Annotated in this window: 93 protein-coding genes and 1 tRNA gene (1 of these 94 only partly in view); 62 read left to right on the forward strand and 32 right to left on the reverse strand. The window is 71.3% G+C overall.

Annotation, left to right across the window (positions count from 1 at the left end):
- Window positions 1-472 precede the first annotated feature (472 nt).
- From ACFRFC_RS26590 to ACFRFC_RS26660, 15 genes are all read left to right on the forward strand, one after another.
- Window positions 473-1,105, forward strand: a complete 633-nt coding sequence (locus ACFRFC_RS26590) for a septum formation initiator family protein (protein WP_382692110.1) — start codon at window positions 473-475, stop codon at window positions 1,103-1,105.
- A gap of 5 nt (window positions 1,106-1,110) precedes the next feature.
- The gene (locus tag ACFRFC_RS26595; protein ID WP_382692111.1) at window positions 1,111-3,072 is read left to right on the forward strand and encodes a peptidoglycan D,D-transpeptidase FtsI family protein; all 1,962 of its coding nucleotides are present in this window, start codon (window positions 1,111-1,113) and stop codon (window positions 3,070-3,072) included.
- Between the two features lie 136 nt (window positions 3,073-3,208).
- Window positions 3,209-4,984: a UDP-N-acetylmuramoyl-L-alanyl-D-glutamate--2,6-diaminopimelate ligase gene (locus ACFRFC_RS26600; protein WP_382692112.1), complete on the forward strand. Its 1,776-nt coding sequence runs from the start codon at window positions 3,209-3,211 to the stop codon at window positions 4,982-4,984.
- Window positions 4,985-5,011: 27 nt separating this feature from the next.
- Window positions 5,012-6,442 carry a UDP-N-acetylmuramoyl-tripeptide--D-alanyl-D-alanine ligase gene (murF, locus tag ACFRFC_RS26605; RefSeq protein ID WP_382692113.1) on the forward strand — a complete coding sequence of 477 codons (1,431 nt, stop codon included), beginning with the start codon at window positions 5,012-5,014 and terminating at the stop codon, window positions 6,440-6,442.
- Window positions 6,442-7,533 carry a phospho-N-acetylmuramoyl-pentapeptide-transferase gene (gene mraY, locus ACFRFC_RS26610; RefSeq protein WP_382692126.1) on the forward strand — a complete coding sequence of 364 codons (1,092 nt, stop codon included), beginning with the start codon at window positions 6,442-6,444 and terminating at the stop codon, window positions 7,531-7,533. The genes murF and mraY overlap by 1 nt, the downstream gene beginning before the upstream one ends.
- A complete protein-coding gene (murD, locus tag ACFRFC_RS26615) occupies window positions 7,515-8,948 on the forward strand; it encodes a UDP-N-acetylmuramoyl-L-alanine--D-glutamate ligase (RefSeq protein WP_382692114.1) in 1,434 nt (477 codons plus the stop codon). The genes mraY and murD overlap by 19 nt, the downstream gene beginning before the upstream one ends.
- 87 nt (window positions 8,949-9,035) lie before the next feature.
- The gene (ftsW, locus tag ACFRFC_RS26620; protein ID WP_382692115.1) at window positions 9,036-10,394 is read left to right on the forward strand and encodes a putative lipid II flippase FtsW; all 1,359 of its coding nucleotides are present in this window, start codon (window positions 9,036-9,038) and stop codon (window positions 10,392-10,394) included.
- A 6-nt stretch (window positions 10,395-10,400) separates the two neighbouring features.
- Window positions 10,401-11,498, forward strand: coding sequence for an undecaprenyldiphospho-muramoylpentapeptide beta-N-acetylglucosaminyltransferase (gene murG / locus ACFRFC_RS26625; RefSeq protein WP_382692116.1), 1,098 nt, complete (start codon window positions 10,401-10,403; stop codon window positions 11,496-11,498).
- Window positions 11,499-11,533: 35 nt separating this feature from the next.
- Window positions 11,534-12,325, forward strand: coding sequence for a cell division protein FtsQ/DivIB (locus ACFRFC_RS26630; RefSeq protein ID WP_382692117.1), 792 nt, complete (start codon window positions 11,534-11,536; stop codon window positions 12,323-12,325).
- A gap of 276 nt (window positions 12,326-12,601) precedes the next feature.
- On the forward strand, window positions 12,602-13,792 hold the full coding sequence (ftsZ, locus tag ACFRFC_RS26635; protein WP_382692118.1) for a cell division protein FtsZ: 1,191 nt from the start codon (window positions 12,602-12,604) through the stop codon (window positions 13,790-13,792).
- Window positions 13,789-14,520, forward strand: coding sequence for a peptidoglycan editing factor PgeF (gene pgeF / locus ACFRFC_RS26640; protein WP_382692119.1), 732 nt, complete (start codon window positions 13,789-13,791; stop codon window positions 14,518-14,520). Before ftsZ ends, pgeF begins: the two co-directional genes overlap by 4 nt.
- A 3-nt stretch (window positions 14,521-14,523) precedes the next feature.
- Window positions 14,524-15,243 carry a YggS family pyridoxal phosphate-dependent enzyme gene (locus ACFRFC_RS26645; RefSeq protein WP_382692120.1) on the forward strand — a complete coding sequence of 240 codons (720 nt, stop codon included), beginning with the start codon at window positions 14,524-14,526 and terminating at the stop codon, window positions 15,241-15,243.
- A gap of 129 nt (window positions 15,244-15,372) precedes the next feature.
- Window positions 15,373-16,014 (forward strand): cell division protein SepF, encoded by a 642-nt coding sequence (locus ACFRFC_RS26650; protein ID WP_382692121.1) that lies wholly within the window; start codon window positions 15,373-15,375, stop codon window positions 16,012-16,014.
- Window positions 16,015-16,074: 60 nt separating this feature from the next.
- Entirely contained in the window at window positions 16,075-16,359 is a 285-nt protein-coding gene (locus ACFRFC_RS26655; RefSeq protein ID WP_382692122.1) for a YggT family protein, read from the forward strand.
- Between the two features lie 53 nt (window positions 16,360-16,412).
- Window positions 16,413-17,747 carry a DivIVA domain-containing protein gene (locus ACFRFC_RS26660; protein WP_382692123.1) on the forward strand — a complete coding sequence of 445 codons (1,335 nt, stop codon included), beginning with the start codon at window positions 16,413-16,415 and terminating at the stop codon, window positions 17,745-17,747.
- Window positions 17,748-18,107: 360 nt separating this feature from the next.
- Here the strand turns inward: ACFRFC_RS26660 and ileS are convergent, their stop codons facing one another.
- Window positions 18,108-21,254, reverse strand: coding sequence for an isoleucine--tRNA ligase (gene ileS, locus ACFRFC_RS26665; RefSeq protein ID WP_382688785.1), 3,147 nt, complete (start codon window positions 21,252-21,254; stop codon window positions 18,108-18,110).
- A 2,329-nt stretch (window positions 21,255-23,583) separates the two neighbouring features.
- Here ileS and ACFRFC_RS26670 point away from each other — a divergent pair.
- The 6 genes from ACFRFC_RS26670 to ACFRFC_RS26695 all read left to right on the forward strand — a co-directional run bounded on the left by ACFRFC_RS26670 (window position 23,584) and on the right by ACFRFC_RS26695 (window position 29,621).
- Window positions 23,584-24,873, forward strand: coding sequence for a TraR/DksA C4-type zinc finger protein (locus ACFRFC_RS26670; protein WP_382688782.1), 1,290 nt, complete (start codon window positions 23,584-23,586; stop codon window positions 24,871-24,873).
- Between the two features lie 97 nt (window positions 24,874-24,970).
- Complete coding sequence (lspA, locus tag ACFRFC_RS26675; RefSeq protein ID WP_382688779.1) at window positions 24,971-25,597, forward strand: signal peptidase II; 627 nt, start codon at window positions 24,971-24,973, stop codon at window positions 25,595-25,597.
- A gap of 51 nt (window positions 25,598-25,648) precedes the next feature.
- Window positions 25,649-26,593 carry an RluA family pseudouridine synthase gene (locus ACFRFC_RS26680; protein ID WP_382688776.1) on the forward strand — a complete coding sequence of 315 codons (945 nt, stop codon included), beginning with the start codon at window positions 25,649-25,651 and terminating at the stop codon, window positions 26,591-26,593.
- Window positions 26,590-27,060 (forward strand): GNAT family N-acetyltransferase, encoded by a 471-nt coding sequence (locus ACFRFC_RS26685; RefSeq protein WP_382688773.1) that lies wholly within the window; start codon window positions 26,590-26,592, stop codon window positions 27,058-27,060. The genes ACFRFC_RS26680 and ACFRFC_RS26685 overlap by 4 nt, the downstream gene beginning before the upstream one ends.
- Window positions 27,061-27,245: 185 nt before the next feature.
- Window positions 27,246-28,832, forward strand: coding sequence for a Na+/H+ antiporter (locus tag ACFRFC_RS26690; protein ID WP_382688770.1), 1,587 nt, complete (start codon window positions 27,246-27,248; stop codon window positions 28,830-28,832).
- A 48-nt stretch (window positions 28,833-28,880) separates the two neighbouring features.
- A complete protein-coding gene (locus ACFRFC_RS26695) occupies window positions 28,881-29,621 on the forward strand; it encodes an SDR family NAD(P)-dependent oxidoreductase (RefSeq protein WP_382688767.1) in 741 nt (246 codons plus the stop codon).
- Window positions 29,622-29,653: 32 nt separating this feature from the next.
- On the opposite strand, the gene ACFRFC_RS26700 is transcribed toward ACFRFC_RS26695, so the two are convergent.
- Window positions 29,654-30,787, reverse strand: coding sequence for a mechanosensitive ion channel family protein (locus ACFRFC_RS26700; RefSeq protein ID WP_382688763.1), 1,134 nt, complete (start codon window positions 30,785-30,787; stop codon window positions 29,654-29,656).
- A 161-nt stretch (window positions 30,788-30,948) separates the two neighbouring features.
- Here ACFRFC_RS26700 and ACFRFC_RS26705 point away from each other — a divergent pair, with 161 nt between their 5' ends.
- Window positions 30,949-31,518 carry a dienelactone hydrolase family protein gene (locus tag ACFRFC_RS26705; RefSeq protein ID WP_382688760.1) on the forward strand — a complete coding sequence of 190 codons (570 nt, stop codon included), beginning with the start codon at window positions 30,949-30,951 and terminating at the stop codon, window positions 31,516-31,518.
- A 15-nt stretch (window positions 31,519-31,533) separates the two neighbouring features.
- On the opposite strand, the gene ACFRFC_RS26710 is transcribed toward ACFRFC_RS26705, so the two are convergent.
- The 4 genes from ACFRFC_RS26710 to ACFRFC_RS26725 form a co-directional block, all read right to left on the reverse strand.
- Entirely contained in the window at window positions 31,534-33,189 is a 1,656-nt protein-coding gene (locus ACFRFC_RS26710; RefSeq protein ID WP_382688758.1) for an alkaline phosphatase D family protein, read from the reverse strand.
- Window positions 33,190-33,324: 135 nt separating this feature from the next.
- Window positions 33,325-34,164, reverse strand: a complete 840-nt coding sequence (locus tag ACFRFC_RS26715) for a thioredoxin domain-containing protein (protein WP_382688756.1) — start codon at window positions 34,162-34,164, stop codon at window positions 33,325-33,327.
- Between the two features lie 425 nt (window positions 34,165-34,589).
- On the reverse strand, window positions 34,590-35,273 hold the full coding sequence (locus ACFRFC_RS26720) for a hypothetical protein (protein ID WP_382688754.1): 684 nt from the start codon (window positions 35,271-35,273) through the stop codon (window positions 34,590-34,592).
- Window positions 35,274-35,373: 100 nt separating this feature from the next.
- Complete coding sequence (locus tag ACFRFC_RS26725) at window positions 35,374-36,699, reverse strand: DUF2252 domain-containing protein (protein ID WP_382688751.1); 1,326 nt, start codon at window positions 36,697-36,699, stop codon at window positions 35,374-35,376.
- 268 nt (window positions 36,700-36,967) lie between these two features.
- Here ACFRFC_RS26725 and dnaE point away from each other — a divergent pair, with 268 nt between their 5' ends.
- Entirely contained in the window at window positions 36,968-40,507 is a 3,540-nt protein-coding gene (gene dnaE, locus ACFRFC_RS26730; RefSeq protein ID WP_382688749.1) for a DNA polymerase III subunit alpha, read from the forward strand.
- 173 nt (window positions 40,508-40,680) lie between these two features.
- On the opposite strand, the gene ACFRFC_RS26735 is transcribed toward dnaE, so the two are convergent.
- Window positions 40,681-40,845: a hypothetical protein gene (locus ACFRFC_RS26735; protein WP_382688746.1), complete on the reverse strand. Its 165-nt coding sequence runs from the start codon at window positions 40,843-40,845 to the stop codon at window positions 40,681-40,683.
- A 225-nt stretch (window positions 40,846-41,070) separates the two neighbouring features.
- Here ACFRFC_RS26735 and ACFRFC_RS26740 point away from each other — a divergent pair, with 225 nt between their 5' ends.
- The 4 genes from ACFRFC_RS26740 (at window position 41,071) to ACFRFC_RS26755 (ending at window position 45,273) form a co-directional block, all read left to right on the forward strand.
- Window positions 41,071-42,282 carry an NYN domain-containing protein gene (locus ACFRFC_RS26740; protein WP_382688744.1) on the forward strand — a complete coding sequence of 404 codons (1,212 nt, stop codon included), beginning with the start codon at window positions 41,071-41,073 and terminating at the stop codon, window positions 42,280-42,282.
- A 163-nt stretch (window positions 42,283-42,445) separates the two neighbouring features.
- Window positions 42,446-43,420: an ABC transporter ATP-binding protein gene (locus ACFRFC_RS26745; protein ID WP_382688818.1), complete on the forward strand. Its 975-nt coding sequence runs from the start codon at window positions 42,446-42,448 to the stop codon at window positions 43,418-43,420.
- A gap of 256 nt (window positions 43,421-43,676) precedes the next feature.
- Window positions 43,677-44,501 (forward strand): ABC transporter permease, encoded by an 825-nt coding sequence (locus ACFRFC_RS26750; protein WP_382688742.1) that lies wholly within the window; start codon window positions 43,677-43,679, stop codon window positions 44,499-44,501.
- A 34-nt stretch (window positions 44,502-44,535) separates the two neighbouring features.
- A complete protein-coding gene (locus tag ACFRFC_RS26755) occupies window positions 44,536-45,273 on the forward strand; it encodes an AAA family ATPase (protein ID WP_382688739.1) in 738 nt (245 codons plus the stop codon).
- A gap of 302 nt (window positions 45,274-45,575) precedes the next feature.
- Here the strand turns inward: ACFRFC_RS26755 and ybaK are convergent, their stop codons facing one another.
- The 4 genes from ybaK to ACFRFC_RS26775 form a co-directional block, all read right to left on the reverse strand.
- Window positions 45,576-46,079: a Cys-tRNA(Pro) deacylase gene (ybaK, locus tag ACFRFC_RS26760; protein ID WP_382688737.1), complete on the reverse strand. Its 504-nt coding sequence runs from the start codon at window positions 46,077-46,079 to the stop codon at window positions 45,576-45,578.
- A 77-nt stretch (window positions 46,080-46,156) separates the two neighbouring features.
- Complete coding sequence (locus ACFRFC_RS26765) at window positions 46,157-46,897, reverse strand: LON peptidase substrate-binding domain-containing protein (protein WP_382688734.1); 741 nt, start codon at window positions 46,895-46,897, stop codon at window positions 46,157-46,159.
- 11 nt (window positions 46,898-46,908) lie between these two features.
- A complete protein-coding gene (locus tag ACFRFC_RS26770) occupies window positions 46,909-47,973 on the reverse strand; it encodes a hypothetical protein (protein WP_382688733.1) in 1,065 nt (354 codons plus the stop codon).
- A gap of 511 nt (window positions 47,974-48,484) precedes the next feature.
- Complete coding sequence (locus ACFRFC_RS26775; protein WP_382688730.1) at window positions 48,485-50,065, reverse strand: oxidoreductase; 1,581 nt, start codon at window positions 50,063-50,065, stop codon at window positions 48,485-48,487.
- A 320-nt stretch (window positions 50,066-50,385) separates the two neighbouring features.
- Between ACFRFC_RS26775 and hisD the strand changes: the two genes are divergently transcribed.
- From hisD to hisF, 8 genes are read left to right on the forward strand one after another with little or no spacing between them, the layout of a single operon-like run.
- On the forward strand, window positions 50,386-51,711 hold the full coding sequence (gene hisD / locus ACFRFC_RS26780; RefSeq protein WP_382688727.1) for a histidinol dehydrogenase: 1,326 nt from the start codon (window positions 50,386-50,388) through the stop codon (window positions 51,709-51,711).
- Window positions 51,708-52,853, forward strand: a complete 1,146-nt coding sequence (locus tag ACFRFC_RS26785; protein ID WP_382688725.1) for a histidinol-phosphate transaminase — start codon at window positions 51,708-51,710, stop codon at window positions 52,851-52,853. The genes hisD and ACFRFC_RS26785 overlap by 4 nt, the downstream gene beginning before the upstream one ends.
- Entirely contained in the window at window positions 52,850-53,443 is a 594-nt protein-coding gene (gene hisB / locus ACFRFC_RS26790) for an imidazoleglycerol-phosphate dehydratase HisB (RefSeq protein ID WP_382688722.1), read from the forward strand. The genes ACFRFC_RS26785 and hisB overlap by 4 nt, the downstream gene beginning before the upstream one ends.
- Window positions 53,440-53,604 (forward strand): hypothetical protein, encoded by a 165-nt coding sequence (locus tag ACFRFC_RS26795; RefSeq protein WP_382688719.1) that lies wholly within the window; start codon window positions 53,440-53,442, stop codon window positions 53,602-53,604. Before hisB ends, ACFRFC_RS26795 begins: the two co-directional genes overlap by 4 nt.
- Entirely contained in the window at window positions 53,595-54,242 is a 648-nt protein-coding gene (gene hisH, locus ACFRFC_RS26800; protein WP_382688716.1) for an imidazole glycerol phosphate synthase subunit HisH, read from the forward strand. Before ACFRFC_RS26795 ends, hisH begins: the two co-directional genes overlap by 10 nt.
- Window positions 54,242-54,970 carry a bifunctional 1-(5-phosphoribosyl)-5-((5-phosphoribosylamino)methylideneamino)imidazole-4-carboxamide isomerase/phosphoribosylanthranilate isomerase PriA gene (priA, locus tag ACFRFC_RS26805; RefSeq protein WP_382688713.1) on the forward strand — a complete coding sequence of 243 codons (729 nt, stop codon included), beginning with the start codon at window positions 54,242-54,244 and terminating at the stop codon, window positions 54,968-54,970. Before hisH ends, priA begins: the two co-directional genes overlap by 1 nt.
- On the forward strand, window positions 54,967-55,386 hold the full coding sequence (locus tag ACFRFC_RS26810) for a Rid family hydrolase (RefSeq protein ID WP_382688711.1): 420 nt from the start codon (window positions 54,967-54,969) through the stop codon (window positions 55,384-55,386). The genes priA and ACFRFC_RS26810 overlap by 4 nt, the downstream gene beginning before the upstream one ends.
- A gap of 22 nt (window positions 55,387-55,408) precedes the next feature.
- Complete coding sequence (hisF, locus tag ACFRFC_RS26815) at window positions 55,409-56,164, forward strand: imidazole glycerol phosphate synthase subunit HisF (protein WP_382688709.1); 756 nt, start codon at window positions 55,409-55,411, stop codon at window positions 56,162-56,164.
- A gap of 230 nt (window positions 56,165-56,394) precedes the next feature.
- Here the strand turns inward: hisF and ACFRFC_RS26820 are convergent, their stop codons facing one another.
- Entirely contained in the window at window positions 56,395-57,030 is a 636-nt protein-coding gene (locus ACFRFC_RS26820; RefSeq protein ID WP_382688706.1) for a TIGR03085 family metal-binding protein, read from the reverse strand.
- A 173-nt stretch (window positions 57,031-57,203) separates the two neighbouring features.
- Here ACFRFC_RS26820 and hisI point away from each other — a divergent pair, with 173 nt between their 5' ends.
- The 11 genes from hisI to lgt all read left to right on the forward strand — a co-directional run bounded on the left by hisI (window position 57,204) and on the right by lgt (window position 66,507).
- Window positions 57,204-57,614 (forward strand): phosphoribosyl-AMP cyclohydrolase, encoded by a 411-nt coding sequence (gene hisI / locus ACFRFC_RS26825; RefSeq protein ID WP_382688704.1) that lies wholly within the window; start codon window positions 57,204-57,206, stop codon window positions 57,612-57,614.
- An 11-nt stretch (window positions 57,615-57,625) separates the two neighbouring features.
- Window positions 57,626-59,113 (forward strand): anthranilate synthase component I, encoded by a 1,488-nt coding sequence (locus ACFRFC_RS26830; RefSeq protein ID WP_382688702.1) that lies wholly within the window; start codon window positions 57,626-57,628, stop codon window positions 59,111-59,113.
- A 52-nt stretch (window positions 59,114-59,165) separates the two neighbouring features.
- The gene (locus tag ACFRFC_RS26835; protein ID WP_382688699.1) at window positions 59,166-59,819 is read left to right on the forward strand and encodes a TIGR02234 family membrane protein; all 654 of its coding nucleotides are present in this window, start codon (window positions 59,166-59,168) and stop codon (window positions 59,817-59,819) included.
- Between the two features lie 157 nt (window positions 59,820-59,976).
- Complete coding sequence (locus ACFRFC_RS26840) at window positions 59,977-60,252, forward strand: HGxxPAAW family protein (RefSeq protein ID WP_382688697.1); 276 nt, start codon at window positions 59,977-59,979, stop codon at window positions 60,250-60,252.
- Window positions 60,253-60,473: 221 nt separating this feature from the next.
- A complete protein-coding gene (locus ACFRFC_RS26845; protein ID WP_382688694.1) occupies window positions 60,474-60,953 on the forward strand; it encodes a DUF2752 domain-containing protein in 480 nt (159 codons plus the stop codon).
- A gap of 161 nt (window positions 60,954-61,114) precedes the next feature.
- A complete protein-coding gene (trpC, locus tag ACFRFC_RS26850) occupies window positions 61,115-61,924 on the forward strand; it encodes an indole-3-glycerol phosphate synthase TrpC (RefSeq protein ID WP_382688691.1) in 810 nt (269 codons plus the stop codon).
- Window positions 61,925-61,945: 21 nt separating this feature from the next.
- Entirely contained in the window at window positions 61,946-62,170 is a 225-nt protein-coding gene (gene trpM, locus ACFRFC_RS26855) for a tryptophan biosynthesis modulator TrpM (protein WP_382688688.1), read from the forward strand.
- Between the two features lie 138 nt (window positions 62,171-62,308).
- Window positions 62,309-63,598 carry a tryptophan synthase subunit beta gene (gene trpB, locus ACFRFC_RS26860; protein ID WP_382688686.1) on the forward strand — a complete coding sequence of 430 codons (1,290 nt, stop codon included), beginning with the start codon at window positions 62,309-62,311 and terminating at the stop codon, window positions 63,596-63,598.
- Window positions 63,595-64,428 carry a tryptophan synthase subunit alpha gene (gene trpA, locus ACFRFC_RS26865; protein ID WP_382688684.1) on the forward strand — a complete coding sequence of 278 codons (834 nt, stop codon included), beginning with the start codon at window positions 63,595-63,597 and terminating at the stop codon, window positions 64,426-64,428. Before trpB ends, trpA begins: the two co-directional genes overlap by 4 nt.
- Window positions 64,429-64,616: 188 nt before the next feature.
- Window positions 64,617-65,390: a DsbA family protein gene (locus ACFRFC_RS26870; protein WP_382688682.1), complete on the forward strand. Its 774-nt coding sequence runs from the start codon at window positions 64,617-64,619 to the stop codon at window positions 65,388-65,390.
- 100 nt (window positions 65,391-65,490) lie between these two features.
- Entirely contained in the window at window positions 65,491-66,507 is a 1,017-nt protein-coding gene (gene lgt, locus ACFRFC_RS26875) for a prolipoprotein diacylglyceryl transferase (protein WP_382688681.1), read from the forward strand.
- Between the two features lie 70 nt (window positions 66,508-66,577).
- On the opposite strand, the gene ACFRFC_RS26880 is transcribed toward lgt, so the two are convergent.
- The 6 genes from ACFRFC_RS26880 to ACFRFC_RS26905 form a co-directional block, all read right to left on the reverse strand.
- Entirely contained in the window at window positions 66,578-67,444 is an 867-nt protein-coding gene (locus ACFRFC_RS26880; protein ID WP_382688679.1) for an HpcH/HpaI aldolase/citrate lyase family protein, read from the reverse strand.
- A complete protein-coding gene (locus ACFRFC_RS26885) occupies window positions 67,441-68,649 on the reverse strand; it encodes a CaiB/BaiF CoA transferase family protein (protein ID WP_382688677.1) in 1,209 nt (402 codons plus the stop codon). The genes ACFRFC_RS26880 and ACFRFC_RS26885 overlap by 4 nt, the downstream gene beginning before the upstream one ends.
- Before the next feature lie 14 nt (window positions 68,650-68,663).
- Entirely contained in the window at window positions 68,664-70,100 is a 1,437-nt protein-coding gene (locus ACFRFC_RS26890) for an ADP-ribosylglycohydrolase family protein (protein ID WP_382688674.1), read from the reverse strand.
- Complete coding sequence (locus ACFRFC_RS26895) at window positions 70,088-71,263, reverse strand: ADP-ribosylglycohydrolase family protein (protein WP_382688672.1); 1,176 nt, start codon at window positions 71,261-71,263, stop codon at window positions 70,088-70,090. The genes ACFRFC_RS26890 and ACFRFC_RS26895 overlap by 13 nt, the downstream gene beginning before the upstream one ends.
- Window positions 71,264-71,271: 8 nt before the next feature.
- Window positions 71,272-72,576, reverse strand: a complete 1,305-nt coding sequence (locus tag ACFRFC_RS26900) for an ADP-ribosylglycohydrolase family protein (protein ID WP_382688815.1) — start codon at window positions 72,574-72,576, stop codon at window positions 71,272-71,274.
- Window positions 72,577-72,815: 239 nt separating this feature from the next.
- Window positions 72,816-73,859 (reverse strand): ADP-ribosylglycohydrolase family protein, encoded by a 1,044-nt coding sequence (locus ACFRFC_RS26905; RefSeq protein WP_382688669.1) that lies wholly within the window; start codon window positions 73,857-73,859, stop codon window positions 72,816-72,818.
- Between the two features lie 302 nt (window positions 73,860-74,161).
- Between ACFRFC_RS26905 and ACFRFC_RS26910 the strand changes: the two genes are divergently transcribed.
- The 4 genes from ACFRFC_RS26910 (at window position 74,162) to ACFRFC_RS26925 (ending at window position 83,508) form a co-directional block, all read left to right on the forward strand.
- Entirely contained in the window at window positions 74,162-74,893 is a 732-nt protein-coding gene (locus ACFRFC_RS26910; RefSeq protein ID WP_382688666.1) for a VIT1/CCC1 transporter family protein, read from the forward strand.
- Between the two features lie 409 nt (window positions 74,894-75,302).
- A complete protein-coding gene (gene gltB / locus ACFRFC_RS26915) occupies window positions 75,303-79,895 on the forward strand; it encodes a glutamate synthase large subunit (RefSeq protein WP_382688812.1) in 4,593 nt (1,530 codons plus the stop codon).
- Complete coding sequence (locus ACFRFC_RS26920) at window positions 79,888-81,351, forward strand: glutamate synthase subunit beta (RefSeq protein ID WP_382688663.1); 1,464 nt, start codon at window positions 79,888-79,890, stop codon at window positions 81,349-81,351. The genes gltB and ACFRFC_RS26920 overlap by 8 nt, the downstream gene beginning before the upstream one ends.
- Before the next feature lie 360 nt (window positions 81,352-81,711).
- Window positions 81,712-83,508 (forward strand): cytochrome bc complex cytochrome b subunit, encoded by a 1,797-nt coding sequence (locus tag ACFRFC_RS26925; RefSeq protein WP_382688661.1) that lies wholly within the window; start codon window positions 81,712-81,714, stop codon window positions 83,506-83,508.
- A gap of 37 nt (window positions 83,509-83,545) precedes the next feature.
- Here the strand turns inward: ACFRFC_RS26925 and ACFRFC_RS26930 are convergent, their stop codons facing one another.
- Entirely contained in the window at window positions 83,546-84,433 is an 888-nt protein-coding gene (locus tag ACFRFC_RS26930; protein ID WP_382688659.1) for a hypothetical protein, read from the reverse strand.
- 95 nt (window positions 84,434-84,528) lie between these two features.
- On the opposite strand from ACFRFC_RS26930, the gene ACFRFC_RS26935 reads away from it, so the two are divergent.
- The 6 genes from ACFRFC_RS26935 (at window position 84,529) to ACFRFC_RS26960 (ending at window position 92,104) form a co-directional block, all read left to right on the forward strand.
- Window positions 84,529-85,098 carry a GNAT family N-acetyltransferase gene (locus ACFRFC_RS26935; RefSeq protein ID WP_382688657.1) on the forward strand — a complete coding sequence of 190 codons (570 nt, stop codon included), beginning with the start codon at window positions 84,529-84,531 and terminating at the stop codon, window positions 85,096-85,098.
- Between the two features lie 79 nt (window positions 85,099-85,177).
- Complete coding sequence (locus tag ACFRFC_RS26940) at window positions 85,178-85,528, forward strand: chorismate mutase (RefSeq protein ID WP_382688654.1); 351 nt, start codon at window positions 85,178-85,180, stop codon at window positions 85,526-85,528.
- A 158-nt stretch (window positions 85,529-85,686) separates the two neighbouring features.
- On the forward strand, window positions 85,687-86,208 hold the full coding sequence (locus ACFRFC_RS26945) for a two-component system response regulator (RefSeq protein ID WP_382688651.1): 522 nt from the start codon (window positions 85,687-85,689) through the stop codon (window positions 86,206-86,208).
- Between the two features lie 221 nt (window positions 86,209-86,429).
- Window positions 86,430-88,928 (forward strand): aminopeptidase N, encoded by a 2,499-nt coding sequence (pepN, locus tag ACFRFC_RS26950; RefSeq protein ID WP_382688649.1) that lies wholly within the window; start codon window positions 86,430-86,432, stop codon window positions 88,926-88,928.
- A 387-nt stretch (window positions 88,929-89,315) separates the two neighbouring features.
- Window positions 89,316-90,674: a pyridoxal phosphate-dependent decarboxylase family protein gene (locus ACFRFC_RS26955; RefSeq protein ID WP_382688646.1), complete on the forward strand. Its 1,359-nt coding sequence runs from the start codon at window positions 89,316-89,318 to the stop codon at window positions 90,672-90,674.
- Window positions 90,671-92,104, forward strand: a complete 1,434-nt coding sequence (locus ACFRFC_RS26960; protein WP_382688644.1) for a lysine N(6)-hydroxylase/L-ornithine N(5)-oxygenase family protein — start codon at window positions 90,671-90,673, stop codon at window positions 92,102-92,104. The genes ACFRFC_RS26955 and ACFRFC_RS26960 overlap by 4 nt, the downstream gene beginning before the upstream one ends.
- 44 nt (window positions 92,105-92,148) lie before the next feature.
- Here the strand turns inward: ACFRFC_RS26960 and ACFRFC_RS26965 are convergent, their stop codons facing one another.
- A complete protein-coding gene (locus ACFRFC_RS26965; protein WP_382688641.1) occupies window positions 92,149-93,942 on the reverse strand; it encodes a bifunctional metallophosphatase/5'-nucleotidase in 1,794 nt (597 codons plus the stop codon).
- Window positions 93,943-94,115: 173 nt separating this feature from the next.
- Here ACFRFC_RS26965 and ACFRFC_RS26970 point away from each other — a divergent pair, with 173 nt between their 5' ends.
- Window positions 94,116-94,814: an SIMPL domain-containing protein gene (locus ACFRFC_RS26970; protein ID WP_382688639.1), complete on the forward strand. Its 699-nt coding sequence runs from the start codon at window positions 94,116-94,118 to the stop codon at window positions 94,812-94,814.
- A 138-nt stretch (window positions 94,815-94,952) separates the two neighbouring features.
- The gene (pyk, locus tag ACFRFC_RS26975) at window positions 94,953-96,383 is read left to right on the forward strand and encodes a pyruvate kinase (RefSeq protein ID WP_382688636.1); all 1,431 of its coding nucleotides are present in this window, start codon (window positions 94,953-94,955) and stop codon (window positions 96,381-96,383) included.
- A gap of 14 nt (window positions 96,384-96,397) precedes the next feature.
- Here the strand turns inward: pyk and ACFRFC_RS26980 are convergent, their stop codons facing one another.
- Both ACFRFC_RS26980 and ACFRFC_RS26985 read right to left on the reverse strand, forming a co-directional pair.
- Window positions 96,398-97,174, reverse strand: a complete 777-nt coding sequence (locus tag ACFRFC_RS26980; protein WP_382688633.1) for a transcriptional regulator — start codon at window positions 97,172-97,174, stop codon at window positions 96,398-96,400.
- A 105-nt stretch (window positions 97,175-97,279) separates the two neighbouring features.
- Window positions 97,280-97,354 (reverse strand) — tRNA-Leu (locus ACFRFC_RS26985).
- Window positions 97,355-97,455: 101 nt separating this feature from the next.
- Between ACFRFC_RS26985 and ACFRFC_RS26990 the strand changes: the two genes are divergently transcribed.
- Window positions 97,456-98,115, forward strand: coding sequence for an ANTAR domain-containing response regulator (locus ACFRFC_RS26990; RefSeq protein ID WP_382688630.1), 660 nt, complete (start codon window positions 97,456-97,458; stop codon window positions 98,113-98,115).
- A gap of 86 nt (window positions 98,116-98,201) precedes the next feature.
- Here the strand turns inward: ACFRFC_RS26990 and ACFRFC_RS26995 are convergent, their stop codons facing one another.
- From ACFRFC_RS26995 to ACFRFC_RS27035, 9 genes are all read right to left on the reverse strand, one after another.
- Window positions 98,202-98,918: an ABC transporter ATP-binding protein gene (locus ACFRFC_RS26995; protein WP_382688627.1), complete on the reverse strand. Its 717-nt coding sequence runs from the start codon at window positions 98,916-98,918 to the stop codon at window positions 98,202-98,204.
- Entirely contained in the window at window positions 98,915-99,784 is an 870-nt protein-coding gene (locus ACFRFC_RS27000; RefSeq protein ID WP_382688624.1) for an ABC transporter ATP-binding protein, read from the reverse strand. Before ACFRFC_RS27000 ends, ACFRFC_RS26995 begins: the two co-directional genes overlap by 4 nt.
- A gap of 3 nt (window positions 99,785-99,787) precedes the next feature.
- The gene (locus tag ACFRFC_RS27005; RefSeq protein ID WP_382688623.1) at window positions 99,788-101,614 is read right to left on the reverse strand and encodes a branched-chain amino acid ABC transporter permease; all 1,827 of its coding nucleotides are present in this window, start codon (window positions 101,612-101,614) and stop codon (window positions 99,788-99,790) included.
- 7 nt (window positions 101,615-101,621) lie between these two features.
- The gene (locus ACFRFC_RS27010) at window positions 101,622-102,554 is read right to left on the reverse strand and encodes a branched-chain amino acid ABC transporter permease (RefSeq protein WP_382688621.1); all 933 of its coding nucleotides are present in this window, start codon (window positions 102,552-102,554) and stop codon (window positions 101,622-101,624) included.
- A gap of 161 nt (window positions 102,555-102,715) precedes the next feature.
- Window positions 102,716-103,945, reverse strand: coding sequence for a branched-chain amino acid ABC transporter substrate-binding protein (locus ACFRFC_RS27015; protein ID WP_382688618.1), 1,230 nt, complete (start codon window positions 103,943-103,945; stop codon window positions 102,716-102,718).
- A 288-nt stretch (window positions 103,946-104,233) separates the two neighbouring features.
- Window positions 104,234-104,695 (reverse strand): Tat pathway signal sequence domain protein, encoded by a 462-nt coding sequence (locus ACFRFC_RS27020; RefSeq protein ID WP_382688615.1) that lies wholly within the window; start codon window positions 104,693-104,695, stop codon window positions 104,234-104,236.
- Between the two features lie 143 nt (window positions 104,696-104,838).
- On the reverse strand, window positions 104,839-105,315 hold the full coding sequence (locus tag ACFRFC_RS27025; RefSeq protein ID WP_382688612.1) for a hypothetical protein: 477 nt from the start codon (window positions 105,313-105,315) through the stop codon (window positions 104,839-104,841).
- 121 nt (window positions 105,316-105,436) lie between these two features.
- Window positions 105,437-105,925: a PaaI family thioesterase gene (locus ACFRFC_RS27030; protein WP_382688609.1), complete on the reverse strand. Its 489-nt coding sequence runs from the start codon at window positions 105,923-105,925 to the stop codon at window positions 105,437-105,439.
- Between the two features lie 67 nt (window positions 105,926-105,992).
- Window positions 105,993-108,272 (reverse strand): FdhF/YdeP family oxidoreductase, encoded by a 2,280-nt coding sequence (locus ACFRFC_RS27035; protein WP_382688607.1) that lies wholly within the window; start codon window positions 108,270-108,272, stop codon window positions 105,993-105,995.
- Window positions 108,273-108,644: 372 nt separating this feature from the next.
- Between ACFRFC_RS27035 and polA the strand changes: the two genes are divergently transcribed.
- Both polA and ACFRFC_RS27045 read left to right on the forward strand, forming a co-directional pair.
- Window positions 108,645-111,371: a DNA polymerase I gene (polA, locus tag ACFRFC_RS27040; protein ID WP_382688604.1), complete on the forward strand. Its 2,727-nt coding sequence runs from the start codon at window positions 108,645-108,647 to the stop codon at window positions 111,369-111,371.
- A gap of 578 nt (window positions 111,372-111,949) precedes the next feature.
- Window positions 111,950-112,336, forward strand: coding sequence for a hypothetical protein (locus tag ACFRFC_RS27045; RefSeq protein WP_382688602.1), 387 nt, complete (start codon window positions 111,950-111,952; stop codon window positions 112,334-112,336).
- Window positions 112,337-112,621: 285 nt separating this feature from the next.
- Here the strand turns inward: ACFRFC_RS27045 and ACFRFC_RS27050 are convergent, their stop codons facing one another.
- Window positions 112,622-113,599, reverse strand: a complete 978-nt coding sequence (locus ACFRFC_RS27050; protein ID WP_382688600.1) for a DUF4184 family protein — start codon at window positions 113,597-113,599, stop codon at window positions 112,622-112,624.
- A gap of 338 nt (window positions 113,600-113,937) precedes the next feature.
- Here ACFRFC_RS27050 and ACFRFC_RS27055 point away from each other — a divergent pair, with 338 nt between their 5' ends.
- Window positions 113,938-115,343, forward strand: the 5' portion of a protein-coding gene (locus ACFRFC_RS27055) for a lytic transglycosylase domain-containing protein (RefSeq protein ID WP_382688597.1). It continues 379 nt past the right edge of the window; 1,406 of the gene's 1,785 nt are visible here — the first part of the coding sequence; it begins with the start codon at window positions 113,938-113,940; its stop codon lies off the right edge, out of view.

Consider the following 115,343-nt stretch of genomic DNA (forward strand, 5'->3'; position numbering starts at 1 on the left):
CCTGCCTGGCGCGGCGCCCGTCCACAGGCCGGTACGCCGACGTCGACCGGCGCCTCCTCACGGACAGGCACGCCTATGCCGACCCGTATCCCTGCCTGGCGCGGCGCCCGTCCACAGGCCGGTACGCCGACGTCGACCGGCGCCTCCTCACGGACAGGCACGCCTACGCCGACCCGTACCCCCGCCCGGCGCGGCGCCCCTCCACCAGCAAGCCTGCCTACGCCGACCCACGCCCCCGCGCGGACCGGCCCCCGTCCACCCCCGAGCCCGCTTGCCCGGCCCCCCGCTCTCACGCAGCCCGGCATCCCCACACCGACCCCCATCACCTCACCCGCAACCACCCCCCGAACCACCACCCCCCGACCAGCAACCCCCACCCCCCAACCCCGCCCGGCCCCTCCGCCACCCCCCACCTCCCCCCACCCCCTCCGCCAACCCCCGCAGACCGCTGCGCCGACCCCCGGGAGTGCCGGTGAGTGGGAAACCCGAGTTGCGGGGGAGGGCCGCCCGGCTGGCGCGGCTGTTCCCGGCCGGGCGGGCGCAAGCCGCCCGTACCCCGTTCGTGCTGCTGGTCGTCGCGCTGCTCGGCGGTGGGCTGATCGTCCTGCTGGTGCTCAACTCGGCGCTCAGCGAAGGGTCGTTCCGGCTGGCGGACCTCCAGCGGGACACCAAGGCGCTCACCGACGAGCAGCAGGCGCTCCAGCGGGACATCGACGCCTACTCCGCGCCCGAGGCCCTCCAGCGCCGGGCCCGGGAACTGGGCATGGTCCCCGGCGGCGACCCCGCCTTCCTGGGCCCCGACGGCAAGGTCAGGGGCGTTCCCTCACCCGCCGCCGAGACCGCCTCCGCGCGCACCCCGCTCGTGCTCGCCCCCGAGGCCCTGCGCCGGGCGACGGGCAACACGACGGGCACCGCGACGGCCACCACGCCGGGCAGCCAGGCATCGGGCCCCGCAGCCGCCCCTACACCGGGCCCCACCTCCCCGGCGATCCCCGCAGCCCCCCTCACCCCCACCACGGCCCCGGGCGTCCCCACGACACCCCCCGCGAACCCGGCCAAGCCACCCACCCCACCCACCCCACCCACCCCGACCCCCGGCAGGTGACGGAAGTGTCCGACAGGGAAGCGCCGCGACGGCGTGTGCCAGGCCCCGCACGGCCCGACCGTCCCGTGGGGCGGCAGCGACCAGGACCCGGTGCCCGTCCGACGCGACGGCCGGCCGCGCCCCGGCAGGCCCCCCATCCGCGCACCATCCGGCTGGGTAGCCCCCGCCCCCGGCTGCGGCTGGTCGGCGTCGCGCTGACCCTCGTCCTGTCCGCCTTCGTCGTACGGCTGCTCCAGGTGCAGGCCGTCGACGCGAGCACGTACGCCGCCCAGGCGGAGGCAAACCGTTACGTCGGCTATGTGCTGGCCGCCGAGCGCGGCGGGATCACCGACCGCAACGGCGTGGAGCTGGCGACCAGCGTCGACGCGTACGACATCACCGCCGACCCCACGCTGTTCACCCGTGAGCAGCTGAAGATCGACGACGGGCCCGAGCAGGCCGCCGCGCTGCTCGCGCCCATTCTCGGCCAGGACCAGGCGGACATCGCCGAACTGCTGCGGCCGGAGAACAAGGAGCTGCGGTACGTCAAGCTCGCCAGCCGGCAGACTCCGCAGGTCTGGACGCAGATCAAGGACCTGAAGTCGGCGCTGGCCACCAAGGCGGAGACCGACAAGTCCACCGTCAACGTCCTCGCCGGTGTCCTCGCGGTCTCCAGCACCAAACGGGTCTACCCCAACGGCGATCTCGCCGCCGGGATACTGGGCTGGGTCAACGCCGACGGCAAGGGCGGCGGCGGGATCGAGCAGCAGCTCGACGAGACGCTGGCGGGCGAGGACGGCAAGATCCGCTACGCCCAGTCCGGCGGCCTCCAGGTGCCCACCGCGGGTTCCACCGAGACGCCCGCCGTGCCCGGCAGCGATGTCGAGCTGACCATCGACCGGGACATCCAGTGGGCCGCGCAGAACGCCATCTCCGAGCAGGTGGCCGAGTCCGAGGCCGACAGCGGCTACGTGATCGTCCAGGACACCCGCACCGGCGAGATCCTCGCCATGGCCAACTCACCCGGTTTCGACCCCAACGACCTGACCAAGGCCGAGGCCGCGAACCTCGGCAACGCGGCCGTCCAGGACGCCTACGAGCCCGGCTCCACCGCCAAGGTGATGTCCATGGCCGCCGTGCTGGAGGAGAACGTCGCCACCCCGTCCACGCACGTCACCGTGCCCAACCGGCTGCAACGCGGCGACCGGCTCTTCCAGGACGACATCGACCACCCCACCTGGTACCTGACCCTCAACGGCGTGCTCGCCAAGTCCAGCAACATCGGCACCATCCTGGCCACCGGCGAACTCGGCGAGACCCAGACCGAGTCCAACGAGATCCTCTACTCCTACCTCCGCAAGTTCGGCCTGGGCGGCTACACCGGCCTCGGCTTCCCCGGCGAGACCAAGGGCATCCTCGCGCCGCCCGACCAGTGGTCCACCTCGCAGCAGTACACGATTCCTTTCGGCCAGGGCGTGTCCGTCAGCGCGATGCAGGCGGCGTCCGTCTACTCGACCATCGCCAACGGCGGCGTCCGTATCGAACCCACGCTCGTACGCGGCACCGAGGGCCCCGACGGACGCTTCACGCCCGCCGAGGAGCCCGAGGAGACCCGGGTGATCAGCGAGAAGACCGCCGATACGCTCGCCCAGATGCTGGAGTCGGTGGTGGACGACGAGGAGGGCACCGGCACCAAGGCGCGCATCCCCGGCTACCGGGTCGCGGGCAAGACCGGCACCGCCAACCGAGTGGATCCGGCCACCGGCAAGTACAACGGCTACACCTCGTCCTTCGCCGGGTTCGCCCCCGCCGACCAGCCCCGCGTCACCGTCTACTGCGCCATCCAGAACGCCACCGAGGGCAGCTACTTCGGCGGCCAGATCTGCGGCCCCGTCTACAAGGAGGTCATGGAGTTCGCGCTCAAGACCCTCCAGGTCCCCCCGACGGGAACCGACCCGCCGAAACTGCCCGTCACCTTCCAGCCATGAGCACCACCCAGCCCCAGCCTCAGCTCCAGCCTCAGGCTCAGCTCCAGCCCCGGCCTGAGTCCGACCCCGAGTCCGAGCCCCGCCCCTGAGCCGTCCGTGCCACTCGGTACCACCCGGAACCACCAGGAACCACCTCGTGACAACCATCACCCCGGATCCCGGGAACCAGCGCCCGCCCCAAGGACCCCCCGGCCCCTCACTTCGCCCGCAGGCCGGTGGGCCCGGTACGCTCACCGCCGTGCCACACGCTGATCAGTCCCAAACCACCCAGAAGGGCCAACCCGCGACACCTCCGGGGCCGCCCCGACCGGTGCGGGTCTCCGCCACATCCCTCGCGGAACTCGTCGGCCAGCTGGGGATCACCGCGCCCCGGGGCACCGCCCAGGGCGCAGCCAACGACGGCGCGGCCGATGACAATGGCACCACCGGCACCACCGGCACCACCGGCACCACCGACGTCACCGGCACCATCGACGTCACAGGCAGCACAGGCATCACGGGCATCACCCACGACTCCCGTGCCGTCCGCCCCGGCGATCTCTACGTGGCCCGCCCCGGCGCCCGGGTGCACGGCGCCGACTTCGTCACCCAGGCCGCCGGTCTCGGCGCGGCGGCGGTGCTGACCGACCCGGCCGGCGCCGAGCGGGCCCGCGCGACCGGACTGCCGGTCCTGGTGGTCGCCGACCCGGCCGCCGTGATGGGCGAACTGGCCGCCACGATCTATGGCCACCCCGGCCGCGACCTGCTCCAGATCGGCATCACCGGCACCTCCGGCAAGACCACCACGGCCTATCTGATGGAGGGCGGACTGCGCACGGCCCGCGCCACCGGACTGATCGGCACCGTGGAGACCCGGATCGGCGACGAGCGGATCAAGTCCGAGCGGACCACACCCGAAGCCACCGACCTCCAGGCCCTGTTCGCGGTGATGCGCGAGCGCGGGGTGGAGGCGGTCGCCATGGAGGTCTCCAGTCACGCGCTGGTCCTCGGCCGGGTCGACGGCTGTGTCTTCGACATCGCCGTCTTCACCAACCTCAGCCCGGAGCACATGGAGTTCCACTCCGGCATGGAGGACTACTACGGGGCCAAGGCCCGGCTCTTCACTCCGGAGCGCGGCCGGCTCGGTGTCGTCAACCTGGACGACGAGTACGGCCGGCGGCTCGCGCGCGAGGCCGGTGTCCCGGTCCTCACCTACTCCGCCGAGGGCCACCCGGACGCCGACTGGCGGGCCGAGAGCGTCGCCGTGGGCCCGCTGGACTCGACGTTCACCGCGGTGGGCCCGGACGGGGCGCGGATCTCGGCCAGGTCGCCGCTGCCCGGCCCGTTCAACGTCGCCAACACCCTCGCCGCTCTCGTCACCCTGGCCGCCGCGGGCCTCGACCCGCAGACGGCCGCCGACGGCATCGCCGCCGTACCGGGCGTACCGGGCCGGCTGGAGCGGGTGGACGCCGGACAGGACTATCTCGCGGTCGTCGACTACGCGCACAAGACCGACGCCGTCGAGTCGGTGCTCAAGGCGCTGCGCAAGGTCACCAAGGGCCGGGTGCACATCGTGCTCGGCTGCGGCGGCGACCGCGACACCACCAAACGCGTCCCCATGGGCGCCGCCGCGGCCCGGCTCGCCGACACGGCCGTACTGACCTCCGACAACCCCCGTTCCGAGGACCCCCTGGCGATCCTCGCGACCATGCTCCAGGGCGCGGCGTCCGTCCCGGCGCACGAGCGCGGCGAGGTGCTCCTGTTCGAGGACCGCGCCGCCGCCATCGCCGCCGCCGTCGCCCGCGCCCGGCCCGGGGACACCGTGCTGGTCGCGGGCAAGGGCCACGAGCAGGGCCAGGACATCGCCGGGGTGGTACGCCCCTTCGACGACCGTCTGGTGCTGCGCGAGGCCATCCGGAAGACCCAGGGATGAGAATCCACACGACCCAGGGATGAACTTGTGATCGCCCTCTCCCTCGCCGAGATCGCAGCAGTCGTCGGCGGGCAGACGTACGACATACCGGATCCGTCGGTCCGGGTCACCGGGCCGGTGGTCCGGGACTCCCGCGAGGCGGTGCCCGGCAGCCTGTTCGTCGCCTTCGCCGGCGAACGCGTCGACGGACACGACTTCGCCCGGGAGGTGGTGGCGGCGGGTGCCGTCGCCGTCCTGGCCGCCCGGCCGGTCGGGGTGCCCGCGATCGTCGTCGACGATGTGCAGACCGCGCTGGGCGCCCTCGCCCGGCAGGTGGTCTCCCGGCTCGGCGCCACCCTCGTCGCCCTCACCGGCTCGGCCGGCAAGACCAGCACCAAGGACCTGATCGCCCAGGTCCTTGAACGCGCGGCGCCGACCGTGTGGACACCCGGCTCCCTCAACAACGAGATCGGGCTGCCGCTGACCGCGCTCACCGCCACCGAGGAGACCCGTTTCCTGGTCCTGGAGATGGGCGCCCGGGGCATCGGCCACATCCGCTACCTCACCGGTCTGACGCCCCCTCGGATCGGCCTGGTGCTCAACGTCGGCACCGCCCACATCGGCGAGTTCGGCGGCCGTGAGCAGATCGCGCGGGCCAAGGGCGAACTGGTCGAGGCGCTGCCCCCCGCCGAGGAGGGCGGCACGGCGGTCCTGAACGCCGACGACCCCCTCGTACGCGCCATGGCCTCCCGTACGAAGGCCAAGGTGGTCCTCTTCGGAGAGGCCGACGAAGCGGACGTACGGGCCGAGAACGTGCGACTCACGGACAGCGGACGGCCCGCCTTCACCCTTCACACACCCTCCGGGTGCAGCGATGTGACCATGCGCCTGTACGGTGAGCACCACGTGTCGAACGCGCTCGCCACGGCCGCCGTCGCCCATGAGCTGGGCATGTCCGCGCAAGAGATCGCCCTCGCGCTCTCCGAGGCGGGCTCCCTCTCCCGCTGGCGCATGGAGGTCACCGAGCGCCCGGACGGCGTGACGATCGTCAACGACGCCTACAACGCGAACCCCGAGTCCATGCGAGCCGCCCTGCGTGCGCTGGCGGCGATGGGCACTGCCCCACGGGCACGGGGGGGCCGTACGTGGGCGGTGCTCGGCAAGATGGCCGAGCTGGGGGACGAGGCGCTCGCCGAGCACGACGCGGTCGGACGGCTCGCCGTCCGGCTCAACGTCAGCAAGCTCGTCGCGGTCGGGGGCAGGGAAGCGGCCTGGCTGCAACTGGGCGCATATAACGAGGGTTCGTGGGGTGAGGAGTCGGTGCACGTGTCCGACGCACAGGCGGCGATCGACCTGCTGCGCAGTGAGGTGCGCCCGGGGGACATCGTCCTCGTGAAGGCGTCCCGGTCGGTCGGCCTGGAGGGTGTCGCCGAGGCGCTGCTCTCGACGGGTGCCGAGGGTGAGGTTTCCGCCCGATGATGAAGCAGATCCTGTTCGCGGGCGTCATTGGTCTCTTCCTGACGCTGATCGGCACTCCGCTGCTGATCAAACTGCTGGCGCGCAAGGGCTACGGCCAGTACATCCGCGACGACGGCCCGCGCGAGCACGCCAGCAAGCGCGGTACACCGACCATGGGCGGTATCGCCTTTATCTTCGCGACGGTCGCCGCCTATTTCCTGGCCAAGGTGATCACCGGGGCGCTGGACCCGGACGTGGACGCGGCACCGACCTACTCGGGTCTGCTGGTGCTGGGTCTGATGGTCGGCATGGGCATGGTCGGTTTCCTGGACGACTACATCAAGATCGTCAAACGGCGTTCGCTGGGCCTGCGGGCCAAGGCGAAGATGACCGGCCAGCTGCTGGTCGGTATCTCCTTCGCCGTGCTGGCCCTCCAGTTCGCCGACAACCGGGGCAACACCCCGGCGTCCACCAAGCTGTCCTTCATCACGGACTTCGGCTGGACCATCGGCCCGGTGCTGTTCGTGATCTGGGCGCTGTTCATGATTCTCGCGATGTCGAACGGCGTGAATCTGACGGACGGTCTGGACGGCCTGGCCACCGGCGCCTCGGTGCTGGTGTTCGGCGCCTACACGTTCATCGGCGTCTGGCAGTTCCAGGAGTCCTGCGCCAACGCGCAGACCCTGACCAATCCGGGCGCCTGCTACGAGGTGCGCGATCCGCTGGACCTCGCGGTGGTCGCCGCCGCGCTGATGGGTTCCTGCCTCGGCTTCCTGTGGTGGAACACGTCGCCGGCCAAGATCTTCATGGGTGACACCGGTTCGCTGGCGCTCGGCGGTGTGCTGGCCGGTCTCGCGATCTGCTCGCGCACCGAGCTGCTGATGGCCGTCCTGGGCGGTCTGTTCGTCCTCATCACCATGTCGGTGGTCATCCAGGTCGGCTCCTTCCGGCTCACCGGGAAACGGGTCTTCCGGATGGCGCCGCTCCAGCACCACTTCGAACTCAAAGGCTGGTCCGAGGTCCTGGTGGTGGTCCGCTTCTGGATCATCCAGGGCATCTGTGTGATCGTCGGACTGGGCCTCTTCTACGCGGGATGGGCAGCGGATCTGTGACCGACTGGCAGGGCAAGCACGTCACCGTCGCCGGGCTCGGCGTCTCCGGCGTCCCGGCGGCCAAGGTGCTGCACGGACTCGGCGCGAAGGTCACCGTCGTCAACGACGGCGACGACGATCGCGCGCGGGCCCAGGCGGCCGGGCTCACGGCGCTGGGGATCACCGTCCGGCTCGGCGACGGCGCGACCCTGCCGGAGGGCACCGAACTGATCGTCACCGCGCCCGGCTGGCAGCCCGGCAAGCCGCTGTTCACGGCGGCGGCCCAGGCGGGCGTCCCGGTCTGGGGCGATGTCGAACTGGCGTGGCGGCTGCGCGGCCGGGACGGTAGGAAGGCCGCCCCCTGGCTGGCCGTCACCGGCACCAACGGCAAGACCACCACCGTCCAGATGCTCGCCTCGATCCTGAGGGCGGCGGGCCTGCGCACCGCCGCCGTCGGCAACATCGGCGTCTCCCTGCTGGACGCGGTCCTCGCACCGGAGCCGTACGACGTCCTGGCCGTGGAGCTGTCCAGCTATCAGCTGCACTGGGCGCCCTCGCTGCGCGCCCACTCGGCGGCCGTGCTCAACCTCGCCCCCGACCACCTCGACTGGCACGGCTCCATGGCGGCGTACGCGCACGACAAGGGCCGGATCTACGAGGGCAATCGCGTCGCCTGTGTCTACAACCTGGCCGACAAGGCCACCGAGGACCTGGTGCGCGAGGCGGACGTCGAGGAGGGCTGCCGGGCCATCGGCTTCACCCTCGGCGCCCCCGGCCCCTCCCAACTCGGCGTCGTGGACGGCCTCCTGGTCGACCGCGCGTTCGTCGAGAACCGCCACGACAGCGCCCAGGAGCTGGCCGAGGTCTCCGACGTGCGTCCGCCCGCCCCGCACAACATCGCCAACGCCCTCGCCGCCGCGGCCCTGGCCCGCGCCTACGGGGTGCCCGCGACGGCCGTACGGGACGGGCTGCGGGCCTTCACGCCGGACGCGCACCGCATCGCCCATGTCGCCGACGTCGACGGCGTCGCCTACATCGACGACTCCAAGGCGACCAACACCCACGCCGCGGAAGCCTCCTTGGCGGCATATGAACCGATCGTATGGATTGCGGGCGGTCTGGCGAAGGGCGCGACCTTCGATGAACTGGTCGCCAGGTCGGCCCGGCGGCTGCGCGGCGTGGTGCTCATCGGCGCCGATCGCGCGCTCATCCGGGAGGCCCTCGCGCGACACGCCCCGGAAGTACCCGTGGTGGACCTCGACCGGACCGACACTGGGGCGATGCTCCAGGCGGTGACGGAGGCCAGGCGGCTCGCCCGGCCCGGCGACACGGTGCTGCTGGCCCCGGCCTGCGCCTCCATGGACATGTTCACCAACTACAACCAGCGCGGCGACGCGTTCGCGGCGGCCGTCCGCGAACTCGGCGCGGGCGCCTGACGCGGCGGGTCTCGGCCACACAGGGCTTTTCGGGGCCCTTGGAGGAACGGGTGACGCGCATGTGGCTGAGGTCGGGAGGAGCCGGTCATGTCCGGTAGCCGTACGGGTCGCCCTCCGGTGCAGCGGGCCGCCCGGCGCCCTGTCGCCCCCCACCCCCCGCGCGAGAACCCGGTGCGGCGGCTGCACACCCGCGCCCGCCGGGCCTGGGACCGGCCGCTGACCGCGTACTACCTGATCTTCGGCGGCTCGCTGCTGATCATCGTGCTGGGTCTGGTGATGGTCTACTCCGCCTCCCAGATCACCGCCCTCCAGATGTCCCTGCCGGGCTCCTACTTCTTCCGCAAACAGCTGTTGGCGGCGGCCATCGGCGGGGTCCTGCTGCTCGCGGCCGCCCGCATGCCGGTCAAGCTGCACCGGGCGCTCGCCTACCCGATCCTCGCCGGGGCCGTCTTCCTGATGGCGCTGGTGCAGGTGCCCGGGATAGGGGTCGCGGTCAACGGAAACCAGAACTGGATCGCCCTCGGCGGCTCCTTCCAGATCCAGCCCAGCGAGTTCGGCAAGCTCGCGCTGGTGCTGTGGGGCGCCGATCTGCTGGCCCGCAAGCAGGACAAGAAGCTGCTCGCCCAGTGGAAGCACATGCTGGTGCCACTGGTCCCGGTGGCCTTCATGCTGCTCGGGCTGATCATGCTCGGCGGCGACATGGGCACCGCGATCATCCTCTCGGCGATCCTGTTCGGCCTGCTGTGGCTGGCCGGCGCCCCCACCCGGCTGTTCGCCGGGGTGCTGTCGGTCGCCGCGCTGCTCGGGGTGATCCTGATCAAAACCAGCCCCAACCGGATGGCCCGGCTCCAGTGCATCGGCGCCACCGAACCCGGCCCCGGCGACAGCTGCTGGCAGGCCGTCCACGGCATCTACGCGCTGGCCTCCGGCGGACTCTTCGGTTCCGGCCTCGGGGCCAGTGTGGAAAAATGGGGGCAACTCCCCGAGGCCCACACCGACTTCATCTTCGCCGTCACCGGTGAGGAACTGGGTCTGGCGGGGACGCTGTCGGTGCTCGCCCTGTTCGCCGCTCTAGGCTATGCGGGCATTCGCGTGGCCGGCCGCACGGAGGACCACTTCGTCAGGTATGCCGCGGGAGGCGTGACCACCTGGATCACGGCCCAGGCCGTGATCAACATGGGTGCGGTGCTCGGCCTGCTGCCGATCGCCGGAGTCCCGCTCCCGCTGTTCTCCTACGGGGGATCCGCCCTGCTGCCGACCATGTTCGCCATCGGACTCATGATCGCCTTCGCGCGCGAGGAGCCCGGGACGCGGGCGGCGCTTGCCATGCGGCAACCCCGCTTTGGTAAAAAGCGGGCGGGAGGCGCCATGCTGGAGCGGGGGCCTCGGAGATGGAACACGATGCGACGGCGTGCCTCGGCGGCGCGTACGTCCGGAGAGCGGTGAATTTCGGTGCATGTCGTACTCGCCGGTGGGGGGACCGCCGGCCACATCGAGCCCGCGCTCGCCCTCGCGGACGCCCTGCGCAGGCAGGATCCGACCGTGGGCATCACGGCCCTGGGCACGGAGCGCGGGCTGGAGACCCGGCTCGTGCCCGAGCGCGGCTATGAGCTGGCGCTGATCCCGGCGGTCCCGCTGCCGCGCAAACCGACACCCGAGCTGATCACCGTCCCGGGCCGGCTGCGCGGCACGATCAAGGCGGCCGAGCAGATCCTGGAGCGCACCAAGGCGGACGCGGTCGTCGGCTTCGGCGGCTATGTCGCGCTGCCCGGCTATCTCGCCGCCAAGCGGCTCGGGGTGCCGATCGTCATCCACGAGGCGAACGCCCGCCCCGGCCTGGCCAACAAGATCGGCTCGCGCTACGCGGCCCAGGTCGCCGTCTCCACCCCGGACAACAAGCTGCGCGGCGCCCGCTACATCGGCATCCCGCTGCGCCGCGCGATCGCCACCCTGGACCGGGCCGCCGCCCGCCCGGAGGCCCGCGCGCTGTTCGGCCTGGACCCCAACCTGCCCACCCTGCTGGTCTCCGGCGGCTCGCAGGGCGCCCGCCGGCTCAACGAGGTGGTCCAGCAGGTCGCCCCATGGCTCCAGCAGGCCGGGATCCAGATCCTGCACGCGGTCGGCCCGAAGAACGAACTGCCGCAGGTGCAGCAGATGCCGGGAATGCCCCCGTACATCCCGGTAAGTTACGTGGATCGGATGGACCTCGCGTACGCCGCGGCCGACATGATGCTCTGCCGCGCGGGCGCGATGACCGTCGCCGAACTCTCCGCCGTCGGGCTCCCCGCCGCCTACGTCCCGCTGCCCATCGGCAACGGCGAACAGCGGCTGAACGCCCAGCCGGTGGTCAAGGCCGGCGGCGGCCTGCTGGTCGACGACGCGGAACTGACCCCCGACTGGGTGCGGGAGAACGTCCTGCCCGTGCTCGCCGACCCGCACCGGCTGTACGAGATGTCCCGCGCCGCCGGTGAGTTCGGCCGCCGGGACGCCGACGAACTGCTCGTCGGCATGGTGTACGAGGCGATCGCCGCCAGCCGGGCACGCCGCTAGGAACCGGGTGCCCGGGTAGGTGAAAGGCAGGAAGCGTGGCCGGACCGACCACCGCCGAGCGCGGGGAACGCCAGCAGGAGTCGTCCGGCCCGCCGCTCCGGAGACTGAGAGCACTCCGGCTTCGTACGATCATCATTCTCGCCGTCGCCCTCGCGCTGTCGGCCGGGGGCGGACTGTGGGTGCTGTACGGCTCGCAGTGGGCGCGGGTGGAGCGGGTATCCGTCACCGGTGCCCGTGAACTGACGGAGGAGCAGGTCACCGAGGCGGCCGATGTGCCGGTCGGGGAGCCGCTGATCTCCGTCGACACCGAGGCCATCGAGGACCGGCTCAGGCGGGAACTGCCGCGCATCGACACCGTGGACGTGGTCCGTTCCTGGCCGCACGGAATCTCTTTGAAGGTGACCGAGCGCACCGCCGTGCTTCTTGTCGAAAGCGACGGGAAGTTTGTGGAGGTCGATGACGAAGGCGTCCGGTTCGCCACGGTTTCGAAGGCACCGAAAGCAGTTCCGCTGCTGGAATTGACGCTCTCCCGGTCGGGTTCGGCGGCGGCGAGTCTGCGCCGCTTCGACGAGAGCCGGCTGATGCGCGAGGCGGTCCGGGTGGCGGGGTCCGTCCCCGCGGCCGTGGAGCGGGACACACAGGTCGTCAAGGTCCGTTCGTACGACGACATCTCGCTGGAGCTGAGCGGGGAGCGCACGGTCGCGTGGGGAAGCGCGGAGAAAGGGAGCGCGAAGGCGCGTACGCTCACGGCTCTGATGAAAGCGGAGCCGGACGCCCGGCACTTCGACGTGAGTGTTCCCACCGCCCCCGCGTCATCGGCGAGTTGACGCACATCCGCGCAGTTCAGCCCCCTGGTTGGGCAGCGCTACGGCTGATCACATAGGGTGAAAAGAAAAACGGGAGGTTCGGCGTGTTCGTTGAACGGGCGCCACTTGTCGACTTACTGTCCTGTTCAGAAGACTTCAATGAACAGGCACACTGGTAACCCTAAACTTCAGGTTTAGGGTTCGGGTCGGCGATACGGACCGTCCCATTCGGCATCAGTCACCGGAGCGCGAAGACCGCGAGACGGCGACACGTAATCGAGGCGAGAGGCCTTCGACGTGGCAGCACCGCAGAACTACCTCGCAGTCATCAAAGTCATCGGTGTCGGCGGCGGTGGTGTCAATGCCATCAACCGGATGATCGAGGTCGGTCTCAAGGGCGTCGAGTTCATCGCCATCAACACGGACGCGCAGGCGCTGTTGATGAGCGACGCCGACGTCAAGCTCGACGTGGGCCGTGAACTCACCCGCGGACTCGGCGCCGGAGCCAACCCGGCCGTCGGCCGCAAGGCGGCCGAGGACCACCGCGAGGAGATCGAGGAGGTCCTCAAGGGGGCCGACATGGTCTTCGTGACGGCCGGCGAGGGCGGCGGCACGGGCACCGGCGGCGCCCCCGTCGTGGCCAGCATCGCCCGCTCCCTCGGCGCCCTGACCATCGGCGTGGTCACCCGCCCCTTCACCTTCGAGGGCCGCCGCCGGGCCAACCAGGCCGAGGACGGCATCGCCGAACTCCGCGAAGAGGTCGACACCCTCATCGTGATCCCCAACGACCGGCTGCTGTCCATCTCGGACCGCCAGGTATCCGTCCTCGACGCCTTCAAGTCGGCGGACCAGGTGCTGCTCTCCGGCGTCCAGGGCATCACCGATCTGATCACCACACCGGGTCTGATCAACCTTGACTTCGCCGACGTCAAGTCGGTCATGTCCGAGGCCGGTTCGGCCCTGATGGGCATCGGCTCGGCCCGCGGCGACGACCGCGCGGTGGCCGCCGCCGAGATGGCCATCTCCTCGCCGCTGCTGGAGGCGTCCATCGACGGCGCCCGGGGCGTGCTGCTCTCCATCTCCGGCGGCTCCGATCTCGGCCTGTTCGAGATCAACGAGGCCGCCCAGCTGGTCAGCGAGGCCGCCCACCCCGAGGCCAACATCATCTTCGGCGCGGTCATCGACGACGCGCTGGGCGACGAGGTCCGGGTCACCGTGATCGCGGCCGGCTTCGACGGCGGCCAGCCGCCCGCCAAGCGCGACCTCCTCGCCTCGGCCTCCGCCAAGCGCGACGAGCCCACCCCGGTACGGTCCTCCGACAGCCGCCCCTCCTTCGGCTCGCTCGGCAGCGTCAAGCCCAAGGAGGAGCCGGTGCGCGCGCCGGAGCCGGTCGCCGACCACTCCGCCCCGCCGGTCCCGCCGTCGCGGAGCTACTCCGGCACCCCGGCCGAGGAGATCGATCTGGACGTGCCGGACTTCCTGAAGTGATAGGACAGCGCGAGAGCGTGAGCGGCGCGCACTTCGCCTTCACCGACCGGTGGGGCGGGGTGAGCGCCGCTCCGTATGAGGAGCTGAACCTCGGCGGCGCGGTCGGCGACGACCCCGGATCGGTGCGCGTCAACCGCGAGCTGGCCGCCAAGTCGCTGGGGCTCGACCCCGGGGACGTGGTCTGGATGAACCAGGTGCACGGCGACATGGTCGCCGAGGCCGACGGGCCCTGGGGCGAGCGCCCGGTACCCGAGGCCGACGCGCTCGTCACCACCCGGCGGGCGCTGGCCCTCGCGGTGCTGACCGCCGACTGCGTACCCGTCCTGCTGGCCGACCCGGTCGCCGGGGTGGTGGCCGCCGCGCACGCCGGGCGGCCGGGGCTGGTCGCCGGGGTCGTCCCCGCGGTGCTCCGCGCGATGACCGAACGCGGCGCCGAGCCGGGGCGGATCGTCGCCCGCACCGGTCCCGCCGTGTGCGGGCGCTGCTACGAGGTGCCCGAGCCGATGCGCGCCGAGGTCGCCGCGGTGGAACCGGCGGTGCACGCGGTGACGAGCTGGGGCACTCCCGCGGTCGATGTGGCCGCCGGAGTGCACGCGCAACTCGCCCGGCTCGGGGTGTGCGACCGGGAGCACTCGCCGGTGTGCACGCGGGAGTCGGGCGACCACTTCTCGTACCGCCGGGACCGGTCCACGGGCCGGCTCGCGGGCTATGTCTGGCTGGACCGATAGGGCATGACGGACCGTAGGAGCGAACTCGCCGCGAATCTGGCGAGGGTTCAGGAGCGCATCGGCGGCGCGTGTGCCGCGGCCGGGCGCGCACCGGGTGAAGTGACCCTGATCGTGGTCACCAAGACCTATCCGGCGAGCGATGTACGGATCCTGTCGGAACTCGGTGTGCGCGATGTCGCGGAGAACCGCGACCAGGACGCGGCACCCAAGGCCGCGGAATGTTCGGATCTGCCCCTGAAGTGGCACTTTGTCGGACAGCTCCAGACCAACAAGGTGCGCTCGGTGGTCGGTTACGCGGATCTCGTGCAGTCGATCGACCGGTCCCGGCTGGTGACGGCGCTGTCCAAGGAGGCCGTCCGGGCCGGGCGCGAGGTGGGGTGCCTGATCCAGGTGGCCCTCGACGCGGACGCCGGCGGCCGGGGGGAGCGCGGGGGCGTGGCGCCGGAGGGAATCGAAGAGTTGGCCGGTCTCGTCGCCGGAGCGCCGGGACTGCGGCTCGACGGGCTGATGACCGTCGCCCCGCTCACCGGCGCGTACGCGGGGCGGGAACAGGCGGCCTTCGGGCGGTTGATGGATTTGTCGACCGACCTGCGCCGGACCCATCCGGCTGCCACCATGGTCTCGGCAGGGATGAGTGCGGACCTTGAGCAGGCCGTGGCGGCCGGGGCGACACATGTGCGCGTCGGTACGGCGGTACTCGGAGTCCGCCCCAGGCTCGGGTAACGTCGCCAAGAAGTCGGACCACAGCAGAAAATATGGTCATTACCGCCGAAAGGCGGGCGCAACGACCTCGTGGATCGCGGGCACTTGGCAGTCGTCAGTCGATCCACCACAGAGCGGAGGACTCAGAGCATGGCCGGCGCGATGCGCAAGATGGCGGTCTACCTCGGCCTCGTGGAGGACGACGGGTACGACGGCCGGGGCTTCGACCCCGATGACGATTTCGAGCCCGAACTCGACCCGGAGCCCGAGCGTGACCACCGACGGCACGAGCCGTCCCACTCATCCCACTCGGCACATCAGTCCCAAAGGGACGAAGAGGTGCGAATCGTTCAACCCCCCGTGCCTCGTGAGCCGGTGGGCCGATCCGCTTCACTCGCCGCGGAATCCGGGCGTCCGGCGCGTATCGCGCCCGTGGCGTCCATCACACAAGAGCGTCAGTCCATCGAGAAGAACGCACCGGTGATCATGCCCAAGGTCGTGTCGGAACGAGAGCCGTACCGGATCACCACACTCCACCCACGGACCTACAACGAGGCCCGTACTATCGGGGAACACTTCCGTGAGGGCACCCCGGTGATCATGAATCTGACCGAGATGGATGACACAGACGCAAAGCGACTTGTCGACTTTGCGGCCGGTTTGGTGTTTGGTCTTCACGGCAGCATCGAGCGGGTGACGCAGAAGGTATTCCTGTTGTCGCCTGCTAACGTCGATGTCACGGCGGAGGACAAGGCCCGCATCGCAGAGGGCGGGTTCTTCAACCAGAGCTGAGACGCACGACCGGAACAGCGGTACAACAGAGCACGGACTGGGGAGAGGGAAGCACCGAACATGGGCGTGGTCCTGGATGTCATCTACATCGCGCTGATGGTGTTTCTCATCGTGCTGATCTTCCGGCTGGTCATGGACTACGTCTTCCAGTTCGCCCGCTCATGGCAACCCGGCAAGGCGATGGTGGTCCTTCTGGAGGCCACCTACACTGTCACCGATCCACCGCTCAAGCTTCTGCGGCGGGTCATCCCGCCGCTGCGTCTCGGGGGCGTGGCGCTCGACCTGTCCTTCTTCGTACTGATGATCATCGTCTACATCCTGATCTCGATCGTGAGCCGGCTGTGAGCGATGTCAACTACCGTCTTGCCGACTGCCGACGACTACGTTGAGGTGAAGAGATGCCGTTGAGCCCCGAGGATGTGCGGAACAAGCAGTTCACGACCGTCCGCCTCCGAGAAGGCTATGACGAGGACGAGGTCGATGCCTTCCTCGATGAGGTCGAAGCCGAACTGACCCGCTTGCTCCGCGAGAACGAGGATCTGCGCGCCAAACTGGCCGCGGCCACCCGAGCCGCCGCGCAGAACCAGCAGAACATGCGCAAGCCCCCGGAGCCGCAGGACCAGCAGGGCGGGATGCCCCAGCAGGGTGGCATGCAGCAGCAGGGGGGAATGCCCCAGCAGGGCGGGATGCCTCAGCAGGGCGGAATGCAGCAGGGCGGAATGCCTCAGCAGGGTGGGATGCCCCAGCAGGGAGGCATGCCGCAGCAGGGCGGAATGCAGCAAGGCGGCATGCAGCAGGGCGGGATGCCGCAACAGGGCGGAATGCCCCAGCAGGGCATGCGAGGGCCCGGCGCTCCGGTGCCCGCCGGCATATCGGGCCCGCCGCAGCAGCAGATGGGTGGCCCCATGGGTGGCCCGCCCCAGCTGCCGAGCGGTGCGCCGCAGCTTCCCGCCGGTCCCAGCGGACAGGGCCCGCAGGGACCCGGCCCGATGGGTCAGGGTCCGATGCAGGGCCAGATGGGACAGGGCCAGATGGGACAGGGCCCGATGCAGGGCCAGATGCAGCAACAGATGGGCCCGGGTCCCATGGGCGGTCCGATGGGCGGCCCCGGTATGCCCGGTCAGGGCCCCGGCGGCGACAGCGCCGCCCGTGTCCTCTCGCTGGCCCAGCAGACCGCCGACCAGGCGATCGCCGAGGCCCGCTCCGAGGCCAACAAGATCGTCGGCGAGGCCCGTTCACGCGCCGAGGGCCTGGAGCGCGACGCCCGCGCCAAGGCCGACGCCCTGGAGCGGGACGCGCAGGAGAAGCACCGCGTCGCCATGGGCTCCCTGGAGTCCGCCCGCGCCACGCTGGAGCGCAAGGTCGAGGACCTGCGCGGCTTCGAGCGCGAGTACCGTACGCGGCTGAAGTCCTACCTGGAGTCCCAGCTGCGCCAGCTGGAGACGCAGGCCGACGACTCGCTCGCCCCGCCGCGCGCCCCGGCGGCCGCGTCGCTGCCGCCGTCCCCGGCGCCCTCCATGGCCCCGGCCGGTGCGAGCGCCCCGTCGTACGGCGGCAACCCGGCGATGGGCGGTGTGCCGAGCCCGGCCGCCCCGTCCTACGGCGGCGGACAGCAGCAGATGTCCCCGGCGATGACCCAGCCGATGGCCCCGGTCCGCCCGCAGGGCCCCGGCCCGATGGGCCAGGCGCCCTCCCCGATGCGCGGTTTCCTGATCGACGAGGACGACAACTGAGCGCCCCGTAGGACGGCGTGGCCGTTGGCAGAGTTGCGGTAAAGGGGCGGGCCCCGGATTTCCATCCGGGGCCCGCCCCTTTTACGCGTGTTGCTGACCGACGCTCACTTACGAGACCGGCCTGACCTGCTTTGACCGGTCCCCGTGTCTATCGCGGGTGACCGTCCCGGCGTGCTTCTCACGGAGCGGGTCACTGGCCCCGTGTCCTTCGCGGAGTGACCGTCCCGGCCCGCTGTTGACGGGCGGGTCACTGCCCCCCCGGTGCCTATCGCCGGGTGACTGTCCCGGCCTGCTTTTTTGGGGGCGCGGGGAACTGCGCGACCAGCCCCCGCACCCCCGCACCCGCCGATGGCGCCCGGGCTACGCCTTCCGCAGGCGGAACGTGAGCGACAGCCCCTCGTCGGAGAACGGCTCGCCGAACCCACCGTCATCGCCCTCGCCCTGCGCGAAATCCGTCGCAAGGACCTCGTCCGCGATCATCCCCGCGTGGACGCTCAACGCGGCGATCGTCGCCGGGTCGGTGGCGAGCCACCGCAGGGCGATCCGGTCGGCGACATCCAGCCCGCTGTTCTTCCGGGCCTCCTGGATCAACCGGATCGCGTCCCGGGCCAGCCCGGCCTGCCGCAGCTCCTCCGTGATCTCCAGGTCGAGGGCGACGGTCGCGCCCGAGTCGGACGCCACCGACCAGCCCTCGCGCGGAGTCTCCGTGATGATCACCTCGTCCGGGGCGAGCGCGATGGTCTCGCCGTCGACCTCCACCGACGCCGTACCCTCGCGCAGCGCCAGCGACAGCGCGGCCGCGTCCGTGTCGGCGATGACCCTGGCGATCTCCTGGACCCGCTTGCCGAACCGCTTGCCCAGGGCCCGGAAGTTGGCCTTGGCCGTGGTGTCGACCAGGCTGCCGCCCACCTCGGACAGCGAGGCCAGCCCCTCGACGTTCAACTCCTCCGTGATCTGGGCGTGCAGCTCGCGGTCCAGGGTGTCGAACCCGGTCGCCGCGATCAGCGCGCGCCGCAGCGGCTGACGCGTCTTGACGCCGGACTCCGCGCGCGTGGCCCGCCCCAGCTCCACCAGCCGGCGCACCAGCACCATCTGCCGGGACAGCTCCGGGTCGATGGCGGTCAGATCCGCCTCCGGCCAGGACGCGAGGTGCACCGACTCCGGGGCGTCGGGGGCGACCGGCACGATCAGGTCCTGCCAGACCCGCTCGGTGATGAACGGGGTCAGCGGCGCCATCAGCCGGGTGACCGTCTCGACCACCTCGTGCAGGGTGCGCAGCGCGGCCTTGTCGCCCTGCCAGAAGCGGCGCCGGGAACGGCGTACGTACCAGTTCGACAGGTCGTCGACGAACGCGGACAGCAGCTTGCCGGCGCGCTGGGTGTCGTAGGACTCCAGGGCCTGGGTCGTCTGGTCGGTGAGGGCGTGGAGTTCGGAGAGCAGCCAGCGGTCGATCAGCGGGCGGTCGGCGGGGGCCGGGTCGGCCGCGGAGGGGGCCCAGTTCGACGTGCGCGCGTACAGGGCCTGGAAGGCGACCGTGTTCCAGTAGGTGAGCAGGGTCTTGCGGACGACCTCCTGGATGGTGCCGTGGCCCACCCGGCGGGCCGCCCAGGGGGAGCCGCCGGCCGCCATGAACCAGCGGACCGCGTCGGCGCCGTGCTGATCCATCAGCGGGATCGGCTGGAGGATGTTGCCCAGGTGCTTGGACATCTTGCGGCCGTCCTCGGCGAGGATGTGGCCGAGGCACACCACGTTTTCGTACGACGACCTGTCGAAGACCAGGGTGCCGACCGCCATCAGGGTGTAGAACCAGCCGCGGGTCTGGTCGATGGCCTCGGAGATGAACTGCGCCGGGTAGCGGGACTCGAACAACTCCTTGTTCTTGTACGGGTAGCCCCACTGCGCGAACGGCATCGAGCCGGAGTCGTACCAGGCGTCGATGACCTCCGGCACGCGCGTGGCCGTCTTCGCGCACTGGGGGCAGGGGAAGGTGACCGCGTCGATGAACGGGCGGTGCGGGTCGAGGTCCGACTGGTCGGTGCCGGTCAGCTCGGTCAGCTCCGCGCGGGAGCCGGCGACCGTGAGGTGGTCGTCCTCGCAGCGCCAGATGGGCAGCGGGGTGCCCCAGTAGCGGTTACGGGACAGCGCCCAGTCGATGTTGTTGTTGAGCCAGTCGCCGTAGCGGCCGTGCTTGACCGTGTCCGGGAACCAGTTCGTCCGCTCGTTCTCCTCCAGGAGGCGGTCCTTGACGGCTGTCGTACGGATGTACCAGGACGGCTGGGCGTAGTAGAGCAGGGCGGTGTGGCAGCGCCAGCAGTGCGGGTAGCTGTGCTCGTAGGGGACGTGGCGGAAGAGCAGGCCGCGGGTGCCGAGGTCCTCGGTGAGCTGTTCGTCGGCCTTCTTGAAGAAGACGCCGCCGACCAGGGGGAGGCCGTCCTCGAAGGTGCCGTCGGGGCGGACCGGGTTGACCACCGGCAGGCCGTAGGCGCGGCAGACCTTGAGGTCGTCCTCACCGAAGGCGGGGGACTGGTGGACCAGACCGGTGCCGTCCTCCGTGGTGACGTACTCGGCGTTGACCATGTAGTGCGCCTCGGTGCCGGCGGGGAACTCGACCAGCTCGAAGGGGCGCCGGTAGGTCCAGCGCTCCATCTCGGCGCCGGTGAAGGACTGCCCGGTGGGCTCCCAGCCCTCGCCGAGCGCCTTGGCGAGCAGCGGCTCGGCGACGACCAGCTTCTCCTCGCCATTGGTCGCGACCACATAGGTGACCTCGGGGTGAGCGGCCACGGCGGTGTTGGAGACCAGGGTCCACGGGGTGGTCGTCCAGACCAGGAGGGCGGCCTCGCCGGCCAGCGGGCCGGAGGTCAGCGGGAAGCGGACGTACACCGAGGGGTCCACGACCGTCTCGTAGCCCTGTGCCAGCTCGTGGTCCGACAGGCCGGTGCCGCAGCGGGGGCACCAGGGGGCGACGCGGTGGTCCTGGACCAGCAGGCCCTTGGAGAAGATCTCCTTCAGCGACCACCAGACGGAGTCGATGTACTCCGGCTCCATGGTCACGTACGCCTCGTCGAGATCGACCCAGTAGCCCATGCGGGTCGTCAGCTCGGCGAAGGCGCCGGTGTGGCGCAGGACGGATGCGCGGCACTTGGCGTTGAACTCGGCGATGCCGTACGCCTCGATGTCCTTCTTGCCGGAGAAGCCCAGCTCCTTCTCGACGGCCAGCTCCACGGGGAGGCCGTGGCAGTCCCAGCCGGCCTTGCGGGCGACGTGGTAGCCGCGCATGGTGCGGAAGCGGGGGAAGACGTCCTTGAAGACGCGGGCCTCGATGTGGTGGGCGCCGGGCATGCCGTTCGCGGTGGGCGGGCCCTCGTAGAACACCCACTCGGGGCGGCCCTCGGACTGCTCCAGGGTCTTGGCGAAGATCTTCTGCTCGCGCCAGAAGTCGAGCACGGCGTGCTCCAGGGCGGGCAAATCGACCTGGGCGGGTACCTGGCGGTACGTCGGCGCTGTCATCTGCGGGCTTCCTCCAACGGACTTTCTGCCTTCCGTCGGAGGGACGAGAGCCTGGCCGGGTCCTGGTGTCGGACCTGCCTTCGCGCCGGCTGCGGCGCGCTCCCGCGGTACCACCCTCCTTGGCCCTCCGGCGCCCGATGCGCGCTCCGGGGAGCCCCCTCATTGGGGTCGCGAGCCGGTTCTACTCGCCGCGTCGGCCTCTGTACGGGGTGTGCTGGGTCTCTGTACGAGAGGTGTTGCGGCTTTCCTCCGGCGGCTCCGGGGTGATCTTCACGTCGCGCTCGCCCCCGGGCTTCCACCGTCCCCGGGTCGCTCTGGGCTGCGTACGCCGCTACTCGTCCCCATCCACGCCTTTCGCTCCGCCCAGTGTACGGCGCCGCACCGACAGCGGACGACCGGATATCGGGCGGGCCGGCGGGGTGCGGGGTGACCCGAATGGCGCGGTCGGTGGGCGGGCGTCCGGGGATCTCCGCGCGGCGGATTCACCCTGCGGGGAGCTGGGCACAACGGATGCATGTCCGCCGCGTGGGGGTGCCGGGGCGGGCGGCTGGGGCGGCGTGCCCCGTTGCCGCGGGACTCAAGTCGATTTATCGTCCCAGCACGATTCGCGCGCAAGATCACGGTATGTGAAGGGGCCGCGGCCATGGTGGCGAAGAAGACCGCCGTACGGGACTCGATGCGTGGTGCGTCGGGGGGTGTACGGGGCTTTGGCGGCGGGGCGGGTTCTTCGGGGGGTGGCACGGGTGTTTCCGGTGGTGCGGGCAAGGACGTCGGGGGCAAGAAGCGGGTTTCCGGGGTGCGGGGTGGTGCGGGGTCGGGAGAAGGTGGGGAGGCCGAGTCGGGGGGTGGCGCGCGGGAGCCGGTGAGGAAAGGGACGTCCGCGCGGGCGCCGGTGACGAGGACCGCCGCCAAGAGGGCGGTGACAGTCGACAGGGGGGTGGCTGAGGAGGCCACGCCGGTGAAGGAGACCTCGAAGGAACCCCCCAGGGGGAGCGCGGCCAGGAAGGGTGCGGTGGGGAGGGCTGCCGCCGGGAAGGGTGGGGCGAATAGGGCTGCCGCCGGGAAGGGTGGGGCGAGGAAGGGTGCCGCGAAGAAGGCGGTGGCCCGGAAAACCTCGCCTAAGGCGGTCGCCAGGAAAACGGTCGCCAAGGAGGCGGTTTCCGGGAAGGTCTCCTCTGAGGCTGCTCGTGGGGCCGCCCATGAGGTCGCTCCTGAGAGCGCCCAGGAGGGGGCGACCGGGAGGAGGGCGACGGCCAAGAAGGCTGCTGCCAGGTCGGGGGCGGCCGAGAAGGCCCCGGCCCCGGCCCCGGCCCCGGTCAAGAAGGCTTCCGCCGGGAAGGCGGCTGCGGGCAGGAAGGCCGTGGCCAAGAAGGCCCCGGCGGCCAAGGCCGCTGCCGCGCGGGGTGCGGGGGAGGGGACCCCTGACGACGGCAAGGCGGTGGTCCGGGGAAGCTCGGCCGCCGGGAAGCGGCCCGCCAAGAAGGCCGCCGCCAAGATGGTCCCGAGCGGTGTGGCGGGGGCTCGGGAGCCGTCGTCTGGTGCCGGCGGCGAGGGGGCTTCTGCCGGGAAGGTGTCCGCCGGTCGGAAAGGCTCCGCCGGTGTGGCGGGTGCCCCAGGTGACCAGCCCTCGGCAGAAGGATCGGCGCCAGGCCGGAAGCGTCGCGCTGGTGTAGCGGCGACCGCTGGTGAGCAGCCACCGGCGGTGGAGGCTCCTCGCCGGAAGGTATCGGCCAAGGGGGTGGGTGCTGTAGCTGGGCAGGTCTCGGGGGTGGGAGGTTCCGGCCGGGAGCCTGGTGCTGGTGCTGGTGCTGGTGCTGGTGCTGGTGCTGTGGGCGCCGTGGGTGAGGGGTCTGCGGTGGAGGGAGTCTCCCGTCGTCGGGGGACTGGCAGGGCCGCAGGTGCCGCAGTTGAGCAGGTCTCAGGGGGAGGCTCCGGTCGGAAACCTCGTGCCGATGCCGTAGCCACCACAGTCGAGCAAGCCCCGGAGGAAGCTCCCCGCCGGAAAGCCTCCGCCAGGGCCGCCGCAGGTGCCGGAGCCGAGAAGCCTCCGGCAGGTGAAACCCGTAGCCGGAAACGCACCGCTGGTGCCGTAGGTGCCACTGGCGAGCGGCCTCTGGCAGAGGGAGCCTCCCGCCGAAAAGCCGTCAGGGACAGCGGCGCCGCAGGCGGGCTGCCCTCGGCAGAGCAAGCCCTCGGCCGGAAGTCCCCCGGCGAGGAGTCCTCCGGACGGAAGACACCGGAGGTGAAGGCCCCGGGGCGTCAGTCTCCCGGTGGGGAGTCCCGTGGTGGGGCGTCGCCAGGACGGAAGTCCTCCGGACGGAAGGCATCGGTGGCGAAGGCCTCAGGGCGTCAGTCTCCCGGTGGGGAGTCCTCTGGTGGGGCGTCGCCAGGACGGAAGTCCTCTGGACGCAAGACATCGGCGGCGAAAGCCCCGGGACGTCAGTCTCCCGGGGAGTCCCCTGGCCGGGCGTCGCCAGGGCGGAAGTCCTCTGGACGGAAGACACCGGCAGCGAAAGCGCCAGGACGGCAATCCTCCGGCGCGGAGTCCCCCGACCGCACGTCGCCAGGACAGAAGCCCTCTGACCGGGAGTCGGCAGAGGAGCGTGCCCCGGGACAGCAGGCCCCTGAACAGAAAACGCCCGGACGGAAGTCGCCGCGAAAAAAGGCCCCGGGAAAGCAGCCCTTGGGGAAGCAGACCCCGGGCAAGCCCTCCGGCCAGACCCCTGGCCGGCTCTCCGGCCAGGCCCCCGGACAGTCGCCTGGACAGCCGTCCGGAAAGAAGCCCTCCGGAAAGAAGCCCTCCGGAAGGAAACCCTCCGGCAAGCAGCCCCCTGAACAGCAACCTCCCGAACAGCAGGCCCCCGGCCAGCACGCCCCAGACCAGCAAAGTGCAGGTCAGCGGTCGTCTGGGCGGAAAACCTCTGGCGTCAGATCCCCCGGCAAGAAGGCCTCCGGCATGAAGACATCTGGTGGGAAAGTTCCCAGTGAGCGGGTTCCCAGCGAGCGAGTTCTCAGTGAGCGAGTTTCCGGCGAGCAGGTTTCCGGCGAGGACGTTCCCGGTGTGAAGGATTCCGGGCGGGTTGGTGGGCGGAAGAGTACGGCGAAGAGTGCGGCGTCGGCCGCGGACGAGACGGGAGCCAAGACGGTGGTTGCTAAGAAGAGCCCTGGTGCGGCCACGGCGGCCAAGACCGCCGTACCCAAGGCGCGGCCCGCCGCCGAGCCCGGGGAGCTGGCGGTGCGGCCCGGGGAGGATCCCTGGACGCCCGAGGAGGTCGCCGAGGCCCGGACCGAGCTGATCACCGAGGCGGAGCGGCTGCGGGACGAGATCACCACCACCGAGCGGTCGCTGGTCGGCCTGATGCGGGACTCCGGCGACGGCGCGGGCGACGACCAGGCGGACACCGGCACCAAGAACATCACGCGCGAGAACGAGCTGGCGCTCGCCGCCAACGCGCGCGAGATGCTCCTCCAGACCGAGCGCGCCCTCCAGCGCCTGGACGCCGGTACCTACGGCCTGTGCGAGAACTGCGGTAATCCGATCGGCAAGGCCCGTATGCAGGCCTTCCCGAGGGCCACCCTGTGTGTGGAGTGCAAGCAGAAGCAGGAGCGCCGGTACTGACAGGCGTCCCTCGCCCCGGTGGCCCTCCTGAGCACCGGGTGTGTCAGGGGCGTGCCGTACCCTCGTGCTCAGCAGGCACCTAGGTTGAGGGACTCACGTGGCAGAGGCGGAGCGCATCATCGGTACGCCGGAAAACCCGGACGCGGGACAGGCCGAGGCGGAGGCCGAGCAGGAGCGGCCCGCCTCCGGGACGGCACCTACCCCGGAGACCGACGAGGGTGGCGCCGCGCCGCCCCGGGGCAAGCGGCGGATCGCCGTGCTGTTCGCCGTCGCCGCGTTCGCCTACGCCCTGGATCTGTCCACCAAGCTGCTCGTGGTGGCGAAGCTGGAGGGCAACCCGGCGATCGACGTCATCGGCGACTGGCTGCGCTTCGACGCGATCCGCAATCCGGGCGCCGCCTTCGGCATCGGCCAGGCGTTCACGATCATCTTCACGGTCATCGCCGCGTCCGTGATCGTCGTCATCGCGCGCCTCGCCCGCAAGCTCTACAGCCTCCCCTGGGCCCTCGCGCTCGGTCTGCTGCTCGGCGGCGCGCTGGGCAATCTCACCGACCGGATCTTCCGCTCGCCGGGCTTCCTGGAGGGCGCGGTCGTGGACTTCATCGCGCCCAAGCACTTCGCCGTCTTCAATCTCGCCGACTCGGCGATCGTCTGCGGCGGCATCCTCATCGTGCTGCTCTCCTTCCGCGGCCTCGACCCCGACGGCACGGTCCACAAGGACTGACGGCGGCGGACGGCGTACGGCGTTGTCGGACCCGTCCGGCATACTCGACGGGTGAGTACGCTTCCCGAGATCCGCACCCTGCCCGTGCCCGATGGCCTGGAGGGCGAGCGCGTCGACGCCGTCATCTCCCGGATGTTCGGCTTCTCCCGCACCAAGGCCGCGGAGCTGGCCGCCGCGGGGAAGGTCACGGTCGACGGGTCGGTGGCCGGAAAGTCCGAGCGGGTGCACGGCGGCGCCTGGCTGGAGGTCGAGATGCCCCAGGCGCCCGCGCCGGTGCAGATCGTCGCCGAGCCGGTCGAGGGCATGGAGATCGTCCATGACGATGACGATGTCGTGGTGATCGTGAAGCCTGTGGGGGTTGCCGCTCATCCCAGTCCGGGGTGGAGCGGGCCCACCGTCATCGGCGGGCTCGCCGCCGCCGGGTACCGGATCTCCACCTCCGGTGCCGCCGAGCGGCAGGGGATCGTGCACCGCCTCGACGTGGGCACGTCCGGGCTGATGGTGGTCGCCAAGTCCGAGCGCGCGTACACCTCCCTCAAGCGCCAGTTCAAGGAACGCACGGTCGACAAGCGCTACCACGCGCTCGTGCAGGGCCACCCGGACCCGACGAGCGGCACCATCGACGCCCCGATCGGCCGCCACCCGCAGCATGACTACAAGTGGGCGGTCACCGCCGAGGGCAAGCCCTCCGTCACGCACTACGACCTGATCGAGGCGTTCCGCGCGGCCTCCCTGCTCGATGTGAAGCTGGAGACCGGGCGCACCCACCAGATCCGCGTCCACATGGCCGCCCACCGCCACCCCTGCGTCGGCGACCTCACCTACGGCGCCGATCCCACCCTCGCCAAGCGGCTCGGCCTGACCCGCCAGTGGCTGCACGCCGTACGGCTGGGCTTCGAGCACCCCGGCGACGGCCAGTGGGCCGAGTTCTCCTGCGACTACCCCGAGGACCTCCAGCGCACCCTGGACCAGGTCCGCGCGGAGACCTACGGGTGAGCGTCGCCCACGAGGTGCGGGTCGCCGCCGGCCCGGCCGACCTCCAGGCGTGCTTCGCCCTGCGCAGGACGGTCTTCGTCGCCGAGCAGGGCGTACCCGAGGACATCGAGTACGACGTGTACGACGCGGGCGCCGTCCATGTGCTGGCCGTGCGCGCGGCGGACGGCGCGCCGCTGGGCACCGGCCGGCTGCTGCACGGCCCGGCCGCCGCCGCGAAGAACGGCGGCGACCCGGCAGTGGGCTCGCTGGGCCGGCTCGCGGTGATCCCGGACGCGCGCGGGCTCGGCGTCGGCGCCGGACTCGTACGGGCCATCGAGGACGCGGCACGCGCGCGGGGGCTCACGGCGGTCGATCTGCACGCCCAGACCCACGCCCTGGGGTTCTACGAACGGCTGGGCTACGCGGCGTACGGCCCGGAGTTCCCCGACGCCGGGATACCGCACCGGGCGATGCGGCGCGCTCTGTAGCGACCGGCCCCGGACAGTCCGCGGGCCGCCGCCCGCCCCGGAGCCGTCGTACCACCGTCCCCGGAGCCGTCGTACCACCGCCCCCGGAGCCGTCGTGAGACCGCCCCCGGAGCTGTCGTAAAACCGCCGTACCACGGCCTTGAGAGCTGCTGCCGTACCACCGCCGATCACCCGGAGCGCCGACCGTGGATCAACTGGCCCTGTTGTTCGTGCTGTTGGTCGCGGCCGTGCTCAGCGTCCCGGTCGGGGACCGGCTGGGGCTGCCCGCGCCGGTGCTGATGACCCTGCTCGGGATCGTGCTGGCGCTGCTGGACTTCGTGCCCAACGTCAGTATCCCGCCGGATCTGATCCTGCCGCTGCTGCTGCCACCGCTGCTCTACGCGGCCGTACGGCGCACCTCCTGGCGGCAGTTCGCGGCGAATCTCCGGCCGATCCTGCTGCTCGCCGTCGCTCTGGTGTTCGTCACCACGCTCTGTGTCGCCCTCGTGGCCAACGCGATCGTGCCCGGGCTGGGCGTCGCGGCGGCCGTGGCGCTCGGCGCGCTGGTCGCGCCGCCCGACCCGGTGGCCGCGACCGCCGTCGCCGGACAGCTCGGACTGCCCCGCCGGCTCGTCTCCATCCTGGAGGGCGAGGGGCTGTTCAACGACGTCACCGCGATCGTGCTCTACCACGTGGCCATCGCCGCCGCCGTCAGCGGCACCTTCTCGCCCTGGCGGGCGGGGCTGGACCTGGTGCTGTCCGCCGTGGTCGCGCTCGTCGTCGGGCTGGCGCTCGGCTGGTGCGCCAACAAGCTGGCGGACCTGCTGGGCGACGCCACCCTCCAGATCGGCCTGAGCCTGCTGGTGCCGTTCGCCTCCTATGTCGCCGCCGAGGAACTGCACGGCTCCGGCGTGCTCGCCGTCCTCGTCACCGCGCTCTATCTCACCGACTACGCCACCGACGCCGACGACGTGATGACCCGGCTCGCCGGGCACACCTTCTGGGACATCGTCGACACGCTCGTCACGGGCGTCGCCTTCGGGCTGATCGGCCTGGAACTGCACAACGCCCTGCGCACCGCCTCCGGCCGCTGGGGCGAACTGCTGCTGTGGTCGGCGGCGGTCGTCGGCGTCGTGGTCTTCGTACGGCTGCTGTGGCTGCTGCCCGCGACCTGGGTGACCCAGCGGCTGCACGCGCGGCGCGACCATGACGAGGAGATCCCGACGACCTGGCGCGAGACGGTCGTCATGTGGTGGTCCGGCATGCGCGGGGTGGCCTCCGTGGCGCTGGCCCTCGCCATCCCGCTCACCACCGACGACGGCTCGCCCTTCCCCGACCGCGACGAGATCGTGTTCATCGCCTTCGCGGTGATCATGGCCACCCTGGTGGTCCAGGGCCTGACCCTGCCCTGGCTGGTGAAACGCCTCGGGGTACGGGCCGACAGCGAGCGGGAGAAGGAGTTCGAGCACACCCTCGCCGTGCGCGCGGCGAAGGCCGCCCGGCGCCGGCTGAAGGAGATCGAGGATGTCGAGGACCTGCCGGAGGAAGTGACCGAGCGAATGCTGCGCCGGGCCTACGAGATCGGCGTACGGATCGATCCGCAGCTCGGTGAGGAGGAGCGCCGCGAGGGGCACGAGCAGCGGGCGCAACGGGTCAGGCGGCTGCGCCGGATCGAGCGGGAGATGCTGAGCGCGGCCCGCCACGAGGTGCTGGCGGCCCGCGGCGAGCCCGGCTCCGACCCGGAGATCGTGGACCGGGTGCTGCGCCATCTCGACGTGCGCAGCATGCGCTGAGCCGGACTGTTCCGGCCGTCGGCGCGCACAACGCCGTACGATGTGATCATGTCACGCAACGTTGTCATCAGCGGTGGTGGTACGGGGATCGGGCTCGCGGCGGCGCGGTTGTTCGCGGCGGAGGGGGACCAGGTACTGCTGGTCGGGCGGCGGCGGGAGGTGCTGGAGCGGGCCGGGGTGCCGGGGGCGCTGACCTTCGCGGCGGACCTCGCGGAGCCGGAGCGGGTGCGGGAGGTGGCCGCCTTCGTGGCGCGCGAGCTGGGGACCGTGGATGTGCTGATCCACAGCGCGGGCGGCAACGGGCTGCTGGAGCCGCCCGCCGCCGGTGACGATCCGCTCGACGCCGTGGCCCACGTCTGGAATGTCAACTTCCGGATCAACACGCTGACCTCGGTGCTGCTCACCGAGGCCCTCAAGGACCGGCTCGCCGATCCGGGCGGCCGGGTGCTGTTCCTCAGCTCGATCGCCGCGTTCCGCGGCTCGGGCACCGGGGCGTACGCGGCGGCCAAGGCGGCGCTGCATCCGTACGCCCATGATCTGGCCCGGCAGCTGGGGCCGCGCGGGGTGACCGTGAACGTGGTGGCGCCCGGCTATGTCGAGGACACGGAGTTCTTCGGGGACGCCATGGAGCCGGAGCGGCGGGAGCGGCTGATCGCGGAGACCTCGACCGGGCGCGTGGGCATGCCCGGCGATGTCGCGGCCACCCTGCACTGGCTGGCCTCGCCGCACGCCGGGCATCTCACGTCCCAGGTCATCCAGGTCAACGGGGGTGCGGAGCGGGGCCGCTGACCGGACGACCCGGGAGGCGGCCCGGGAGGCGGTCAGATCCGGTCCGGGCGGTGCGGTTCCACCGCGCGGCGCGGCGCCGGGGTGCCCTCACCGGCGCGTCGCGTGCCGTTCGCGCCCGGAGCGCCGGGGGGCAGTACGGCGTCCGTGGCGTTCACCCTGGGCAGCGCGTACGGATGCTCCCGGACCAGCCAGTCGAGCATCTGTTCGCGGACGGTGACCCGGACCGTCCAGATGTCGTCGGCGTCCTTCGCCGTCACCAGGGCCCGCACCTCCATGGTGCTCGGGGTGGAGTCGGTGACCGCGAGATCGAAGGAACGGCCGTCCCACGCCGGGCACGCGCGCAGGATGTCCTGCAACCGGGCGCGCATCAGCGCCATCGGCGCCGAGTGGTCGAGCTGCCAGAAGACCGTGCCGGTCATCTGCGGGGTGCCGCGCGACCAGTTCTCGAACGGTTTGGACGTGAAGTACGACACCGGCATGGTGATCCGGCGCTCGTCCCAGGTCCGTACGGTCAGAAAGGTCAGGGTGATCTCCTCGACCGTGCCCCACTCGCCGTCCACCACCACGGTGTCGCCGATCCTGACCATGTCGCCGAACGCGATCTGGAGCCCCGCGAAGAGATTGCTCAGCGTGGACTGCGCCGCCACCCCGGCCACGATGCCGAGGATGCCCGCCGACGCCAGCAGCGAGGCGCCGGCCGCGCGCATCGCCGGGAACGTCAGCAGCATCGCCGCCGCCGCCATCACCCCGACGACCGCCGCGACCACCCGCGTTATCAGCGTCACCTGGGTGCGCACCCGGCGCACGCGGGCCGGGTCCCGCTCGGTGTGCGTGTGGGCGTAGCGGGAGTACGACGCCCCGACCACCGCCGCCGCGATCCGCACCGCCAGCCAGGCCGCCGAGCCGATCAGCAGCAGCGTCAGCGTCTGCCCGACGCCCTCGCGGAACCCGGTCAGCAGCCGCGCCTGGTCGTAGGAGCCTCTGAGCAGGGCGGCACACAGCACCAGCTGGTACGGAACCCGGGCCCGGCGCAGTTCGCCCCACAGGGACGTCCCGCCGTGCCGTGCGTCGGCCTTGCGCAGCAGGAAGTCGGTGGCCCAGCCGATGACCAGGGTCAGCAGCACCGAACCGCCGATCACGATCAGGGGGCGGAGCAGATTTTCCATGTCAGTGAACGTAACCGGGGTTCGGGGGTCGTGAACATATCTCCCTGATCCGGTCCGGGCGTGGCTGGGGAGGGCTGGGGAGGCTGGGGTGGTCCGGTCCGGGGTTCGGCCCCCGGTTGCCCTGGCCCGCGTTGTCAGTGGTGGCTGGCACCATGGGGCTCATGGACATCGTGCTCTTTCACTCGGCCCACGGACTCAGACCGGCGGTGCGGGACGCGGCCGAGCGGCTGCGTGCCGCGGGCCATGAGGTGCTGGTCCCGGACCTGTTCGAGGGGCGTACGTTCGACACGGTCGAGGAGGGCATGGCCGCCCAGGCGGGGATCGGGAAGGACGAGCTGCTCAAGCGGGCGGTGCTGGCGGCCGCGCCCCACTCCGGGGCCGGTCTGGTGTACGCCGGGTTCTCGCTCGGCGCCTCCCTGGCCCAGACCCTCGCCCTCGGCGACGAGCAGGCCCGGGGCCTGCTGCTGGTGCACGGCACGTCGGACCTCGCGCCCAACGCGTCGGTGGACGGGCTGCCGGTGCAGCTGCATGTCGCCGAGCCGGACCCGTTCGAGACGGACGACTGGCTGAGCGCCTGGTATCTCCAGATGGGCCGGGCGGGCGCGGACGTGGAGGTGTACCGCTACGCGGGCGCGGGCCATCTCTACACCGACCCCGGGCTGCCCGACTACGACGAGGAGGCGGCCGAGGCCACCTGGCGGGTGGCGCTCGGCTTCCTGGACTCCCTCTAGGCGGCCGGCCGTCGGCTACACGGGGTCGTACGCGCGCTCGATCCGCTGGGTGCCGCTGCGGGTGCGGTACGAGCGCTGCCAGGCGGCGGTGGCGTCGGCCCTGGTGCGGTCGGAGAGGGTGTAGTAGTCCATCTGCGCGCGCTCGGCGGTGAGGTCGAGGACGCCGAAGCCGTGGCGGTCGGTGTCGACCCAGTGGACATGCCGGTTGGCGGCCCGGATGAGCGGCGCGGCGAGCGCGGTGACCGTGCCCTCGGGGACGTTCACCAGGTCGTCCAGATTGTCGGAGGTGACCGAGGTGACCACGAACTCGGTGGCGGCGGAGGCGGACAGCGGGTAGGTCGCGGCGTTCACCGGCACGTCGTTGGCCCACGCCATGTGGAGGTCGCCGGTCAGGAAGACGGTGTTGCGGATGGCGTGCGCGCGCAGATGGTCCAGCAGCTCACGCCGGTCGTCGGTGTAGCCGTCCCACTGGTCGGTGTTGATCGCGAGGCCCTCCCGGGGCAGTCCGAGCAGCTCGGCGAGCGGCGCCAGCAGTTCGGCGGTGAGCGCGCCGATCGCGAACGGCGCGATCATCACCGAGTTGCCGACCAGGCGCCAGGTGGTGTCGGACGCCTTGAGGCCCGCCTTGAGCCAGTCCAGCTGGGCGCGGCCGGTGAGGGTGCGGTCCGGGTCGTCGACCTCGCCGCTGCCGGACGCGGCCTGCTGGGAGCGGAAGGAGCGCAGGTCGAGCAGGGAGAGATCGGCCAGCTTGCCGAAGCGCAGCGCGCGGTAGGTGGTGCCGGCGAGGGCGGGGCGGACGGGCATCCACTCGAAGTACGCCTGCTTTGCGGCGGCCTGACGGTCACCGTAGGTACCCTCGGGGCCCTCGGTGTGGTTCTCGGCGCCGTCCGACCAGGCGTCGTTGGCTATCTCGTGGTCGTCCCAGATGGCGACGCAGGCCGCCGCCGCGTGCAGTGCCTGGAGGTCGGGGTCGGTCTTGTGACGGCCGTGCCGGGTGCGGTAATCGGCCAGGCTGAGGATCTCGTGCGCGGGGGCGTGCGGGCGTACGACGGTGCCTCGGGTGCCGTATTCACCACCGCCGTACTCGTAGAGGTAGTCCCCGAGGTGCAGCCAGGCGTCCAGGTCGCCGCGTGCGGCGAGATGGCGGTACGCCGCGAAGTGGCCGGCCTCCCAGTTGGCGCAGGAGACCACGCCGAAGCGCAGGCCAGCGACGGCGGTGTTCGCGGCGGGCGCGGTGCGGGTGCGGCCGACGGGGGAGTCGGTGCCGCCGGCGGAGAAGCGGTACCAGTAGGCCGTGCCGGGCTCCAGGCCGCGGATGTCGGCCTTGACCGTGTGATCGGTGGCGGCCCGCGCGGTGAGCGAGCCCTGGGCGACGATCTGCGTCAGCGCCCTGTCCTTGGCGACGGTCCAGGCGACCTCGGTGTCCGGGCCGAGCCCGGAGCCGGGGGTGGCCTCCGGGGCGGGTGTCACCCGGGTCCACAGCAGGACGCCGTCGGGGAGGGGATCGCCGGAGGCCACGCCGTGCGCGAAGACGGGGGTCCCGGCCGCGCGGGCGGGCAGTGCTGCGGTGAGCGGAGCGGCCAGCACCGCGGTGGCCGCCGCGGCCTTGACGACCGTACGGCGGCGCGGGGTAAGGGAGTTGGTCTTGGGTGATCTGTCATGACTGGTCACGAGCGATCAGGTTACTGAGCGGTACGAAAGGGAGCGGGCGAACTCGGAAAGTTCGCCCGCTCTTTCGGTCCTGGACGCCGGGGCGTCCTCGGTTCGGCCCTCGCGGGTCGCCGTTCAGAGACTTCGGGTCGCCGTTCAGCCCTTGAGGGCCGCGTCCACCACCGTGTTGAAGTCCGCCACCGTCATGGGCGGGTTGCCGTCGGCGGTGGTGAGGATCTTGCCGTCCATGACGAAGCTCGGGGTGCCCGTCACGCCGTCCTTGTTGGTGTCGAACGTCTTCGACATCGCCAGGGCCCAGGCGTCGTACGTGCCGTTGTTCACCGCGTTCTGGAATGTGGCGTTGTCCTTCAGGGCCGGGACGGTGTCGCCGATCTCGATGAGGTAGCTGTCGTCGGCGAACTTGTCGTCGGTCTCCTCCGGGTGCCAGTCCGCCGAGTACAGCGCGGTCTTGTACGCCAGGAACGCGTCCGGGCTGACGTTCAGGGCGGCGCCCAGCGCGCTCATCGCGTTCTTGGAGCCCTCGCCGTTGGAGCCGACCTTGCCGTCGCCGAGCGAGTCGCCGTCCAGGAAGGTGCCGCCCACGAACTGGACCTTGTACTTGCCGTCGGCGATGTCCTTGTCCACGGTCGAGCCGACCGTCTGCTCGAAGGAGGCGCAGACCGGGCAGCGCGGGTCCTCGTAGACCTTGAGGGTCTTGGGGGCGCTCTCCTCGCCTATGACGACGGTGGTGCCGTCGGTGCCGGTGGTGTTGGCCGGGGCGGTGACCTTCTCGTCCTGCACGGCCTCCCAGTGGGTGGGCTTGTTCGCCTGGACGACGGCGTAGCCTATGCCGCCGGCCGCGGCCAGCACGGCGACGACTGTGCAGGCCACGATGATCTGGCGCTTGGTCCTTGCGCGCTTTGCCTCGCGCTCGCGTTCTTCGCGTAGGCGCTCTCGCGCGGCGGATTTGGCGGCGTTGGTGTTTCGCTTGCTCATGGTGATCTCCATGTGGGGTGGGGGTGGGGTGGCGGGGGTGGTTTTTCGGCCGCGCGTGCGTGGTGGCTGGTCGCGCAGTTCCCCGCGCCCCTAGGGGGTGGGTGGTAGCCGGTGTTTCGGGGTCCCGTGTCTCTGGGGGGGGTGTGCGGTATCCGGCGTTTCGGAGTCCCGCGCCCCTAGGGGGTGCGTGGTAGCCGGGGTTCCCGCGTTCCGCGCCCCTGGGGGGTGGGTGGTAGCCGGTGTTTCGGGGTCCCGTGTCTCTGGGGGTGTGCGGTGCGCGGTGTCCTGCCGTGCCGTGTCCCTGGGCATTTGCGGTGCGCGGGGGCCGGGAGGTGTGCGCAGATTTCCGCGCCGCCGGGGTGGGAGGTGTGCTGTGGGCCCCATGCCTCTTCAGGCGGGGCGACGTCGCCGGACGGTGCCGGGCGTCAGGCGACGCAGCTGCGGGGCGGTGGGCCGCGGCGGCCCAGCGTGTGTGACAGCAGGAGGTCGCGGATGATCGCCGCGCGGTGCGTGGGGCGCGGCGGACGCGGGGCCGACGGAGCCGGCCGTACGACGATGCCGGTCACCGCCAGCAGCAAGGGGCGGAACGTCGTCGCCGCGGCGGCGCTCAGCAGCTGGGTCAGGGCGCGCTCGCCCCGGTGGAGCCAGGCCGCGGCCAGCAGGCCGATGGAGACATGGGCGCACAGCAGGAGCCAGGCGGCCCGGGGGTCGGCGTTGGCGAAGAGCGCGGTGGCGGTGTCCGGGGCCGTCATCCGGGCCAGCGGGGAGCCGACCGCGCCCCCGCACAGTACGTCCAGGCCCACCGCGCGCAGCGGGCCGGTCACCGGGCCGCCCGCGGCGCCGTAACAGGCGTGCTGGCCGGCCGTGAAGAGCGTGTCGACCGCCAGTTCCAGCGGGATCAGCAGGGCGGCGATCCGGCCCGGGCCAACCTCGCGGCGGCCCGCCAGCGCGAACGCCACGGCGAAGACCGCGGCGGCGGCCAGCGCCACCGTGGCCAGCGGCAGCGGGACCCCGGACAGCAGCACGTGCGACGCGGTGCCGAGCGTCACGACGAGTGCCGTGAACAGCGCCGCGCGTACGGCTCTGATCGGGGTCCCTGATATGTCCATAGCGGTCAGAGTGTGCCACGGGGTCCGGTAAGGGACCCCTAAAGGGTCCCTGTGGACGCCGTGCCCTTCCCTCTGGGTGACCTCCCCGTCACAGGCCGCGTCACAGGCCGGGGATGCGGCCGTTGCGGAACAGGTCGACGAAGATCTGGTGGTCGGCACGCGCGCGGGCGCCGTAGGAGTGCGCGAAGTCCACCAGCAGCGGGGCGAAGCCCTCCTCGTCGCCGGCGATGGCCGCGTCGATGGCGCGCTCGGTGGAGAAGGGCACCAGGGACTCGCCGGAGGTGTCGTCCGCCGCCGCGTGCATCGTCGCCGTGGCCCGGCCGAGGTCGGCGACGACCGCCGCGATCTCCTCCGGGTCGTCGATGTCGCCCCAGTCGAGGTCCACCGCGTACGGCGAGACCTCGGCGACCAACTGGCCCGCGCCGTCCAGCTCGGTCCAGCCGAGCCACGGGTCGGCGTGCGCCTGGAGGGCGCGCTGGGAGATCACCGTGCGGTGCCCCTCGTGCTGGAAGTACTCGCGGATCGCCGGGTCCGTGATGTGCCGGGAGACGGCCGGGGTCTGGGCCTGCTTGATGTAGATCACCACGTCGTTCTCCAGGGCGTCGCTGTGGCCCTCCAGCAGGATGTTGTACGACGGCAGCCCGGCGGAGCCGATGCCGATGCCGCGGCGGCCCACGACATCCTTGACGCGGTAGGAGTCGGGGTGGGTCAGCGAGGTCTCCGGGAGCGTCTCCAGATAGCCGTCGAAGGCCGCCAGCACCTTGTAGCGCGTGGCCGCGTCCAGCTCGATGGAGCCGCCGCCGGGCGCGAAACGGCGCTCGAAGTCACGGATCTCGGTCATCGACTCCAGCAGCCCGAAGCGGGTCAGCGCGCGGGCGTCGCGCAGCGCGTCCAGGAGCGGGCCCTCGGCGGTGTCCAGGGTGAAGGGCGGCACCTCGTCGCTCTTGGCGCCCGTGGCCAGCGCGTGCACCCGGTCGCGGTAGGCCGCCGCGTAGACGGTCACCAGCTCGGTGATCTGCTCGTCGGACAGCGCCTTCGCGTACCCGATGAGGGCGATGGAGGCGGCGAAGCGCTTGAGGTCCCAGGTGAAGGGACCGACGTACGCCTCGTCGAAGTCGTTGACGTTGAAGACCAGCCGGCCGTTCGAATCCATGTACGTGCCGAAGTTCTCCGCGTGCAGGTCGCCGTGGATCCACACGCGCGAGGTGCGCTCGTCCAGGTACGGGCCGCCGCGCCGCTCGCCCTCCAGGTCGTGGTAGTACAGACCCGCCGTGCCGCGGTAGAAGGCGAAGGCGGACGCCGCCATCTTGCGGAACTTCACACGGAACGCGGCCGGGTCGGCGGCCAGGAGCTGGCCGAAGGCGGTGTCGAAGACGGCGAGGATCTCCTCACCGCGCCGCTCGTCACTGAGCTGTGGAACCGACATCGCGGAGTGCCTCCTGGTGCATGTGTACGACAGCGTTTCTGTCGTGTCCAACGGGCGGGGCCGCCCGGAAGTGCCCATCCTCGCGGCCCGGCCCACGCTGTGAAGGTACGCGGGGCGGGCGCCGGATTGTCAGTGCCGAGGCATAGACTCCGACGCTGTCCCCAGAAGTCTCCGCCCGCCTGTCACCCCGTGTCCGTGCCCCGCGCCCCGCGGGGGTGTTCCCGTCCGTCACCCCCTGTTGTTCCTGGTTGTTCCTGGAGGTCACACCGTGTCAAAGCCGCCGTTCACGCACCTGCACGTCCACACCCAGTACTCGCTGCTGGACGGTGCCGCGCGGCTGAAGGACATGTTCAACGCGTGCAATGAGATGGGCATGACCCATATCGCCATGTCCGACCACGGCAATCTGCACGGGGCGTACGACTTCTTCCACACCGCCAAGAAGGCCGGGGTCACCCCGATCATCGGGATCGAGGCGTATGTCGCCCCCGAGTCCCGGCGCAACAAGCGCAAGATCCAGTGGGGCCAGCCGCACCAGAAGCGGGACGACGTCTCCGGTTCCGGCGGCTACACCCACAAGACGATGTGGGCGGTGAACAGCAAGGGCCTGCACAACATCTTCCGGCTGTCCTCCGACGCCTACGCCGAGGGCTGGCTCCAGAAGTGGCCCCGGATGGACAAGGACACCATCTCCCAGTGGTCCGAGGGCATCGTCGCCTCCACCGGCTGCCCCTCCGGCGAGCTGCAGACCCGGCTGCGCCTCGGCCAGTTCGACGAGGCCCTCAAGGCCGCCGCCGACTACCAGGACATCTTCGGCAAGGACCGCTACTTCCTGGAGCTGATGGACCACGGCATCGAGATCGAGCACCGGGTCCGTGACGGCCTGCTGGAGATCGGCAAGAAGCTCGGCATCCCCCCGCTGGTCACCAACGACTCGCACTACACGTACGCGCACGAGTCGACGGCCCATGACGCGCTGCTGTGCATCCAGACCGGCAAGAACATCTCCGACCCCGACCGCTTCAAGTTCGACGGCACCGGCTACTACCTCAAGTCCACGGACGAGATGTACGCCATCGACTCCTCCGACGCCTGGCAGGAGGGCTGCGCCAACACCCTGCTGATCGCCGAGATGGTCGACACCACGGGCATGTTCGAGTCCCGCAACCTCATGCCGAAGTTCGACATCCCCGAGGGCTACACCGAGGTCACCTGGTTCCAGGAGGAGGTCCGCCTCGGCATGGAGCGCCGCTTCCCCGGCGGCGTCCCCGAGGACCGCATGAAGCAGGCCCACTACGAGATGGACGTGATCATCTCGATGGGCTTCCCGGGCTACTTCCTGGTGGTCGCCGACTTCATCATGTGGGCCAAGAAGCAGGGCATCGCGGTCGGCCCCGGCCGTGGCTCCGCGGCCGGCTCGATCGTCGCCTACGCCATGGGCATCACCGACCTCGACCCGATCCCGCACGGACTGATCTTCGAGCGGTTCCTGAACCCCGAGCGCATCTCGATGCCCGACGTCGACATCGACTTCGACGAGCGTCGGCGCGTCGAGGTGATCAGGTACGTGACGGAGAAATACGGCGCCGACAAGGTCGCCATGATCGGCACCTACGGCACCATCAAGGCCAAGAACGCGATCAAGGACTCCGCGCGGGTGCTCGGCTACCCGTACGCGATGGGCGACCGGCTCACCAAGGCCATGCCGCCGGACGTCCTGGGCAAGGGCATCCCGCTCTCCGGCATCACCGACACCGCCCACCCGCGCTACGGCGAGGCGGGCGAGATCCGCGGGATGTACGAGAACGAGCCGGATGTGAAGAAGGTCATCGACACCGCGCGCGGCGTGGAGGGCCTGGTCCGGCAGATGGGTGTGCACGCGGCCGGTGTGATCATGTCCAGCGAGACCATCACCGAGCATGTCCCGGTGTGGGTCAGGCACAGCGACGGCGTGACCATCACCCAGTGGGACTACCCGAGCTGTGAGTCGCTCGGCCTGCTGAAGATGGACTTCCTGGGCCTGCGCAACCTGACCATCATGGACGACGCCGTCAAGATGGTGAAGTTCAACAAGGGCATCGACATCGACCTGCTGGGCCTCCCGCTGGACGATCCGACGACCTTCGAACTGCTCCAGCGCGGCGACACCCTCGGCGTCTTCCAGTTCGACGGCGGCCCCATGCGCTCGCTGCTGCGGCTGATGAAGCCCGACAACTTCGAGGACATCTCCGCCGTGTCGGCCCTGTACCGGCCGGGCCCGATGGGCATGAACTCGCACACCAACTACGCCCTGCGTAAGAACCGCCAGCAGGAGATCACCCCGATCCACCCGGAGCTGGAGGCCCCCCTCAAGGAGGTCCTGGACGTCACCTACGGCCTGATCGTCTACCAGGAGCAGGTGCAGAAGGCCGCCCAGATCATCGCCGGGTACTCGCTCGGCGAGGCCGACATCCTGCGCCGCGTGATGGGCAAGAAGAAGCCCGAGGAACTGGCGAAGAACTTCACCATCTTCCAGGCCGGCGCCCGGAAGAACGACTACAGCGACGAGGCCATCCAGGGCCTGTGGGACGTCCTGGTCCCGTTCGCCGGATACGCGTTCAACAAGGCGCACTCGGCCGCGTACGGACTGGTCTCGTACTGGACCGCCTACCTCAAGGCGAACCACCCCGCCGAGTACATGGCCGGGCTGCTCACCTCGGTCAAGGACGACAAGGACAAGTCGGCGATCTATCTCAACGAGTGCCGCCGCATGGGCATCAAGGTGCTCCCGCCGAACGTCAACGAGTCGATGTCGAACTTCGCCGCGCAGGGTGACGACGTGATCCTCTTCGGCCTCTCCGCGGTGCGCAACGTCGGCACCAACGTGGTCGAGTCGATCATCAAGTCCCGCAAGGCCAAGGGGAAGTACGCCTCCTTCCCCGACTACCTCGACAAGGTCGAGGCCGTCGTCTGCAACAAGCGCACCACGGAATCCCTGATCAAGGCCGGTGCCTTCGACTCCATGGGGCACACCCGCAAGGGCCTGACCGCGCAGTACGAACCGATGATCGACAATGTGGTCGCGGTCAAGCGCAAGGAGGCCGAGGGACAGTTCGACCTCTTCGGCGGCATGGGCGAGGCCGACACCACCGAGCCCGGCTTCGGGCTGGACGTGGAGTTCGCGACCGAGGAGTGGGAGAAGACGTATCTGCTCGCCCAGGAGCGGGAGATGCTCGGGCTGTATGTCTCCGACCACCCGCTCTTCGGCCTGGAGCATGTGCTCTCCGACAAGGCGGACGCGGGGATCGCCCAGCTCACCGGCGGCGACTTCGGCGACGGCGCGGTGGTCACCATCGGCGGCATCATCTCCGGCCTCCAGCGCAAGATGACCAAGCAGGGCAACGCCTGGGCCATCGCCACCGTGGAGGATCTCGCGGGTTCCATCGAGTGCATGTTCTTCCCGGCGACGTACCAGCTGATCTCGACCCAACTGGTCGAGGACGCGGTGGTGTTCGTCAAGGGGCGGCTCGACAAGCGGGAGGACGTGCCGCGGCTGGTCGCGATGGAGCTGATGATCCCCGACCTGTCGAACGCGGGTGCCAACGCGCCGGTCGTGCTCACCATCCCGGCGACCCGGGTCACCCCGCCGATGGTCAGCCGTCTCGGGGAGATCCTCCAGCACCACAAGGGCGACAGCGAGGTGCGGATCAAGCTCCAGGGGCCGACGAAGACGACCGTGCTGCGCCTGGACCGGCTGAGGGTCAAGCCGGATCCGGCGCTGTTCGGCGACCTGAAGGTACTGCTGGGACCGTCCTGCCTGGCGGGCTGACCGGCGGCACATAGACATGTGACCGGCGCCTACGCGTGTGAGAATCGGCGCCTACGCGTGGGAGAGGGGCGCACCCCGGATGTGGGTGCGCCCCTCGTCATGTACCCGGGGCCGTGTGCGGGCCCTCGGATGTCCGGGCCGTATCGACCCTTTTGTGTAGATGTCAACAGATGTCAGTTGTGGCCGAAACGCTTCTGCCGGCCCTTGCGCGCCACGTCGGCAGGTGTCACCTGCGAGATGCGCTGCTCCGCCTGCGACTCCATCGAGGTCTGCTGGGCGGACTGCTGCCCGCGCTCGGACTGCGGCTGCTTCCGGTCCTGTTTCTTGTGCTTGGCCATGGTGATCAGCCTCCTGAGGGGGATCTAGGGGCCAGGGCCGGGACCAGACTCACATACGCCGCCAATGAACGCATTTCGGAGAATTACCGTGTGTAACAGGAGACGTGGCGCGGGTGGGACTCCGAAACGCCACGCCGAAGATCGAGTTCGGGCCGTTAACCTTCGCGCCGTCGGGCAGACTCGAAGAAAGCCCCAAGCAAACCTCCCAGGAAGAGGGTGAGTCGCGTGGACCGCTGCATCGTCCTGGTGGACGCCGGGTATCTGCTGGGGGCGGCCGCGAGCCTCCTGGCCGGAGAGCCCTCCAGGTCCCGCATCACCGTCGACCACGCCGCCCTCATCCAGGGCATCCGCGACCGCGCCGAGTCCGACACCCAGCAGCCGCTGCTGCGCATCTACTGGTTCGACGGCGCCCCCGACCGGGTGCCCCAGCCCGAGCACCGCAGACTGCGCGTGATGCCCCGGGTCACCGTCCGGCTCGGCGCGCTCACCCGCAGCGACGGACGCTGGGCGCAGAAGGGCGTCGACGCCGCGATGCACGCCGAGCTGACCGAACTGGCCCGCAACCGCGCCTGCTCCGATGTCGTGCTGGTCACCGGCGACGGCGATCTGCTGCCGGGCATGATGGCCGCCAAGGAGCACGGGGTCGCCGTCCATCTGTGGGCCGTACAGGCCGCCGACGGCGACTACAACCAGTCGGAGGACCTGGTCGCCGAGGCCGACGAGCGGCGGGTGCTGGACCGGGCCTGGATCACCCGGGCCGTGCAGGCCAAGGAACGGGTCTGCGCGCCGCCGCCCCAGCCCCGCCCGGAGATCGCCGCGATCCTGTCGGCACCGCTGCCCGAGACGGCCCTCGGCTCCGCCGCCGAGCGGCCCCGCGAGGAGACGGCCCACCCGGCCGCCGGGCAGCCCGGCTCCACCGAGGAGCGGGTACCGTCCGCCAAGGGCGTGCCCACCCCGAAGGACCTCGCCGCGCTGCGCGCCCCCGGCGCCCACCCGGACAAGCCCCACCCCGCCTCGGCGACCCTGCGCTGGTCCTCCGACAAGGGCTGGGTGGACCGCCCCGGCACCGCCGCAGAGCCGCCCGAGGTCGCCTCCATGCCGACGCTGGCGCAGCTGACCACGGCCGAGCAGCGCTGGGCGGACCGCGAGGAGGACATCACCACGGTCGGCGGCGACCCCTTCGAGGTCGGCCAGGTCTTCGCCCGCCGCTGGCTGTCCCGCCTCGGCGACCAGATCCATGTCCAGCGCCTGTCCGGCATGTACCCGCGCATCCCGCACCGCGTCGACGGCGAACTCCTGCGCTACGCCGCTCGCTTCGGGCTCCTCGCCCACAAGGACGACCAGATCGACGAACACGACCGGTACGCGATCCGCGCGGGCTTCTGGCGGGAGATCGACGTCCGCACGGGAGTGGAGCACGCGCCGGCGGGGGACTGAGGGCGGCAGGCGGGCGGGGGTCCCGTTCCCTTCGGAGCGCTGTCATTTGCGGTGGATTCGGGGGCAACGGGCGACCCGGGAGCGGGCCGGTGACAGCGACCCCTTAGGCTCCTCCCTTGTGAGTACGCGCGCGGCAGGGGCCATCCACGACACGCGTGAGGTCGTGTGCGCGGTGCGCGGGCTGACCAAGACCTATCCGGCGGTACGGGGCCGGCGTGGGGTTCCCGCCACTGTCGAGGTACGGGCGGCCGACGACGTACGGCTCGAAGTGCGGCGCGGCGAGATCTTCGGGCTGCTCGGGCCGAACGGCGCCGGGAAGTCCACCGTCGTACGGCAGATGACCGGTCTGATGCGGCCCGACCGGGGCAGCGTCGAGATCCTCGGGCACGACATCGTGCGCCACCCCGAGCGGGCCTCGCGGATCCTCGCCTACCTCGGGCAGGAGTCCACCGCGCTGGACGAGCTGACCGTCTCGCTGGCCGCCGAGACCACCGGGCGGCTGCGCGGTCTGCCGGTGAAGCGGGCGCGCGCCGAGCGCGATGACGTACTGGACGAACTGGGGCTCGCGCCGATCGCCGGGCGGGCGCTGAACAAGCTGTCCGGCGGCCAGCGGCGGCTCGCCTGTTTCGCCGCCGCGCTGGTCGGCGAACGGCCCCTGCTGGTGCTGGACGAGCCGACCACGGGCATGGACCCGGTGGCGCGGCGCGCGGTGTGGTCCGCCGTGGACCGCCGGCGGGCCGAGCGCGGTACGACCGTGCTGCTGGTCACCCACAACGTCATCGAGGCCGAGACCGTACTGGACCGGGTCGCCGTCCTGGACCGGGGCCGGGTGATCGCCTGCGACACCCCGACCGGGCTCAAGGAGCGGGTCGCCGGTGAGGTACGGGTGGAGCTGGTGTGGCGCGAGCGGGCGCCGCTGGAGGTGCCCGAGGTCGCCGCGCTGCGCGAGGCCGCCGTCGAGTCCGGCCGGCGCTGGACGCTCCGGCTGGCCCCCGACGAGGCCCGCGCGGTCGTCGCCACCGTCACCGGCGGGGCCGCGTTCGCCGCGCTGGACGACTTCACGCTCGCCACGCCCAGCCTGGAGGACGTGTACCTCGCCCTCGGCGGCGGGGCCCGGCAGGGACTGGTGAAGGCGTGAGGGCGTTGAGCGGGGCGGGCCCGCGGACCGTATACGTGGGCGGGGTGGGCCGGACCGCCACGGGACCGCGCCCTGGGAACCTGCGGGACCCTGGGAACCTGCGGGACCCTGGGAACCCGCGGGACCCCGAGTACCCGCAGGACTCCGAGAACCGGCAGGACCCCGAGAACCGGCAGGACCCCGAGAACCCGCAGGACCCCAAGAACCCGCAGGACCCCGAGAACCCCGAGAACCCCGGGAAGGGGAGCAGCGCGACGTGAGTGTCGTACCCGCAGAGGTGCTGCCGGGCAGTGCCCTGGCCACGGAGGAACGCCCCCGGCGGGCCGCCGCCGAGCTGGGGCCGAAGGCGCGGCTGTGGCCGTCGCTGGCCGCCGTGTACCGGGCGCAGCTGTCGCGGGCGCGGGTCGCGCGGATCCCGCTGCTGTTCGTGGCGACCTTCCAGTCCGTCGGCATCCTGATCATGATGCGCGGGGTGGTGGAGGGCGGCAGCCAGGCCGAGGCCGTGGTCGCCGGGTCGTCGATCCTGGTCGTCGCGTTCGTCGCGCTGAACCTGCTCGCCCAGTACTTCGGGCAGCTGCGGGCCACCGGCGGGCTCGACCACTACGCCACCCTGCCGGTGCCGCCGGCCGCGGTGGTGCTGGGCGCGGCGGGCGCGTACGCGTCCTTCACCGTGCCGGGGACCGTGGTCACGGCCGTCTTCGGGTGCGTGCTGTTCGGGCTGCCGCTGACCAACCTGTGGATCCTCGTCGCCGTGATCCCGCTGGCCGGGGCCGCGCTCGCCGGGCTCGGCGCGGCGCTCGGGCTGCTCGCGCCCCGGCCGGAGCTGGCGACGCTGCTCGGGCAGCTGGGGATGTCGGCGGCACTGCTGCTGGGCGTGCTGCCACCCGAGCGGATGCCGGAGGCGGTACGTCTCGCCCGCGATCTGCTGCCTTCGACGTACGGCGTCGAGGCGTACGCGCGGACCTTCTCCGGGCGCACCGAGTGGGCGTACGTCCTCGGCGACCTGGCCGTGTGCGCCGGGGTCGGGGTGATCTCGCTGGCGGTGGCCACCTGGGCCTACCGCCGGGCCGCCGTCCGATGACGCGCCGCACAGGCGGTACTGGCACGATGTCAGGGTGACCGCTCCCTTGACGCCGCCGCCTCCGCCGCACGAGTCCTCGCACAGCAGTCCGCACGACGAGTCCTCGCCCGGAGACCCGGTGTGGCACGCGCCCGCGGACACCCCGTCGTGGGACGCCGGGACCGGCAAGCCCGCGGGGCCCGCGCTGCGCACCGAGATACGCGAGGCCGGCGTGATCCTGGTCGCGCTGGCGGTACTGGGGGTGGGGCTCGGGGCGCTGTGGGTGTGGCTGGCGCCGCGGGTGGCCCTCGTGGGCGACGTGGTGGACGGCACGTGGGCGGTGTACGTGCGGGACACCGAGGGGGAGCAGGCGATCGGCGCGGACGGCACGTTCACTCTGCTGGCGCTGGCGTTCGGGGCCGTGACCGCGCTCGCGGTGTTCGTGTGGCGGCGGCGGGGCGGGGTGCCGCTGGTGCTCGCCCTCGGCCTCGGCGGACTTCTCGCCTCCGTCATCGCCTGGCGGGTCGGGGTCTGGCTCGGCCCCACGGACGACGTACTGGCCCACGCGAAGGAAGCCGGGCAGGGGGCCACCTTCTCGGCCCCACTGACACTCGGCGCGAAGGGCGCGCTGCTGGCCTGGTCGGTGGCGGCACTGCTGGTCCACCTGGGACTGACGGCCCTGTTCGCCCCCCGCGACGAGGACCCGGAGCCCCCGGGCGGGCGACAGCCGCAGGAGGTCGGGGGACAGACCCAGGGCCTCACCGACGGGGGCGAGGGGCAGGGCGCGCACTGACCGGGACCGGGTGGGGGCTTTTGAGATCCGCGCCGGGCACTGATCGGGACCGGGTGGGGGCCTTTGAGATCCGCGCCGCGCACTGATCGGGGTCGGGCGGAGACCCTAGAGGGCCGCGCCGCGCACTGATCCGGGCCGGGGGCGGGCGTCCTTGAGGTCCCCGCCGCTCACTGCTCGACCTCGGTCAGGCGCCGTCCCCAAGGGGCGCGGGGAACTGCGCGACCAGCCACACACCACCCGCACCCGAACAACGCCCGACCCACCCTCTACGCCGCCCCCCTCCGACACCCCCCGGCGAGGGGCTACGCACGCCCGATCGGCGCGAGGACGGCCCCGGTGAGTACCTGGAGATCGACGGGGGACACCTCGACCTCCAGCCCCCGCCGCCCACCGGACACACAGATCGTGGCATGGCCGGAGGCCGACACGTCCACCACCGTCGGCAGCCTCCGGCGCTGACCCAGCGGCGAGATACCACCCCGGACATAGCCCGTCGTGCGCTCGGCCAGCGCCGGGTCCGCCATCGCCGCCCGCTTGCCGCCCACCGCCGCGGCCAGCGCCTTCAGGTCCAGCGACCCGGCGACCGGCACCACGGCGACCGTGAGCGCCCCGTCGACGTCCGCCACCAGCGTCTTGAACACCCGTTCGGGGGACACGCCCATCGCCTCGGCCGCCTCCTCCCCGTACGAGGGGTGGGCGGGGTCGTGGTCGTAGGCGTGGACCGTGTACGGCACCCCCGCCGCCGTCAGCGCCACCGTCGCCGGTGTGCCGCCGGACTGCTGCTTCTGCTTCGCCTTCTTCGCCATCCGCCTGTGCCAGTTCTGTCGGTTCGGTCGGGACTCGCCGCCAGGTCCAGCCCCGCCGGTCATTCCGGACTCACCGGTCAGTTCTGACTCATCGGCCCACGGGTCAGATCCGCCGCCGGCAAGGACGGCAGCGTACGGATGATCGCGGTCTCCGTGCGCAGGAGTTTCAGCTCGTCGCGCAGCCGGGACGCCGCGTCCGGCGCCTGGAGCAGTCGCTGCTTGGCCGGGGTGTCCAGCATCATCGCGGCGGCCACCAGGTACGACACCACCTGCGGCTCGTCCGGCAGCTCGGCGCCGCCCGCCAGGGACCGCTCGCGCGCCCCCGCCAGCCGCTTCTGGTACTGCCGGAACGCCCGCAGCACGCCCTGCGCCAGCGCCCCCGCCTCGTCCCCCGGCTCCTCCGGCAGCGGCTCCAGCTCGGCCGTCAGGAACGGCCCGGACGCGTCCACGGACAGCACCCGCACCCGGGTCGTCCCGGTCGCGAGCACCTCGAACGTGCCGTCGGGCCGCTCGCGGATCGTCGCCGCGTCCGCCACGCACGCCACGCCGTGGAACGACTTCTGCGGGTCGGGGCCGAAGCCCGCCGCGGGCCCGCGTTCGGGCAGCGCGGTGGGATCGGGCATGCCGGGGCCGCTCGTGGCCACCTCGTGGCCGTCGCGGATCGCCACCACGGCGAAGCGGCGCGGTTCGTCCTCGGGCGTCTTCAGGAGCGTGCGCATCATCGCGCGATAGCGCTCCTCGAACACATTGAGCGGGAGCACCAGCCCCGGGAACAGCACGGAGTTCAGCGGGAAGAGCGGGAGCCGGACGGTCGTCACGCCGCAGAAGCCTAGTGGTCGCCGCGGTCGGCGTGTCCCGCATGCCCACCTGATGGATGGACGGACCCCGTCCGCACCGCCCCGAACGGGGCCGTCCGCAGCTCCCGGCGGGCCAGCAGGAACAGGCCCAGCGGGTCGTCCGCGACCCGGTCCCAGGGGAACGACGTGGCGTACGGGCCGATCAGCCGCAGCTGCTCCAGCGCGTCCGCGCGCCGGTCCAGCCGCAGCAGCACGTACGCCAGCACATTGCGGATCTCGGCCGGCCACGGGTCGGCCGCCGCGAACGCGGCCGACAGATCGATCGCGCGGTCCGCCGCCGCGTCCAGCCGGGCACGCGGCAGCGCCTCGCCGCAGCCGTCGGTGAGGTAGCCGAACGCGGCCCGCACCGGCAGCGCCCGCACGAGTGATCCGCGCGGGGCGTCGTCGGCGGCGGGCTCGGCGAAGTCGAAGCACTCGCGGTGCGAGCCGTGCCAGGAGGCGGCGAGGTACTTCAGCGCGGCGACATGACAGCCGTAGTGATGCGGCGAGCGCCGTACCGCCTCCGTCCACAGCCGCTCGAACTCGGCGTGCCCCGCAGACCCGGCGTGCGCCCCCCGCGCCCGGTCCAGCGCGAGCCGCCACGGCACCGGATCGTGCGGTACGGCGTCGGCGGCGGCGCTCACCAGCGCGCCCACCGGCGCCAGCAGCTCGGCACGGGCCGGGGAGCGCCAGGCCCGGTCCGCGGCGAGCTGGGCGGCGAGCAGCAGCGCGTCCGGGTCGTCGGGGGCGGCGGCCTGCCAGTCCTGGAACCACTCGGTGCGGGCGTGGGCGAACGCGGCGAGGCGGCGGGCGTAGCGGTCGCGGTTCTCCCACTCGGCCGCCTCGCGGGTGCCGGACAGCAGCCCGGCCGCCGCCGCCCACTCCCCGCGCCCGGCCGCGACCAGCGCGGGGCCGAGCCGGTCGTCGGGCGCGTCGAGCAGCACCTCGTCGTCGGCCGGCAGTCCGGCGGGGAGGTGCCCGGTGGACCGGTGCCCGGCACCCCGGTCGATCCGGGCACCGCGCAGGAAAGGGGGCAGCAGAGCCATGGTGTCGACCATTGAAAGTCCGCGAATCCGCCCCGCGCCAGCCTCTCCACACAACCTCCGGAAAGTTGTACGCGGCCGGGTCAAGGCCGGGTAAAGGGTAGGGGTCGGCAATACGGGGCCGGGGGAGCGGAAACGGCGACGCCGCCCCGGGCTGCCCGCGCGGACACCGCCGGGCGCTCCTCGCGCGGCGCGCGGGTCGGCTGTCGACCCCCGGTTCGCCGCTCGCGCGGCGTCCCTGCGCCGCCCATGCGGCGTTCCCGTGCCACCCTGCCGCGCCCTGCCGCCCTGCCGCCCTGCCGCCCCGGCCGCGCCGTGCTCGCCGAGACAGCGCCCCACCTCGCTGCCTACGCCGCGCCGTGCCGCCCTGCCGTCCCGCCGCGCCGTGCTCGCCGCGACAGCTCCGCGCCGCGCCCCCGCGCCGCCCCCCGTGCTCGCCGCGACGCGCCCCCGCGCTCGCCACCCACGCCCCCCCGCACCCCCACCCCTCACCCTCAGCCCCTCCCCTCACCCCCACCCCCTCCCCTCACCCCCTCCGCAGCAACCGCGTAGCCCCCGCCGCCACCGTCGTCGCCAGGACCCAGCCGGACAGGATCAGGCCCGCCGCCAGCCACTGCCAGCCGCCGCGGAGCTGCCAGAAGCCGACCTGGCCCAGGTCGATGACCGGCAGGAGCAGGTCCAGGGCGAACAGCGCCGGGTTCCACGGGGGGTCGCCCGCGCTGCCGCCCGCCCGGGGCTTCCCGGCGTACGCGAAGGCCAGGGAGCCCGCCGCCCACAGGACCGCCATCCACACCGCCGCGCGGCCCGGCCGGTAGCCGTAGGCCACCGTGACGTCCTGGGCGTACCCCCAGAGCTTGGCGCCCGGCGGGAGCGTCTCGCGGCGGCGGCGCTGCTTGGCGAGGAGCACCTCGCGGGCGTCCTCGTCCTCGCCGCCCTCGCGCAGCACGGCGGCCAGCCGCTCGTACGGCTCCGGGTTGTACTCGGCGGTCGCCGCCGCCACCCACGCCAGCCGCTCGGCCAGCGGGAACGGGCCCTGCGGCACCAGGTTCTCGTAGGTGAAGCCGCCCATGTGGAGCCTGCCCGGCCCCGGCCACGCGCTCGCCCGGTCGATCAGGATGACGGTCCGGGCGCCGGACAGCACCACCTTGCCGCGCTGCGGCGGCTCCCCGAGGAAGCGCAGCTCGGGCACCTGGACCCGGCGCAGCGACAGTTCCTGGTCGTCGGTGAAGACGAACCGGGCCCGCTCCATGTCCACCGCGTCCCCGAACCGCCCGTCGTCCAGCCGGATCCCGCCCCGGCACTCGAAGCGCTGCACCGGCGTCCCGTGCGTCGGCGTCCGCCCGCTGAGCTGGATGCCGCCCAGGCCCGCCGGGGTGAGGTACAGCGTGCGCTCCACGGTCAGCTGCGGGGCGTTCAGCGCCAGCCGGGAGTACGGGTTGGCCAGCCGGGCCCCGCGCAGGCTCAGCGAGACCCCGACGGTGGCGCCGCGCAAGCTCACCTCGCCATGGGACTCCAGCATCTCCGCCTGGAGGTCCTGCCCGACCGACAGCCCGTCCGCCGCGATCGAGCGCCCGCTGCGGTCCCGGTGCACCACCGCCTGGTTGAGCAGCAGATCCGTACCGATGTGCGCGTCGGTCAGCCGCACCCCGTGGTGGAAGCGGCAGCGCGGCAGATGCAGATCGCCCTCGGTGTGCACCCGCGCCGCCTCAAGACGCGGCACCGAGCAGTCGATCAGCCGGACCGTGCGGAACCGCGCCTCCGGCAGCAGCACCTCGCCCTCGAAGCGGCAGCGCCGCAGCTCCACGTACGGCTCGACCGCCCCGCCCGCCAGATCCAGCGTGCCGCTGATCCGCGCGCCGGTCAGCTTCAGCGCGGCGACCCGGCCCGCGAGCGGCGGCGGGCCGTCCAGGAGCAGCCAGCACACGATGCGCGCCCGAACGGTCCGCCCGGGCCCCCACGGGTGCCCGCCGTGTGGGTCGTCCACAGCGGTGTCACCGCTGCTCAGGTCGTACTCGCCGCCGGTGCGGTAGGCCCGCCACAGGCCGGCCTCGGTGTCGGTCAGATCCTGCGGTGGCTCCACGGTCCGCAGGCCGGCCCCCTCGGTCACGGTGTCCTTCCTCCCCGGTCCCCGACCGGTCCATCGCTGGTCCTCGGCTGGTCCTTCGCTGGTCCTTCGCCGCTGCCGCGCCCTCGCTGCTGCGCCCTGTGGGTCGCACGGGGTCGCACAGGTTCGTACAGCCGTTCATGCCCGCTGGGTGACGGATTGAACACGGAAAGTGAAGAGGATCATGGTTGATTTCACGGGCGGTCACCGCCAGTTGTGTCGATCAGTTGTGTCGATCACCGCGGCGCCGGTGCCGGCGGGGTCTGTATCAACCATTGATACGCGCGAACGGTGTCCGACGGCGGTCTGCGAGAATTGACCCCGTGATCTCCCGAATCGATCTGCGCGGCGACGCCCTCCCCGAGGGACCCGCCCTGCGCGACCTGCTGCCCCGAGCCGACTTCGACGTCTCGGCCGCCCTGGACAAGGTGCGTCCGATCTGCGAGGCCGTGCATCATCGGGGCGACGCGGCGCTGATCGACTTCGCGGAGAAGTTCGACGGCGTGCGGCTGGAGCGGGTGCGGGTGCCCGCCGAGGCGCTCACGCGGGCCCTCGCGGAACTCGACCCGGCCGTGCGGGCGGCGCTGGAGGAGACCATCCGGCGCACCCGGATCGTCCACCGCGCACAGCGCCGTACGACGCACACCACCCAGGTCGTGCCCGGCGGCACCGTCACCGAGAAGTGGGTCCCCGTCGACCGGGTCGGGCTGTACGCGCCCGGCGGACGGTCCGTCTACCCCTCGTCCGTGATCATGAACGTCGTGCCCGCGCAGGAGGCCGGCGTCCCCTCCCTCGCGCTCGCCTCCCCCGCCCAGCGGGAGTTCGGCGGGCTGCCGCACCCCACCATCCTCGCCGCGTGCGCCCTGCTCGGCGTGGAGGAGGTGTACGCGGCCGGCGGCGCGACGGCCGTCGCGATGTTCGCGTACGGCACCGAGTCCTGCCCGCCCGCCAACCTGGTCACCGGCCCCGGCAACATCTGGGTCGCCGCCGCCAAGCGCTACTTCACCGGGAAGATCGGCATCGACGCCGAGGCCGGGCCGACCGAGATCGCGATCCTCGCCGACGACACCGCCGACCCGGTGCACGTGGCCGCCGACCTGATCAGCCAGGCCGAGCACGACCCGCTGGCCGCCGCCGTCCTCGTCACCGACTCGATCGAGCTGGCCGACGCGGTGGAGAAGGAACTGGCCCCCCAGGTCGCCGCCAGCAAGCATGTCGAGGACCGGATCACGCCCGCGCTCAGCGGCAAGCAGTCCGCGATCGTGCTGGTCGACGGGGTGGCGGACGGACTGCGGGTCGTCGACGCGTACGGCGCCGAGCACCTGGAGATCCACACCCGCGACGCCGCCGCCGTCGCCGACCGGGTGCGCAACGCGGGCGCGATCTTCATCGGCCCCTGGGCGCCGGTCTCGCTCGGCGACTACGCGGCGGGCTCCAATCACGTCCTGCCCACCGGCGGCTGCGCCTGCCACTCCTCCGGCCTGTCCGTGCAGTCCTTCCTGCGCGGCATCCACCTCGTCGACTACACGCGCGACGCGCTCGCGGATGTCGCCCATCACGTGGTGACCCTGGCGGAGGCCGAGGATCTGCCCGCGCACGGCGCGGCGATCAAGGCGAGGTTCGACTGGAAGGTTCCCGAGGGCAAGTGACCGGCAACACCGCACCGACCGCCGGGGACGGGCTCCCCGTGCGCATCGACGACCTCCCCGTCCGCGCCGAACTGCGCGGCAAGACCCCGTACGGCGCCCCCCAACTGGACGTGCCCGTACGTCTGAACACCAACGAGAACCCCTACCCGCTGCCCGAGGCGCTCGTCGAGCGGATCGCGGAGCGGGTGCGGGAGGCGGCCCGCCACCTCAACCGCTACCCGGACCGGGACGCGGTCGAGCTGCGCACCGGGCTCGCCGCCTACCTCACCGACACCTCCGGGTACGAGGTCGGCCTCGCCAACGTCTGGGCCGCCAACGGCTCCAACGAAATCATCCAGCAGCTGCTCCAGACCTTCGGCGGGCCCGGCCGTACCGCGATCGGCTTCGAACCGTCGTACTCGATGCACGCGCTGATCGCGCGCGGTACCGGCACCGGCTGGATCTCCGGGCCGCGCGCCGAGGACTTCACCGTCGACCTGCCCGCCGCCGAGCGGGCCATCGCCGAGCACCGGCCCGACGTCGTCTTCCTCACCACCCCCAACAACCCCACGGGCAACGCGATGCCGCCCGGGACCGTCCTCGCGCTGTACGAGGCCGCGCAGGCCGCCAAGCCGTCCATGGTCGTGGTCGACGAGGCGTACATCGAGTTCAGCCACGGCGACTCACTGCTGCCGCTGCTCGAAGGCCGCCCGCACCTCGTCGTCTCGCGCACGATGTCCAAGGCGTTCGGCGCGGCCGGCCTGCGCCTGGGCTATCTCGCCGCGCACCCGGCCGTCGTGGACGCGGTCCAGCTGGTCCGGCTGCCCTACCACCTCTCCGCCGTCACCCAGGCGACCGCGCTGGCCGCCCTGGAACACACCGGGACCCTGCTCGGCTACGTCGAGCAGCTCAAGACCGAACGGGACCGGCTGGTCGCCGAACTGCGCGCCATCGGCTACGAGGTCACCGCGTCCGACGCGAACTTCGTGCAGTTCGGCCGGTTCGAGGACGCCCACGAGGTCTGGCGGAAGATCCTCGACCGGGGCGTGCTGGTCCGGGACAACGGCGTACCGGGGTGGCTGCGGGTCACCGCCGGGACACCCGAAGAGAACGACGCGTTCCTCGACGCGGTCCGTGAGCTGAAGAAGGAGCACGAAGCATGAGCCGCACAGGACGCGTGGAGCGGACGACCAAGGAGACCTCCGTCCTGGTCGAGATCGACCTCGACGGCACCGGGAAGGTCGAGGTGGCCACCGGCGTCGGCTTCTACGACCACATGCTCGACCAGCTCGGCCGGCACGGTCTGTTCGACCTGACCGTGAAGACCGAGGGCGATCTGCACATCGACACCCACCACACCATCGAGGACACCGCCCTCGCCCTGGGCGCCGCCTTCAAGCAGGCCCTCGGCGACAAGGTCGGCATCTACCGCTTCGGCAACTGCACGGTCCCGCTGGACGAATCCCTCGCCCAGGTGACCGTCGACCTGTCCGGCCGCCCGTACCTCGTGCACACCGAGCCCGAGAACATGGCGCCCATGATCGGCGCCTACGACACCACCATGACCCGGCACATCCTGGAATCCTTCGTCGCCCAGGCGCAGATCGCGCTGCACGTGCACGTGCCGTACGGGCGCAACGCGCACCACATCGTGGAGTGCCAGTTCAAGGCGCTGGCCCGGGCCCTGCGCTACGCCTCGGAGCGCGACCCGCGCGCCGCCGGGATCCTCCCCTCCACGAAGGGCGCCCTGTGAACGGCACCTCGACCCTGCTGATCATCGTCGGCCTGTTCCTGGCCGGCGGGGTCTACTCCTTCGCCAAGCAGAAGATGCCGAAGAACCTGCTGGTGCTGCTCGCCGTCGGCGCCGCGATGTGCCTGGTCGCGGGCGTGCTGCGACTGGAGGTGTGGAGTTGACCGCTGCCAAGAGCGTCGTCGTCCTCGACTACGGCTTCGGCAATGTGAGGTCCGCCGAGCGCGCCCTCGCCCGCGCGGGCGCCGACGTGGAGATAACGCGCGACTTCGACAAGGCGATGAACGCCGACGGTCTGCTGGTGCCCGGCGTCGGCGCCTTCGCCGCCTGCATGAACGGGCTGCGCGAGGCGCGCGGGGACTGGATCGTCGGCCGTCGGCTGGCCGGCGGGCGCCCGGTGATGGGCATCTGCGTCGGCATGCAGATCCTCTTCGCGCGGGGCATCGAGCACGGAGTGGAGACCGAGGGGCTGGACGAGTGGCCCGGCTCGGTCGAGCCGCTCCAGGCCGACATCGTGCCCCACATGGGCTGGAACACCGTCGACGCCCCCACAGGCTCCGCGCTGTTCGCCGGTCTCGACCCGGACGCCCGCTTCTACTTCGTGCACTCCTACGCGGTCCACGACTGGACGCTGGAGATCACCAACGCCGCCCTGCGCGCCCCGCTGGTCAGCTGGACCACGCACGGCGAGCCGTTCGTGGCGGCCGTCGAGAACGGCGCCCTGTGGGCCACCCAGTTCCACCCCGAGAAGTCCGGCGACGCCGGCGCACAGCTGCTGACCAACTGGATCGGAACCCTCTGATGACCGCGAAGCTCGAACTCCTCCCCGCCGTGGACGTCCGCGACGGCCAGGCCGTGCGCCTGGTGCACGGCGAGTCCGGCACGGAGACCTCCTACGGCTCCCCGCTGGAGGCCGCCCTCGCCTGGCAGCGCGCGGGCGCCGAGTGGCTGCACCTGGTCGACCTGGACGCCGCCTTCGGCACCGGCGACAACCGCGAGCTGATCTCCGAGGTCACCCGGGCCATGGACATCAAGGTCGAGCTGTCCGGCGGCATCCGCGACGACGCCTCGCTGGCCGCCGCCCTCGCCACCGGCTGCACCCGCGTCAACCTGGGCACCGCCGCCCTGGAGACCCCCGAGTGGGTCGCCGGGATCATCGCCGAGCACGGCGAGAAGATCGCGGTCGGCCTCGACGTACGCGGTACGACCCTGCGCGGCCGGGGCTGGACCCGCGACGGCGGCGACCTCTACGAGACGCTGGAGCGCCTCGACAAGGAGGGCTGCGCGCGGTACGTGGTCACCGACATCGCCAAGGACGGCACCCTCCAGGGCCCCAACCTGGAGCTGCTGAAGAGCGTCTGCGCGGCGACGGACCGGTCGGTCGTGGCCTCCGGCGGCGTGTCGTCGCTGGACGACCTGCGGGCCATCGCCGAACTGGTACCCCTCGGGGTGGAGGGCGCCATCGTCGGCAAGGCGCTCTACGCGAAGGCGTTCACCCTGGAGGAAGCCCTGGAGGCGGTGTCGTCATGACGTCCGACGCCGTGCGGCGCGTACAGGGCGAGAGCCCCTGGGAGGAGACCTTCGGCTCCGCGCGGGCCGTCGCGGCCGGGGACCGGGTGCTGGTGGGCGGCACCACGTCCTTCCGGGGCAGCGTGCTCTACGGGGAGGGCGACCCCTACGAGCAGGCCAAGGTGGCGTTCACCAGCGCGATCGAGGCGATCGGTGAGTTCGGCCTCGGGATCGGGTCCGTGATCCGCACGCGCGTGTACCTGTCCCATCCACGGGACGTGGACGACGCGGCCCGCGCCCACAAGGAACTCTTCGACGCGGTGCGCCCGGTGACGACCCTCCTGGTGGTGGAGGGGTTCGTCGATCCGCGCATCCTGGTCGAGGTCGAGCTGGAAGCGTTCAGAGGCGCTGCGGACGCCGACGTGAGTGCGACGTGAGTGCGAGAGGAGCCGTGGAGTCATGACCCTGGCGGTCCGAGTCATCCCCTGCCTGGACGTGGACAACGGCCGGGTCGTCAAGGGCGTCAATTTCCAGAACCTGCGCGACGCGGGCGACCCCGTCGAGATGGCCAAGGTGTACGACGCCGAGGGCGCCGACGAGCTGACGTTCCTGGACATCACCGCGTCCTCGGGCAACCGGGAGACCACCTACGACGTGGTGCGCCGCACCGCCGAACAGGTGTTCATCCCGTTGACCGTCGGGGGCGGCGTGCGCACCACCGAGGACGTGGACAAGCTGCTGCGGGCCGGTGCCGACAAGGTCGGCGTCAACACCGCCGCCATCGCCCGTCCCGAGCTGATCCGGGAGATCGCCGAGCGGTTCGGCCGTCAGGTGCTGGTGCTGTCGGTGGACGCCCGCCGCACCGCGTCCGGCGCCTTCGAGGTGACCACCCACGGCGGCCGCCGGGGCACCGGTATCGACGCCGTGGAATGGGCCCACCGGGCCGCGGAACTGGGCGCGGGCGAGATCCTGCTCAACTCCATGGACGCGGACGGCACCAAGGACGGCTACGACCTCGAAATGATCGCGGCCGTCCGTAAACACGTCACCATCCCCGTGATCGCCTCCGGCGGCGCGGGCCGTCTCACCGACTTCCCCCCGGCCATCGAGGCGGGCGCGGACGCGGTCCTGGCCGCCTCCGTCTTCCACTTCGGCGACCTGCGGATCGGCGAGGTCAAACAGACCTTGCGGGAGGCGGGCCATCCGGTGCGGTGAGGCTGTCCGGGGGCGGATGCCTGGGTGAGGCCCTGCGCAGGTGAGGCTGAGGCGCCCCCTGCGCCCACCCCAGGGGTCGTTCGGGGTGAAGTGCTCCCGGCTTGCGCGGCCGGGGGCGTACGGGGTGGAAGGTGCCCTCCCGTGCCGTACGGGACGTGAGGAGCCCCCTGCGTGCGCCCCAGAGGTCGTACGGGGTCGTCCGGCGTGGGGCGCCCTCCCGCCTCCGCCGCTCAGATCCCGAGCTGTTTGGCCTCCCGCAATTTCGCGATGGCGCTCTCCTCGCCCTCCAGGGCCACCCTGGCCGCGCCCTGGCGGCCACAGACGAACAGGAGCAGCTCGGAGGGCTCGCCCGTGGCGGTGACCACCGGGGCGCCCTTGTGGGCGATCGCGGTCTGGCCGTCGGGGCGGCGCAGCACCAGGCCGGTGGGGGCGGTGCGGCCCATCAGCCGGGCCGTGCGCTCCAGACGGGACCACAGGGCGTCCTGGAACACCGTGTCCAGCTCCCGGGTGGTCCAGTCGGGCTGGGCGCGCCGGACGTCCTCGGTGTGGACGTAGAACTCGACGGTGTTCGACGCCTCGTCGATCTGCTTCAGGGAGAACGGCGAGAAACGCGGCGGACCGGTACGGATGAGCTGGATCAGCTCCTCGTACGGCTTCGCCGTGAACTCCTCCGTCACCTTGTCCAGGCGGGACGCGAGCTGCTTGATGAGGATGCCGCCGGCGGCATCGGGGCGGCGCTCGCGCACCACCACGTGCGCGGCGAGATCACGGGTGGTCCAGCCCTCGCACAGAGTGGGGGCGTCCGGACCGGTGGTCTCCAAGAGATCGGCGAGGAGAAGCCGTTCACGCTTGGCAAAGGTCGACATACGTTCAGCGTACGACCGGGCACCGACAACGCCCAGCGGACGCCCGCGCGCGGGTGGCCCCGCGCGCCCGCGACACCCCACGGTCCCCGGGACCGTCCCAGGGACCACCCCACCGTGTCCGGTCACCGGACAGGCACCCTCGGTCGCCGCGCGGGCGCGGCACAATGGCTGGCATGACCAGTACGCCGTCCCCCAGCGGGCCCAGCGGCCTCGACCCCGAGATCGCCGCCCGCCTCAAGCGCAGCGCGGACGGGCTCCTGCCCGCCATCGCCCAGCAGTACGACACCGGTGAGGTGCTGATGCTGGGCTGGATGGACGACGAGGCGCTGCACCGCACCCTGACCACCGGCCGCTGCACCTACTGGTCGCGCAGCCGCCAGGAGTACTGGGTCAAGGGCGACACCTCCGGCCACTTCCAGTGGGTGAGGTCGGTCGCCCTGGACTGCGACGCGGACACCGTCCTGGTCCAGGTCGACCAGGTGGGCGCCGCCTGCCACACGGGCGCGCGGACCTGCTTCGACGCGGACGTCCTCCTCAAGGACGGCACCGGCGCCGGTTCCGGCGTACCGGGCGCGGATCAGTAGGGTCGGCCGCCATGGACCTCGACACGTTCCGCAAGCTCGCCTCCGACCGCCGGGTCATCCCGGTCACCCGCAAGCTGCTGGCCGACGGCGACACCCCGGTCGCCCTCTACCGCAAGCTCGCCGCCGAACGCCCCGGCACCTTCCTGCTGGAGTCCGCGGAGAACGGCCGGACGGCGTTCCAGTGGTCGCGCTACTCCTTCGTCGGCGTCCGCAGCGCCGCCACCCTCACCGAGCGCGAGGGCCGCACCCACTGGCTGGGCACACCGCCCGCGGGCGTCCCCGCCGACGGCGACCCGCTCGCCACCCTGCGCGCCACCATCGAGGCCCTGCACACCCCCCACCAGGACGGCCTGCCGCCCTTCACCGGCGGCATGGTCGGCTATCTCGGGTACGACATCGTGCGCCGCCTGGAGAAGATCGGCCCCGGCGACCGCGACGACCTCCGGCTGCCCGAGCTGACCATGCTGCTGACCAGCGATCTCGCCGTCATGGACCACTGGGAGGGCTCCGTCCTGCTGATCGCCAACGCGATCAACCACAACGACCTCGCCACGGGCGTGGACGAGGCGTACGCCGACGCGGTGGCCCGGCTGGACGCCATGGAGGCCGACCTCGGCCGCGCGGTCGCCCAGCCGCCCGCCGTGCTGCCGCCCTCGGAGCTGCCCGAGTACACCGCGCTGTGGGGCGGCCCCGACTTCCGGGACGCCGTCGACGACATCAAGGAGCGGATCCGGGCCGGAGAGGCGTTCCAGGTGGTCCCCTCCCAGCGCTTCGAGACGCCGTGCACGGCGAGCGCGCTGGACGTGTACCGGGTCCTGCGCGCCACGAACCCGTCGCCGTACATGTACCTCTTCCGCTTCGACGGCTTCGATGTCGTCGGCTCCAGCCCCGAGGCGCTCGTCAAGGTCGAGGACGGGCAGGCCATGGTGCACCCCATCGCCGGGACCCGGCACCGGGGCGCGACCCCGCAGGAGGACCAGGCCCTCGCCGACGAACTGCTCGCCGACCCCAAGGAGCGCGCCGAGCACCTGATGCTGGTCGACCTGGGCCGCAACGACCTGGGACGGGTCTGCGAGCCCGGTTCCGTCGAGGTCGTCGACTTCATGTCCGTCGAGCGCTACTCGCACGTCATGCACATCGTCTCCACGGTCACCGGCCGGGTCGCCGCCGGCCGCAGCGCCTTCGACGTGCTCACCGCCTGCTTCCCCGCGGGCACCCTCTCCGGCGCCCCCAAGCCCCGCGCCATGCAGATCATCGACGAACTCGAACCCTCCCGGCGCGGCCTGTACGGCGGCTGCGTGGGCTACCTGGACTTCGCGGGCGACTCGGACACCGCCATCGCCATCCGCACCGCCCTGCTCCGCGAGGGCACCGCCTACGTCCAGGCGGGCGCCGGCATCGTCGCCGACTCCGACCCGGTCGCCGAGGACCAGGAGTGCCGCAACAAGGCCGCGGCGGTGCTCCGCGCGGTCCATACGGCGAACCGGCTCGCACAATAGGGCGCTTCTCACGTGAACCCCGCGTGACACGGGGCGGGGGAGGCAAGCGATAGTGGAGTACGTGACTGCCGTACCTCACCCCCGCACCGTGGCTGTCGGCTCCCTCCGGGCCGGCCGGCTCAGCCTCGCCCTCGCCCTGATGTTCGGCGCGCTCGGCGCGGCCGTGGCGCTGCTGGCCACCCGGCAGCAGTGGTCGGCGGGCACCGCCACCGTGGCCGGCGGCGACTTCCCGCTCACCGCCAGCGGCAGCGATGTCACGGGCGTGCCCGCGGCGCTGGCCATAGTGGGACTCGCCGCCATGGTCGCCGTCTTCGCCGTCCGCCGCTCCGGGCGCTACGCGGTCGCCGCCCTGCTCGCCCTGTCCGGCGCCGGCACCCTCGCCGCCGCGCTGCTGGGCGCCTCCGACAGCGCCGCCCTCGACGAGAAGGCGGCCCAGGCGTCCGGCGACACCGCCGCCACCGTCGACTCCCTCAGCCACACCGCGTGGCCCTACGTCGCCGCTGTCGGCGGTGCCCTCATCCTGCTGGCCGGACTCCTCGCCCTGCGCTACGGCCGTTTCTGGCCCGCCATGTCCGGCCGCTACGAGCGCGCCGGCACCGCCCGCACCCCCCGCCGGGCCCCCGCCCCCCTCGACCCCGACCGCCCCGAGGACCTCTGGAAGGCCCTGGACCGCGGCGAGGACCCCACGGGCGGCGACAAACCCTAGGGACCTTCGTCCCGGGCCGCAGGTCCCGATGTGGCGAACGGGACACGATCCGGGCCGACCCCCGCGTCCGGCACGCGCGCGGGTACGGGACAATGGAGCCAGAGCGTCCCGCTCGACACGCACACAGCCCACGCGCACAGCAAAGAGGAGCAAAGCAATGGCGGACAGCAGCCACGGTCACACCCCGGCCGCATGGACGGGTGCCGGCATCGTGTTCATCGGGTTCTGCGTGGCGGGCGTCTTCATGGTGGCCGACAACCCGCTCGGCTTCTGGGCCGGCATGGCGATCACCCTCCTCGGCGGCGCGGTCGGCGGCATCATGAGCGCGATGGGCCTGGGCCTGCCGAAGAAGAAGCCGCTGAAGATGGTGCAGGCCGCCGCGCCTGCCAAGCGGCCCGCCGTGACCCGCGAGCCGGTTCCTGCGGAGAGCTGACCCGCCGTACGACACGCCGTCGTACGACACGCCTCGTACGGCGTGGGGGCTGGCGGAGGTGGTTGGCCGGGTGCGGGTAGTCGGTGGCTGGTCGCGCAGTTCCCCGCGCCCCTGAGGCGTCACGGCCGACCCCCGCTCACCTGCCAAGGACATCGCCGCCCCCACGAGCGCCCTCCACCCCCACCCCCTCAGGGGGGCGTCCCGCCGCCCCGCGCGGCACAATGCGAGGCGTGACCGCCGACAGCCCGCGCGTGAATCCCGCCCCCGCCCCCGCCCCCGGTGTCGCAGCCGCCCCCGCCTCCGCCTCCGTGGCCCGGCGGCTGGCCACCCCCGTCGGGGTGATCGTGGCCCTGGGTGCCGCCTTCGCCTATGTCGGTGCCGTCGACCCCAACGAGCCCGGCCACTACCCCGCCTGCCCGCTGCTCCAGTACACCGGCATCTACTGCCCCGGCTGCGGCGGTCTGCGCAGTGCCTACGCCGTCGCGCACGGCGATCTCGCCGCCGCCTTCCAGGCGAACGCCGCCGCGGTCGTCGGCTACGCGTTCTTCGCCGTCGTATGGACCGTCTGGGTGGTTCGCGCGGCGCGCGGGCGGCCGATGCGCGTCGACCCGCATCCGGCCTGGCTGTGGGCGGCGGGCGCCGCGCTGCTGGTTTTCACGGTTGTCCGGAACTTGCCCTTCGGTGGCTGGTTGCATCCTTGATCATTTACTGTCCGTCCAGGTAGTGGGACCGGCGTCAACCTGATTCGGGGCCTACGCCTTCCTGCGGATACCATCGCTATGACCACCGGTTTCCGCCCCCGGGCCGCAGCGGCCCGCAGGGCGAGGACCGAAGCCGAACCGTCTGGAAGGGGGCCGCTCGCGTGAGTGTGCTCGACGAGATCATCGACGGAGTCCGTGCCGACCTCGCGGAGCGGCAGGCGCGCGTCAGCCTCGACGAGCTGAAGGAGCGCGCGGCGAAGGCTCCCGCCGCCCGGGACGGCATCGCCGCGCTCCGGGGCGAAGGCGTCAAGGTCATCTGCGAGGTCAAGCGCTCCAGCCCCTCCAAGGGCGCGCTCGCCGCGATCGCCGACCCGGCGGGACTGGCCGCCGACTACGAGGCGGGCGGCGCGGCCGTCATCTCCGTCCTCACCGAACAGCGCCGCTTCGGCGGTTCCCTGGCCGACCTGGAGGCGGTCCGCGCGCGCGTGGGCATCCCCGTGCTGCGCAAGGACTTCATCGTCACCTCGTACCAGCTGTGGGAGGCCCGCGCGTACGGCGCCGACCTCGCGCTGCTGATCGTCGCCGCCCTGGACCAGCCCGCCCTGGAGTCGCTGATCGAGCGCGCCGAGTCCATCGGGCTCACCCCGCTCGTCGAGGTCCACGACGAGGACGAGGTCGAGCGGGCGGTCGACGCGGGCGCCAAGGTCATCGGTGTCAACGCGCGCAATCTCAAGACCCTGGACGTCGACCGCGGCACCTTCGCGCGCGTCGCCCCCGAGATCCCGGCCGGCCTGGTCAAGATCGCCGAGTCCGGCGTCCGCGGCCCGCACGACCTGATCGCCTACGCCAACGACGGCGCCGACGCCGTCCTGGTCGGCGAGTCCCTGGTCACCGGCCGCGACCCCAAGTCCGCCGTGGCCGACCTGGTCGCGGCGGGCGAACACCCGGCACTGCGCCATGGCCGGGGCTGACCCCCGGTAGGCTGACGCCCGATGACTCTCACCGTGACCACCGTGGACCGGCACGCGCGCCTCGCGCGCGGCTGCCGCCCCAGGGGCTGCCGTGCCCCGGCGAGGCGGGTCCACGGCCGCAGGGTGCGGTACGTCATCGGTGACGAGCCGGGCCAGGTGAACGGCCGCCGATGGCAGCGCGCCCCTCAGGGGCGCGTCCGTGAAGTCCCGTCCGGCCGGCGACACCTGGCACCGCGTTCCCGCTGAGGCTCTGCGCCTCGCGGCGCACGGCACCGGATGTCGCGAGCCCCGCCCCGCCCCCCCCGCGGGCGGACGACGCCACTTCGCGGACCCGCCCCCACGGCGACTAGCGCATTTCCCACACACTCACCGTGAGGTACTGGCATGCCCAGCGACTACTTCATCCCTGACCCGGAGGGTCACCTCCCCAGCGCCGAGGGCTACTTCGGCGCCTTCGGCGGCACATTCATCCCGGAGGCCCTCGTCGCCGCCGTGGACGAGGTCGCCGTCGAGTTCGACAAGGCCAAGCACGACCCCGAGTTCGCCAGCGAGCTGGACGACCTGCTGGTCAACTACACCGGCCGTCCGTCGGCGCTCACCGAAGTACCCAGGTTCGCCGAACACGCCGGTGGCGCGACCGTCTACCTCAAGCGCGAGGACCTCAACCACACCGGATCCCACAAGATCAACAACGTCCTCGGCCAGGCCCTGCTCACCCGGCGGATGGGCAAGACCCGGGTGATCGCCGAGACCGGCGCCGGACAGCACGGCGTCGCCACGGCCACCGCCTGCGCCCTGTTCGGCCTCGACTGCACCATCTACATGGGCGAGATCGACACCCAGCGCCAGGCCCTGAACGTCGCCCGGATGCGGATGCTCGGCGCCGAGGTCATCTCCGTGAAGTCCGGCAGCCGCACCCTCAAGGACGCCATCAACGAGGCGTTCCGGGACTGGGTCGCCAATGTCGACCACACCCACTACCTCTTCGGTACGGTGGCCGGCCCGCACCCCTTCCCCGCCATGGTCCGCGACTTCCACCGGGTCATCGGCGTCGAGGCCCGCCGCCAGCTCCTGGAGCGCGCCGGACGGCTCCCGGACGCCGCCATCGCCTGCGTCGGCGGCGGCTCCAACGCCATCGGCCTCTTCCACGCCTTCATCCCCGACGCGGGCGTCCGCCTCATCGGCTGCGAGCCCGCCGGGCACGGCGTCGACACCGGCGAGCACGCGGCCACCCTCACCGCCGGGGAGCCCGGCATCCTGCACGGTTCACGCTCGTACGTCCTCCAGGACGACGAGGGCCAGATCACCGAGCCGTACTCGATCTCGGCCGGACTGGACTACCCGGGCGTCGGCCCGGAGCACTCCTACCTGCGCGACAGCGGACGCGGCGAGTACCGCGCGGTCACCGACGACGCGGCCATGCAGGCGCTGCGCCTGCTGTCGCGGACCGAGGGCATCATCCCGGCCATCGAGAGCGCGCACGCGCTCGCCGGGGCCCTGGAGGTCGGCAGGGAGCTGGGCAAGGGCAGCCTGATCGTGGTCAATCTGTCCGGGCGCGGCGACAAGGACATGGACACCGCCGCCCGCTACTTCGGCCTGTACGACACCGACGCCGACGCCGAGGTGGCCGCGGACGCCGCCGACACCGCCGAGATCGAGGGGGACGCCAAGTGAGCGGGAGCAGTGGGAGCAGCGGGAACATCCAGTTGCTGACGGACGCCCTCGCCGCCGCGAGGGCGGAGGGCCGGTCCGCGCTGATCGCCTATCTCCCGGCCGGGTTCCCGACCGTGGACGGCGGTATCGAGGCGATCCGGGCCGTGCTCGACGGCGGCGCCGATGTCGTGGAGGTCGGGCTGCCGCACAGCGACCCGGTGCTCGACGGCCCGGTCATCCAGACCGCCGACGACATCGCCCTGCGCGGCGGGGTGCGGATCGCCGACGTGATGCGCACGGTCCGCGAGGCCCACCGGGCCACCGGAAAGCCGATCCTCGTCATGACGTACTGGAACCCGATCGACCGCTACGGCGTCGAGCGGTTCACCGCGGAGCTGGCCGAGGCGGGCGGCGCGGGCTGCATCCTGCCCGATCTGCCGGTCCAGGAGTCCGCGCTGTGGCGCGAGCACGCCGCGAAGCACGGCCTGGCGACCGTCTTCGTCGTCGCGCCCAGCAGCAAGGACGCGCGGCTCGCCGAGATCACCGCGGCGGGCAGCGGCTTCGTCTACGCCGCCTCGCTGATGGGCGTCACCGGCACCCGCGCGTCCGTGGGCGCCCAGGCCGAGACCCTGGTCGGGCGCACCCGCGCCACCACCGACCTGCCGGTCTGTGTCGGGCTCGGCGTCTCCGACGCGGCCCAGGCCGCCGAGGTGGCGGGCTTCGCCGACGGTGTGATCGTCGGCTCGGCCTTCGTCAAGCGGATGCTGGACGCGCCGGACCACCCGGCCGCCATCGCGGCGGTCCGGGAACTCGCCGGGGAACTGGCGAAGGGCGTGCGCGGGCAGGTGTAGGGCCGCCGGAGTCGGCCCTGGGGCTGCGCCCTCCCTGGGGTTGCCCCGGCCGCCTGACCGGCAGGGGACAGCGGGACATTTCCTGCCAGATCCCTGTCTCATTCCTGTCGGATTCGTGCCAGGTCACTCGAACGGGTGGACCTGGGGCCGGGGAGGCGCTGGGCGCCTCCCCGGTTCGTTTCCGGGGTGTGAGCGAGAAGAACCGTGACGGAAAGCGCACCGCCCGTGAGCGGCTGGCGGTGGAGCGTGAGAAGCAGAAGGCCGTGGACCGGCGCAGGCGCACCCTGATCGTCGGTGCGAGCGTGGTCTGTGTGCTGGGCCTGGCGGCGGTGATCGGCGTGGTCGCCGCCAACGCGGGAAAGGACACCGGCGGCAGCGCGGGCCCGGTGGTCGCCCCCTCCGGCGCCCAGGGCGAGGACGGCCTGGCCATCCCGGTCGGCGAGCAGAGCGCCAAGTCGACGCTCACCGTCTGGGAGGACTTCCGCTGCCCGGCCTGCAAGTCCTTCGAGACGACCTACCGCCAGACCATCCACGAGCTGACGGCCGCAGGCCAGCTCAAGGTCGAGTACCACCTGGCGACGATCATCGACGGCAACATGGGCGGCACCGGCTCCCGCAAGGCCGCCAACGCCGCCGCCTGCGCCCAGGACACCGGCAAGTTCACCGCGTACCACGATGTGCTGTTCGACAATCAGCCGCCCGAGACCGATGACGCCTTCGCCGACAACGGCAAGCTGATCGAGCTGGCCGGGAAGGTCGACGGCCTCGACACCCCGGCCTTCCGCACCTGCGTCCAGGACGGCACGCACGACGCCTGGGTGGACAAGTCCAACGCCGCCTTCAGCAGCGGCGGCTTCACCGGCACCCCGACCGTCCTGCTCAACGGCACCAACATCTACCAGGACCAGAGCATGACCCCGGCCAAGCTGAAGCAGCTGGTGCAGGAGGCCGACAAGGGCTGATCCGGCGGCGGGCGGCCGGGCCGGGCGCCCGCCTGTTATGCACCCGTAGCCGGGGCGGCTTGCCGTGCGGCCCGTCCGGCACGGTAGCGTCGTCCTTGCCATGGAAATTGCCTACATTCCCAGCCCGTCGCGCGGAGTGCTGTATCTCGGCCCCATTCCGCTGCGCGGCTACGCGCTCTGCATCATCGCCGGTGTCTTCGTGGCCGTCTGGCTCGGTAACCGGCGCTGGATCGCCCGCGGCGGCCGGGCCGGCACCGTGGCCGACATCGCGGTCTGGGCGGTCCCGTTCGGCCTGATCGGCGGCCGGCTCTACCACGTGATCACGGACTACGAGCTGTATTTCAGCGAGGGCCGTGACTGGGTCGACGCCTTCAAGATCTGGGAGGGTGGCCTCGGTATCTGGGGCGCGATCGCGCTCGGCGCGGTCGGCGCCTGGATCGGCTGCCGCCGCAGGGGCATCCCGCTGCCCGCCTACGCCGACGCAGTCGCCCCCGGGATCGCCCTCGCCCAGGCCATCGGCCGCTGGGGCAACTGGTTCAACCAGGAGCTGTACGGACGCGAGAGCGATCTCCCGTGGGCGCTGCACATCACGTCCTCGGCGGACGGCCGGGTCCCCGGCTACTACCAGCCGACGTTCCTGTACGAGTCCCTGTGGTGCATCGGCGTCGCCGTGCTGGTCATCTGGGCCGACCGGCGCTTCAAGCTGGGCCACGGCCGGGCCTTCGCCCTGTATGTCGCCGCGTACTGCGCGGGCCGCTTCTGGATCGAGTACCTGCGCGTCGACGACGCCCACCACATCCTCGGCCTGCGGCTGAACAACTGGACCGCGCTGGTGGTGTTCATCCTCGCGGTGGTCTACATCGTCGTCTCGGCGAAGAAGCGGCCGGGCCGGGAGGAGATCGTCGAGCCCGGCGCGTCCGACGGCGACGGGCCCGGTGATGCCGGGCAGACCGCCATCGGGGAGAGCGACGCCGAGGGCAAGGATCCGGAGGACAAGGCTTCCGAGGACGCGTCCAAGAATGCCTCGAAGGATGACTCGGAAAGTGCTCCGGCGGGGTCCGACGGCAGGGAAGAGGTCGCCGCCGATGCCCCCGGCGATCCGCTGAAGAAGAGCTGACGGCAGGTTCTACGACGGTCAGGGCGCCCCGGGATTCCGGGGCGCCCTTCGTTGTGTGCGGGCGGGTGGGCTAGCGGCGGTGGGCCAGGGACAGGGTGCGGTGGGCCTGGGCCGTGACCGCCGGGTCGATGAAGGTGCCGTCGGGGAGCGACTGGGCGCCCTTCCGGCGGGCCGCCGCCGCGGCGATCGCCTCCGCCTGTTCGATCTCCTCGGGGGTGGGGAGATAGGCGCGGGCGATGACCGGGAGCTGGCGGGGGTGGATGGCGGCGCGGCCCAGGAAACCGAGGGCGCGGCCGTGGGCGCAGGTGGCGGCCAGGCCGGTCAGGTCGCGGGTGTCGGGGTGGACCGACTGGGGCGGGGGTGGCAGGGCGGCTGCCCTGGCCGCCACGACGACCCGGGAGCGGGGCCAGTCGAGAGCGCTGTCGTCGCGGACTCCGAGGTCGGCGCGGAGGTCCGCCTCGCCCAGGGCGAGGCCCGCCACCGCCGGGTGGGCGGTGGCGATGGCGTAGGCGTGTTCGATGCCTAGGGCCGATTCCAGGAGGGGATGGAGGGGCGGGGTCCGCCCTTCGGCGGCGGTGGTCCCGGCGATCCGGACGAGCTGGGCCGGTGCGGTCACCTTCGGCAGCCGCAGGGCCGCGAGGCCGGGAAGGGCGGCGAGGGTCTTGAGGTCCAGGGCGGCCCAGGGGCCGTCGAGGGCGTTCACCCGGACGTGCACCGGGACCGGCGGCGGGTCGGCCAGCAGGTCGGCGGTGGCGGCCCTGGCGTACTCCTTGCGGTCGGGCGCGACCGCGTCCTCCAGGTCGATCACCACCACGTCGGCGCCGCAGGCGAGGGCCTTGGCGACTCTCTCCGGGCGGTCGCCGGGAACGTACAGCCAGGTCAGCGGGGGTACGGGGGGTTCAGGGATGTCGGGGATCTCAGGGATCCCGGGGGTCATACGGCGCCCTCTGCGCGTAGGGCGGTGAGGTCGGACGGGGTCAGGCCCAGGTCGGTGAGGACGGTGTCGGTGTCGGCGCCGTGCGGGCGGCCCGCCCAGCGGATGGCGCCGGGGGTCTGCGAGAGGCGGAAGAGGACGTTCTGCATGCGCAGGGGGCCGAGGTCGGGGTCGTCGACGGTGGTGATGGTGTGGAGGGCCGCGTACTGCGGGTCGGTCATCACATCCCGTACGTCCTGGATGGGGGCGATGGCCGCCTCCGCCTTCTCGAAGGCGGCGAGGACCTCCGAGCGGGGGCGGGCGGCGATCCAGGAGCCGACGGCCTCGTCCAGGAGGTCGGCGTGGCGGGCCCGGTCGGCGCCCGTGGCGAACCAGGGCTCGTCGATCAGATCCGGGCGGCCGACCAGCCGCATCACGCGCTCGGCGACCGACTGGGCGGAGGTGGAGACGGCGACCCAGGTGCCGTCGGCGGTGCGGTAGGTGTTGCGCGGGGCGTTGTTCGCGGAGCGGTTGCCGGTGCGCGGCTGGACGTGGCCGAGCTGGTCGTACCAGGTGGGGTGCGGGCCCAGGACGGTCAGGATCGGCTCGATCAGGGCCATGTCCACGACCTGGCCCTGTCCGGTGCGGTCGCGGGCGGCGAGCGCGGTCAGCACCGCGTACGCGGTGGCCAGGCCGGTGATGGAGTCGGCGAGGCCGAACGGCGGGAGGGTCGGGGGCGCGTCGGGTTCGCCGGTGATCGCCGCGAAGCCGCTCATGGCCTCGGCGAGGGTGCCGAAGCCGGGGCGGTGGGCGTAGGGGCCGAACTGGCCGAAGCCGGTGACGCGGGTGAGGACCAGACGGGGGTTGGCGGCCGACAGCTCCGGCCAGCCCAGGTCCCATTTCTCCAGGGTGCCGGGGCGGAAGTTCTCGATGATCACATCGGCGGAGGCGGCCAGGCGCAGCAGGGTGCGACGGCCGCCGGGGCGGGAGAGATCGAGGGTGATCGTGTGTTTGTTGCGGCCGAGGAACTTCCACCACAGGCCGATGCCGTCCTTCGAGGGGCCGTGGCCGCGTGACGGGTCGGGTGTGGTGGGGTGCTCGACCTTGATGACCTCGGCTCCGAAGTCGCCGAGGAGGGTGGCGGCGAGGGGACCGGCGAAGAGGGTGGCGAGGTCGAGGACGCGGAGGCCGGTGAGGGGGGTGGGGGTGGTGGGGGGTGTGGGGGACATGGGTGGGGCGTCTCCTAGCGGGAGAGGTCGGCCGTGAGGTCGGCCAGGGTGTCGAAGCCGGTGCCGTTGAAGTCGGCGATGGAGGTGGCGAGGCGGTTCTTGAGGGGGGCGGTCCAGCGGTCGGGGAGCGCGGTGGGGGAACCGGCCAGCAGGGCGGCGATGCCGCCGGCGGTGGCGCCGTTGGAGTCGGTGTCCCAGCCGCCGGAGACCACGCGGCCGATGGAGCCGGTGAAGTCGCCGTCGGCGTGGGTGAGGGCGGCGGCGATCAGGGCGGTGTTGGGGATGGCGTGCACCCAGTGGTAGGGGGCGTGGCGGGTGTGGAGTTCGTCCACGACCGTGTCGAAGTCGTCGTGGGTCTTTGCCAGTCGGATCGCGTGGGTGACGGATTCGGCCAGCCGGGAGCGGGGTGGGATCACCGTCAGGCCGGTGCGCAGACTGGTGTGGATGTCGGCGGTGCCGGTGGCGGCGGTCGCGATGGTGGCGGCGGTGAACATGGCCGCGTACACGCCGTTCGCGGTGTGGGTGAGGGTGGCGTCGCGGTGGGCCTGGGCGGCGGCGGACTCGGGGGCGCCGGGGTTGGTCCAGCCGTGCACGTCGGCGCGGATCAGGGCGCCGATCCATTCGCGGAAGGGGTTGCGGTGGCGGGCGGTGTGCGGGGGTTCGATGCCGGTGAGGAGGTTGCGGTAGGCGACGCGTTCGGCGGTGAAGGTGCGGCCGGCGGGGAGTTCGTCCAGCCAGAGGCGGGCTACGTCGGTGGTGGTGAAGGTTTTGCCGTGGCGTTGCAGCAGGAGGAGGTTGAGGAGGGGGTAGTTGAGGTCGTCGTCCTCGGGCATGCCGTCGATGTTCTCGGCGAGGGAGGTGGGGGCGGAGCGGCGGTTCCAGGGGTGTTCGGCGAGGAGGGCCTGGGGGACGCCCCTTGCGGTGAAGTAGGTGGTGAGGGGCCAGTTGCCGGTGGATTTCGCCAGTTGGCGGATGGCGGTGAGGGGGAGTTTCTCGACCGGTTTGCCCAGGAGGCAGCCGGCTGCTCGGCCCAGCCAGGCTGCGTGTAGGCGGGTGCGGTGGGTGGGGGTTGAGGTCGGGGGGATTTCGCTCGCCCGCGCTTGCGGGGTGCCGCTGCGCCCACCCTCCCCCACGCTCGGCTTCGCTCGCGCGGGGGGACCCCCATCGCCCCAGCGGCACGACTGCCCGCAGCTGAGGCGGATGGCTTCCAGGTTCGTTGGCTCGTCCAGGGTGCTGGGGAGGTCTGCCAGTTCGTCCAGGAGGTCGGTGGCCAGGAGGCGTAGGTAGCGGGTGGACGGGGTGGGGGAGGCGCCTGCTCGGGTGGGGGGTGGGGGGCCGCCCGCCGCGCGCCAGCGTGCGGCGATCTTCGAGGGCTCGCGGCCGTCCTGGGTCGCCTGGTGGAGTTCATGGCCGATCAGGTCCTCCGGCTGGACCCAGGTCACGCGGAGCATGCGGTGCCTCCCAGCGCGGTGAACGACTGCTCATGGGTACGCCGCCGCAGTACGTCCTGCTGGAAGATGTGGCGGGTCACCTCGGTGAGCGTGCGGGCCGGTTCCCACAGGTCCAGGCGGCTGGCCTCGGCGACGGTCTTCGCCCAGTCCTCGGGGACCGGGGAGCCGAGGGCGCCCGCCAGCGCGCCGGCCATGGTGGCGATGGAGTCGCAGTCGCGGCCGTAGTTCACCGAGCCGAGGACGGCCCGGCGGTAGTCGCCGGACGCGACCAGCAGCATGCCCAGGGCGATGGGGAGTTCCTCGATGGTGTGCAGACGGGACGGGCGGCGGGCGCCGAGGGAGGGGGCGCGGTAGTCGGGGCCGACCGTGTCGTAGGGGGTGACCGCCTGGCGTAGGGGAGTAAGGGCCGACTCGGTGTCCTGGTGGCGTGACGCCTCTTCGCAGACCGCCTCGATCGCCGCCCGCGTGCCGTCCTTCGCGAGGGAGAGACAGGTGGTGATCACCGAGTCCGGACTCGCGCCCGGCACGCAGGCCGCCGCCACCGCCGCCGCGAACACGGCCGCCGCCTCACGGCCGTACGACGACTGGTGGGCGCCCGCGATGTCCAGGGCCTCGGTGTACGCGCCGTGCGGGTTCGCCGCGTTGACCAGGCCGACCGGTGCCATGTACATCGCGGCACCGCAGTTGACGATGTTGCCGACGCCCGCCTCGCGTGGGTCGACATGGCCGTAGTGGAGCCGGGCCACCAGCCATTTCTCCGCGAGGAAGACGCGTTGCAGGGGGAGGGCCTCGGCTTCCAGTTCCGGGATCCAGCGGGGGGTGGTCATCAGGTCCGGGACCAGGTGGTCGGCGATCGCGTACGCGTCGAGGTGGTCGCGGACGCGGGCGTAGACCCGTACCAGCGCATGGGTCATCAAGGTGTCGTCGGTGATGTGGCCGTCGCCCTTGTGGTACGGGGCGATGGGGCGGGCCGTGCGCCAGGCGTCGCCGTTCCAGGGGCCGACGACGCCGTGGATCCGGCCGCCGTGGCGGTCCAGGATCTGCTCGGGGGTGTAGCCCTCGACGGGGCCGCCGAGGGCGTCGCCGACGGCGGCGCCCACCAGGGCGGCGGTGATGCGATCCGAGAGGAGCGGGCTCTGGCTTTCGGATTCTTTGGGCGTCATGCCCCGAATCATCCTCCTGGCGGGGGCGGTTGTACCGCTTCCAGGAGTTCGGCGAGTTCTACGAGGTCGGTGCCGGTGAGGCGGGGGAGGGCGCAGCCGGAGAGGGTGCGGCAGGTGTCGCGCCAGGACGCCGGGATCGCGGCGCCGCCGCCGAGCGCGCCGGTGAGCGCCCCGGCGAGCGCGGGCGCGGAGTCGGCGACGCGGGACAGGCAGGCGGCGGCCGGGATGGCGGCGGCGATCCTCCCCCGGGCGGCGGTGGCCAGGGCGAGGGCGACCGGGACGGTCTCGGCGGCGGCGATGCCGTAGCTGTAGACGTGGTCGACGATCTGGTGTTCCAGGAGGGGGACCAGGGTGAAGGCGTCGTCGGCGGTGCGGGCGAGGTCGAGGGCGTGGCGGGCGTTGCGGCCGATCTCGGTCGCCGCGGGGAGTTCGGCGAGGGCGGCGCGTACGCAGGTGTCGACGTCCGCGCCGGTCAGGGCGAGGGAGAGGGCGGCGGCCATCGCGCGGGCGCCGTGGACTCCGTCGCCGTCCTGGGTGTAGCGGGCGTCGAACTCGGCGAGGTCGGCGGCGAGTTCGGGGTCGCCGGGGTGGGCCACCGCCAGGACGCAGGCGCGGATGCAGGCGGCGTCGTCGAAGTAGTGCGGGTTGTCGTGGCCGGTGGCCGGGGGTCGCAGGCCGGCGGCGAGGTTGCCGAGGCCGGCGCGGACGGAGATGCGGGCGCGCAGGGGGAGTACGGCGGACTCGACCTCGGGGGCGCGGTCCGCTGCCGCGGCGACCTCGCTGGCGATCGCGTTCCAGGTGAGGTCGATCGCGGCGCGCATGCGGCGGGCCCGGCTGAGGTCGCCGAGGACCGTGTCGTCGCCGGCGCGCAGGACCGCCTCGGCGGCGAAGGCGGCCCATTCGGCGTCGTCGGAGGGGCCCAGGCGGAGGGGTTCGGGGGGCTGGTTGAGGGCGATGGGGACGGGGAGGGTGGTCGTCGCGTTGTGTTCGGCGAAGGTGTCGAGTTCGCGGGTGAGGCGGCGGGTCCATTCGGGCATGCGGGCGGCGCGGTGGCGGGCGGCGGGCCAGCCCGCGGCGTCGCCTGCGGCTAGGCCGAGGAGGAGGCCCTCGATCTTGCGGGTTGGCTCCGCCGGGGGGCGGGTTGGCTGCGTCGGGGTGCGGTTCGGCTGCGCCGGGGTGCGGGTGGGCTCCGCCGGGGTGCGGCTCGGCTGCGCCGGGGTGTGGGTGGGCTCCGCCGGGGTGCGGGTCGGCTCGGCGGGGGTGTCGGGCGGCTCCGTCGGGGTGTCGGTGGCCTCGGCTTCGCCTTCGGCCAGGTGTTTCCCACCCGCACCGCCCGTGCGGCTTTCGTCGTCGGGTGCGGGTGGCCCCGGTGGGGGACTCCCGCCGTCGGCGGCTGTCCGTTCCGTGTCCGGGCCCGCCGTTCGTTCCGGCTGTGGGTCTGCCGTTCGTTGCGGCTGTGGGTCTGCCGTTCGTTCCGGCTGTGGGTACGGGACCGTCGTGCCGTTCGTGCCGTTGATTCCGTTCGTTGCCTCGTGCCACGGCGCCGGCGGGGTCATGCCACCACCTCCGCTTCGACGGGAACCGCGCGGTCGTGTCCTTGGGTCTCCGGCGTCAGCAGGTCCGCCACCTCCAGTACGTGGTGGCCCGCCATCGACGGCAGGCAGCTGCCGCGGGCCGGGGCGATGGCCTTCGCCCAGTCGGGGGGGATCGCCGACAGGCCCTGGGTGGCGCCCGCCAGCGCGCCCGCGACCGCTGCCGTGGTGTCGGCGTCGCGGCCCATGTTGACGGCGGTCAGGACCGCCTCGCGGAAGTCGCCGTCGGCCGCCGCGTACGCGCCGAAGGCGAGGGCGACGGCCTCGGGGGCGAGGTCGGTCCAGGGGTAGCCGCCGATGACGACGGCGGAGCGGACGGCGCGTTCGCCGCGGTGGGCGACCGTCACCGCCCGCCGCAGGGAACGCGCGGTCCAGGAGTCGTCGGGGATCACGGCGAGCGCGGCGGCGACCACGGCGATGACGGGGGCGCCCGCCATGGCCGCGGCGACCCCGGCCGCCACCGCCTGGCCCCCGTAGATGCCCTCGCCCTCGTGGCTGACGGCGCCGTCGATGGCGACCAGCCGGGCCGCCTCGGCGGGGCGGCCCGCGGCGAAGACACCGAAGGGCGCCGCCCGCATCGCGAGCCCGTCGCTCCAGGCGTGCCGGTGCTGCGCGGAGATGGGGGCGGCCAGGCCCCGGCGGAGGTTCTCCAGGGTGCCGCGCTCGCTGAAACCGGCGCCGCGGAACGGGCCCTCCGCGCGGTCCGCGATCCAGGCGTGCCAGGCCGCCTCCACATGGGCGGCGGTGAGCGCGGAGCCGTGCCGGGCGAGCAGCAGACCGGAGAAGATCGCGTACTCGGTGTCGTCGGTACCGGCGGGGCGGTCGACGACGTACCCGGTGATACGGCCCCAGCGGGCCCGGATCTCGGAGGGCTTCAGGTTCTCCGCGGGGGCGCCGAGGGCGTCTCCGACAGCCAGTCCGAGCAGTGCGCCGCGCGCCCGCTCACGGAGTCCGGCGGCGTCCCCGGGGGCCGGGACCGAGGGAACGCAGGCGATCGATGCCATGGCGGACTCTCCTCTCAGGGCTCACGGAAACCGGAACCCATTTGCGGAACTGTCCCCGGTGCGTCCGCCGCCGCAAGCCTCCCGACCCTCAGCATCACCCGGTCGACATGTGAGCGGCTTATGAATCGGATGAGCGGGAGTGGTAAAGCCGCAGGTTAGGGCATGCTTTCCTTGCTGGCGAGGGGTGGGTTCGGCGCGTAGTCTGGCTTCTGTCGAGAAATGGAATTCGTCTAAGAAGCCGTCTGAAGAAGCCTGTCATTCGTCTAGAGAAGCCTGTCAGGGGCGTTTGTGAGGGACCGGTCATGGCCATCATCGAGACCGAGGCGACACTCCACGAGGCACACCGGGACAACCACACCCACCGCGATGTGAACGGCGGCTGGCTGCGGCCGGCGGTGTTCGGGGCCATGGACGGGCTGGTCTCCAACCTCGCCCTGATGACCGGTGTCGCCGGTGGCGCGGTCGGCCAGCAGGCCATCGTGCTGACCGGGCTCGCGGGACTGGCCGCCGGCGCCTTCTCCATGGCCGCCGGTGAGTACACCTCGGTCGCCTCGCAGCGCGAGCTGGTCGAGGCCGAGCTGGAGGTCGAGCGGCGTCAGCTGCGCAAGCACCCGCAGGCCGAGGAGGACGAGCTGGCCGCGCTGTACGAGGCGCGGGGCGTCGAGCCGGGCCTGGCGGGCGAGGTCGCCCGGCAGCTGTCGCGCGACCCCGAGCTGGCGCTGGAGATTCACGCCCGCGAAGAACTGGGGGTGGACCCCGGCGATCTGCCCTCGCCGCTGGTCGCCGCCGTGTCCAGCTTCGGCTCGTTCGCGCTGGGCGCGCTGCTGCCCGTACTGCCGTATCTGCTGGGTGCCACCGTGCTGTGGCCGGCCGTGCTGCTGGCGCTGGCGGGGCTGTTCGCCTGTGGGGCGGTGGTGTCCAAGGTGACCGCGCGGACCTGGTGGTACAGCGGGCTGCGGCAGCTCGCGCTGGGCGGGGCGGCGGCCGGTGTGACGTACGCCCTGGGCAGCCTGTTCGGAATCGCTGTAGGGTAACGCGGCTGGAACTTATGCGCGGGACCGCATAAGCAGCCGTTACTCGCTGGTTTCGAGCGATTAACCATTGGGCATGAGCCGTAAGCGCTGTAGGCAATGAAGCCTGCTGTGTGCCGGTGGGGCTGGCGACGACGCACGCCCCTCCTTCTCCTCTCGGGCCGACGGACATCGATCTGTCTGACCGGCCCCCCATGAACTTCCGCCGCCGAGCGCGGTGTCCGATGTCGCGAAACCGCCGCGACGTCCGCATGCTGGAATGGTCTATCCGGTTCCCGAGAGCCGTCCCATCATGTAACCTGCACGAAATTTTGCACTCTCGCAGAGGGCCAACGTCGTCCCTCGGCACTTCCCCAGCGCCGAAAAAGCCTGATGGGAACCCCCAAGCCACATGACGACGACGGGAGAGCCGATGCGTACGCCGCACCAGCCGTCCCAGCACTCCACGACTGGCCAGAACTGGTCCTTCATGGATGCTCGCCCTGCCGCGCAGGGTATGTACGACCCCCGGAATGAGCGCGACGCGTGCGGCGTCGGTTTCGTGGCCACCCTGACCGGCGAGGCCAGCCATACGCTGGTGGAACAGGGCCTGACGGTGCTGCGGAACCTGGAGCACCGCGGTGCCACCGGCTCCGAGCCGGACTCCGGCGACGGCGCCGGGATCCTCTCCCAGGTGCCGGACGCGTTCTTCCGCGAGGTGGCCGAATTCCAGCTGCCCACGGCCGGTGCCTACGCCGTCGGGATCGCCTTCCTGCCCGAGGGCTCCGGCGACGCAGCCGTCTCACATATCGAGACGATCGCCGCCGACGAGGGCCTGACCGTCCTGGGCTGGCGCGACGTCCCCGTCGCCCCCCAGCTGCTCGGCGCCACCGCCCGTTCGACGATGCCCGTCTTCCGGCAGCTCTTCGTCGCCGACGGCGTCTCCACCGGCATCGACCTGGACCGCAAGGCGTTCGTGCTGCGCAAGCGCGCCGAGCGCGAGGCCGCCGTGTACTTCCCGTCGCTGTCCGCGCGGACGATCGTCTACAAGGGCATGCTGACCACCGGCCAGCTGGAACCTTTCTTCCCGGACCTGTCCGACCGGCGCTTCACCTCCGCGATCGCGCTCGTCCACTCCCGGTTCTCCACCAACACCTTCCCGTCGTGGCCGCTGGCCCACCCGTACCGGTTCGTCGCCCACAACGGTGAGATCAACACCGTCATGGGCAATCGCAACTGGATGCGCGCCCGCGAGTCCCAGCTGGTGTCCGACCTGTTCGGGGAGCGCGACCTGGAGCGGATCTTCCCGGTCTGCACCCCCGCCGCCTCCGACTCCGCGTCCTTCGACGAGGTCCTGGAACTGCTCCACCTCGGCGGCCGTTCGCTGCCGCACTCCGTGCTGATGATGATCCCGGAGGCCTGGGAGAACCACGACTCCATGGACCCGGCCCGGCGCGCCTTCTACCAGTTCCACGCCACCCTCATGGAGCCCTGGGACGGCCCGGCCTGCGTCACCTTCACCGACGGCACCCAGGTCGGCGCCGTCCTGGACCGCAACGGACTGCGCCCCGGCCGCTACTGGGTCACCGACGACGGCCTCGTCGTCCTCGGCTCCGAGGTCGGCGTCCTCGACATCGACCCCGCCAAGGTGGTCCGCAAGGGCCGCCTCCAGCCGGGCCGGATGTTCCTCGTCGACACCGCCGAACACCGCATCATCGAGGACGACGAGATCAAGGCGGGCCTCGCCGCCGACCAGCCCTACGCGGACTGGCTGGAGGCCGGCGAGATCGAACTGGCCGACCTGCCCGAGCGCGAGCACATCGTGCACACCCACGCCTCCGTCACCCGGCGCCAGCAGACCTTCGGCTACACCGAGGAGGAACTGCGCGTCATCGTCGCCCCGATGGCCAGGACCGGCGCCGAGCCGATCGGCTCCATGGGCACCGACTCGCCGATCGCCGCGCTCTCCGACCGCCCCCGGCTCCTCTTCGACTACTTCACCCAGCTGTTCGCACAGGTCACCAACCCGCCGCTGGACGCCATCCGCGAGGAACTGGTCACCTCGCTGCGCTCCCCGCTGGGCCCCTCCGCGAACCTCCTGGACCTCACCTCCGCCTCCTGCCGTACGGTCACCCTGTCCTTCCCGGTGATCGACAACGACGAGCTGGCCAAGCTCATCCACATCAACGCCGACGGCGACATGCCCGGCTTCAAGGCCGCGACCCTGTCCGGCCTCTACCGGGTGCACGGCGGCGGCGACGCCCTCGCCGCCCGGATCGAGGAGATCTACGCCGAAGCGGACGCCGCCATCGACAACGGCGCCCGCCTGATCGTCCTCTCCGACCGGCACTCCGACGCCGAGCACGCCCCGATCCCCTCGCTGCTGCTCACCGCGGCCGTCCACCACCACCTCATCCGCACCAAGCAGCGCACCCACGTGGGCCTGCTGGTCGAGGCCGGCGATGTCCGCGAGGTCCACCACGCCGCCCTGCTCATCGGCTACGGCGCCGCCGCCGTCAACCCGTACCTCGCCATGGAATCCGTCGAGGACCTGGTCCGGGCCGGCACCTTCCTGCCCGGCGCCGAACCCGAGCAGGCCATCCGCCACCTGATCTACGCCCTCGGCAAGGGCGTCCTGAAGGTGATGTCCAAGATGGGCATCTCCACCGTCGCCTCCTACCGCGGCGCCCAGGTCTTCGAGGCCGTCGGACTGGACGCGGCCTTCGTCGAGAAATACTTCAACGGCACCGCCTCCAAGATCGGCGGCGTCGGCATCGACGTCATCGCCAAGGAGGTCGCCGCCCGGCACGCCAAGGCCTACCCGGCCTCCGGCATCGCCCCCGCACACCGCGCGCTGGACATCGGCGGCGAGTACCAGTGGCGCCGCGAGGGCGAGCCGCACCTGTTCGACCCGGACACCGTCTTCCGGCTCCAGCACTCCACCCGTACCGGCCGCTACGACATCTTCAAGAAGTACACCGAGCGCGTGAACGAGCAGTCCGAGCGGCTGATGACGCTGCGCGGCCTCTTCGGCTTCACGTCCGGCCGCGACGCCATCCCGGTGGACGAGGTCGAACCGGTCTCCGAGATCGTCAAGCGGTTCTCCACCGGCGCCATGTCCTACGGCTCCATCTCCCGCGAGGCCCACGAGACCCTCGCCATCGCCATGAACCAGCTCGGTGGCAAGTCCAACACCGGCGAGGGCGGCGAGGACGCGGAGCGCCTGTACGACCCCGCGCGCCGCTCCAGCATCAAGCAGGTCGCCTCCGGCCGCTTCGGCGTGACCAGCGAATACCTCGTCAACGCCGACGACATCCAGATCAAGATGGCCCAGGGCGCCAAGCCCGGCGAGGGCGGCCAGCTGCCCGGCCACAAGGTCTACCCGTGGGTCGCCAAGACCCGCCACTCCACCCCCGGCGTGGGCCTGATCTCCCCGCCCCCGCACCACGACATCTACTCCATCGAAGACCTCGCCCAGCTCATCCACGACCTGAAGAACGCCAACCCGAAGGCGCGCATCCACGTCAAGCTGGTCTCCGAGGTCGGCGTCGGCACCGTCGCCGCCGGGGTCTCCAAGGCGCACGCCGACGTCGTACTGATCTCCGGCCACGACGGCGGCACCGGCGCCTCCCCGCTCACCTCCCTCAAGCACGCGGGCGGCCCCTGGGAACTCGGGCTCGCCGAGACCCAGCAGACCCTGCTGCTCAACGGCCTGCGGGACCGGATCGTCGTCCAGACCGACGGCCAGCTCAAGACCGGCCGGGACGTCGTCATCGCCGCGCTCCTGGGCGCCGAGGAGTTCGGCTTCGCCACCGCGCCCCTCGTCGTCTCCGGCTGCGTCATGATGCGCGTCTGTCACCTGGACACCTGCCCGGTCGGCATCGCCACCCAGAACCCGGTGCTGCGCGAGCGGTTCGCCGGCAAGGCCGAGTACGTCGTGAACTTCTTCCGGTTCATCGCCGAAGAGGTCCGCGAACTCCTCGCCGAACTGGGCTTCCGCTCCATCGAGGAGGCCGTCGGCCACGCCGAGGCCCTCGACGTCACCCGCGCCATCGACCACTGGAAGGCCCAGGGCCTGAACCTGGCGCCGCTGTTCCACGTCCCCGAGCTGCCCGCGGGCGCCGCCCGCCACCAGATCGTCGAGCAGGACCACGGCCTCGCCAAGGCCCTCGACAACGAACTGATCAAGCTCGCCGCCGACGCCCTCGCCGCCGACTCCGCGGCCGACGCCCAGCCGGTGCGCGCCCAGGTCGCCATCCGCAACATCAACCGCACGGTCGGCACCATGCTCGGCCATGAGGTGACCAAGAAGTTCGGCGGCGCGGGGCTCCCCGACGACACCGTCGACATCACCTTCACCGGCAGCGCCGGCCAGTCCTTCGGCGCCTTCCTGCCGCGCGGCGTCACCCTGCGCCTGGAGGGCGACGCCAACGACTACGTCGGCAAGGGCCTGTCCGGCGGCCGAGTCGTCGTCCGCCCCGACCGGGGCGCCGACCACCTCGCCGAGTACTCCACCATCGCGGGCAACACCCTCGCCTACGGCGCCACCGGCGGCGAACTCTTCCTGCGCGGCAAGGTCGGCGAACGCTTCTGCGTCCGCAACTCCGGCGCGCTCGTGGTCTCCGAGGGCGTCGGCGACCACGGCTGCGAATACATGACCGGCGGCCACGCCGTGGTCCTCGGCGAGACCGGGCGCAACTTCGCGGCGGGCATGTCCGGCGGCATCGCGTACGTCATCGACCTCGACCGGGACAACGTCAACACCGGCAACCTCGGCGCGATCGAGGACCTCGCGGACGAGGACCGCAACTGGCTGCACGACGTGGTGCGCCGCCACGCCGAGGAGACCGCCTCCACGGTCGCCGCGAAGCTGCTCGCCGACTGGCCGGCCGCCGCCGCCCGCTTCACCAAGATCATCCCCAGCACCTACAAGGCAGTGCTCGCCGCCAAGGACGCCGCCGAGCGAGCCGGTCTCTCCGAGACCGAGATCACCGAGAAGATGATGGAGGCGGCGATCAATGGCTGACCCGAAGGGCTTCCTCACCCACGGCCGCGAGGTCGCCACCTCCCGCCCGGTCGACGTCCGCCTGCGGGACTGGAACGAGGTCTACGTCCCCGGCTCCCTGCTGCCGATCATCAGCAAGCAGGCCGGCCGCTGCATGGACTGCGGCATCCCGTTCTGCCACAACGGCTGTCCGCTCGGGAACCTGATCCCCGAGTGGAACGACTACGCCTACCGCGAGGACTGGGCGGCGGCCTCCGAGCGCCTGCACGCGACGAACAACTTCCCGGAGTTCACCGGCCGCCTCTGCCCGGCCCCCTGCGAGTCGGCGTGCGTCCTCGGCATCAACCAGCCGGCCGTCACCATCAAGAACGTCGAGGTCTCCATCATCGACAAGGCGTGGGAGACCGGGGACGTCGCCCCGCAGATCCCGGAGCGCCTCTCCGGCAAGACGGTCGCCGTCGTCGGCTCCGGCCCCGCGGGCCTGGCCGCCGCCCAGCAGCTCACCCGGGCCGGCCACACCGTCGCCGTCTACGAGCGCGCCGACCGCATCGGCGGCCTGCTCCGCTACGGCATCCCCGAGTTCAAGATGGAGAAGCGGCACATCAACCGCCGTATCGAGCAGATGCGCGCGGAGGGCACCCGGTTCCGCACCGGCGTCGAGGTCGGCCGCGACCTGTCGGGCACCAACCTGAAGAAGCGGTACGACGCCGTGGTGCTGGCCGTCGGCGCCACCACCGCCCGCGAGCTGCCGGTGCCCGGCCGGGAGCTGAAGGGCATCCACCAGGCCATGGAGTATCTGCCGCTGGCCAACAAGGTCCAGGAGGGCGACTATGTGGCGCCGCCCCTCACGGCCGAGGGCAAGCACGTCGTCGTCATCGGCGGCGGCGACACCGGCGCCGACTGCGTGGGCACCGCCCACCGCCAGGGCGCGGCCTCGGTGACCCAGCTGGAGATCATGCCCCGCCCGGGCGACGACCGGCACCCCACCGCCCAGCCGTGGCCGACCTTCCCCATGCTCTACAAGGTCACCTCCGCGCACGAGGAGGGCGGCGAGCGGGTCTACTCCGTCTCCACCACCCACTTCGAGGGCGACGAGGACGGCAATGTGCAGTGGCTGCACCTCACCGAGGTGGAGTTCACGGACGGCAAGCTGACCCAGCAGCCCGGCACCGAGCGCCGGATCCCCGCCCAGCTGGTCACCCTCGCGATGGGCTTCACCGGCACCGACCGGGACAACGGCCTCGTCGAGCAGTTCGCCCTGGACCTCGACGAGCGCGGCAACATCGCCCGCGACGCCGAGTACCAGACCAATGTGCCGGGCGTCTTCGTGGCCGGGGACGCCGGCCGCGGACAGTCGCTGATCGTCTGGGCCATCGCCGAGGGGCGCTCGGCCGCCCGCGGCGTCGACCGGTACCTGACCGGCACGAGCGAGCTGCCGGCGCCGATCCGGCCCACGGACCGGGCCCTGATGGTCTGACCGACGGCCCCCTCCACAAGGGGGCCCCTCCACAAGGGGGCCCCTTCCACAAGGCGGCCCCCCTCCATAAGACCTCCCGTACAACGGCGTACGGGCGGGACGTCCGGGGGACATTCCTGGGGCGCTCCAGGGATGTCCCCCCGACCACCCGCAGACGGCGTCTGCCTCGTCCCCGACCGGACCTGGGCAGGCGCCGCCTCTTGTGTTCCCCTCTTGTACGCCGCTCGTGTGCCTCTTGTGCCGCCCGTCCGAGCGGGGCGCTCACCCGCTCACCCGCTTGCGCTCACCCGCTTGCCGACACCTCTGGCCCGGCATCGGGGCCCGTGCCACGCTGAGGGCATCCGACGGGGAGGCGACGGCATGGGCGGCGCGCGACCGGACAGCGGTGGCGCTGCGGGCGCCGGTTCCGGAGCCGAGGGGCGCGGGGGACGAGAGGGACGCGGAGAACGCGGAGAACGCGGCGGACGCGGAGGACGCGGGGGAACCGTCCCGCGCGGTGAGCGGCTCGCCGACTGGGCCGACGGACGGCTCGGTCTCTACGGTCTCGCCAAGGCCAACATGCGCAAGGCGTTCCCCGACCACCCCTCCTTCCTGCTCGGCGAGATCTGCCTCTACAGCTTCGTCGTCCTCATCCTCACCGGCGTCTATCTGACCCTGTTCTTCGAGCCCAGCATGGCCGAGGTGGTGTACGACGGCTCCTACGAACCGCTCAACGGCGTCCTGATGACCCGCGCCTTCGAGTCCACCCTGGCCATCAGCTTCGACGTACGCGGCGGGCTGCTGATCCGTCAGATCCACCACTGGGCCGCGCTGGTCTTCGTCACCGGCATGCTGGTGCACATGATGCGGGTGTTCTTCACCGGCGCCTACCGCAAGCCCCGCGAGATCAACTGGCTGTTCGGCTGGACGCTGCTCTTCCTCGGCATCATCACCGGCCTGACCGGCTACTCCCTCCCCGACGACCTGCTCTCCGGGACCGGCGTCCGCTTCGCGCAGGGCGCCATTCTGTCCCTCCCCATCGTCGGGACGTATCTCTCCTTCTTCCTGTTCGGCGGGGAGTTCCCGGGGCACGACATCATTTCGCGGTTCTTCCCGATCCATGTGCTGCTGCTGCCGGGGATCATGCTGGGGCTGGTCGCCGCCCATCTGATCCTGATCGTCCACCACAAGCACACCCAGTACCCCGGTCCCGGCAAGAAGCGGGAGTCCGTGGTCGGCATGCCCTTCCTGCCGGTCTACCTGGCGAAGGCGGGCGGATTCTTCTTCCTGGTCTTCGGCGTACTCACGCTCATGGGCGGCATCGCCCAGATCAACCCCGTCTGGGCGTTCGGTCCCTACCGCCCCGACCTGGTCACCACCGGCGCCCAGCCCGACTGGTACCTCGGCTTCTCCGAGGGACTGATCCGGGTGATGCCGGGATGGGAGATCAACCTCTGGGGCCACACCCTCGTCCTCGGCGTCTTCATCCCGTTCTCGCTGTTCCCGCTGATCCTGCTCGCCATCGGCGTCCACCCCTTCGTCGAGGCGTGGATCACCGGCGACCGCCGTGAACACCATCTCCTGGACCGGCCGCGCAACGCCCCCGTCCGCACCGCCCTCGGCGTCGCCTGGCTCACCCTCTACGCCGTGCTGCTCATCGGCGGCGGCAACGACATCGTGGCCACCCATCTGCATCTGTCCATCAACTCCATCACTTGGTTCGTCCGGATCGCGTTCTTCGTCGCTCCCGTCCTCGCCTTCTACGTCACCAAACGGGTCTGCCTCGCCCTCCAGCACCGCGACCGCGACAAGGTGCTGCACGGCAGGGAGACCGGCACCATCACCCGCCTCCCGCACGGCGAGTTCATCGAGGTCCATGAGCCACTGCCGCAGGCCGAGCTGTACGCCCTCACCCAGCACGAGCAGCCCCAGCCCTACGAGATCGGGCCGCCGTCCGACGCCGGAGGGGTACGGCGACGGGTCCGCGTCTCCCAGCGGGTACGGGCGCGGCTGGCCCGGGGCATGTTCGGCCCGGACACCCAGGTGCCGAAGCCGACGCCGGGGGAGTACGCGGAGCAGCGGGCGGGGCGTGCGGGTGAGGGTGAGGGGGCGGTGGGGGTCACGGGGGCGCGGGGGCTGGGGGAGGAGGAGCTGAGGGGTGGAGAGGGGCGGCGCTGAGCTGCCGCTGCCGATGGCGCCGGTGTGAACCCACCCCCTACGTGTCACACTCCAGCACCGTCCCGCACAACCCACACCGCGCCCGCACCCGCCCCCGTACCGGCACCCGGATCCGCTGATGGCAGGTCGGGCACGGGAACGACACACGCAGCGGATCCGGGCCGGAGAAGGCGTACGACACGCCATGCGCGTCGGCCATGGCGTGATCCTGGGCGTGTCGCCGGTCGCGCGCATAACGGCGGCGGCCCGCCCAGCCCGCCGCCGTCAGCGGAGGCTGCTCCCCGTCCCGACGCGCCCGCGCCATGCCCTTCCCATACGCCGTGTACGCCTGCGCGCTGGTGAACCAGGGCGACGGATCCTCCCCGAACACCAGGGCACGCTTCGCCAGGACGTAACCGAACTCCTCAGGCGTGAGATAGCCCAGCTTCTGGGAGGACGCCGCATCCTCCCGATAGGCGTCCAGCAGCAGCCACCCGGCGCCCAGATAGGCCGCCGCCGTGTCCGTCAGGATCTCGTTGTCCCGCGTGCCGGGGAACGCCAGCTCCAGCCGATGCAGATACACATGCATCGCCTCGTGCGCCAGCGCGGCGCCGATGTCCCGCCGATGCGTACGGAACCGGTCGTTCAGCTCCACGAAATACTCCGGACCGGCCGTCAGCTCGATGTTCGCGGCATGCCGCATCGCACGGAACGCGACGATCAGCCGGGCATCCGGCAACCGGTAGTGCCGCACGATCTCGCGCGCCACCCGCTGCGCGCCCAGATACAGATCGTCCGCGTCGGCGAACGCCACATCAGCCGGCACCACACTGGCCGAGAACGTCTGGATCGTGTCGTACGACAGCCTCCTGTACAGCGCCGTGATGGCCGCCCGCACCGTCTCCAGATGCGGGAATCCGTGCTCGACCGGCCCGTCGTTCGCCACGCCCGTACCCCCATGACGCCGTGAACCACCCGATTCCACTGTACGGCGGGAAAAACCGGATGCCCGGCTGCCGCCCCCGCGGCTACGGTCGGCCCGTGACCCCCGAACCGCCCACCGAGCCCTCCGCCGAGCCCCCCACCGGGCCCGTACCGCGCGTAGGCGGCCCCGACGACGACCTCCAGCAGTGGCTCGACGACGAACTGACCGCCTTCAACACCCGGGCCACCGCCGTCCCCCTGCCCGAGGACTTCTCCGTCACCGTCACCGACCCGGCCGACGGCACCCGGATCGGCGGGCTCACCGGCTGGTTCTGGGGCGGCCTGTGCTCCGTGGACATGCTGTGGGTGCGCGCGGACCGGCGCCACGAGGGCTGGGGAACCCGGCTCATGCGGGCGGCCGAGGAGGAAGCCCTACGGCGCGGCTGCACCGACCTGACCGTCTCCACGTACACCTTCCAGGCCCCCGGCTTCTACGCCGCGCTCGGCTTCCGGGAGACCGGAAGGATCGACGGCGTCCCCGGCGGCCACCAGGACGTCCACTTCCACAAGCCCCTCGCGCGCGTGCCCGACCACCCCGCACCCGACCAGGCCCCTGACGAGGCCCCCGAGCAGGCCCCGAACCAGGCCCCCCGATCAGCGCTGAAGCCCGACCACATCGGATCCTGAGACACCTTCTGTCCGCACCCTGGGACGATCCCCGTATGCCCCGCCGTCACCCCACCCCCGACACGTAGGGTGGTCGCCCATGACCACCAGCTACACCGGTACCGGAGACGTCGACCCCGCCGTGCGCGAGGAACTCGACCGGCTGCGCGACAGCATCGACAACATCGACGCGGCAGTCGTCCATATGCTCGCCGAACGCTTCAAGTGCACCCAGCAGGTGGGCCACCTCAAGGCCCGGCACCAGCTGCCGCCCGCCGACCCGGCGCGCGAGGGCCGGCAGATCGAGCGGCTCAGAGCCCTCGCCGAGAACGCCAAACTCGACCCGGCATTCGCTGAGAAGTTTCTCAATTTCATCATCGCCGAAGTGATCCGCCACCATGAGGGCATCGCCGAGGACACCGTCGCAAACCACCACTCAACGCCCCGCTGACCGGCCGGAACCACCAGCCGACCGGACCCCGTGCCCCGGGGAGTGCCGCGCACCCGCGCGGGAGACTTTCTCATCGAGTACTCCTCGTCAACCGACGAGCACTCCCCGTAGGCTCCGGACGCATAGGGTGGGAACCCAGGTGGAGGGGAGGTCCGGCCATGGAGTCGGAAGCCAGGATCCTCGTCGTCGACGACCACAAGGACACGCTGTACGCCCTGGAGAGCGCGCTCGCCCCGCTCGACCGCCCACTGGCCCAGGCCACCAGCGGCGACGAGGCACTCAAACAGGTACTGCGCGGCGGGATCGGCCTCCTGCTGCTCGACGTGCGCACACCCGGCGCGGACGGCCTGGAGGTCGTGCGCTATCTGCGCCGCCTCGAACAGACCCAGCACATCCCCGTCGTCCTGCTCACCGGCCTCGACCCCGACCACGAACTGACCACGGCCGCCTACGACCTCGGCGTCGCCGACCTCCTGGTCAAACCCATCGACCCCTGGGCCCTGCGCAACAAGGTCCGCTACCTCTACGACGCCCACGCCCGCCACCGCGCACAGGAGCGCGAAATACGCGAACTCCGCGAACTGTGCGCCCCGCGCCCCCGCCAGAGCGCGTCCCGCGAACGCCCCCGCCCCACCCGCGTCCCCACCCAACGGGACATCCCACGGGCCACCTTCGCCTGACCGCCACGCCCACCTCCGGTCGGACTCCCTGACCACGTCCGGTCAGAGTCCCTGACCACCTCCGGTCAGAGTCCCGGTCGGACTTCCTGACCACGTCCGGTCGGACCGCCGCCCCACCTCAAGTCAGACCCCTGAACCCCCTCCGCCCACCCAGGTCGCGATCCGAGCACGAACCGGACCGCCCCTGTGCGATGTCAGACCCATCGGGCAGCATGGCGTTCATGTCCGTTCTCACGCGCGACGAAGCGCAGACCCGTGCACAGCTCCTCGACGTCCAGCGGTACGCCATCGACCTCGACCTGACCACCGGGGACGACACCTTCGACTCCCGTACCCTGATCCGGTTCAGCGCCCGCACGGACGCGGACACCTTCGTCGAGCTGAAGCCCGCCGAGCTGCGCTCGGTCACCCTCGACGGACACCCCCTCGACCCGGACACCCTCAACGGCAACCGGCTGCCCCTGCAAAACCTCACCGCGGGCGACCACGAACTGCACATCGACGCCCGCATGCGCTACTCACGCACCGGCGAAGGCATGCACCGCTTCACCGACCCCAGCGACGACGAGACCTACGTCTACACCCAGCTCTTCATGGACGACGTACAGCGCGTCTTCGCCGCCTTCGACCAGCCCGACCTCAAAGCCGTCTTCGACCTCACGGTCACCGCCCCCGAAGGCTGGACCGTCCTCTCCAACGGCATCACCGAACAACAGCACGAAGGCCACTGGCGAGCCGCCACCACCCCGCCCATCTCCACCTACCTCGTCGCCGTCGCCGCCGGCCCCTGGCACACCGTACGCACCGAACACCGCGGCCTGCCCTTCGGCATCCACTGCCGCCGCTCCCTGGCCCCCCACCTGGATCAGGACGCCGACGAACTCCTCGACATCACCCGCCAGTGCTTCGACCGCTACCACGAGAAATTCGCGGAACCCTACCCCTTCGACTCCTACGACCAGGCGTTCGTCCCCGAATTCAACGCCGGCGCCATGGAGAACCCCGGCCTCGTCACCTTCCGCGACGACTTCGTCTACCGCTCCGCTGTCACCGACACCGAACGCCAGACCCGCGCCATGGTCATCGCCCACGAAATGGCCCACATGTGGTTCGGCGACCTCGTCACCCTCAAGTGGTGGGACGACATCTGGCTCAACGAGTCCTTCGCCGAGTACATGGGCTACCAGACCCTCATCGAAGCCACCCGCTTCACCGACACCTGGACCGACTTCGGCGTCATCCGCAAAGGCTGGGGCTACGACGCCGACCAACGCCCCTCCACCCACCCCGTCGCCCCCGAAGCCGTCCCCGACACCGCCTCCGCGATGCTCAACTTCGACGGCATCTCCTACGCCAAGGGCGCCTCCGCCCTGCGCCAACTCGTCACCTGGCTCGGCGAAAAAGACTTCCTCGCCGGCATCAACACCCACTTCGACCGGCATAAATTCGCCAACGCCACCCTCGCCGACTTCATCGACTCCCTCGCCCACACCACCGAACGGGACGTCCACGCCTGGGCCGACGCCTGGCTGCGCACCACCGGCGTCGACACCCTCACCCCCCACGTCACCCGCGGCGACCACGGCACCTGCACCCTCACCGTCGACCACACCGGCACCCGCCCCCACCGCATCGCCGTCGGCCTCTACGACCTCGACCTCGCCGACGACGACGGCCGCCTCACCCTGCGCGACCGCCGCCACCTCGACATCCCCCAGACCGAACCCGAACCCATCGGCAAACGCCCCGCACTGCTCCTCCTCAACGACGAAGACCTCACCTACGCCAAGATCCGCTTCGACCGCGCATCCTTCACCACCCTGCGCACCCACCTCTCCGGCCTCCCCGAACCCATCACCCGCGCGGTCGTCTGGAACGCCCTCAGGGACGCCGTCCGCGACGGCGAACTCCCCCCCACCGCCTACCTGGACACCGCCCGCGCCCACCTCCCACGCGAAACCGACCTCGCCCTCGCACAGGGCGTCCTCTCCTTCGCCGGCACCCAGATCACCGACCGCTACCTCACCCCCCAGGCCCGCCCCGCCGCCCTCGCCACCCTCAGCGCCCTGTGCCGCGACCTCATCCGCCGCACCGAGGACGGCACCCACCCCGGCCTGCGCCTGATCGCCGTACGCCACTTCATCGACGTCACCACCCACCCCGACACCCTCGCCGCCTGGCTCGCCGACGGCAGCGTCCCCGGCGGACCCGAACTCGACCCCGAACTGCGCTGGCGCGTCCTCGCCCGCCTCGCCGTCCTCGGCGCCACCGACGAACAGGCCATCGCCGCCGAACTGGACCGCGACCCCAGCGCCACCGGCCAGGAAGGCGCCGCCCGCTGCCGCGCCGCCCTCCCCGACCCCGACGCCAAACACACCGCCTGGGCCGCCATGTTCACCACCGACGACCTCTCCAACTACCTCTTCAACGCCACCGCCCAAGGCTTCTGGCAGCCCGAACAGACCGATCTGCTACGGGAATACGTCCCCCGCTACTTCCAGGACGCCGTCACCCTCGCCCACCGCCGCGGCCCCGCCATCGCCGACGCCGCCGGCCGCTGGGCCTTCCCCGTCCACGCCGTCGACACCGAAACCCTCCGCCTCGGACGAACCTGCCTCGCCGACGCCGACCCCACCCCCGCCCTGCGCCGCAAACTCATCGACCAACTCGACGACCTGGAACGCGCACTGAAGGTACGAGGCACCACCGGCCAGGAGTAACACCCGACCCCGGCCACCCTGACCCACCCCGTCCCCGACCGGACCTCAGCCTGGGCCTGACCGGACCTCAGCCTGGGCCTGACCGGACCCCAGCCCGGGCCTGACCGGACCCCAGCCCGGGCCCGACCCGGGCCCTGACCGGATCCTGGTCGGGGCTCGACCCGCCCCCCGACCGGACCCCAGCCCGGCCCTGACCCGGCCCCTGACCGGACCCTCATCGGGACTCCACCCGCCCCCCGACCGACCGGGCCCCACCCGAACCCCGATCCGGTCCCCCGGCCCCACCCACCCCACCCGTACCCCCTTTAGGGTCCGATCCCGTACTTCCCGGGCGCGGCAGCGCACCCCCCGTCCAAGCTGTAACCCCGCTGCCCGCCCGGAGGACCCATGCCCACCCCACCCCTGGCATCGGGCCCCCACGGCCCCGACGCCATGAGGCCACTGCTCGACACCGTCCTCGACGCCCTCCACATCGGAAACCGAGCCCGCGGCGGCCCACTCCCCGCAGGCGGCCCGGCGGCCATCGCCGCCCACATACGCGACACCGTCGGCGACCTGCTCCCCGACGTCGGCGACCCCCACGCCCTGCACGACCTGGTACGCCTCCTCGCCCAGGGCGCCGCCGACCCCGCCGACCCGCTGTGCGCCGCACACCTGCACTGCCCGCCGCTCGCCGTCGCCTCCGCGGCCGACCTCGCCGCCGCGATCCTCAACCCCTCCCTCGACTCCTGGGACCAGGCCCCCGCCGCCTCCGAACTGGAAACCCTCGTCACCCAGGCCCTCGCCCGCGAGACCGGCGCCGCCGACGCCCTCATCACCACCGGCGGCACCGAATCCAACCTCCTCGCCCTGCTCCTCGCCCGCGAGACCCACGGCAGCGCCCTCCAACTCGTCTGCGGCGCCAACGCCCACCACTCCCTGCCCCGCGCCGCCTGGCTGCTCGGCCTCCCCGACCCCGTCGTCGTACCCGCCCCCACCGGCACCCTCGAACCCACCGCCCTCGACGCGGCCCTCACCACCCACCCCGGCCCCCACCTCGTCGCCGCCACCGCAGGCACCACCGACGCCGGACTCATCGACCCACTCCCCGAGATCGCCGCCCGCACCCGCGCCCACCACGCCCGACTGCACATCGACGCCGCATACGGCGGCGGACTCCTCTTCAGCGACCGCCACCGCCACCGGCTCACCGGCCTAGACGCCGCCCACACCATCACCCTCGACCTGCACAAACTCGGCTGGCAGCCCCTCGCCGCAGGCGCCCTCACCCTCAGCGACCCCGCCGAACTCGCCGCCCTCACCCACCACGCCGACTACCTCAACGCCACCGACGACACCGACGCCGGACTACCCGACCTCCTCGGCCGCTCCCTGCGCACCAGCCGCCGCCCCGACGCCCTGAAGATCGCCGTCACCTTCAAAACCCTCGGCCGCACCGGCCTCGGCACCCTCGTCGACCAGGTCTGCGCCATCGCACACCAGTTCGCCGACCTGGTCGAGCAGCACCCCGGCTTCGAACTCCACGCCCACCCGGTGATCAGCACGGTCCTGTTCCGCCCGACGGCCCACACGGACACCACCCTCGCCGCCCTGCGCCGCCACCTCCTCACCACCGGCCGCGCAGTCCTCGGCCGCGCCCACCTCGACGGCCGGCTCTGGCTCAAAGCCACCTTCCTCAACCCCCACACCCACCCCGACGACCTGACCGCCCTCCTGACCCTGGTGGAAGGAAACACCCCCGAATGACCCCCGAAATCCCCCACCCGAACCCCAGCCACAACGCCGGCCCCGACACCCCCCGAGACCTCGTCGGCATCGGCATCGGCCCCCTCAACCTCTCCCTCGCCGCCCTCGCCCACCCCCTCGCCGAACTCGACGCCGTCTTCTACGAACAGCGCCCCGCCTTCCACTGGCACCCCGGACTCCTCATCGACGGCACCACCCTCCAAGTCCCCTTCCTCGCCGACCTGGTGACCCTCGCCGACCCCACCAGCCCCTGGACCTTCCTCAACCACCTCCGCGCCCGCGACCGCCTCTACCCCTTCTACTTCGCCGAACGCTTCCACATCCAACGCGCCGAATACGACGCCTACTGCCGCTGGGTCGCCGAGAGCCTCCCCGGACTGCACTTCCACCACCAGGTCGACGCCGTCCACTGGAACCCCGAACGCGACGTCTTCGAAGTCGACCACACCCGACTCGACACCGACGGCGAAGCCGAAACCCCGGGCCGCACCTACACCCGCAACATCGTCCTCGGCATCGGCACCGAGCCCCACGTCCCCGACCCGCTCCGCCCCCTCGTCGACGCCCCCGGCGTACCCGTCCTGCACGCCGCCGACTACCGCGACCACCGCGAAACCCTGCTCACCGCAGGCCACATCACCGTCATCGGATCCGGCCAGTCCGGCGCCGAAGTCTTCCTCGACCTGCTACGCCACCGCCCCACCGGCCGCGAACAACTCCACTGGCTCGGCCGCACCGGGGCCTTCGCACCCATGGAGTACTCCAAACTCGGCCTCGAACACTTCACCCCCGACTACACCCGCTACTTCCACGCCCTCGCCGAACCCGTCCGCGACGGCCTCATCGCCTCCCAATGGCAACTCCACAAAGGCATCGACGCCGCCACCCTCACCGCCATCCACGACGAGCTGTACCGCCGCACCCTCCACGGCGGCTGGCCCGACGCCGTACTCACCCCCGGCGTCCGCGTCCGCACCGCAGGCCGCATCGCCACCACCAAAATCGAACTACACCTCGAACACCTACAGCAGGGCACCCGCTCCCGCCTCACCACCGACGCCGTCGTCCTCGCCACCGGCTACCGCGAACGCCCCCTCGACCGCATCCTCGCCGGACTCGACCCCTACCTACGCCGCGACAGCCGCGAACGCCCCCGCATCGACCAGGACTTCCGCCTCGTCCTCGACCCCTCCATCACCGGCGCCATCCACGTCCAGAACGCCGAAACCCACACCCACGGCGTCGGCACCCCCGACCTCGGACTCGCCGCCTGGCGCAGCGCCACCATCCTCAACGCCCTCACCGGCAAAGAGACCTACCCCCTGCCCCGCCGCACCGCCTTCACCACCTTCGGCCTCGAACAACACCAGCCCCAGATCCCGGCCGCCCGCACCCCCCGCACCCTCACCCCCCTCACGGACGGAACCTGACACCGGGATCCGAGGCCGGCACACCCCACAACCCCCACAACCCGTCAGAACACCGGCGTGCCCTCCCGCGTCAGCCGCCAGTCCACCGACGCGAAGTCCCTCGGATCCAGCACCCCCTTCGCAGTCACCCACTCCGCGATCCGGGTCCGGATCTCCGTCGACTCCGACCACACCTCCGGCGCCGACGCCACATACGGGAAGGCACCGCCACCGTTCGCCCGATAATTGTTCACCGCAAACACAAACCGCGCCGCATCATCCAACGGCACCCCGCCATACATCACATTCCGCACCCGCGACCCCACCGGCTGCGCAATATCGATGTCATACGACAACCCCGACACATAGTCATAGTTGTAATCCGGCCGGCCATTCGCATTCGTCAACTGCGCCACATCCACCGGAGCACCCGGCGCCACCTGCACAAAATACTCCGCCGAATACTCCAGATACGCCCGCACCTGCGCACCCGTCAGCACCTTCGCGACCAACGTGTTGTCATACACATACAGCCCCGACAGATCCCGGATCGTCACCTCACCCGCAGGAATCTCCGACGTCCGCGAGAACGGCGACGCCTGCGACAACACCGGCAGCGCCGCGAACTCCGTGCCCGCCACCGCCGCCCGCACCACCTCCTCCTGCACCTTGTTGATCAGATCGATGATCGGAGCATCCTTGTACCGGGCATCCACCGTGGTCAGCGTCTCGGTCGCACTACCGACCACCTGATTCACATACGCCACCACCTTCGCGTGCTCATCGTCCAGCAACCGGCCGATCTTCGGATCATCCGCCACCGCATTCGAATTCCGCAGCGACGCCTTCACCGACTCCACCCGCCAACTGTCCCCCTCAAGCACCAGCTCGAAATCAAAAAGCGTCAACCGCTCCGCATAACACAACGGCTCCGACAGCACCACCGCCTTCCCCGTCGCCTCATTCACCACCCGCAGCTCCGGAATCTCCACATGCGCATGCCCCACCAGAATCGCATCGATCCCCGGCACCAACCGCGCCACATTCGCCGCCGCATTCTCCACATACGGCAACTGATCACCGTACGACGACGACCCCGACGACCCCGAATGCGCCGACACCACCACCACATCCGCCCCCATCGAACGCAACTTCGGCACCCACTTCGCCGCCTGCTCCTCCAACCCCGGAAACGCCAGCTTCCCCTGCACCAACGCCTTGTCCCAGATCGCGATCCCCGGATTCGTCAACCCCAGCACCGCCACCTTCACCGACGGCGCCCCCGACACCCGGAACGTCTTCATCAAATACGGCGGAAAAGCAGGCCGCAACGTCTTCGCATCCACCGCATTCGCACCCAGCAGCGGAAAATCACACTGCTCCTCGAACTTCCGCAGCGTCTCGATCCCATAATTGAACTCATGATTACCCAACGCCACCGCGTCATACCCGATCGCATTCATCGCCTGCGCCATCGGATGCACCGGACCACCCTTCGCGGTGATCGGCTCCACCTTCGCGTAGTAATACGTCAGCGGCGTCCCCTGAATCGTGTCCCCCGCATCCAGCAACAGCGTGTTCGCCCGCCCCTTCTCCTCACGGACCTGCGCCACCAGCGTCGCGATCCGCGCCAGCCCCTTCGCATTCCCCTGGGCGTCCGCGTACTCCGCGTCCTTGAAATAATCCCAGTTGAAAACATTGCCATGCAGATCCGTCGTACCCATCACCGTGAACGCATAGCGCCGCACCGGCCGCCCCTTCTGCTCCGCCGCCCCCGCCGACGGCGCGGCGGCCACCCCGGCCACCGTCACCCCCGCACCCGTCGCCGCCGACCTCTCCAGAAACGTCCTGCGATTCATCGAGACACGTCCTCTCCTCGGGCCCGAACACACACATCAGGCCGAACACACTCACGTAACGCGCGTAGATTCTGACCCGCACATGACCACCCGCAACAGACCCGACAGGTTGCGATCCGATGACCCCGCCTGTGCAACACCTGGCAACACCCCCCAACTGACACAGTGAACCCATGACAACCCCACCCACCCCCGTCCCCTACGGCACCCCCGACGCCCCCCGCATCGCCGTCCGCGGCGAAGCCCACCTCGAAGTCGACCCCGAATACGCCCGCATCGGCATCACCGTCACCGCCCGAGGCCGCGACCGCCGCACCGCCCTCGACGACCTCACCCGCCGCAACACCACCGCCCTCGACCTCATCCGGTCCTACGGCGACACCGTCGAACACATCGAAACCGGCACCCTCTCCATCACCCCCCTCCTCACCAAACACGGCCGCGGCGAACACATCCGCACCTACCAGGGCGCCGTCCACATCACCGCCGAACTCACCGACTTCACCACCCTCGGCGAACTCACCACCCGCCTCGCCGACCTCGACCTCACCCGCGTCGACGGCCCCTGGTGGGCCCTGCGCCCCGACTCACCCGCCCACCGCCAGGCCCGCCGCCAAGCAGTCCAGGAAGCCGTCCAACGCGCCCGCGAATACGCCGACGCCCTCGGCACCACCCTCGCCGCCCTCGTCGAACTCGCCGACACCGGCGCCGAAGCCTCCCCTCCACACCCCGTCGGCGGCGCCATGCGCAGCGCCGCCTACACCACCACAGCCGAGGACGCCGCCACCCCACCCCTCGACCTCGAACCCCAACGACAGCACGTCTACGCCACCGTCAACGCCCGCTTCACCATGAACCCCCCGAGCCTCTGAACCGCGAACCAGCAAAGAATGCTCATCAGAGCACCCCGGCGCACAATTCAGAACTTGTCAACACCCCTTCACTCAAAGGTTGTTGAGTAGTCACGCCCGGCCAATTCTCTACCCACCGGTAAGCAATAGTCTCGAAACATGCGCCGAGCAAAGATCGTCTGCACACTGGGCCCCGCCACCGACTCGTACGACCAGATCAAAGCCCTGGTCGAAGCCGGAATGGACATCGCCCGCTTCAACCTCAGCCACGGCACCCACGCCGACCACGAGGAACGCTACCGGCGCGTCCGCAAAGCCGCCGACGAGACCGGCCGCAGCGTCGGCACCCTCGCCGACCTTCAAGGCCCGAAGATCCGCCTCGGCCATTTCACCGAAGGCCCCGTACTCCTCGAACGCGGCGACACCTTCACCATCAGCGTCGAAACCAACACCCCCGGCGACCGCGAAACCTGCGGCACCACCTACCGAGGACTCGCCACCGACGTCACCCCCGGCGAACGCATCCTCGTCGACGACGGCAAAGTCTGCCTCCAGGTCACCGCCATCGACGGCCCCCGCGTCCACACCACCGTCCTCGAAGGCGGCATGGTCTCCGACCACAAGGGCCTCAACCTCCCCGGCGTCGCCGTCTCCGTCCCCGCCCTCTCCGACAAGGACGAAGCAGACCTCCGCTGGGCCCTGCGCACCGGCCTCGACGTCATCGCCCTCTCCTTCGTCCGCAGCGGACGCGACGCCGACGACGTCCACCGCATCATGGCCGAAGAAGGCCGCCGCCTCCCCCTGATCGCCAAGATCGAAAAACCCCAGGCGGTCGAGGCCATCGACGACATCGTCGCCGCCTTCGACGGCATCATGGTCGCCCGCGGCGACCTCGGCGTCGAAATGCCCCTCGAACAGGTCCCGATCGTCCAGAAGCGCGCCATCAAACTCGCCAAACGCAACGCCAAACCCGTCATCGTCGCCACCCAGATGCTCGACTCGATGATCGACAACTCCCGCCCCACCCGCGCCGAAGCCAGCGACGTCGCCAACGCCGTCATCGACGGCACCGACGCCGTGATGCTCTCCGGCGAGACCAGCGTCGGCAAATACCCCATCGAAACCGTCCGCACCATGGCGAAGATCGTCGCAGCGGCCGAAGAAGACCTCCCGACCAAGGGCCTGCCCCCCCTCACAGAAGCCAACAAACCCCGCACCCAGGGCGGCGCCGTCGCCCGCGCCGCAGCCGAAATGGGCGACTTCCTCGGCGCCAAATTCCTCGTCGCCTTCACCCAGTCCGGCGACACCGCCCGCCGCCTCTCCCGCTACCGCTCCCCGATCCCCCTCCTCGCCTTCACCCCCGACCCCGCCACCCGCTCCCAGCTCACCCTCACCTGGGGCGTCGAAACGTTCCTGGGCCCCCACGTCGACTCCACCGACGCGATGGTCGACCAGGTGGACGAACTCCTGACCAGGTACGGCCGCTGCGCACCGGGCGACACGGTGGTGATCACGGCCGGCTCCCCGCCCGGGGAATCGGGGACGACGAACCTGGTGCGGGTGCACCACATCGGCGAGTCGACGCGCTGACCTCGCCGGTCGGGTCAGTACTTGGGCCCGACGTGAGCGTCCATGAGCGCTACGGAGGCCCTCCGGGCGACGGAGATGTTGAACGGGTCGCCGTTGCGTGCCAGGGTGGTCCATTCGACACCGACTGTGTCGAGAGCGTCGGTGAACATACGCCGGATGTCGTCCGACTTGTTGCTGAAGAAGTACCGGGGGTATTCGTAGCGCTTCCGCTCACCTGCGACGAGGCGGGTCGTCCAGTTCATGATCCGGCAGCCGTCGGAGTGGATGAGGCCCCGGATGAACTCCCAGGGGTGGGCGTCGACGATGTCCTGCTGCCAGGGTTCGAGGGCGATCCGGCGGTCGTGTTTCTTGCCGGGACCGTGTTGGGGGAAGAGGCAGGGCCAGTGCTTGCTGTAGCCGACGACCGAGGTGTAACCCTCGGCTTGGACCCGGCACGACTTGCTGCTGGGGTTTACGGTTTCGACGGCGGCGACGCAAGCCCTGATGAGGCCGGGCCACGCGTCGGCGCACGCGATCCGGAGGTAGTAGCCCGACTTCGTGGTTGGGCTCACACAGCCGTCTCCGAGGTAAAGCCCGAGCAGGTAGCTGTACGCCGCTCGGTCGGCAGGCGGTTCGGCTGTCGGGCCACATAAAGAGCATGTTGCATGGCCCATGCGTGGGAGAGGGTGGACACGCTGTTGCCAGGAGCGCAGGGCTGCGCGCGAGATGCCGGTTTCCTTGCTTACGGAGTTGAGGCTCCGTCCCTGTGCTACCAGGCTGAGGGCCCGCTTACGCGTGCTGAGGTCGTACATACGAACACTGTGTGAGAGCGATCCCGCCGACACGCAGCAAAAAGCGGATGTTCACGAGAACTTGGACATCCGCTTATTAAGGTGACCTTGGAATCGAAGGAAAAGTGCCCCAGGTGGGATTCGAACCCACACTGTCCGCTGTTTGAGAGCGGCCTCTCTAACCGGTTGGAGTACTGGGGCCTTAGAAAGGAAGGAGATGTGCTACCCCTCGGGCCACCACCATACCGCAGCTAGGTACGCTCTTGGCAGCAGTATCTGCCTGCCCTGAACGAGGAGCCCCCGTGACCGCCCCCGAGTCGCCCCAAGACGTGTCCGACGACGACAAGTCGCACGTGCCTCCGCTGACGACCCGTGTCGTGATCGCCGAGGACGAGGCCCTGATCCGGCTCGACCTCAAAGAGATGCTGGAGGAGGAGGGCTACTCGGTCGTCGGGGAGGCCGGTGACGGGGAGCAGGCGGTGGAACTGGCCCGTGAGCTGCGGCCCGATCTGGTCATCCTGGATGTGAAGATGCCCAAGCTCGACGGCATCTCGGCGGCCGAGCGGATCGCCGAGGAATCCATCGCCCCGGTGCTCATGCTGACCGCGTTCTCCCAGCGGGACCTCGTGGAGCGGGCCCGGGACGCCGGGGCCATGGCCTATCTGGTCAAGCCGTTCAGCAAGAGCGATGTCGTCCCGGCGATCGAGATGGCCGTCTCGCGGTACACGCAGCTGAAGGAGCTGGAGAAGGAGGTCGCCGACCTCTCCCAGCGGCTGGAGACGCGGAAGCTGGTGGACCGGGCGAAGTCGATTCTTCAGACGGAGTACGGGCTGAACGAGCCCGCCGCGTTCCGCTGGATCCAGAAGACGTCGATGGACCGTCGGATGTCGATGCAGCAGGTCGCGGAGGCAGTGATCGAGGATGCGGCGGAGAAGAAGGCGGCGAAGGGCGAGAAGGGCTGATTCCGCTGGGCTGAGCGTGCCGAGGCCCGCGTCCCTTTTGACTGGGGGGCGCGGGCCTCGTCGTGTTCGTGCGAGGGGTGGGTGGGTCAGTCTTCGCCGAGGTAGGCCTTTCTGACCGACTCGTCGTGCAGGAGGTCTCGGCCGGTGCCGGAGAGCACGATGCTGCCGACTTCCATGACGTGGCCGTGGTCGGCGAGGGAGAGGGCTGCCTGGGCGTTCTGTTCGACCAGGAGGATGGTCGTGCCCTGGGATTTCAGTTCGGCGATGGTGGCCATGATTTTCTGCATCATGATCGGCGAGAGTCCCATGGAGGGTTCGTCGAGCATGAGGAGTTTGGGTTGGGACATGAGTGCGCGGCCCATGGCGAGCATTTGCTGTTCGCCGCCTGAGAGGGTGCCTGCGGCTTGTTTGCGGCGTTCTCCGAGGATGGGGAAGAGGTCGTAGGCGCGCTGTATGTCTTTGTCGACGGCCGGTTTGTCGTTGCGGAGGAATGCGCCGAGGCGGAGGTTGTCCTCGATGGTCATGCGGGGGAAGATGTGGCGGCCTTCGGGGGAGTGTGCGAGGCCGAGGGCGACGATTTGGTGGGCGGGGGTTTTTTTGAGGGATTTGCCGTTGAATTTGATCTGGCCGCCTACCGGTTTGAGCAGGCCGGAGAGGGTGCGCAGGGTGGTGGTTTTTCCGGCGCCGTTGGTGCCGATGAGGGTGAGGACTTCGCCGGCTTCGACGGTGAAGGAGATGCCTTTGACGGCTTCGATTTTGCCGTAGGCGACGCGCAGGTCTTCGACTTCGAGGAGTGCGGTCATCGGTCGTTCTCCTTGGCCGGCGGGGTGTCGGCGGCGGCTTCCGCGGCTTCGACTTCGGCGAGTTCGGCGGCGCCGGGTGCGTCTTCGAAGGGTTCGCCGAGGTAGGCGGCGATGACGCGTTCGTCGCCTTGGACGGTGGCGCTGTCGCCTTCGACGAGTTTTTCGCCTTGGACGAGGACGGCGACGCGGTCGCAGAGGTTGAAGATGAATCGCATGTCGTGCTCGATGACGAGGACGGCGATGCCTTTGTCTCTGATGGCGAAGACGAGTTCTTCGGTGGTGCGGGTTTCTTGGGGGTTCATGCCGGCGGTCGGCTCGTCGAGGAGGAGGAGGCCGGGTTCGCTGGCGAGTGCTCGTGCGATTTCGAGTTTGCGTTGTTCGCCGTAGGGGAGGTTGCGGGCGAGGTGTTCGGCTTTGTTGGCGAGGCCGACGAATTCGAGGAGTTCCATGGCGCGTTCGCGGGAGGCGGCTTCGGCGCGGTGGAATCCGGGGCCGCGGAGGAGGGCGGACCAGAGGCCTTCTCGGGTGCGGGTGTGTCGGCCGACGAGGACGTTTTCGAGGACTGTCATGTTGGCGAAGAGGCGGATGTTCTGGAAGGTGCGGGCGATGCCTGCGGCGGTGACTTTGAAGGATTTGGGTGGCAGGACGGTGCCTCGGTAGCGGACTTCTCCCTCGGTGGGGATGTAGAGGCCGGTGAGGCAGTTGAAGAAGGTGGTTTTTCCGGCGCCGTTGGGGCCGATGAGTCCGACGATTTCGCCGGTGTTGACTTGGAGGTCGACGTTGCGGACGGCGGTGAGGCCGCCGAAGCGCATGGTGACTCCGCGGGCGTCGAGGACGGCCTGGCCGGTGGTGGTCTGGGTTGTCATGGGTCAGGCCCCTGCCTTGCTGAGGACTGTGGGTGCTTCCGTCTCTTCGTGGAATTCGAGTTGGCGGCGCCGGTTGGGGATGAGTCCTTCTGGGCGGAAGCGCATGAGGAGGACGAGGGCGAGGCCGAAGGCGAAGAGTTGGAGGTCGTCCAGGAACTGGAGCTTGGCGGGGATGAGGTAGAGGAGGGCGGCGCCGACGAGGGGGCCGCTGATGGTGCCCATGCCGCCGAGGACGACTGCGGCGAGCAGGAAGGCGGAGTTGGGTGGTACGACGTGTGCGAATTGGTATTGCTCGGGGGTCACGGTGTAGGTGACGTGGGCTTGGACGGTGCCGGCGAGGCCGGCGAGTGCGGCGCCGAGGGCGAAGGCGATGAGTTTGACGCGGAAGCCGTTGATGCCCATGGCGAGGGCGGCGGTTTCGTCTTCGCGGATGGCGATCCAGGCGCGGCCGATGCGGCTGTCGCTGCTGCGCTGGAAGACGATCACCACGATGAGGGTGATGAGGAGCATCAGCAGGAAGTAGTTGGCGAAGCGGGCGATGGTGAAGCCGGCGATGGTGTGTTCTTCGCCGAAGTCGAAGCCGAGGATGTTGAGGTTGGGGATGGAGGAGATGCCGTTGGAGCCGTTGGTGATGTCGGGGCCGGAGGTGCCGTCCATGTTGAGGACGGCGAGGCGGAAGATTTCTCCGAAGCCGAGGGTGACGATGGCGAGGTAGTCGCCGCGTAGCCGGAGGGTGGGGGCGCCGATGATGACGCCGAAGACCATGGCGACGGCGGCGCCGAGGAGGGCGGAGAGCCAGAACGGGAGTTGGATGTCGAAGGGTGAGGAGGGGGAGCCGGAGACCATGGCGGCGGTGTAGGCGCCTACTCCGAGGAAGGCGACGTAGCCGAGGTCGAGGAGGCCGGCGAGGCCGACGACGATGTTGAGGCCGAGGGCGACGGTGGCGAAGATGAGGATGTAGACGCCGATGGTGGCGTATTGGTCGTCGGACTGGGTGAAGGGGAAGGCGGCTGCGGCGACGAATGCGCCGAGCATGGTGACGGTGCGGTGTTTGGTGGTGACGGCGGAGACGCGGTTGATGAGTCCGGCTTTGGCGGTGGCGGCGATGCCGAAGCCGGCGGTGATGAGGAAGCCGATGAAGAGTTCGTCGTACTCGGTGCCGATGCCGTAGGTGAAGACGGTGAGGCCGATGGTGAGGGCGGCGACGATGATGAGGATTTCGGCGTAGCCGGGGAGTTTGCGGGCTGGGGTGATGGGGCCGGTGACGAAGGCGGCTTTGATGATGGCGGTGGTGCCGCGCAGGTGGTGGGTGAGTTGTTCCCAGTTGCTGTCTTCGGGGTCGGCCGGTTCGCGTTCGGGCCAGGGGAAGGGGAGGGCGAGTGCGCCGAGGGCGGCGGTGAGGGTGGTGAGGGCGGCGATGTAGGCGCCGGGTTCGAGGTTGACGGCGCCGCCGAGTTGGACGCTGATGGCGATGATGGTGAACCAGGCGGTGGCGAAGGTGCCGAGTGCGGCGAGTTTGAGGGCGCTGTCGGCGTTGGCGGGGGTGAGTTTGTCGAGGCCTTTGATGCCGTAGGAGGCGAGGCCGAAGAGGGTGGTGAGGGCGCCGCTGATGAGGACGAGGACCTGGAGTCCGCCGGGGTAGCCGTAGACGGTGAGGTCGCCGGGGAAGTCGCTGGTCCAGGTCCAGGCGAGGAAGGTGGAGATGATGCTGAGGGCGCCGCCGCCGGTGGCGAGGGCGCGGCCGAGGGTGGGGGGCAGGCTGATGAGGCCGGCGTGTTTGCCGGTGGTGGCTTTGCGCGGGGTTTCGGGTGTGGTGGTGTGTGTGGTCATCGGTGCATCACGCCCTGTCCGCGACGCGCTCGCCGAGCAGGCCTTGGGGCCTGAACAGGAGGACGAGGATGAGGAGTACGAAGGCCCAGACGTTGGCCCAGGACTGGCTGCCGAACTGTTCCATGCCGGGGATGTCGGCGATGTAGGCGGTGGAGAGGGCTTCGGCGACGCCGAGGACGAGGCCGCCGAGCATGGCGCCGTAGATGTTGCCGATGCCGCCTAGGACGGCTGCGGTGAAGGCTTTGAGGCCGAGGATGAAGCCCATGCGGAATTGGACTTCGCCGTATTTGAGGCCGTAGGCGACGGCTCCGATGGCGGCGAAGGCGGCGCCGAGGGCGAAGGCGACGACGATGATGCGGTCGGTGTTGATGCCCATGAGCTTGGCGGTGTCCGGGTCTTGTGCGGTGGCTTGCATGCCGCGTCCGGTGCGGGTCTTCATGACGAAGTAGGCGAGGATCGCCATGCTGATGGGGGCTGCGGTGATGAGGAAGATGTCACCGGTCTGGATGGTGACGTTGCCGATTTCGAAGGGGCCGCCGTTGATCTGGGGGAAGGTGATGGCGGAGCGGGCGTCGGGGTACCAGGCCCAGACGGCTTGCTGGAGGGCGAGTGAGAGGCCGATGGCGGTGATGAGGGGTGCGAGTCGTGGGGCGGTGCGCAGGGGGCGGTAGGCGAATCGTTCCGCTCCCATGGCGGTGAGGACGGCGACGATGATGCCGCCGAGGAGCATGAGTGGTAGGGCCACCCACATGGTTGTGCCGTCGGGCAGTACGTAGAGGTAGACGGTGAGGGCGCCGAAGCCGCCCACCATGAAGATCTCGCCGTGGGCGAAGTTGATGAGCTGGACGATGCCATAGACCATCGTGTAGCCGATGGCGATCAGGCCGTACATGGATCCCAGTAGCAGGCCGTTGACCAGCTGCTGCGGCAGTTCGTTCACCGCATGTCCTCCGAGAGGGTCGATGAGTCGGGTGGGGTGACCGGAGAGGAATGTGCCCGGAAGCGAGAGTGTCCGGAGGCGGGGGTGTCCGGAAGTGAGTGCGCGCGGGGCGCCTGTGGTGCGGCGCCCCGCGCGGCTCGTTGTGGGGAGTGCGGGTTGGGTCAGCCCTCGTAGGTGCCCGACTTGACGGCGCTCCAGTCGCCGTTCTCGACGGAGTAGACGGTGAGCTGCTTGTTGGTGGCGTCGCCGAATTCGTCGAAGGAGACCTTGCCGGTCACGCCGTCGAAGGAGACGTTCTGCATGGCTGCGGTGACCTGGGCGCGGGCGTCGTCGGGGAGGGTGCCGTCGTTGTCGTCGACGACCTTCTTGACGGCTTCGATGATGGCCCAGGCGGAGTCGTAGGAGTAGCCGCCGTAGGCCTCGTACGCTTCGGCGTATCCCTCGGCCTCGTAGTTGGCGACGAACTCTTCTGCGGAGGGGAGTTCTTCGACGGGGGCGCCGACGGAGGTGGCGAGGTCGCCGGTGCCGTCGGCGCCGGCGAGCTGGATGAAGTCGGCGCTGTAGATGCCGTCGCCGCCGACGAGGGGGACGTTGGCGCCGGCTGCCTTGATCTGCTTGCTGAGGGGGCCGGCCTGCGGGTATTCGCCGCCGTAGTAGACGACGTCGGCGCCGGAGGACTTGACCTTGGTGGCGACCGCGGAGAAGTCCTTGGTCTCGGGGTCGATGTGTTCGGTGCCGACGATCTCGCCGCCGAGCTTTTCGAACTCGGCGGAGAAGGTGGCGGCCAGGCCGGCGCCGTAGGTCTTCTTGTCGTCGATGACGTAGACCTTCTTCTTGCCGGCGTCGTTGAAGAGGTACTGCGCGGCGAAGGGGCCCTGGATGGCGTCCGTGGTCGCGGTGCGGAAGTACGACTTGTAGGGCCGGGCCTTGCTGGTCTGCCAGTCGGCGCCCTGGGTGAGGGCGGGGTTGGTGTTGGCGGGGGAGACCTCGACCAGGTCGGCGTCGTCGAAGACCTTCTGCATGGATTCGGCGACGGAGGAGTTGAGGGGGCCGACGACGCCGAGGACGTCCTTGTCGGCGACGAGCTTGGTGGCGTTCTGCTGGCCGGAGGAGGGCTGTGCCTGGTCGTCGAGCGCTTCTATCTCGAAGGTGACGCCGTCGACGTAGTTGTCCTTGTTCGCGGTTTTGATGGCGAGGTCGACGGAGTTCTTGATGCCCAGACCCAGTGCGGACAGGTCGCCGGTCAGCGGGGCGTCGACGCCGATGACGACGGTGGTGCCGTCGCTGCCGGAGTCGGAGCTGCTGCCCTCGTCGCGCGAACCGCAGGCGGTGAGGGTGAGCGCTCCCGCCGCCAGTACGGCGGTCATGGCGATGAGCGAACGTTGACGCACGATCAGTCCTTTCCCTGGCGCGGATCTTCCCGGTGGAAGAAGCCGAGTCGAGCGCTGGGTCCGAAGCGGACGCCGAATGGCGTCGAATCCCGATGGCGCGGTGACTGGCGGTGACTCTAAGCGGGTGCGGGGAACGTGGAGGAGTATCTGACCAATGCTGTGACTCTCTTGTTATGACACGACGTAATGCAGAGCGGTACTGGCCGGGCGGAAGCATGGAATTCCAGCCGATTCGCCCCGTCCGCATAGTGAGACGTGCAGGACCAGAAGCCCTCGATCAGGAGTGTTCTAGTGATTTGGTGATGTCGCGGATGGGTTGCCGCAGGCTGCTTGGAGGGCGTCTGAGAGGTCCTGCGCATAGCGCTCACCCAGGATGAAACTGTGTTCTTCTATTGCGCGCGCATTACGTAGAGTTACATCCAGGAAAGGGAGTCCGGCGTTCCGTGGCACTTTTCCGCAATCGGCTGCTGTGAAGGTAATAGTGATCTTGCGTGGCATTCCGGTGGTTGTGGGGAAAGGTGTCCGTGGAATCGTGATCAAGGAAAGTCCTGGGTAGGGCTGGCCGATGTCGGCCACGGTCACCTCGGGGCCGGAACGCACGGTCACCAGCACGGCGAAGCGGAAGGCCGCGGATTCGGTGGCGGGGTGCTCGGGGGCGAGGTACGTCAGGTCGGTGACCTGCGAGGGATACGGCGTCTCGGGCGGCGGGGGCGGTTCGGGGCGGGTGGCGTAGAGGTAGCCGGCGGTCACCGTCAGGGCGGTGGCGAGGGTGGCGGCGAGGAGCCGGGGGCGGCGACGGGTGGCATGCCGGGGGCGGTGGCCGGGCGTCCGTGGGGTCGGGGGCGGCTCCCAGGCGTGGGTGCCTTCGCCGGGTTCCACGGGGCCGATGCCGGTCAACTCCAGGGCCCCGAGGTCGGGTTACCGTCGCGGTACCTCGCCGCACACCGCTCGTCGGCCAGGCGGTCCAGCAACGCTTCGGCCGCGGCACGGCCCTGGCGCTCCAGTTCGGCCCGGGCGGCGTCCACGACGTCCATGAGAATGGCGTATTGCCCATTGGACAGACCCATCGACTGGTAGTCGCCGTAGGTGTCCGTGGTGAGGAGTTCACGGGACCAGTGGGAGATGAGCCGGGCGCAGAGGTCGGCGGGTGGGGTGGGGGCGGGGGTGGTCTCCGGGGTGGAAGTCACCCCTGGGGTCGGGGCGGGGGTGGCGCAGCCGGTGAGGAGGGTGGCGGTGAGCAGCGTGAGGGTGATCGCCGTGGTTCTGCGGGGTGGGGTGGGGCCGGCGGGTGGGGTGGCCCTCGGCGGCGGCGCGGGGGGCGCCGCCGCGTGAGGGCGGTCCGCTGTTGTTCTGCCCCGGCCCGTTGCCATGCACCGAAGCTAAGGGGCGGGGTGCGGGGGAGCAACGGGGGTGGGGGCGCGGCTTCAGGGTGTGGGGTTTCGGGGCGCGGGGTCCGGGGTGCGGGCGTTTCGGGAGGGTGCCCGGGGGATGTCAGATGCCGGTGCGGGCGCGTTCCTCGTCGTCCGGGTTCACATCGCGTAGCAGGCAGGTCAGCCGGGCGGTGCACACGCGGCGGTCCGACTCGTCGGTGATCGCGATCTCGTACGTCGCTGTCGAGCGGCCCCGGTGGACGGGTGTGGCCACGCCGGTGACCAGGCCCGAGCGGGCGCCGCGGTGGTGGGTGCAGTTGAGGTCGACGCCGACGGCGATCTTGCGGCTGCCGCCGTGCAGCATGGCGCCGACCGAGCCGAGGGTCTCGGCGAGCACCGCGGACGCGCCGCCGTGCAGGAGTCCGTAGGGCTGGGTGTTGCCCTCGACCGGCATGGTGCCGACCACGCGGTCCGCCGACGCCTCCACGATCTCCACGCCCATGCGCCGGCCGAGATGTCCCGCGGAGAACAGCGCGGGCAGGTCGACGCCGAGCGCCGCGTACTCGTCGATGACGTCCTGCGGGAACTGCACCCGCTGCTGCTCGCCCATGGTGCCCGACTCCGTTCGTCGATCCGGTCCAGCGCCCGCGCCTGTCCGCGGGCGCCTGAGCAAACGCTCAGTCGGTTCTCGATTGTTCCAGACGTACGACGACGGACTTGCTGGCCGGGGTGTTGCTGGTGTCGGCGGTGGCGTCCAGCGGGACGAGGACGTTGGTCTCGGGGTAGTAGGCCGCCGCGCAGCCCAGTGCCGTCGGGTAGTGCACGACGCGGAAGCCGGGCGCGCGGCGCTCGACGCCGTCCTTCCACTCGCCGACCAGATCGACGTACGCGCCGTCGGCCACGCCGAGCCGGCGGGCGTCCTCGGGGTTGACCAGCACGACCCGGCGGCCGTGCCGGATGCCCCGGTAGCGGTCGTCCAGGCCGTAGATCGTGGTGTTGTACTGGTCGTGCGAGCGCAGCGTCTGGAGCAGCAGCCGCCCCTTTGGCAGTGCGGGGTACTCCACGGGCGCGGCGGTGAAGTTCGCCTTGCCGGTGGTGGTGGGGAAGCGGCGCTCGTCGCGCGGGGCGTGCGGCAGCGCGAATCCGCCGGGGTGCGCCACGCGCGCGTTGAAGTTCTCGAAACCGGGCACCACGCGCGCGATGCGGTCGCGGATCGTGGCGTAGTCCTTCTCGAACTCCTCCCAGGGGGTACGGGACTCGGTGCCGAGGACGCGGCGGGCGAGGCGGCACACGATCGCCGGCTCGGACAGCAGGTGCGTGCTCGCGGGTTCCAGCCGGCCGCGTGAGGCGTGCACCATGCCCATGGAGTCCTCGACGGTCACGGACTGCTCGCCGCTGCCCTGGAGGTCGCGCTCGGTGCGGCCGAGCGTGGGCAGGATCAGGGCCCGCGCGCCGGTGACCGCGTGGCTGCGGTTGAGCTTCGTGGAGACGTGCACGGTCAGGCGGGCGCGCCGCATGGCGGCCTCGGTGACGTCGGTGTCGGGGGAGGCGGAGACGAAGTTGCCGCCCATGGCGAAGAACACCTTGGCCGCGCCGTCGCGCATCGCGCGGATGGCCCGTACGACGTCGTACCCGTGCGCGCGCGGGGGAGCGAAGCCGAACTCCTTCTCCAGGGCGTCCAGGAAGGCGGGCGCGGGGCGTTCGAAGATGCCCATGGTGCGGTCGCCCTGCACATTGGAGTGGCCGCGCACGGGGCACACGCCCGCGCCGGGGCGGCCGACGTTGCCGCGCAGCAGCAGGAAGTTGACGACCTCGCGGATGGTGGGCACCGCGTGCTTGTGCTGGGTCAGGCCCATGGCCCAGCACACGATGGTGCGCCGGGAGGCGAGGACCATGTCCAGGGTCTTCTCGATGTCCGCGCGGGACAGGCCGGTCGCGGTGAGTGTCTCGTCCCAGCCGGCCGCGCGGGCGGTGCGCGCGAACTCCTCGTAGCCATGGGTGTGCTCGCGGACGAACTCCTCGTCGACCGCGCCCTCGGTCTCCAGGATGAGCCGGTTGAGCAGCCGGAACAGGGCCTGGTCGCCGCCGATGCGGATCTGGAGGAACAGATCGGTGAGCGCGGCGCCGGTGGTGAGGCCCTTGGGGGTCTGCGGGTTCTTGAAGCGCTCCAGGCCGGCCTCGGGCAGCGGGTTGACACTGATGATCCGTGCGCCGCCGGCCTTCGCCTTCTCCAGCGCGGAGAGCATCCGGGGGTGGTTGGTGCCGGGGTTCTGCCCGGCGACGATGATCAGGTCCGCCTGGTGGAGGTCCTCCAGCAGGACGCTGCCCTTGCCGACGCCGAGGGTCTCGGTGAGGGCCGAGCCGGAGGACTCGTGGCACATGTTGGAGCAGTCGGGGAGGTTGTTGGTGCCGAACTCGCGGGCGAAGAGCTGGTAGAGGAACGCGGCCTCGTTGCTGGTGCGGCCCGACGTGTAGAAGAGGGCCTCGTCGGGGGAGGCGAGCGCGGCCAGTTCCCCGGCGACGATGTCGAAGGCGCGGTCCCAGGAGACGGGCTCGTAGTGGGTGCCGCCCTCGGGGAGATACATGGGGTGGGTGAGGCGGCCCTGCTGTCCCAGCCAGTAGCCGCTGCGGTGGGCGAGGTCGGTGACCGGGTGCGCGGCGAAGAACTCCGGGGTGACCCGGCGCAGGGTGGCTTCCTCGGCGACCGCCTTCGCGCCGTTCTCACAGAACTCCGCCGCGTGCCGGTGGTCGGGTTCGGGCCAGGCGCAGCCGGGGCAGTCGAAGCCGTCCTTCTGGTTGACGCGCAGCAGGGTCAGCGCGGTGCGCCGCACGCCCATCTGCTGCTGGGCCATGCGCAGGGTGTGCGCGATGGCGGGTAGCCCGGCCGCCGCATGCTGCGGCCCGGCGACCTGCGGCGCGTCCTGGACGGGGTCGGCCTTCGGTGGCTTCGTCGCCATCGCGGGGCCTCCTTACGACTGCGTTCGTGATGCGTAGGTGAGGTACGTCGTCGATCCTCGCATGTGCCACTGACAGTGATGGGGGGTGGCCGGGGTGGTCAGTGCGGCTTGCGGCCTGCGGCCTGCGGCTCGTGGCTCGTGGCTCGTGATGAGGGGTGGCCGGGCGGCGGGCATCGAGCGGGCCGTGCGCCGGGGCGGGACGTCGGTGGTCCGGGGCGATCGGTGGGCTGGGACGGCCGGTGGTCCGGGACGACCGGTGGGCTGGGACGGCCGCTGGTCCGGGACCGTGGGTGGGCCGGGACCGTGGGTGGGCCGGTGGGCCGGGACCGTGGGTGGGGGTCGACTGTCAGTGGGGCGTGGCAGGATCGGGGCGTGGCAGAAAAAGCATCGAAGAAGACCGAGTCCACCCCCGGCGGCGGCCGTCCCCGGCTGATGCTCATGGACGGGCACTCGCTGGCCTACCGCGCGTTCTTCGCGCTGCCCGCGGAGAATTTCACGACCGCCACGGGCCAGCCGACGAACGCGATCTACGGCTTCGCGTCGATGCTGGCGAACACGCTGCGCGACGAGGAGCCCACGCATTTCGCGGTGGCCTTCGACGTGTCCCGCAAGACCTGGCGCTCGCAGGAGTTCACCGACTACAAGGCGAACCGCTCCAAGACCCCGGACGAGTTCAAGGGCCAGGTGGAGCTGATCGGCGAGCTGCTCGACGCGATGCAGGCGCCCCGGTTCGCCGTCGACGGCTTCGAGGCCGACGATGTCATCGCCACGCTCGCCACGCAGGCCGAGGCCGAGGGCTTCGAGGTGCTGATCGTCACCGGCGACCGTGACTCGTTCCAGCTGGTCAGCGAGCACACGACGGTGCTGTATCCGACCAAGGGCGTCTCCGAGCTGACCCGCTTCACCCCGGAGAAGGTTTCCGAGAAGTACGGCTTGACGCCCGCCCAGTACCCCGATTTCGCGGCCCTGCGCGGCGATCCGTCCGACAATCTGCCGGGCATCCCGGGCGTCGGGGAGAAGACGGCCGCGAAGTGGATCAACCAGTTCGGCTCGTTCACCGAGCTGGTCGACCGGGTCGACGAGGTCAAGGGCAAGGCCGGGCAGAATCTGCGCGACCACCTGGAGTCCGTGAAGCTGAACCGCCGGCTCACCGAGCTGGAGCGCGAGGTCGGCCTGGACCGCTCCGTGACCGACCTCGCGCGCGTGCCGTACGACCGCAAGGCCGTCGCCATGGTGCTGGACACCCTGGAGATCAGGAACCCCTCGCTGCGCGAGCGGTTGTTCGCCGTCGATCCCGGCGCGCAGGAGGCCGAGGACACCCCGGTCATCGCGGACGGCGTGGAGCTGGACGGCACGGTGCTGGGCACCGGCGAGCTGGCCGGCTGGCTCACCGAGCACGGCACCGGGCTCCTGGGCGTCGCCACGGTCGACACGTGGGCGCTGGGCGCGGGCTCGGTCGCCGAGGTCGCGCTGGCCTCGGCGGCGGGCCCGGCCGCCTGGTTCGACCCGGCCCAGCTGGACGAGGCCGACGAGCGGGCGTGGGTGTCCTGGCTGGCGGACGCGGAGCGGCCCAAGGTGTTCCACAACGCCAAGGGCGCCATGCGGGTCTTCGCCGAGCACCGCTGGAGCATCGCCGGAGTCGGCATGGACACGGCGCTCGCCGCCTACCTGGTCAAGCCGGGCCGTCGCTCCTTCGACCTGGACGCGCTGTCCCTGGAGTATCTGCACCGCGAGCTGGCCCCCGCCGCCGCGGCCGACGGCCAGCTCGCCTTCGGCGCGGACGAGGGCGCCGAGGCCGAGTCGCTCATGGTGCAGGCCCGTGCGGTCCTCGACCTGGGCGAGGCGTTCGGGAGCCGCCTGGCGGAGGTCGGCGCCGCCGATCTGCTGCGGGACGTGGAGCTGCCCACGTCCGTGCTGCTGGCCCGGATGGAGCGGCACGGCATCGCGGCCGACCGCGCCCACCTGGAGGCCATGGAGCAGATGTTCGCCGGAGCGGTCCAGCAGGCGGTGAAGGAGGCGCACGCGGCGGCGGGGCACGAGTTCAACCTGGGCTCGCCCAAGCAGCTCCAGGAGGTCCTCTTCGGCGAGCTGGCCCTGCCGAGGACGAAGAAGACCAAGACGGGCTACACCACCGACGCCGACGCCCTGGCCTGGCTCGCGACCCAGACGGAGAACGAACTGCCGGTCATCATGCTCCGCCACCGCGAGCAGGCGAAGCTGCGGGTCACCGTCGAGGGCCTGATCAAGACCGTCGCGGCCGACGGCCGGATCCACACCACGTTCAACCAGACGGTCGCCGCGACCGGCCGCCTCTCGTCGGTCGACCCGAATCTCCAGAACATCCCGGTCCGCACCGACGAGGGCCGCGCGATTCGCCGGGGCTTCGTCGTCGGCGACGGCTTCGAGTCGCTGATGACGGCCGACTACAGCCAGATCGAGCTGCGGGTGATGGCCCACCTCTCCGAGGACGAGGGCCTCATCCAGGCGTTCACCTCCGGCGAGGACCTGCACACCACGGCCGCCGCCCAGGTCTTCGGCGTCGAGCCGGCCGCGGTGGACGCCGAGATGCGCCGCAAGATCAAGGCGATGTCGTACGGCCTGGCGTACGGCCTGTCCGCGTTCGGCCTCTCCCAGCAGCTGAACATCGACGCCGGGGAGGCCCGCGCGCTGATGGACGCCTACTTCGAGCGGTTCGGCGGCGTACGGGACTATCTGCGCCGCGCGGTCGACGAGGCACGGGCGACGGGCTACACGGCGACCCTCTTCGGACGCCGCCGCTACCTGCCCGACCTCAACAGCGACAACCGGCAGCGCCGCGAGGCCGCCGAGCGCATGGCCCTCAACGCGCCCATCCAGGGCACGGCGGCGGACATCGTCAAGATCGCCATGCTGAAGGTGGACCGGGCCCTGCGCGAGGCCGGCCTCACCTCCCGCATGCTGCTCCAGGTCCACGACGAAATCGTCCTGGAGATCGCCCCGGGCGAACGCACGGCGACGGAGGAGATCATCCGCCACGAGATGGCCAACGCCGTCCACCTCAGAGCCCCACTGGACGTGTCGGTGGGAGTCGGGCCGGACTGGGAGTCGGCGGCGCACTGACGGCCGCCCCGGGGACGGGCGGGACGGAGGGGCGGCGGGAAGCCCCGAGGGCCACCTCGGCGCCGCCGCTCGGCTCTCCCCGCCCGGCGGGGTCCGACCGACGCGCGGGGACCGGTCGGCGCGCGGGGACCGGCCGCCCGCCCCGCACTCCTGGCCGTCTCTGACCCGCAGGCTTACCCCCCTCAGTTCGCCTACGGGCCGGTACAGCTGGCCCCGCCCCTCAGTTCGTCCCCGGGCCGGTACGGCGGGCCCACCCCCCAGCTCGTCCACGAGCCGGTAAGGCTGACTCGCCCTCCAGCGCATCCACGAGCCCGCCCGCCTACCCCGTCCACCAGCCCGTACCTGGCTCGTACGGCCACCCCGCCCCCCGAGCCTGTCCACGAGCCCGCATGCATGGCCCGGCCCCGCAGATCACCTCCGGAACCCGCCGCCCACCTCGCCCGCCTAGGCCGCCCCGAGCCCATACGGCCACCCCGCCCCCGAACTCGCACGGTCGCCCACCCGCCCCCCTCACCCCCGTCACTCCCTTGGCCCCCGCGAAGACGCCCCCCGGGCCTTCGGCCCGTAAGGATGCCGCCATGGGTATACGCATGCTCCACCGCCGGCCGGCGCCCGCCATGCCGCTCCCGCCGGTGCCGGTCTTCGCGGCCGACGCAAGCACCGCCCGCCTCGCCCTGGGCCCGGCCGAGGCCCTGCGCCACACGGCGAAGGCACTCCGGCGCCGGTTAACCCCCGCGAAGGAGCCGGTCCCGGCCCGCCCCGGCGACCCGCCCGGCCGGCGCCTGTGGACCGACCTGACCCGCGGCTACGTGGCCCTGCTCCTCACCCTGCTGCCCCGCACCCGCAGACCGCGCACCCTGACGGTGTTCACCGCCCCCGCCCTCATGGCGTCCCGGCCGGGCTCGACCCGCGCGGGGCGGGGCCTGCCGTACGCGGAGGATCCCGGGCCGGACGGCGCCCTCTGACGAGGTCAGCGGACGCTTCGGGCCGCGACGCTCGGACGAACACCGGGCGGCACACCAGTCTCATGGCGCGAGCCGCCGTACGGCATACGGTGACGCCTCAAGGGCGCGGCGGCGACGCCGATCCACGCACCGCGAGGCTCCCCGGGCCCTGACGGCTCGCCCGCCGTCCCACTCCACGACCCGGCCCCCAGCTACAGCCACCCCCAGTAGGCCGCCACGGCCCAGCTATCGCCGTAACCTCGGTCGCCGCCCCACCCTCACTTGCCACCGCACCCCCACCCCCACCTACCGCCCCACCCCCACCTGCCGCTCACCGGCACCACCCCGCTCCCCGCCCAGTGGCGCCGGCCGCCACACCCGGACCGTCACCGCGTACCACACGACCCCCACCAGCAGCCCGGCCCCGCCCCCGAAGCACAGCGTCGGGATCAGCTCGTACGGCTTTGCCACCGAACTCCACTGTTCCCACCAGCGCATCGCCCGCTGCACCGCCGCCAGCACCGTGATCCCCCCGATCACCGCGCACGCCAGCCACCGGTCCCGCCCGGACAGCACAGGAACGCCCGCCGGCCCGCCCGGGGCCAAGCCCTCCGGCCCGCCGCCCGGCACTCCCGACGGCACCACACCCGGCCCCGACGACGATCCCTCGGACGAGGCCACCACCGAGGTCACTGCCCCCGTACCCCCCGCTCCCACGCCCGCCCCCACCCCCCGCCGCAACCCCCGCACCACAAACCACCCGATGACCACCGCCGCCACCGCCGACCCCCCGTACTGCAAGTACCAGTACAGCGGTGACCCGGCGATCTCCTCGCCCAGGACCGGGAACACCCGCATGCCCCACCGGTCGAGATGGGTGAAGGCGTCCCACACCACATGGGTCAGGGAGCCCAGCGCGGCGGACACGTACCACCACAGGGCCGTCGACGGCCGTACCCGCGCGCGGGGCGCCCCGCAGTGCAGCAGGGCGGCCACCCGGTGCTGCCGGGACGGCGGCAGCAGTGCCACGAGCGGCTCACGCACCAGCAGCCACAGGCCGACCAGCGCCCAGGCCACCACCACATCGACGGTGAGCACGCCCCAGAAGGAGTGCGTGACCTCGCCGTACTCCATCGCACCGGACAGCACACTCGCCGCGTAATAGGTCATGTCGGGCGCGAAGGTGCCGGCGATCAGCATGCTCGGGACGAGTCGGCCGCGTCCCGTCCCATCGGTGCGGATCAGGGGCAGAACGGCCGCGGCATGGCTGAGCGTGAACGGCACAACGGACTCCCGGCGTCGGCGGAAAAGGGCTCTTCGTGGCAGACGCTCACCGAGCCGCCCCGGTTCGTTGATCGCTTGCGCTCCTCAGTATCCGCGGCGGCCGTGGAAGCCTGGTCCGCGCGCCCAGGAGACCTGCGTGACCACGGGTGGACAACGGCATATGGCCAAGTGGTGAAAATCGGGCAGGAACGGGTGCCCGTGCAAAGGAAGTTGTCGTAGGGTCACCTGGGTTGACGCGCGGGGGTGAATTTCCGTGCGACGCGGGTGCAATGTCGGGGTCGCATCCGGGGTCGCAGAAACAGGCGGGCGCTGGGGCGTCCATGGGAGGGTTTCCGTACATGGCGGCGCATTTCGGCAGTCGGCTGCGCAAGGGGGCGGCGACCACCGCCGTGGCCGCGTTGGCGGTCGCGGCATTGTCCGCGTCCCAGGCTCCCGGGGTCACCAGCGGTGACCAGGGCAGACAGAGCACCGCCGACTCGCAGGTCTCGTCCGAGGAGAGTGCGGACGACAGCGCGACCGGCAATTCGCCCTACTACACGGACCTGCCGCCGCTGACCACCCCGACCCCCGCGCCGAGTACGACGGCCGACGGCACCGCGGTGGCCACGGGTGACGCGGAGGCGGGCATACCCGCGACCGTTCTCGACGCCTACCAGCAGGCCGCCGCCGAACTGGCCTCCGCCGCTCCCGGCTGCAATCTGCCCTGGGAACTCCTCGCCGCGATCGGCAAGGTGGAGTCCGGCCACGCGAGCGGCGGCAATGTGGACGCCGAGGGCACCACCGTCACCCCCATCCTCGGCCCGGAGCTGGACGGCAACGGCTTCGCGCTCATCCGCGACACCGACAACGGCGAGTTCGACGGCAACGCCAGCTACGACCAGGCCGTCGGCCCCATGCAGTTCATCCCGTCGACCTGGGCCTGGGCGGGCCGCGACGGCAACGGCGACGGCGTCGAGGACCCGAACAACATCTACGACGCCGCCCTCGCCGCCGGCCACTACCTGTGCCGCTTCGGCTGGGACCTGTCCACGTCGACGGATCTGCGGAGCGCGATCCTCAGCTACAACAACTCCACGGAGTACGTCAACACCGTCATGTCCTGGCTGGAGTACTACCGCAAGGGCACCCACGAGGTCCCGGACGGCACCGGCACGCTCCCGGTCAACCGCAGCGACGACGACGACCCCGCCGCCTCGCCGACGCCGCCGCCCACCACCGCCCCGCCCACGACGCCCACGCCACCCCCGGCGACCGGCGGCCCGTCGACCCCGCCGAGCGCCCCGCCCGGCACGACCCCGCCGCCCACCACACCCCCCACGAAGCCGCCCACGACACCACCCACCACGCCGCCCACCACCCCGCCGACCCCGACCGACACGGTCGACCACCTGGAGGACGCGGGGACCGCGGACCTCACGGCGATGGCGGGCGACGCGTTCACCGCCAAGCCCACCGCGCGGGCGGAGACCGAGGCCGGCGAGGCCGTCGCGAAGGTCAGGGTCCGCTTCACCATCCTCGGCGACACCGACGCCACGTTCACCGGCGGCGAACAGGTCGCCGTGGCGGTCACCGACGCCTCCGGCGAGGCGGTCGCACCGGCCCTCCAGGCGGGCGAGCAGACGGGCGACTTCACCGTCCGCGCCACACTCGTCGGCCGTACGATTCCGGGCCTCGACTACACGGCGACCGTCACGGCCCGCGCCGCCGACACCCTCGCCCTCGTCGGGGCACCCGCGCTGACCTG

The organism is Streptomyces sp. NPDC056734 (assembly GCF_042790455.1).
Classification (GTDB): Bacteria; Actinomycetota; Actinomycetes; order Streptomycetales; family Streptomycetaceae; genus Streptomyces.

Excerpts from the sequence above, each read along its gene's own strand:
- ACFRFC_RS26885 (WP_382688677.1), bottom strand. The coding sequence starts at position 68,649 with ATGTCCCCCACACCCCCCACCACCCCCACCCCCCTCACCGGCCTCCGC.
- ACFRFC_RS26840 (WP_382688697.1), top strand. The coding sequence starts at position 59,977 with ATGGCGGACAGCAGCCACGGTCACACCCCGGCCGCATGGACGGGTGCC.
- ACFRFC_RS26650 (WP_382692121.1), top strand. The coding sequence starts at position 15,373 with ATGGCCGGCGCGATGCGCAAGATGGCGGTCTACCTCGGCCTCGTGGAG.
- lgt (WP_382688681.1), top strand. The coding sequence starts at position 65,491 with ATGGAAATTGCCTACATTCCCAGCCCGTCGCGCGGAGTGCTGTATCTC.
- ACFRFC_RS27035 (WP_382688607.1), bottom strand. The coding sequence starts at position 108,272 with ATGGCGACGAAGCCACCGAAGGCCGACCCCGTCCAGGACGCGCCGCAG.
- ACFRFC_RS27025 (WP_382688612.1), bottom strand. The coding sequence starts at position 105,315 with ATGGCAACGGGCCGGGGCAGAACAACAGCGGACCGCCCTCACGCGGCG.
- ACFRFC_RS26965 (WP_382688641.1), bottom strand. The coding sequence starts at position 93,942 with ATGAATCGCAGGACGTTTCTGGAGAGGTCGGCGGCGACGGGTGCGGGG.
- ACFRFC_RS26770 (WP_382688733.1), bottom strand. The coding sequence starts at position 47,973 with ATGGTCGACACCATGGCTCTGCTGCCCCCTTTCCTGCGCGGTGCCCGG.
- ACFRFC_RS26700 (WP_382688763.1), bottom strand. The coding sequence starts at position 30,787 with ATGGAAAATCTGCTCCGCCCCCTGATCGTGATCGGCGGTTCGGTGCTG.
- ACFRFC_RS26910 (WP_382688666.1), top strand. The coding sequence starts at position 74,162 with ATGGCCATCATCGAGACCGAGGCGACACTCCACGAGGCACACCGGGAC.
- pyk (WP_382688636.1), top strand. The coding sequence starts at position 94,953 with ATGCGCCGAGCAAAGATCGTCTGCACACTGGGCCCCGCCACCGACTCG.
- hisB (WP_382688722.1), top strand. The coding sequence starts at position 52,850 with ATGAGCCGCACAGGACGCGTGGAGCGGACGACCAAGGAGACCTCCGTC.
- ACFRFC_RS26735 (WP_382688746.1), bottom strand. The coding sequence starts at position 40,845 with ATGGCCAAGCACAAGAAACAGGACCGGAAGCAGCCGCAGTCCGAGCGC.
- ybaK (WP_382688737.1), bottom strand. The coding sequence starts at position 46,079 with ATGGCGAAGAAGGCGAAGCAGAAGCAGCAGTCCGGCGGCACACCGGCG.
- ACFRFC_RS26810 (WP_382688711.1), top strand. The coding sequence starts at position 54,967 with ATGACGTCCGACGCCGTGCGGCGCGTACAGGGCGAGAGCCCCTGGGAG.
- ACFRFC_RS26720 (WP_382688754.1), bottom strand. The coding sequence starts at position 35,273 with ATGGACATATCAGGGACCCCGATCAGAGCCGTACGCGCGGCGCTGTTC.
- ACFRFC_RS26920 (WP_382688663.1), top strand. The coding sequence starts at position 79,888 with ATGGCTGACCCGAAGGGCTTCCTCACCCACGGCCGCGAGGTCGCCACC.
- ACFRFC_RS26895 (WP_382688672.1), bottom strand. The coding sequence starts at position 71,263 with ATGACGCCCAAAGAATCCGAAAGCCAGAGCCCGCTCCTCTCGGATCGC.
- ACFRFC_RS26830 (WP_382688702.1), top strand. The coding sequence starts at position 57,626 with ATGGACCTCGACACGTTCCGCAAGCTCGCCTCCGACCGCCGGGTCATC.
- ACFRFC_RS26695 (WP_382688767.1), top strand. The coding sequence starts at position 28,881 with ATGTCACGCAACGTTGTCATCAGCGGTGGTGGTACGGGGATCGGGCTC.
- ACFRFC_RS26940 (WP_382688654.1), top strand. The coding sequence starts at position 85,178 with ATGACCACCAGCTACACCGGTACCGGAGACGTCGACCCCGCCGTGCGC.
- gltB (WP_382688812.1), top strand. The coding sequence starts at position 75,303 with ATGCGTACGCCGCACCAGCCGTCCCAGCACTCCACGACTGGCCAGAAC.
- trpB (WP_382688686.1), top strand. The coding sequence starts at position 62,309 with ATGCCCAGCGACTACTTCATCCCTGACCCGGAGGGTCACCTCCCCAGC.
- ACFRFC_RS26660 (WP_382692123.1), top strand. The coding sequence starts at position 16,413 with ATGCCGTTGAGCCCCGAGGATGTGCGGAACAAGCAGTTCACGACCGTC.
- ACFRFC_RS26645 (WP_382692120.1), top strand. The coding sequence starts at position 14,524 with ATGACGGACCGTAGGAGCGAACTCGCCGCGAATCTGGCGAGGGTTCAG.
- ACFRFC_RS26970 (WP_382688639.1), top strand. The coding sequence starts at position 94,116 with ATGACAACCCCACCCACCCCCGTCCCCTACGGCACCCCCGACGCCCCC.
- mraY (WP_382692126.1), top strand. The coding sequence starts at position 6,442 with ATGAAGCAGATCCTGTTCGCGGGCGTCATTGGTCTCTTCCTGACGCTG.
- ACFRFC_RS27030 (WP_382688609.1), bottom strand. The coding sequence starts at position 105,925 with ATGGGCGAGCAGCAGCGGGTGCAGTTCCCGCAGGACGTCATCGACGAG.
- ACFRFC_RS26955 (WP_382688646.1), top strand. The coding sequence starts at position 89,316 with ATGCCCACCCCACCCCTGGCATCGGGCCCCCACGGCCCCGACGCCATG.
- ACFRFC_RS27005 (WP_382688623.1), bottom strand. The coding sequence starts at position 101,614 with ATGACCACACACACCACCACACCCGAAACCCCGCGCAAAGCCACCACC.
- ACFRFC_RS26980 (WP_382688633.1), bottom strand. The coding sequence starts at position 97,174 with ATGTACGACCTCAGCACGCGTAAGCGGGCCCTCAGCCTGGTAGCACAG.
- ACFRFC_RS26655 (WP_382692122.1), top strand. The coding sequence starts at position 16,075 with ATGGGCGTGGTCCTGGATGTCATCTACATCGCGCTGATGGTGTTTCTC.
- ACFRFC_RS26715 (WP_382688756.1), bottom strand. The coding sequence starts at position 34,164 with ATGAGCAAGCGAAACACCAACGCCGCCAAATCCGCCGCGCGAGAGCGC.
- ACFRFC_RS26925 (WP_382688661.1), top strand. The coding sequence starts at position 81,712 with ATGGGCGGCGCGCGACCGGACAGCGGTGGCGCTGCGGGCGCCGGTTCC.
- ACFRFC_RS26995 (WP_382688627.1), bottom strand. The coding sequence starts at position 98,918 with ATGACCGCACTCCTCGAAGTCGAAGACCTGCGCGTCGCCTACGGCAAA.
- priA (WP_382688713.1), top strand. The coding sequence starts at position 54,242 with ATGACCGCGAAGCTCGAACTCCTCCCCGCCGTGGACGTCCGCGACGGC.
- ACFRFC_RS27000 (WP_382688624.1), bottom strand. The coding sequence starts at position 99,784 with ATGACAACCCAGACCACCACCGGCCAGGCCGTCCTCGACGCCCGCGGA.
- murD (WP_382692114.1), top strand. The coding sequence starts at position 7,515 with ATGGGCAGCGGATCTGTGACCGACTGGCAGGGCAAGCACGTCACCGTC.
- ACFRFC_RS26960 (WP_382688644.1), top strand. The coding sequence starts at position 90,671 with ATGACCCCCGAAATCCCCCACCCGAACCCCAGCCACAACGCCGGCCCC.
- ACFRFC_RS26820 (WP_382688706.1), bottom strand. The coding sequence starts at position 57,030 with ATGTCGACCTTTGCCAAGCGTGAACGGCTTCTCCTCGCCGATCTCTTG.
- trpM (WP_382688688.1), top strand. The coding sequence starts at position 61,946 with ATGACTCTCACCGTGACCACCGTGGACCGGCACGCGCGCCTCGCGCGC.
- ftsW (WP_382692115.1), top strand. The coding sequence starts at position 9,036 with ATGTCCGGTAGCCGTACGGGTCGCCCTCCGGTGCAGCGGGCCGCCCGG.
- ACFRFC_RS26890 (WP_382688674.1), bottom strand. The coding sequence starts at position 70,100 with ATGCTCCGCGTGACCTGGGTCCAGCCGGAGGACCTGATCGGCCATGAA.
- ACFRFC_RS26945 (WP_382688651.1), top strand. The coding sequence starts at position 85,687 with ATGGAGTCGGAAGCCAGGATCCTCGTCGTCGACGACCACAAGGACACG.
- pepN (WP_382688649.1), top strand. The coding sequence starts at position 86,430 with ATGTCCGTTCTCACGCGCGACGAAGCGCAGACCCGTGCACAGCTCCTC.
- ACFRFC_RS26845 (WP_382688694.1), top strand. The coding sequence starts at position 60,474 with ATGCGAGGCGTGACCGCCGACAGCCCGCGCGTGAATCCCGCCCCCGCC.
- hisF (WP_382688709.1), top strand. The coding sequence starts at position 55,409 with ATGACCCTGGCGGTCCGAGTCATCCCCTGCCTGGACGTGGACAACGGC.
- ACFRFC_RS26880 (WP_382688679.1), bottom strand. The coding sequence starts at position 67,444 with ATGACCCCCGGGATCCCTGAGATCCCCGACATCCCTGAACCCCCCGTA.
- ACFRFC_RS26725 (WP_382688751.1), bottom strand. The coding sequence starts at position 36,699 with ATGTCGGTTCCACAGCTCAGTGACGAGCGGCGCGGTGAGGAGATCCTC.
- ileS (WP_382688785.1), bottom strand. The coding sequence starts at position 21,254 with ATGACAGCGCCGACGTACCGCCAGGTACCCGCCCAGGTCGATTTGCCC.
- ACFRFC_RS26705 (WP_382688760.1), top strand. The coding sequence starts at position 30,949 with ATGGACATCGTGCTCTTTCACTCGGCCCACGGACTCAGACCGGCGGTG.
- hisI (WP_382688704.1), top strand. The coding sequence starts at position 57,204 with ATGACCAGTACGCCGTCCCCCAGCGGGCCCAGCGGCCTCGACCCCGAG.
- ACFRFC_RS26905 (WP_382688669.1), bottom strand. The coding sequence starts at position 73,859 with ATGGCATCGATCGCCTGCGTTCCCTCGGTCCCGGCCCCCGGGGACGCC.
- ACFRFC_RS27045 (WP_382688602.1), top strand. The coding sequence starts at position 111,950 with ATGGGTATACGCATGCTCCACCGCCGGCCGGCGCCCGCCATGCCGCTC.